Annotated in this window: 77 protein-coding genes; 44 read left to right on the top strand and 33 right to left on the bottom strand. The window is 65.8% G+C overall.

All coding sequences use genetic code 11. The annotated features are described in order from the left end of the window. Window positions 1–78: 78 nt before the first annotated feature. Window positions 79–636, bottom strand: a complete 558-nt coding sequence (locus PV773_RS21415) for an HdeD family acid-resistance protein (RefSeq protein ID WP_347968301.1) — start codon at window positions 634–636, stop codon at window positions 79–81. A gap of 213 nt (window positions 637–849) precedes the next feature. On the opposite strand from PV773_RS21415, the gene PV773_RS21410 reads away from it, so the two are divergent. From PV773_RS21410 to PV773_RS21400, 3 genes are all read left to right on the top strand, one after another. Then, window positions 850–1,659: a MipA/OmpV family protein gene (locus PV773_RS21410; RefSeq protein ID WP_347968300.1), complete on the top strand. Its 810-nt coding sequence runs from the start codon at window positions 850–852 to the stop codon at window positions 1,657–1,659. Between the two features lie 231 nt (window positions 1,660–1,890). After that, on the top strand, window positions 1,891–4,914 hold the full coding sequence (ileS, locus tag PV773_RS21405) for an isoleucine--tRNA ligase (protein ID WP_347968299.1): 3,024 nt from the start codon (window positions 1,891–1,893) through the stop codon (window positions 4,912–4,914). A 261-nt stretch (window positions 4,915–5,175) separates the two neighbouring features. Beyond that, the gene (locus tag PV773_RS21400; protein ID WP_347968298.1) at window positions 5,176–5,793 is read left to right on the top strand and encodes a hypothetical protein; all 618 of its coding nucleotides are present in this window, start codon (window positions 5,176–5,178) and stop codon (window positions 5,791–5,793) included. A gap of 77 nt (window positions 5,794–5,870) precedes the next feature. On the opposite strand, the gene PV773_RS21395 is transcribed toward PV773_RS21400, so the two are convergent. Then, on the bottom strand, window positions 5,871–6,323 hold the full coding sequence (locus tag PV773_RS21395) for a nucleoside deaminase (protein ID WP_347968297.1): 453 nt from the start codon (window positions 6,321–6,323) through the stop codon (window positions 5,871–5,873). Window positions 6,324–6,400: 77 nt separating this feature from the next. Here PV773_RS21395 and PV773_RS21390 point away from each other — a divergent pair, with 77 nt between their 5' ends. The 5 genes from PV773_RS21390 to PV773_RS21370 all read left to right on the top strand — a co-directional run bounded on the left by PV773_RS21390 (window position 6,401) and on the right by PV773_RS21370 (window position 12,706). Continuing rightward, the gene (locus tag PV773_RS21390; RefSeq protein WP_347968296.1) at window positions 6,401–8,494 is read left to right on the top strand and encodes a pseudouridine synthase; all 2,094 of its coding nucleotides are present in this window, start codon (window positions 6,401–6,403) and stop codon (window positions 8,492–8,494) included. Further along, window positions 8,494–9,048: a 16S rRNA (guanine(966)-N(2))-methyltransferase RsmD gene (gene rsmD / locus PV773_RS21385; RefSeq protein ID WP_347968295.1), complete on the top strand. Its 555-nt coding sequence runs from the start codon at window positions 8,494–8,496 to the stop codon at window positions 9,046–9,048. The genes PV773_RS21390 and rsmD overlap by 1 nt, the downstream gene beginning before the upstream one ends. Before the next feature lie 157 nt (window positions 9,049–9,205). Beyond that, window positions 9,206–10,528 (top strand): pitrilysin family protein, encoded by a 1,323-nt coding sequence (locus tag PV773_RS21380; protein ID WP_347968294.1) that lies wholly within the window; start codon window positions 9,206–9,208, stop codon window positions 10,526–10,528. A gap of 22 nt (window positions 10,529–10,550) precedes the next feature. Further along, the gene (locus tag PV773_RS21375) at window positions 10,551–11,888 is read left to right on the top strand and encodes a pitrilysin family protein (RefSeq protein WP_347968312.1); all 1,338 of its coding nucleotides are present in this window, start codon (window positions 10,551–10,553) and stop codon (window positions 11,886–11,888) included. Beyond that, window positions 11,885–12,706: a patatin-like phospholipase family protein gene (locus tag PV773_RS21370; RefSeq protein ID WP_347968293.1), complete on the top strand. Its 822-nt coding sequence runs from the start codon at window positions 11,885–11,887 to the stop codon at window positions 12,704–12,706. The genes PV773_RS21375 and PV773_RS21370 overlap by 4 nt, the downstream gene beginning before the upstream one ends. An 18-nt stretch (window positions 12,707–12,724) precedes the next feature. Here the strand turns inward: PV773_RS21370 and PV773_RS21365 are convergent, their stop codons facing one another. Next, entirely contained in the window at window positions 12,725–14,155 is a 1,431-nt protein-coding gene (locus PV773_RS21365; RefSeq protein ID WP_347968292.1) for an MATE family efflux transporter, read from the bottom strand. A gap of 176 nt (window positions 14,156–14,331) precedes the next feature. Here PV773_RS21365 and PV773_RS21360 point away from each other — a divergent pair, with 176 nt between their 5' ends. The 6 genes from PV773_RS21360 to lpxK all read left to right on the top strand — a co-directional run bounded on the left by PV773_RS21360 (window position 14,332) and on the right by lpxK (window position 19,931). After that, window positions 14,332–15,675, top strand: coding sequence for a TldD/PmbA family protein (locus PV773_RS21360; RefSeq protein WP_347968291.1), 1,344 nt, complete (start codon window positions 14,332–14,334; stop codon window positions 15,673–15,675). Further along, on the top strand, window positions 15,662–16,471 hold the full coding sequence (locus tag PV773_RS21355) for a 3'(2'),5'-bisphosphate nucleotidase CysQ (RefSeq protein WP_347968290.1): 810 nt from the start codon (window positions 15,662–15,664) through the stop codon (window positions 16,469–16,471). The genes PV773_RS21360 and PV773_RS21355 overlap by 14 nt, the downstream gene beginning before the upstream one ends. A gap of 76 nt (window positions 16,472–16,547) precedes the next feature. Further along, a complete protein-coding gene (locus PV773_RS21350) occupies window positions 16,548–16,799 on the top strand; it encodes a DUF4170 domain-containing protein (RefSeq protein ID WP_340035837.1) in 252 nt (83 codons plus the stop codon). 14 nt (window positions 16,800–16,813) lie between these two features. Beyond that, window positions 16,814–17,590: a lysophospholipid acyltransferase family protein gene (locus PV773_RS21345; RefSeq protein ID WP_347968289.1), complete on the top strand. Its 777-nt coding sequence runs from the start codon at window positions 16,814–16,816 to the stop codon at window positions 17,588–17,590. Then, a complete protein-coding gene (gene waaA / locus PV773_RS21340) occupies window positions 17,587–18,903 on the top strand; it encodes a lipid IV(A) 3-deoxy-D-manno-octulosonic acid transferase (protein WP_347968288.1) in 1,317 nt (438 codons plus the stop codon). The genes PV773_RS21345 and waaA overlap by 4 nt, the downstream gene beginning before the upstream one ends. A gap of 2 nt (window positions 18,904–18,905) precedes the next feature. Then, a complete protein-coding gene (lpxK, locus tag PV773_RS21335) occupies window positions 18,906–19,931 on the top strand; it encodes a tetraacyldisaccharide 4'-kinase (protein WP_347968311.1) in 1,026 nt (341 codons plus the stop codon). 65 nt (window positions 19,932–19,996) lie between these two features. Here the strand turns inward: lpxK and PV773_RS21330 are convergent, their stop codons facing one another. The 3 genes from PV773_RS21330 to PV773_RS21320 all read right to left on the bottom strand — a co-directional run bounded on the left by PV773_RS21330 (window position 19,997) and on the right by PV773_RS21320 (window position 23,164). Next, a complete protein-coding gene (locus PV773_RS21330; RefSeq protein WP_340035840.1) occupies window positions 19,997–20,230 on the bottom strand; it encodes a DUF2093 domain-containing protein in 234 nt (77 codons plus the stop codon). Between the two features lie 59 nt (window positions 20,231–20,289). After that, entirely contained in the window at window positions 20,290–22,134 is a 1,845-nt protein-coding gene (gene mutL / locus PV773_RS21325) for a DNA mismatch repair endonuclease MutL (protein WP_347968287.1), read from the bottom strand. A 127-nt stretch (window positions 22,135–22,261) separates the two neighbouring features. Further along, entirely contained in the window at window positions 22,262–23,164 is a 903-nt protein-coding gene (locus PV773_RS21320) for a LysR substrate-binding domain-containing protein (RefSeq protein ID WP_347968286.1), read from the bottom strand. 90 nt (window positions 23,165–23,254) lie between these two features. On the opposite strand from PV773_RS21320, the gene PV773_RS21315 reads away from it, so the two are divergent. Together PV773_RS21315 and PV773_RS21310 are read left to right on the top strand one after the other, a co-directional pair. Continuing rightward, window positions 23,255–24,820 (top strand): trimethylamine methyltransferase family protein, encoded by a 1,566-nt coding sequence (locus PV773_RS21315; RefSeq protein WP_347968285.1) that lies wholly within the window; start codon window positions 23,255–23,257, stop codon window positions 24,818–24,820. After that, window positions 24,820–25,215, top strand: a complete 396-nt coding sequence (locus tag PV773_RS21310) for a nuclear transport factor 2 family protein (RefSeq protein ID WP_347968310.1) — start codon at window positions 24,820–24,822, stop codon at window positions 25,213–25,215. The genes PV773_RS21315 and PV773_RS21310 overlap by 1 nt, the downstream gene beginning before the upstream one ends. 25 nt (window positions 25,216–25,240) lie before the next feature. Here the strand turns inward: PV773_RS21310 and queF are convergent, their stop codons facing one another. After that, window positions 25,241–25,702 carry a preQ(1) synthase gene (queF, locus tag PV773_RS21305; RefSeq protein WP_347968284.1) on the bottom strand — a complete coding sequence of 154 codons (462 nt, stop codon included), beginning with the start codon at window positions 25,700–25,702 and terminating at the stop codon, window positions 25,241–25,243. A gap of 112 nt (window positions 25,703–25,814) precedes the next feature. On the opposite strand from queF, the gene PV773_RS21300 reads away from it, so the two are divergent. Then, entirely contained in the window at window positions 25,815–27,860 is a 2,046-nt protein-coding gene (locus tag PV773_RS21300; RefSeq protein ID WP_347968283.1) for an NADH:flavin oxidoreductase, read from the top strand. Here PV773_RS21300 and PV773_RS21295 read toward each other — a convergent pair. Continuing rightward, on the bottom strand, window positions 27,838–28,755 hold the full coding sequence (locus tag PV773_RS21295; protein WP_347968282.1) for a LysR family transcriptional regulator: 918 nt from the start codon (window positions 28,753–28,755) through the stop codon (window positions 27,838–27,840). The two genes, PV773_RS21300 and PV773_RS21295, sit on opposite strands and share 23 nt — an antisense overlap. Before the next feature lie 118 nt (window positions 28,756–28,873). Here PV773_RS21295 and PV773_RS21290 point away from each other — a divergent pair, with 118 nt between their 5' ends. Both PV773_RS21290 and PV773_RS21285 read left to right on the top strand, forming a co-directional pair. After that, window positions 28,874–30,076: an acyl-CoA dehydrogenase gene (locus tag PV773_RS21290; RefSeq protein WP_347968281.1), complete on the top strand. Its 1,203-nt coding sequence runs from the start codon at window positions 28,874–28,876 to the stop codon at window positions 30,074–30,076. Window positions 30,077–30,332: 256 nt separating this feature from the next. Next, complete coding sequence (locus tag PV773_RS21285; protein WP_347968309.1) at window positions 30,333–30,809, top strand: cupin domain-containing protein; 477 nt, start codon at window positions 30,333–30,335, stop codon at window positions 30,807–30,809. Between the two features lie 53 nt (window positions 30,810–30,862). Here the strand turns inward: PV773_RS21285 and PV773_RS21280 are convergent, their stop codons facing one another. Then, entirely contained in the window at window positions 30,863–31,978 is a 1,116-nt protein-coding gene (locus tag PV773_RS21280) for a mandelate racemase/muconate lactonizing enzyme family protein (RefSeq protein WP_347968280.1), read from the bottom strand. Window positions 31,979–32,251: 273 nt separating this feature from the next. Between PV773_RS21280 and PV773_RS21275 the strand changes: the two genes are divergently transcribed. The 7 genes from PV773_RS21275 to PV773_RS21245 all read left to right on the top strand — a co-directional run bounded on the left by PV773_RS21275 (window position 32,252) and on the right by PV773_RS21245 (window position 38,023). Continuing rightward, window positions 32,252–32,731, top strand: a complete 480-nt coding sequence (locus tag PV773_RS21275) for a cupin domain-containing protein (RefSeq protein WP_347968279.1) — start codon at window positions 32,252–32,254, stop codon at window positions 32,729–32,731. A 121-nt stretch (window positions 32,732–32,852) separates the two neighbouring features. Beyond that, window positions 32,853–34,043, top strand: coding sequence for a glycine C-acetyltransferase (locus PV773_RS21270; protein WP_347968278.1), 1,191 nt, complete (start codon window positions 32,853–32,855; stop codon window positions 34,041–34,043). A 45-nt stretch (window positions 34,044–34,088) separates the two neighbouring features. Next, the gene (gene tdh / locus PV773_RS21265; RefSeq protein ID WP_347968277.1) at window positions 34,089–35,123 is read left to right on the top strand and encodes an L-threonine 3-dehydrogenase; all 1,035 of its coding nucleotides are present in this window, start codon (window positions 34,089–34,091) and stop codon (window positions 35,121–35,123) included. 172 nt (window positions 35,124–35,295) lie between these two features. Further along, entirely contained in the window at window positions 35,296–35,736 is a 441-nt protein-coding gene (locus PV773_RS21260; RefSeq protein WP_347968276.1) for an HPP family protein, read from the top strand. Window positions 35,737–35,827: 91 nt separating this feature from the next. Then, complete coding sequence (locus PV773_RS21255) at window positions 35,828–36,745, top strand: MBL fold metallo-hydrolase (protein WP_347968275.1); 918 nt, start codon at window positions 35,828–35,830, stop codon at window positions 36,743–36,745. Then, complete coding sequence (locus tag PV773_RS21250; protein WP_347968274.1) at window positions 36,711–37,463, top strand: fumarylacetoacetate hydrolase family protein; 753 nt, start codon at window positions 36,711–36,713, stop codon at window positions 37,461–37,463. Before PV773_RS21255 ends, PV773_RS21250 begins: the two co-directional genes overlap by 35 nt. 23 nt (window positions 37,464–37,486) lie before the next feature. Then, a complete protein-coding gene (locus PV773_RS21245; RefSeq protein ID WP_347968273.1) occupies window positions 37,487–38,023 on the top strand; it encodes a DinB family protein in 537 nt (178 codons plus the stop codon). Window positions 38,024–38,046: 23 nt separating this feature from the next. On the opposite strand, the gene PV773_RS21240 is transcribed toward PV773_RS21245, so the two are convergent. The 6 genes from PV773_RS21240 to aztA form a co-directional block, all read right to left on the bottom strand. Continuing rightward, on the bottom strand, window positions 38,047–38,397 hold the full coding sequence (locus tag PV773_RS21240) for a type II toxin-antitoxin system VapC family toxin (RefSeq protein ID WP_347968272.1): 351 nt from the start codon (window positions 38,395–38,397) through the stop codon (window positions 38,047–38,049). Next, a complete protein-coding gene (locus tag PV773_RS21235) occupies window positions 38,394–38,624 on the bottom strand; it encodes a type II toxin-antitoxin system prevent-host-death family antitoxin (protein WP_347968271.1) in 231 nt (76 codons plus the stop codon). Before PV773_RS21235 ends, PV773_RS21240 begins: the two co-directional genes overlap by 4 nt. Before the next feature lie 70 nt (window positions 38,625–38,694). After that, window positions 38,695–39,033, bottom strand: a complete 339-nt coding sequence (locus tag PV773_RS21230) for a TIGR01244 family sulfur transferase (protein WP_347968270.1) — start codon at window positions 39,031–39,033, stop codon at window positions 38,695–38,697. A 116-nt stretch (window positions 39,034–39,149) separates the two neighbouring features. After that, on the bottom strand, window positions 39,150–40,085 hold the full coding sequence (gene aztC / locus PV773_RS21225) for a zinc ABC transporter substrate-binding protein AztC (protein ID WP_347968269.1): 936 nt from the start codon (window positions 40,083–40,085) through the stop codon (window positions 39,150–39,152). Window positions 40,086–40,108: 23 nt separating this feature from the next. Beyond that, a complete protein-coding gene (gene aztB, locus PV773_RS21220) occupies window positions 40,109–40,975 on the bottom strand; it encodes a zinc ABC transporter permease AztB (protein WP_347968268.1) in 867 nt (288 codons plus the stop codon). 2 nt (window positions 40,976–40,977) lie between these two features. After that, entirely contained in the window at window positions 40,978–41,817 is an 840-nt protein-coding gene (gene aztA, locus PV773_RS21215; protein WP_347968267.1) for a zinc ABC transporter ATP-binding protein AztA, read from the bottom strand. Between the two features lie 199 nt (window positions 41,818–42,016). Between aztA and PV773_RS21210 the strand changes: the two genes are divergently transcribed. Then, window positions 42,017–42,361 carry a RidA family protein gene (locus tag PV773_RS21210; protein ID WP_340035864.1) on the top strand — a complete coding sequence of 115 codons (345 nt, stop codon included), beginning with the start codon at window positions 42,017–42,019 and terminating at the stop codon, window positions 42,359–42,361. Between the two features lie 192 nt (window positions 42,362–42,553). Here PV773_RS21210 and hutC read toward each other — a convergent pair whose 3' ends face one another. Then, window positions 42,554–43,303 carry a histidine utilization repressor gene (hutC, locus tag PV773_RS21205; protein ID WP_347968308.1) on the bottom strand — a complete coding sequence of 250 codons (750 nt, stop codon included), beginning with the start codon at window positions 43,301–43,303 and terminating at the stop codon, window positions 42,554–42,556. Between the two features lie 32 nt (window positions 43,304–43,335). After that, window positions 43,336–44,688 (bottom strand): formimidoylglutamate deiminase, encoded by a 1,353-nt coding sequence (locus PV773_RS21200; RefSeq protein ID WP_347968307.1) that lies wholly within the window; start codon window positions 44,686–44,688, stop codon window positions 43,336–43,338. Window positions 44,689–44,785: 97 nt separating this feature from the next. On the opposite strand from PV773_RS21200, the gene hutI reads away from it, so the two are divergent. From hutI to PV773_RS21150, 10 genes are all read left to right on the top strand, one after another. Further along, window positions 44,786–46,015, top strand: coding sequence for an imidazolonepropionase (hutI, locus tag PV773_RS21195; RefSeq protein ID WP_347968266.1), 1,230 nt, complete (start codon window positions 44,786–44,788; stop codon window positions 46,013–46,015). After that, window positions 46,012–47,556 (top strand): histidine ammonia-lyase, encoded by a 1,545-nt coding sequence (gene hutH, locus PV773_RS21190; protein ID WP_347968265.1) that lies wholly within the window; start codon window positions 46,012–46,014, stop codon window positions 47,554–47,556. The genes hutI and hutH overlap by 4 nt, the downstream gene beginning before the upstream one ends. Next, entirely contained in the window at window positions 47,553–48,380 is an 828-nt protein-coding gene (gene hutG / locus PV773_RS21185) for an N-formylglutamate deformylase (RefSeq protein WP_347968264.1), read from the top strand. Before hutH ends, hutG begins: the two co-directional genes overlap by 4 nt. Window positions 48,381–48,390: 10 nt before the next feature. Continuing rightward, complete coding sequence (gene hutU, locus PV773_RS21180; protein ID WP_347968263.1) at window positions 48,391–50,067, top strand: urocanate hydratase; 1,677 nt, start codon at window positions 48,391–48,393, stop codon at window positions 50,065–50,067. 2 nt (window positions 50,068–50,069) lie between these two features. Continuing rightward, window positions 50,070–50,642 (top strand): HutD family protein, encoded by a 573-nt coding sequence (locus PV773_RS21175; RefSeq protein WP_347968306.1) that lies wholly within the window; start codon window positions 50,070–50,072, stop codon window positions 50,640–50,642. 110 nt (window positions 50,643–50,752) lie between these two features. After that, window positions 50,753–51,325: an NADPH-dependent FMN reductase gene (locus tag PV773_RS21170; RefSeq protein ID WP_347968262.1), complete on the top strand. Its 573-nt coding sequence runs from the start codon at window positions 50,753–50,755 to the stop codon at window positions 51,323–51,325. A 338-nt stretch (window positions 51,326–51,663) separates the two neighbouring features. After that, window positions 51,664–60,213, top strand: a complete 8,550-nt coding sequence (locus tag PV773_RS21165) for a glucoamylase family protein (protein WP_347968261.1) — start codon at window positions 51,664–51,666, stop codon at window positions 60,211–60,213. Between the two features lie 246 nt (window positions 60,214–60,459). After that, on the top strand, window positions 60,460–62,226 hold the full coding sequence (locus PV773_RS21160; protein WP_347968260.1) for a glucan ABC transporter ATP-binding protein/ permease: 1,767 nt from the start codon (window positions 60,460–60,462) through the stop codon (window positions 62,224–62,226). A 124-nt stretch (window positions 62,227–62,350) separates the two neighbouring features. Further along, on the top strand, window positions 62,351–63,115 hold the full coding sequence (locus PV773_RS21155; protein ID WP_347968259.1) for a heme ABC transporter permease: 765 nt from the start codon (window positions 62,351–62,353) through the stop codon (window positions 63,113–63,115). A gap of 26 nt (window positions 63,116–63,141) precedes the next feature. Next, window positions 63,142–64,218, top strand: coding sequence for a nitronate monooxygenase family protein (locus PV773_RS21150; protein ID WP_347968258.1), 1,077 nt, complete (start codon window positions 63,142–63,144; stop codon window positions 64,216–64,218). A gap of 9 nt (window positions 64,219–64,227) precedes the next feature. Here the strand turns inward: PV773_RS21150 and glpK are convergent, their stop codons facing one another. The 15 genes from glpK to PV773_RS21075 form a co-directional block, all read right to left on the bottom strand. Next, window positions 64,228–65,721, bottom strand: a complete 1,494-nt coding sequence (gene glpK / locus PV773_RS21145; protein ID WP_347968257.1) for a glycerol kinase GlpK — start codon at window positions 65,719–65,721, stop codon at window positions 64,228–64,230. An 88-nt stretch (window positions 65,722–65,809) separates the two neighbouring features. Further along, window positions 65,810–67,534 (bottom strand): ABC transporter substrate-binding protein, encoded by a 1,725-nt coding sequence (locus PV773_RS21140; protein ID WP_347968256.1) that lies wholly within the window; start codon window positions 67,532–67,534, stop codon window positions 65,810–65,812. Window positions 67,535–67,604: 70 nt separating this feature from the next. Next, window positions 67,605–67,886: a DUF2160 domain-containing protein gene (locus tag PV773_RS21135; RefSeq protein WP_347968255.1), complete on the bottom strand. Its 282-nt coding sequence runs from the start codon at window positions 67,884–67,886 to the stop codon at window positions 67,605–67,607. Window positions 67,887–67,898: 12 nt separating this feature from the next. After that, window positions 67,899–68,717 carry a carbohydrate ABC transporter permease gene (locus tag PV773_RS21130; protein WP_347968305.1) on the bottom strand — a complete coding sequence of 273 codons (819 nt, stop codon included), beginning with the start codon at window positions 68,715–68,717 and terminating at the stop codon, window positions 67,899–67,901. 118 nt (window positions 68,718–68,835) lie between these two features. Continuing rightward, window positions 68,836–69,702 (bottom strand): sugar ABC transporter permease, encoded by an 867-nt coding sequence (locus PV773_RS21125; RefSeq protein WP_347968254.1) that lies wholly within the window; start codon window positions 69,700–69,702, stop codon window positions 68,836–68,838. A gap of 2 nt (window positions 69,703–69,704) precedes the next feature. Beyond that, entirely contained in the window at window positions 69,705–70,772 is a 1,068-nt protein-coding gene (locus PV773_RS21120) for an ABC transporter ATP-binding protein (RefSeq protein WP_347968304.1), read from the bottom strand. 9 nt (window positions 70,773–70,781) lie between these two features. Continuing rightward, complete coding sequence (locus tag PV773_RS21115) at window positions 70,782–71,864, bottom strand: ABC transporter ATP-binding protein (RefSeq protein WP_347968253.1); 1,083 nt, start codon at window positions 71,862–71,864, stop codon at window positions 70,782–70,784. 38 nt (window positions 71,865–71,902) lie between these two features. Next, window positions 71,903–73,414 carry a glycerol-3-phosphate dehydrogenase gene (glpD, locus tag PV773_RS21110; RefSeq protein ID WP_347968252.1) on the bottom strand — a complete coding sequence of 504 codons (1,512 nt, stop codon included), beginning with the start codon at window positions 73,412–73,414 and terminating at the stop codon, window positions 71,903–71,905. 417 nt (window positions 73,415–73,831) lie between these two features. Then, window positions 73,832–74,653, bottom strand: coding sequence for a carbohydrate ABC transporter permease (locus tag PV773_RS21105; protein ID WP_347968251.1), 822 nt, complete (start codon window positions 74,651–74,653; stop codon window positions 73,832–73,834). Then, the gene (locus PV773_RS21100) at window positions 74,653–75,537 is read right to left on the bottom strand and encodes a sugar ABC transporter permease (RefSeq protein ID WP_347968250.1); all 885 of its coding nucleotides are present in this window, start codon (window positions 75,535–75,537) and stop codon (window positions 74,653–74,655) included. Before PV773_RS21100 ends, PV773_RS21105 begins: the two co-directional genes overlap by 1 nt. Before the next feature lie 226 nt (window positions 75,538–75,763). Beyond that, entirely contained in the window at window positions 75,764–77,092 is a 1,329-nt protein-coding gene (locus PV773_RS21095; protein ID WP_347968249.1) for an extracellular solute-binding protein, read from the bottom strand. A 19-nt stretch (window positions 77,093–77,111) separates the two neighbouring features. After that, window positions 77,112–77,960 carry an ROK family protein gene (locus PV773_RS21090; RefSeq protein WP_347968248.1) on the bottom strand — a complete coding sequence of 283 codons (849 nt, stop codon included), beginning with the start codon at window positions 77,958–77,960 and terminating at the stop codon, window positions 77,112–77,114. 5 nt (window positions 77,961–77,965) lie between these two features. Next, window positions 77,966–78,652, bottom strand: a complete 687-nt coding sequence (locus tag PV773_RS21085) for a putative N-acetylmannosamine-6-phosphate 2-epimerase (RefSeq protein WP_347968247.1) — start codon at window positions 78,650–78,652, stop codon at window positions 77,966–77,968. A gap of 69 nt (window positions 78,653–78,721) precedes the next feature. Next, window positions 78,722–79,468 carry a GntR family transcriptional regulator gene (locus PV773_RS21080; RefSeq protein WP_347968246.1) on the bottom strand — a complete coding sequence of 249 codons (747 nt, stop codon included), beginning with the start codon at window positions 79,466–79,468 and terminating at the stop codon, window positions 78,722–78,724. Between the two features lie 141 nt (window positions 79,469–79,609). Then, window positions 79,610–80,902, bottom strand: a complete 1,293-nt coding sequence (locus PV773_RS21075; RefSeq protein ID WP_347968303.1) for an NCS2 family permease — start codon at window positions 80,900–80,902, stop codon at window positions 79,610–79,612. Between the two features lie 646 nt (window positions 80,903–81,548). On the opposite strand from PV773_RS21075, the gene PV773_RS21070 reads away from it, so the two are divergent. The 4 genes from PV773_RS21070 (at window position 81,549) to PV773_RS21055 (ending at window position 86,559) form a co-directional block, all read left to right on the top strand. Continuing rightward, window positions 81,549–82,556, top strand: a complete 1,008-nt coding sequence (locus tag PV773_RS21070; RefSeq protein WP_347968245.1) for an ABC transporter substrate-binding protein — start codon at window positions 81,549–81,551, stop codon at window positions 82,554–82,556. A gap of 5 nt (window positions 82,557–82,561) precedes the next feature. After that, a complete protein-coding gene (locus tag PV773_RS21065) occupies window positions 82,562–83,380 on the top strand; it encodes an ABC transporter ATP-binding protein (protein ID WP_347968302.1) in 819 nt (272 codons plus the stop codon). Between the two features lie 3 nt (window positions 83,381–83,383). Next, window positions 83,384–84,211 (top strand): ABC transporter permease, encoded by an 828-nt coding sequence (locus PV773_RS21060; protein WP_347968244.1) that lies wholly within the window; start codon window positions 83,384–83,386, stop codon window positions 84,209–84,211. A gap of 116 nt (window positions 84,212–84,327) precedes the next feature. After that, window positions 84,328–86,559: an arylsulfatase gene (locus PV773_RS21055; RefSeq protein WP_347968243.1), complete on the top strand. Its 2,232-nt coding sequence runs from the start codon at window positions 84,328–84,330 to the stop codon at window positions 86,557–86,559. 18 nt (window positions 86,560–86,577) lie between these two features. Here the strand turns inward: PV773_RS21055 and PV773_RS21050 are convergent, their stop codons facing one another. Further along, window positions 86,578–87,522, bottom strand: coding sequence for a LysR family transcriptional regulator (locus tag PV773_RS21050; RefSeq protein WP_347968242.1), 945 nt, complete (start codon window positions 87,520–87,522; stop codon window positions 86,578–86,580). A gap of 224 nt (window positions 87,523–87,746) precedes the next feature. Here PV773_RS21050 and PV773_RS21045 point away from each other — a divergent pair, with 224 nt between their 5' ends. Genes PV773_RS21045 through PV773_RS21035 form a run of 3 tightly spaced genes read left to right on the top strand, consistent with a single transcriptional unit; the run spans window position 87,747 to window position 91,788 of the window. After that, entirely contained in the window at window positions 87,747–88,568 is an 822-nt protein-coding gene (locus PV773_RS21045; protein WP_347968241.1) for a formylglycine-generating enzyme family protein, read from the top strand. 29 nt (window positions 88,569–88,597) lie between these two features. Then, window positions 88,598–90,817, top strand: a complete 2,220-nt coding sequence (locus tag PV773_RS21040; RefSeq protein WP_347968240.1) for an arylsulfatase — start codon at window positions 88,598–88,600, stop codon at window positions 90,815–90,817. After that, window positions 90,814–91,788: a nucleoside hydrolase gene (locus tag PV773_RS21035; protein WP_347968239.1), complete on the top strand. Its 975-nt coding sequence runs from the start codon at window positions 90,814–90,816 to the stop codon at window positions 91,786–91,788. Before PV773_RS21040 ends, PV773_RS21035 begins: the two co-directional genes overlap by 4 nt. The last annotated feature ends 109 nt before the right edge of the window (window positions 91,789–91,897 follow it).

Below are 91,897 nucleotides of genomic sequence, written 5' to 3'. Positions count from 1 at the left end.
TCCCCACGGCAGCCTAAAGTCCAAAACACCTATCAGTCGCCTCGCTTTGACCGAGGACAACCTGTTGAGGCTCCACATCTAGCTAACTCGCCGCAGGCCTAGACCGAAGGCGATGTAGGTAGCGCCCTGGAAGATCAGGTCGATCGCCAGGAACGTGCCGAGCACCACCAGGCTGCTGACCGGCCAGCCGGCGGCGATGATCAGGCCCGCGAGCACGGTCACGACGCCGGCCGCGACGATCCATCCCCAGCTATTCAGCACCGAACGCCCCTTGATGCCCATCCAGATGCGCATGACGCCCGAAGCGACCAGGCTTGCCGCCAGGAACAGGGTCAGGATGGCCGAGGCGAGCAGCGGATTGATGAAGGCGAGGTAGCCCGCCACGATATAGAGCGCGCCGCCGAGCAGCCAGAGGAAGAAGCTGCCCCAGCCCTTGACGCCGAAGGCGTGGACGATCTCGACAACGCCGGCCACGATCATCAGCGTGCCGACGAAGTAGACCGAAGCCACGGTGGCGACGAGCAGGTTGGCCGCGGCGACGACGCCCAGCACGAGCAAGGCGATCCCGAGGGCGACGAACCACCCCCACTTGGAGCGAAATTCGCTGACGTCCGCCGGTTGGTCCGAAAGAGCCATGATCCAGTCTCCTTAAGATAAGGTCGTGTACCGAGACGTCAGTCCCAGACCGTCCGAAGTTATGCCCGGACGCCCGAATCGGTCCAGCCTCCGATAGTGCGGGCCGCGAAATAAACCTTTGTGACGACTGGAAAGTTTAATTCAAATTTTACGCTGTTGGCTTCACACCGATCCTGCCCTAGCGATTAGGTTGTTGGTGTACGCGAGGTTGTAATGGCATCTTTCGGCCGGTTTCCTGGAGTGGCCCTGACCCTTGCCGCAGTCGCAGCTTCTGCGCCGGCAAGCGCCGGCGAAGGCGCCTTCGGCTGGATTTCCGGCGACTGGTACCTCACCCTCGGCGCCACCGGCATGGTCGCCCCCAGCTTCGAGGGGTCGAAGAAGTACATGCTGAGCGCGGTGCCGATCATCTCGCTCGGCAAGGCCGGCAACGACACCCGCTTCTCCTCGCGCAACGACAACATCTCGCTGGCGCTCATCGACGACGGCGAGGTGCGCGCCGGTGTCGCCGGCAAGATCCTGTTCGGCCGCGATGCCGAGGACGAGCTCGAGGGGCTGCACGACGTCCGCTGGGGCGGCGAGCTGGGCGCCTTCTTCGAGTTCTATCCGACGGACTGGATGCGCGCCCGCGTCGAGGTGCGGCAGGGAATTCGCGCCCATGGCGGCGTGGTCGGCGATGTTGCCGTAGACGCCTTCTACGACGTCACGCCCGAAGTCCGAGTTTCCGGCGGACCGCGCGTTTCGTTCGCGACGGAAGACTATTTCGACACCTACTACGGCGTGAACGCCCAGGAAGCCATCGATTCGGGCCTGAACGCCTACAATCCTGGCGGCGGCTTCAAGTCGGCCGGTGTCGGCGGCGCCGTCACCTGGAAGGCGACCGACAACATCACCGCCAGCCTGTTCGGCGAGTATTCGCGGCTGATGGGGCCGGCGGCCGATTCCTCGATCGTCAAGGAGCGCGGCTCGCGCGATCAGCTGACGATCGGCGTGTCGACCAGCTACCGGTTCGACTTCAACCTTTGATTTCGGCGAATTAGGCGCTTTATTCCGGGCTCGGCCTCCGCTAAAAGCGCGGCCATGAGAATTTTCGCGCCCGTCCTGGCGATTGCCATACGAATTACGGGCCCGGCCTTCCGGGCGGTCTGAGGCTGTCCGAAAGTCCGGGACTTTTGCGTGCGCGCCATGTGGCGTTTTTTCAGATCATGACAGTTTGAGCCTGTGGCAGATTTGCCAGGCTAGGCGATGGCAAGACAGATGACCGATACGTCCGAGAAGATCGACTATTCCAAGACCCTCTATCTGCCGCAGACGGAGTTTCCGATGCGCGCCGGCCTGCCCGAGAAAGAGCCGGTGACGGTTGCGCGCTGGCAGAAGATGGACCTCTACAAGCGCCTGCGCGAAAGTGCCGCCGGCCGCGAGAAATACGTCCTGCATGACGGCCCGCCCTACGCCAACGGCAACATCCACATCGGCCACGCGCTGAACAAGATCCTCAAGGACGTCATCACCCGCTCGTTCCAGATGCGCGGCTACGACTCCAACTATGTGCCGGGCTGGGACTGCCACGGCCTGCCGATCGAATGGAAGATCGAGGAGAAGTATCGCGCTGCCGGCAAGAACAAGGACGAGGTCGAGATCAACGAGTTCCGCAAGGAATGCCGTGAGTTCGCCGCCGGCTGGATCAAGATCCAGGCCGAGGAATTCCAGCGTCTGGGTGTCGTCGGCGACTTCGACAATCCCTACACGACGATGAATTTCCGCGCCGAAGCCCGTATCGCCGGCGAGCTGCTGAAGTTCGCCATGTCGGGCCAGCTCTACCGCGGTTCGAAGCCGGTCATGTGGTCGGTGGTCGAGCGCACCGCGCTCGCCGAGGCCGAGGTCGAATACCAGGACTACGAGAGCGACACGATCTGGGTGAAGTTCCCGGTGACGGGCGGCTTGGTTGCGCGAACACCTAGGAATGCCGAGGCTATCTGGATATCGGCGCCGATCAATGAGGATGGAAGTATCAATGAAGGGTTGGAGCGCGAAGCTCTGTCTCCAACTTCCTTGGCAGGTGCATCTGTCGTCATCTGGACGACCACGCCCTGGACCATCCCCGGCAACCGCGCGGTGGCCTATTCGACGCGCGTCTCCTATGGCCTCTACGAGGTGACGGCGGCCGAGAACGACTTCGGTCCTCAGCCCGGCGAAAAGCTGATCTTCGCCGACGCGCTCTCCGAGGAGGCCGCGACCAAGGCCAAGGTCACCTTGAATCGGATCCGCAGCATCGCAGCCGAAGAGCTTGGAAAGCTTGTGCTTTCGCATCCGCTCGAAGGTCTCGGCGGCGGCTACGAGTTTCCCGTGCCGATGCTTGCCGGCGAACACGTCACTGACGATGCCGGCACCGGCTTCGTCCACACCGCGCCCAGCCACGGCCGCGAGGACTTCGACGCCTGGATGGACGCCGCCGCCGAGCTCGAGAAGCGCGGCATCGAAACGCGCCTGCCCTTCACCGTCGACGACGCCGGCTTCTTCACCAAGGACGCGCCGGGCTTCGGCCCGGATCGCGAGGGTGGTGCTGCGCGCGTCATCGACGACCACGGCAAGAAGGGCGACGCCAACAAGGCCGTCATCGAGGAGCTGATCAAGCACGGCATGCTGTTCGCCCGCGGCCGGCTGAAGCACAGCTATCCGCACAGCTGGCGCTCGAAGAAGCCGGTCATCTTCCGCAACACGCCGCAGTGGTTCGTCTACATGGACAGGCAGCTCGGCGACGGCACGACGCTGCGCAGCCGCGCGCTCAAGGCGATCGACGACACCCGCTTCGTGCCTGCCGCCGGCCAGACCCGCCTGCGCTCGATGATCGAGGAGCGCCCCGACTGGGTGCTGTCGCGCCAGCGCGCCTGGGGCGTGCCGATCGCCATCTTCGCCGACGCCGACGGCAACGTGCTGAAGGACGAGGCGGTCAACGCCCGCATCGTCGAGGCCTTCGAGAGGGAGGGCGCCGACGCCTGGTTCGCCGCGGGCGCCCGCGAGCGCTTCCTCGGCACGCGCGCGAACGAGCCCTGGACGCAGGTGATGGACATCCTCGACGTCTGGTTCGATTCGGGCTCGACGCATGCATTCACGCTCGAGGATCGCCCCGACCTCAAATGGCCGGCCGACGTCTATCTCGAAGGTTCGGACCAGCATCGCGGCTGGTTCCATTCGTCGCTGCTGGAAAGCTGCGGCACGCGCGGCCGCGCGCCCTACGACACCGTCGTCACCCATGGCTTCACCATGGACGAGGAGGGCCGCAAGATGTCGAAGTCGCTCGGCAACACGGTCGTGCCGCAGGATGTCATGAAGCAGTCGGGCGCCGACATCCTGCGCCTCTGGGTCATGACCACCGACTACTGGGAAGACCAGCGGCTCGGCAAGAACGTCCTGCAGACCAACATCGACGCCTACCGCAAGCTCCGCAACACGATCCGCTGGATGCTCGGCACGCTCGCCCATGACGAGGGCGAGCAGGTGGCGCTGGCCGACATGCCCGAGCTCGAGCGGCTGATGCTGCACCGTCTCGCCGAGCTCGACGAGCTGGTGCGCAAGGGCTACGACGAATTCGAGTTCAAGCGCATAACGCGCGCGCTGATCGACTTCATGGTCGTCGAGCTTTCGGCCTTCTATTTCGACATCCGCAAGGACGCGCTCTACTGCGACGCGCCGTCGAGCATCCGCCGCAAGGCGTCGGTCAAGGTGGTGCGTCACCTGTTCGACTGCCTGGTGAAGTGGATGGCGCCGATGCTGCCCTTCACCATGGAAGAGGCCTGGCTAGACCGCTATCCCGAGGCCGAATCGGTGCATCTGGAGCAATTTCCCGAAGTGCCGGCTGCGTGGCGCGACGAGGCGCTCGCCGAGAAATGGCGCAAGCTTCGCCAGGTCCGGCGCGTCGTCACCGGCGCATTGGAGATCGAGCGGGCGAAGAAGACCATCGGCTCGTCGCTGGAGGCGGTGCCGGTCGTCTATCTCGACAACGAGACGCTGGAGGCATCGCTCGCCGGCATCGACCTGGCCGAGATCGCCATCACCAGCGACCTCGTCGTCAGCCACGACAAGGCTCCGGCCGACGCCTTCGTGCTCGACGACGTGGCCGGCGTTGCCGTCGCCATCGGCAAGGCGGAGGACCGCGGCCTGGTGAAATGCGCCCGCTCGTGGCGCTATACCGGCGACGTCGGTTCGGATGCGGCATTCGCCGATGTCTCGGCCCGCGACGCGGCGGCGCTGCACGAGCTGCGGAAGCTCGGCCGCCTCTAGACAGTGGGTGATCCGAAGATCGCAATCGATCCTTGGCTGCTACGGCATCCATAGCGCGTCCCGAAGGATGTGCGGCACCGTAGCAGGTGACCGAAATGCAACGCCCGGCGGACGGCAGTCTTCCGGTCGTTGCCCTGGACGGCCCGTTAAGGTAAAAGCGCGGCTTCGGCAGACAAATTGTCGCCGGATTTCCGTCGCAGACGGGTGGGGGCCCGGTTTTACCGGCATCTAGCGAGAGGCGTTCGAGTGAAGATCTTTGGCATGACGGACCGCATCAGCGCGCGCGCAACGACGTTTGCAACGCTCGCGGTTTCCGCCGTCGCATTGTCGGGCTGCATGAGCGCGCCGACCTATGGCACCGACAAGTCGTCGACCGAGCAGCTTGCCACCGACCTGACCAACATCATGTCGCTCAAGCCGAAGACCAACAGCATCGACTACAAGCCGCGGCCCGAGCTGGTGAAGCCGAAGGCCGGCCAGGCGGGCACCTTGCCCGCGCCGCAGGACAACATCGTCACGACCGCGAGCGCCGACTGGCCCGAGTCGCCGGAAGCGCGCCGGGCGCGCATCCGCGACAATGCGACCAAGAATCGGGACAACCCCAATTTCGAGCCGGAAGTCGTCAACGACATGTCTTCGCTGTCGGGCCCCGACCTGAGCAAGCTGACGCCGGCGCAGCGCAAGGCCGAGATCGAGCGCCGCCTGCGCGAGAACAAGCAGGGCAGCGCCACCACGCGCAAATATCTGAGCGAGCCGCCGCTGGCCTACCGCCAGGCAGCGACGACGGCTGCACAGGACGAGCTCGGCGAGGACGAGCTCAAGAAGGAACGCCGCAAGAAGAAGCTCGCCCAGAAGGGCAGCAGCTGGTGGCCGTTCTGATCCAGGCCAGATGGCATGGTTGACTGGACGCCCTGACTGGTTCAGGGCGTTTTCGTTTTCAGGGACAGGCAGGCGCTCTAGAGGTCGCGGCGATCCTTGAAGAAGCCTTTGAGAATTTCCGCGGCGCGCGTTTCGCCAATGCCGGCATAGACGTCGGGTGCGTGATGGCAGGTAGGCGAGGCAAAGAAGCGGACGCCGCTGACCACTGCGCCGCCCTTGTCGTCGGCCGCTCCGAAATAGAGCCGGCGCAGGCGGGCAAACGAGATGGCGGCCGCACACATGGTGCAGGGTTCCAGCGTGACGTAGAGGTCGTGTCCGGTGAGCCGCTCCGAGCCGAGCTTTCCGGCGGCCTCGCGGATCGCCAGGATCTCGGCATGGGCCGTGGCATCGTTGAGTTCGCGAGTGCGGTTTCCGGCGCGGGCGACGACCTTGCCGCCGTGGACCACGACGGCGCCGATCGGTACCTCGCCGCGCGCGGCGGCGGCTTCGGCCTCCTCGAAGGCCAGTGCCATGAAATCCGGCCGCTTCACGCCGCCACCATCCGGATATTCCCCTCGCTAACCCCAACTCTTCCTGTTATCTAGCCGCCGAAAAGGGCAAAGGCCACATGGACGACGATCGAAAAAAATTCCCGCGCAAGGGCGGCAAACCAGGTGGCGCGGGCAATCGCGACGCTGGACCCAGGAAATTCGGCAAGCCGCGCGGCGAGGGTGGCAGCAAGCCCTTCGCCAAGAAGCCGTTTGTGAAGCGTGACGAAGGTGCCGAGGGCGGTGAACGGCCCAAGCGCGATTTCCGTCCGCGCGACGGCGAGGCGCGCCCGGAGCGCTCTTCGGCGCCGTTCCGCAAGGGGCCGCGACCCGAGGGCAAGCCGTTCGAAAAGCGCGAACGTTCGTTCGGCGACAAGCCGAATCGGCCCCGTGCTGCCGAAGGCGGTGAAGGTGCTGGGCGTCCGCGCCGCGAATTCCGGGGCGACCGCCCGCACGAGGGCGGCGAGCGTCCGTTCCGAAAGGGCCCAAGTCCCAAGGGCAAGCCTTACGAGAAGCGCGAAGGCAGCCGCTCCTTTGGCGGCGACAAGCCTTATCGTCCGCGTCCAGCCGAAGGCGGCGAGCGTCCGCACCGTGAATTCCGTCCGCGCGACGGCGAGGCAAGTGCAGGCGGCGAGCGCCCGTTCCGCAAGGGGCCGCGACCCGAAGGCAAGCCTTACGAGAAGCGCGAAGGCGGCCGTTCATTTGGCGGCGACAAGCCTTATCGGGCGCGCACCGCGGAAGGCGGCGAGCGTCCGCATCGTGAATTCCGGCCGCGCGACGGCGAGACCGGTGCAGGCGGCGAGCGGCCGTTCCGCAAGGGCCCGCGTCCAGAGGGCAAGCCTTACGAAAAGCGCGACGGCGAGGCGAAGGCGTTCCGTCCGAGGCCGGATGACGACCGCCGCCCCAAGCCGGATGGTTTCAAGCCGCGTTCGCGCAGCACCGAGGAGACCTCGGAGCCGGGCGAGCGCATCGCCAAGCGCCTGGCGCGCGCCGGCATCGCCTCGCGCCGCGACGCCGAGGAGCTGATCGCCGCGGGCCGCGTCAGGGTGAACGGACAGGTGCTGACCTCGCCCGCCTTCAACGTCATGCCCAACGACGTCATCCATCTCGACGGCACCGAAATCCCGCCGATCGAGCGCACCCGGCTGTTCCTGTTCCACAAGCCGGCCGGGGTTGTGACCACCAATCGCGATCCGGAAGGCCGCAAGACCGTCTTCGACGTGCTGCCGGCCGAACTGCCGCGGCTGATGACCATCGGCCGCCTCGACATCAACACCGAAGGCCTGCTGCTGCTGACCAATGACGGCGGCCTGGCGCGTGTGCTCGAGCTGCCGGCCACCGGCTGGCTGCGCCGCTACCGCGTCCGCGTCCATGGCAAGGTCGAGCAGAAGCAGCTCGACGCGCTCAAGGACGGCATCGCCGTCGATGGCGTGTTCTACGGCTCGGTCGAGGCGACGCTCGATCGCGAGCAGGGCACCAACGCCTGGATCACCATCGGCCTGCGCGAAGGCAAGAACCGCGAGGTCAAGAACATCCTCGGCGCGCTCGGCCTCGAGGTGAACCGCCTGATCCGCATCTCCTACGGTCCGTTCCAGCTCGGCGAGCTGCCGGAAGGCCACGTCCAGGAGATTAAGGGCAAGATGCTGCGCGACCAACTGGGCGAGCGGCTGGTCGAGGAATCCGGCGCCAATTTCGACGCCGACATCGTCAAGCCCTTCTCCAACAAGCCGACGGCCCGCCGCGAGGAGCGACGCGACGACGACGCGCCGCGTGCGCCGAGACCCGCGCGCCTTGACATCGGCGAGGGCGGCCTGATCAAGAATCGCAAGCGTGATCGCGAGCGTCACCGTGAGGACGTGCTGGGGCGCTTGACGACCGAGCGCCCGCGCTTCGCCGACAAGCCCAAGTTCGGCGACAAGCCGAAGTTCGGCGAAAAGCCCGGATTTGGCGATCGTCCGAAGTTCGGCGGCAAGAAGGGTGACGAGCGCGAGAAGAAGCCGTTCGAGACGCCGGGCAGCCGCAAGTCCAATGTCTGGATGGCGCCAGGCGCTCGCCCGCAGGGCGCGGCAAGCAAGGGCGGCAAGACAGGCTTCGACAAGCCGCGTGGCGACAGGCCGACTGGCGGCGCACCGCGCGGCGGCAAGCCTGGCGGTCCGCGCAAGGGCCGCGGCTGATGCGGGTGGTCGGCGGCGAATTGCGCGGCCGGGCGCTGGCCACGCCGCGCGATCACGCCATCCGGCCGACGACCGACCGCACGCGCGAGGCCGTCTTCAACGTGCTCGCCCACCGCTTCGGCGACCGGCTCGAGGGCGCCCGTGTGCTCGACCTCTTTGCCGGGACCGGTGCGCTCGGCATCGAGGCGCTGTCGCGCGGGGCGTCCTACTGCGTCTTCATCGAGGAATCGGCCGAGGGCCGCGGCCTGATCCGCACCAATGTCGAGACCTTCGGCCTGACCGGCCGCACCAAGATCTTCCGCCGCGACGCGACCGGCCTCGGCGAGGCCGGCACCATGGGGCCGTTCGGCCTCGTCTTCGCCGACCCGCCCTATGGCAAGGGTCTCGGCGAGCGCGCCCTGCGCTCGGCCCGTGCCGGCGGCTGGCTCGCGGCGGGCACGCTTTGCGTCGTCGAGGAAAGTGCTGCCGCCCCGTTCGACCCCGGTCCGGGCTTCTCGGTCCTGGACGAGCGTTCCTATGGCGAGACGGTGATCCGCTTCATTGCGGCCGAGTAGCGCCCGACTTCAGCCGTTTTCGGTCGCAAAGATTACCAACAATTCACTTCCCGCCGCTTTGCGCCGCCGCATATAACGCAGGCGCGTCCACATTCAGAGGCTGTCGATGGGCTTGGAACTATTTCGGGCGAAAGGCTTGCCGCAGGCGTTGCTCGCCGTGGCATTCGGCTTGATCGGCGCCGGCACGCTGCGAGCGTCGCCGAGCGACGGCGCCGTGTCGAGCTTCAGCCTCGACAACGGCATGCAGGTGGTGGTGATCCCCGACCACCGCGCGCCGGTCGTCACCCACATGGTCTGGTACAAGGTGGGCAGCGCCGACGAGCCGGCGGGCAAGTCGGGCATCGCCCATTTCTTCGAACACCTGATGTTCAAGGGCACGGCCGAACACAAGGCCGGCGAGTTCAGCCAGAAGGTGGCGGAGATCGGCGGCAGCGAGAACGCCTTCACCACCTACGACTACACCGCCTATCACCAGACGGTGGCGCCCGGCGCACTCGAGACGATGATGGGCTTCGAGGCCGACCGGATGCGCAACCTGGTGCTGACCGATGCGGTGATCGGACCCGAACGCGACGTCATCCTCGAGGAGCGGCGTTCGCGCATCGAGAACAATCCGGGCGCACTCCTCAACGAGGAGGTCGACGCCACCCTGTTCCAGAACGAGCCGTACCGAATCCCTGTGATCGGCTGGATGAACGAGATCGAAAAGCTCAACCGGGTCGACGCCACCGCCTTTTACGACCGGTACTACGCGCCGAACAACGCAATCCTCGTCGTGGCCGGCGACGTCGAGCCCGACAGGGTCCGGGAACTGGCGGAGAAAACCTATGGCAAGGTCGCGCGCGGTCCCGATCTTCCGCCGCGGTCGCGCCCCGAGGAGCCCGAGCAGAACACCAAGCGCACGGTCGAGATGACGGATGCGCGCGTCAGCGTGCCGAGTTTCTCGAAGTCATGGGTGGTGCCGTCCTACCAGACCGCCGAGCCCGGCGAGGCTGAAGCTCTCGACCTGCTATCGGAGATTCTCGGCGGCGGCAGCCGCAGCCGGCTCTATCAGCAACTGGTGGTCAAGCAGGGCATCGCATCGTCGGCCGGTGCCTATTTCGAAGGCACGATGGTCGACGACACCAGCTTCGCGGTCTACGGCGCGCCGCGCGGCGAGGCCGGCCTGCAGCAGGTGGAGGACGCCGTCGATGTCGAAATCCGTCGCATCATCAAGGACGGCGTCACCGCAGACGAGCTGGAAAAGGCCAAGAACCGGTTCGTCCGCAGCATGATCTTCGCGCGCGACAACCAGGCGAGCATGGCAAACATCTACGGCAGCACGCTGGCGACAGGCGGAACGGTGGCCGATGTCGAGCAATGGCCGGACAAGATCCGTGCCGTGACCGCCGAAGAGATCAAGGCGGTGGCGGCAAAGTATCTCAATCCCGATCGTTCGGTTGCCGGCTATCTGCTGCCGGCCAAGTCTGACGGGGAATGACGCGATGAACGGTTCGAAGACAATGCGCTTGAGCTTGAGCACCTACCTGACCACGCTGCTGCTCGCGCTGGTGTTCCTGGTGCTGCCGGCCGTGGTCGCGGCCCGCGCCGAGGTGAAGATCCAGGAGGTCAGGTCGGAGAAGGGGGTCACCGCCTGGCTGGTCGAGGACTATTCGGTGCCGATCATCGCCGTCCGGTTTGCCTTCGAGGGCGGAAGTTCGCAGGATCCCGACGGCAAGGAGGGGCTCGCCAACCTGATGACCGGGCTCTTCGACGAGGGCGCCGGCGATCTCGACAGCGAGGCGTTCCAGAGCCGCCTTGACGATGCCGGCGCCGAAATGGGATTCAGCGAAAGCAACGACGACCTCGGCGGCTCGATGCGCATGCTCTCCGACCAGCAGGACGAGGCCTTCGAACTGCTCAGGCTTGCCGTCGAGAGCCCCCGCTTCGACCAGGCGCCGATCGACCGCATCCGCTCCCAGATCGTCGCCGGCATCGTCGCCAATGCGCGCGATCCCGAAACCGAGGCGTCGCGCAAATGGGCCGAGGCGATCTATGGCGCCCATCCCTATGCCCGGCCCGACCAGGGCACGGAAAAGTCGCTCGCGGCGATCACCGCCGACGACCTGCGCGCCTTCCACAAGGCGGTCTTCGCCCGCGACCAGCTGAAGATCGCGGTCGTCGGTGCGATCGATGCCGAAAGCCTGAAGAAGAGGCTGGACCAGGTCTTCGGCAACCTCCCCGAGAAGGCGCAGATCCGCAAGGTCGACCCCGTCGAACCCAAGCTTGGACAGACCCTGCAGGTCGAATATCCGCTGCCCCAGACCTCGCTGCAGCTCGTCTATCCCGGCGTGCGGCGCGATGCGCCGGACTTCCTGGCCGCCGCGCTGATGGAGCAGATCCTCGGAGGAGGCAGCTTCTCGTCGCGGCTCTTCGACGAGGTGCGCGAGAAGCGGGGCCTGGCCTACAGCGTGACGTCCATGCTGATCAACCAGGAGCATTCGTCGTCGCTGGTCATCAGCACGGCGACGCGTTCGGACCGCGCGGCCGAAACCCTCGCGGTGGTCCGCGACGTGGTGCGCAGGATGGCCGAGGAGGGGCCGACGGCGGCGGAGCTGGAGGCGGCGAAGAAGTACATGCTGGGCGCCTACGCCATCAACAATCTCGATTCGTCGGGAGCGATCGCGAGCACTCTGGTCAACATCCAGGCCGACGACCTGGGCATCGATTACATCCAGCGTCGGGTGGATCTCATCGGCGCGGTGACGTTGGACGAGGTGAAGGCCGTGGCGCGCAAGCTGCTGTCGGCCGAGCCGGCGGTGATGATCCTCGGTCCGAAGATGGATGGAGGCAAGGGATGAGCGCGAGCTTCGCACTCGCTCTTGGTGGCGGCGGCGCGCGCGGGCTCGCCCACATCCACGTCATCGAGGCGCTGGACGAGCTGGGCATCAAGCCGGTCGCCATTGCCGGCTCCTCGATCGGCGCCATCATGGGGGCCGGCATGGCCGCGGGCCTGAGCGGCAGCGAAATCCGCGAATATTCGTGCTCCGTGCTCGGACGGCCGGGCGAGGTGGCGAGCCGCATGTGGAAGGCGCGCCCCGGCACGCTTTCCGAAATGGTCGAGACCGGCATCAGGGTCAGCCAGTTCAACATCGAGCGCATCCTCAAGGTGTTCCTGCCCGAGGCGGTGCCCGCCACCTTCGAGGAGCTCAAGGTGCCGCTCAAGGTGACCGCGACCGACTATTACGGCCATTGCCAGTCGGTCTTCGAGGAGGGCGACCTGTTGACGGCGCTGGCCGCGTCCGCGGCGATTCCGGCGGTGTTCAGGCCGGTGACCCGCGGCAACACGCTCTACATCGACGGCGGCATCTACAATCCCGTGCCCTTCGACCTTCTCGACGGCCTCGCGGACTTCACGATCGCCATCGACGTCGTCGGGGCACCCGTGGAGAACGACGGCAGGCGGCCGAACTCCATCGACCTGATGTTCGGCGCGACCCAGCTGATGATGCAGTCGATCACCGCCGGCAAGCTCGGCCAGAGCCAGCCCGACATCTTCCTGCGGCCGCCGGTGTCGCGTTTCCGTGCGCTCGATTTCCTCAAGATCGACCAGGTGCTGGCGGAAACGGCCGCACTCAAGGAAGAACTGAAGCAGGCGATCGACGAAATCCTCCAGTAGCCCGGGGGACCGCCCGAATTACTGCAGGGTCGATGCCTTGCCGGTGGAGAAGGGCGACTGCGCCGCCGGCGGTGGGGCGGGCGGGGCCTCTTGCTGGTGCAGGGGTTCGCTGGCGATCGCCTTGACCACCCTGAAACACACCAGCATCGACACGACGCCGAACACCACGGCGCCCAGGCCCCAGCCGGCGATGACGCCGGTCGCGCCCCAGTAGTGCGCGCCCACCCAGACGAAGGGGATGACGCCGAGCGTCGAACGGCCCCAGTTGAAGACGGTCGAATAGGCCGGGTAGCCGAGATTGTTGAAGGCGGCGCTGGAAACGAAGATCGCGCCGTTGAACAGGAAGCTGCCCGCCGCATAGAGGCAGAAGAAGATGATGAGCTCGCGCGCGATCCCGTCGGCGCCGAAGATGCCGGCGATGGGGTTGGCGAAAATCGCGAGCAGCGCCCACACCGCCAGCACATATACGATGGTGAACAGCAGGCTGTCGCGCATGGTCGATGTCAGGCGGTCGAACTTTCGGGCGCCGTAGTTCTGCCCGAGGATCGGACCGACCGCGCCGGACAGCGCGAAGATAACGCCGAAGGCGACAGGCACCAGGCGGCCGATGATCGCCCAGCCGGCCACGGCCTGGTCCCCGAAGGCGGCAATCTCCACGGTGACATAGGCGTTGCCCACCGGCGTAGCGATCTGGGTGAGCATTGCGGGGACGCCGATGGCGAAGAACGGTGCCAAGGCCTCGCGCAATTCCCTCGGGTCGGGGATATTGATGAGCCTGTGCACGACATGGGCGCCGTGGATGCCGATGGCGAGCATGACGCAGCGCGACAGGACAGTGGCGATTGCCGCGCCGTCGAGCCCCAGCCCGAAGCCGAAGATGAACAGCGGATCGAATATGGCTGCGGCAACGCCGCTGCCGAGCGTCACGTACATGGCCCGCCGGGCGTCACCCACGCCGCGGAGGATGCCGGTGGTGCACATGCCCAGCGCGAGGATCGGGAAGGAGGGCAGGACGATCAGCATGAAACGGGCCGACAGCTCGAGCGTCTGGCCGCTTGCGCCGAGCAGGACCAGCAGCGGCCGCAGGAAGGGTAGCGTCGCGACCGTGACGAGCAGTGTCGCGAGCCCCATGAAAACCATCGAGGCCCCGCCCATGCGCGCGGCCTCCTCGCGTGCGCCGCGACCGAGGCAGCGGGCGACCAGCGCCCCGCAGGCGATGGTGAAGCCGATCGAAATGGAAACGGTGAAGAACAGCAGCGTCGAGGCAAAGCCGATCGCGGCCGCCAGCTCTTCCACGCCGAGAAGCGAGATGTAGAACAAGTTGAGGGCGTCGACGATGAAGATGGCGACGAGGCCGACCGAGCCGGTGGCGGTCATCACGATGACGTGACGCATCGTCGAGCCGGTTGTGAATTTCGCGGGCATCGCCGCCTGGCTTGGACTGGACATGTGGACCCGGGGAGGCTTTGGCGACGGACGGCCTGGGGCATCCGCTCCGATTCTGGTCTAGGCCATTGAGTAGGGTGGACTCGGTTTGACCATGTACCCACCCATTGCACAAGCCGGTAGGGGACAATAGATGGAGGAAAGGGCCGCGACCGGCCGCAAGCAATCGGAACACGCCAATGAACGATACCAACGACGCCGCGAAACTGGCTGACCGGGTCGCCAGCCTGGTCGAGGCCGCCAGGAAGGCCGGCGCGGATGCCGCCGATGCCGTGGCCGTGCGGGGGCGTTCGACCGGCGTTTCGGTGCGCTTGGGCAAGGTAGAGGCAACCGAGGCTTCGGAGAGCGAGGACGTCTCGCTCCGCGTCTTTGTCGGGCGCCGCGTCGCTAGTGTTTCGGCCACCGCCGCGTCCGACGCGAACGCCCTGGCCGAGCGCGCCGTGGCGATGGCCAGGGTTTCGCCCGAGGATCCCTTCCAGGGGCTGGCCGATGCTTCGCTGCTCTCCGCGGCCCCAAGCGATCTCGACCTCTTCGACGCAACCGTCGTTTCGGCCGAGCGCCTCAAGGAGGATGCACTGGCAGCGGAGAGTGCCGCACTCGCCGTCAAGGGCGTGACCAACTCGTCCGGCGCCGGTGCCAGCGCCGGGCTCGGCGGTCTGGTGCTTGCGACGTCCCACGGTTTCCTCGGACATTATGTCGGGTCGCGGTTCTCCCGCTCGGCCAGCGTCATTGCCGGTGAAGGCACGGCGATGGAGCGCGACTACGAATATTCCTCGCGCCTGCATTTCGCCGACCTCGACCCGGCCGACGAGATCGGCCGCAAGGCCGGCGAGCGCGTGGTCAAGCGGCTGAACGCCCGCAAGGCGCAGACAGGCCCCGTCGACGTCGTCTTCGACCCGCGCGTTGCGCGTGGCATCGCCGGCCATCTTGCCGGGGCGATCAACGGCGCCTCAGTCGCCCGCAAGACGAGTTTCCTGCGCGACATGATGGGCAAGCAGGTAGCTGCAGCCGCGATCACGGCAATCGACGAACCGCTCAAGCGCCGCGGCCAGGCTTCGCGCCCCTTCGACGGCGAGGGCGTCGAGGGCGCCACGCTGAAGATGGTCGAGAACGGCGTGCTCAACCACTGGTTCCTGTCGACCTCGGCCGCACGGGAACTGGGCCTTGCGACCAACGGCCGTGGCGTGCGCGGCGGTTCGTCGGTATCGCCGTCGTCGACGAATTTTTCGATCGAGCCGGGCGACAAGTCGCCGGAGGACCTGATCCGGTCCCTCAAGAGCGGCTTCTACGTCACCGAGGTCTTCGGCCAGGGCGTCGACATGATCACCGGCGAATACAGCCGCGGCGCGTCGGGTTTCTGGATCGAGAACGGCGAAATCGTCTGGCCGGTCTCGGAGGTGACGATCGCATCGAACCTCAAGGACATGTTCCTGCGCATGGTGCCGGCGAGCGACCTCGACCGCAACTACGGCACGGCCGCGCCGACCCTGCTGATCGAAGGCATGACCCTTGCCGGAAACTGACGTCGCAGCACAAGCCAGCATGCTGGCCGATCTCGAACTGTTGCGCATGGCGGCGGCCGAGGCCGGACGCATCGCCATGGGCTACTTCCGCCGCAACCCGGAGGTCTGGTTCAAGGGCGGCAACTCGCCGGTGAGCGAGGCCGACTATGCTGCCGATCGCTACCTTCGCGAGACGCTGATGGCTGCGAGGCCGGACTACGGCTGGCTGTCGGAGGAGACCGCCGACAATCCCGAACGCCTTGGCGCGCGCCGGACCTTCGTCGTCGATCCGATCGACGGGACGCGTGGTTTCGTCGAGGGCAGGGCCGAATGGTGCGTGAGCGCCGCGGTGGTGGAGAACGGCCGCTCGCTCGCGGGCGTGCTCGAATGCCCGGCGCGCGGCGAGACCTACTGGGCGGTGGCCGGCGGGGGTGCCTATCTCAATGGCGACCGGATCGGCGTGCGAGCCGGAGGCGATCGGCTCAGCATCGCGGGGCCGAAGCCGATGATCGACCGCCTTCCGCCGCAATGGCAGGCGCGGCTCGACCGGGTGGCCTATATTCCATCGCTGGCCTATCGGCTGGCGATGATCGCCAGGGGCGCGCTGGACGCGACCTTCGTCAAGCCGAACGCACATGACTGGGACATCGCCGCGGCCGAACTCATATTGCACGAAGCCGGCGGGCGGCTGCTTGACAGCGGGGGCGGCTTGCCTGCCTTTGCAGGCGAGCAGATCGTCCATGGCGAGCTGATGGCCGGAAGCGGCGAGCTGCTCGCCGCCATGGCAGGCGTGATTGCCGACCCGGACGGCCGGTAGAACTGGAAGCTGTTCCAAAACGGTCCGCTTTGGTCTAGATCAGGCGGACCCAGCATATGATGAATCAAGGACTGAGATGGCCGAGGAAGACGGTAAGAAGCAGCTTTTGCACCTGGTGTTCGGCGGCGAGCTGAAGAAGCTCGGCGGCACGGAGTTCCGCGATCTCGATGCGCTCGACATAGTGGGCATCTACCCCGACTACAAGTCGGCCGAGCTGGCCTGGAAGGCGAAGGCTCAGGCCAGCGTCGACAACGCGCATATGCGCTATTTCGTTGTCCACCTGCATCGCCTGCTCGAGCCGGAAGTGAAGGCGCCCGGTCAGAGCTGATGGAGGGATCCCGCATGGCGTCGCCGGCCGTGAGGCCCGCGGCGAACAAGAAGCGTGCAAAGCCGGCGCCGAAGGGTTTGTGGCGGCGCATACGCGAACCACTGGCCAAGTCGCGCTTTGCAAAAGGCGCGGTCGCCAGTCTGTTTGCCGGAGCGCTGCGCTTCATCAAGCTGACCAATCCCTATGCGGAGGGCTCGTTCCAGCTGGCCGGCGGCGGCTATGCCGACAGCGAGCCGCTGATCATCGGCCTCTGGCACGGACAGCATCTGCTGGCGCCGGCGCTCTATCCCAGCGGCCGCGGCCTGGTCGCGATGGTCTCGCGCAGCGCCGATGCGGAACTCAACGCGCTGGTCATCAACAAGTTTGGCATCGAGGCGGTGCGCGGCTCGGGCGGCCGTCAAAGAAAGAGCAAGCACGAAAAGGGTGGTGCGACCGCCCTCATTGCCCTGAAAAAGGCGCTCGATGCCGGCAAGAACGTCTGCATGATCGCAGACATTCCGCATGGCACCCCCCGCGACGCCGGCATGGGCATCGTCCTTCTGGCCCGTCTTTCCGGCAGGCCCATTGCCCCGGCGGCGATCGCCACCAGCCGTCGCACGGTGATCGAGAAGAGCTGGGACAAGACAACCGTCAACCTGCCCTTCGGCCGCTGCGCGGTTGCCGTTGGCCCGCTGATCGAAGTGGCCGTCGACGCGGACGATGCCGAGATGGAGCGCAAGCGCCTGGAACTCACCGCAGCCATGAATCTTGCAACCGAACAGGCCTATCGCATGGTGGACGGCGCGAGATGAGCGAACGCTGGGCCAGAGCCGTCCTCAAGGCGTACCGCTACGCGGGTGCCGCAGCCTATCCGATGGTCGGCGGCTATGTCGCCTGGCGGACCTCAAAAGGCAAGGAAGACAAGAACCGCCGCCGCGAGCGCTACGGCTTCGCCGGCCGCGAACGGCCGGACGGCCCGCTGATCTGGTTCCATGCGGCGAGCGTCGGCGAGACGATCGCGGTCGTTCCGTTGATCGAGAGCATTCTGGATTACGGCATTAGCGTCGTCCTCACCACGGGCACGGTCACCTCCGCCCAGGTCGCCGACGAACGCCTCGGTCCCCGCATCATCCATCAATATGTGCCGCTCGACCTCAAGCCGGCGGTGAGCCGCTTCCTCGACCATTGGCTTCCGGACCTGGCGATCATCGCCGAGTCCGAGATCTGGCCCATGACCATCCTCGAACTGGGCGCGCGAAACGTGCCGCAGATCCTCGTCAACGGCCGCCTGTCCGACCGCTCGTTCAAGTCGTGGAAGAAGCGGGCCTACATTGCCGAGGCGCTGTTCGAGAACATGGCGCATGTCGTGGCGCAGTCCGAGGTCGACGGCGAACGTTTCCGTGCGCTTGGTGCGCGGCCGGTGACTGTCTCGGGTAACCTCAAGGTCGATACCGCCCCGCCGCCGGTCGACGAACGCGCCCTGCACATGCTCCAGCGCCAGATCGGGCGCCGCCCGACATGGGCGGCCGTTTCGACCCATGACGGCGAGGAGGTCGTGGCGGCCGAGGTGCACGCTATGTTGCGCAACCGCCATCGCGGGCTCCTGACGGTCATCGTGCCGCGCCATCCCGAGCGTGCCGCTGCCGTGGCGGCGGATCTTGCCGGCTTGGGGCTGAAGGTCGCCCGTCGCAGTACCGGCGACCATATCATGCCCGACACCGATATCCTGCTCGGCGACACCATCGGCGAGATGGGGCTTTACCTGCGCCTCACCGAGATAGCCTTCGTCGGCCGCTCGATGACGTCGGAGGGCGGGCAGAATCCGCTCGAGCCGGCAATGCTGGACACCGCCGTCCTGTCGGGCCGCAACGTGCAGAACTTCCGCGACACCTACCAGCGGCTGATCGACAAGGGCGGCGCCAAGATCGTGCGCGACCGCGACATGCTGGCAGGGGCCGTCAATTTCCTCCTCGGCAACGAGATCGCCCGTCACGACATGATGGCGGCCGGCGCCTTGACGGTCGAGGAGATGCGCGGGGCGCTGGCGCGCACGCTGAAGGCGCTCGAACCCTTCATCCATCCCCTCATCGTGAAAGCGCGCCTCAAGGGCGCAGGCGGGAGGTAGCGCTGGCCAGCGAAGCGCCTCCTTTCTGGTGGGAAAAGCCGGACTGGCGTGCCTACGCGCTGTACCCGGTGTCGTCGCTCTATGCATTGGTGGCCGGACGGCGCATGAAGGCGGCGCGGCGCGAGAAGATCGATGCGCCGGTGCTGTGCGTCGGCAACTTCACCGTCGGTGGCACCGGCAAGACCCCGATCGCGATCGCGCTCGCCAAGCAGGCCAAGCGCATGCAACTCGTGCCTGGCTTCCTGTCGCGCGGTCATGGCGGCAGTTTCGCCGAGCCGCATGTGGTCGACCGGCAGCACGACAGCGCCAAGCATGTCGGCGACGAGCCTCTGCTATTGGCCGAGCATGCCCCCGTCGCCGTCACCCCGAACCGCGCCGCGGGCGCAAAGCTGCTCATCGAGCGCGGCTGCAATTTCCTCATCATGGACGACGGCTTCCAGAGCGCGCGCATCCATATCGACTTTGCGCTGGTGGTGGTCGACGCGCGTTTCGGGCTGGGCAATGGCCACGTCATCCCGGCGGGGCCGATGCGCGCGCGCCTGGTCGACCAACTCAGATTTACCGACGCGGTGATCCGGATGGGCGAGGGCGACATGGCCAACGCGGTCGTGCGCCAGGCGGCGCGCGCCGGCAAGCCGGTCTTCGTCGCGACGGCGCGGCCGCGCGGCAAGAAGATGTTCCAGGGCAGGCGCTTCCTCGCCTTCGCCGGCATCGGCCATCCGGAGAAGTTCTTCGACACGGTCGCAAAGGCCGGGGGGACGGTGGTCCTGGCCCATGCCTTCCCCGATCACCACTTCTACCTTCCGGACGAACTGGAGGATCTGGCCAAGGCCGCGCAGGCCGGCGAGCTGGAGCTGGTCACCACCTCCAAGGACGCAGCACGCCTGCGCCATGGTGCTGCGGCCGCCGAATTCCTGGCGCGGCTCAACGTGCTTGAAATCGATGCCGTGTTCGAGATCGAGCACACCGCAGAGCGCATCGTCGACGAGACGCTGGACGCCTGGCGGCGGCGAAAGATAGCGGGCTGACGCTCCGTCTGGCCGAAGCTGCGCGGGCTCCTTCCCGAGAATCGCTCAGAGTTTGGGCCGCTGCCCTAGCGGCGCTTGCGCAGGTCCGGGTTCATGTCGATCTCGCGCCCGAGCGAGACCGAGGCGTCGCGATAGGGCTCCTGGCGGGCGACGCTCCAGTATTTGAGCTCGTCGAGCGGAATAGACTCGGCCGTCACCGCGCAGCGTACGAAGGAGCCGGGGCTGGTCACCTGGAAATCGCCGTCGAGATAGCGGATGCGGGCTTCGCGCGCGCCGGGGCCTTCGAAACGGTTCATCATGGGCTTGTGCTCGTCTTCCTTGTCGGGCTGTTACGCCCACAAAACCCCGGTCAGGTCAACTACCTGCGGCCGAACAGCTTCTCGATGTCGGCCAGCTTGAGTTCGATATAGGTCGGCCGCCCGTGGTTGCAGGTGCCCGATCCCGGTGTCGCCTCCATCTGCCGCAGCAGCGCGTTCATCTCCTCCGGCCGCAGCCGGCGCCCCGACCGAACCGAGCCGTGGCAGGCCATGGTGGCGGCAATCGCGTGCAGCCGTTCTTTCAGCATGTCGGCCGTGTCGCTGTCGGCGATCTCGTCGGCAAGGTCGCGCACCAGCTGGGCGACGTCGGTCTCGCCGAGCATGGCAGGGGTCGCGCGCACCGCGACGGCGCCTGGGCCGAAGCGTTCGATGCCGAGGCCGAACCGGGCCAGGGTTTCCGAATGCACTGCCAGCCGCTCGGCGTCTTCCTCCGACAGGTCGACGATCTCGGGCATCAACAGCATCTGCGAAGCCACCGGGCGTGAATGCAGGGCGTTCTTGAGTTCTTCGTAGACCAGCCGCTCGTGGGCGGCGTGCTGGTCGACGATGACGAGCGAATCCCTGGTCTGGGCGACGATGTAGTTCTCGTGCACCTGCGCCCGCGCCGCGCCAAGCTCGGTCTGCAGCAGCGCTTCCACCACCTCGGCCTGGCCGGCGCGCGCATCGGCGCTGTGCAGCGGTCCCGTGTCGAAGCTCGCCTGCACGGCCTCGGCGAAGCCCGTGTCGAGCGGCCGGAACGGCGAACGCGCGGCGTCGAAGCCGGCCGAAGGGGCGGCTCGGAACTCTGCATTGTAGCTGCGGTGGCTGGCCGACGGGCCGGGGTGGGCATAGGAAGGCGCGCCCGGACGGAATGCGCTCACCATCGCCTCGGTGCCAGTGGTGGCCGGACGGATGCCCGCACCCGCCAGTGCCTGGCGGATCGCGCCGACGATCAGCCCGCGCACCAGGCCCGGATCGCGGAAGCGCACGTCGGCCTTGGCCGGATGCACGTTGACGTCGACATGCGCGGGGTCGACCGAAAGGAACAGCACTGTCACCGCATGGCGGTCGCGCGGCAGGACGTCGGCATAGGCGCCGCGGATCGCCGAGGCGATCAGCTTGTCGCGCACTGGCCGGCCGTTGACATAGGCATATTGCTGCAGCGCGTTGGCGCGCGTGTAGGACGGGATCGAGACGTGGCCCTCGAGCCGCACGCTCTCGCGCGCAGCGTCCATGGCGATCGAGTTGTCGGGGAAGTCGTTGCCCATCACCTGGGCAATGCGGGCAAGCCTTCCATCTGTGTCGTCGCCGGTGGCCGAAAGCTCCAGCGTCGAGCGGTCGGTGCCCGACAGCGTGAAGCGTACGGCCGGGAAGGCGATGGCGATGCGCTTGACCGTATCGGCGATGGCCATCGCCTCGGCCCGCTCGGTCTTCATGAACTTGAGCCGGGCAGGGGTGGCGAAGAACAGGTCGCGCACCTCGACCGTCGTGCCGCGGTTGCTCGGCGCCGGCCGCACGGCGGCGATCCGCCCGCCGTCCACCGAGATCTCGGCACCGCTGTCGGCGGCCTTGGTGCGCGAACGAATGGTCAGCCTCGACACCGAGCCGATCGAAGGCAGGGCCTCGCCGCGGAAGCCGAGCGAGCGGATGTCGTGGATGTCGTCGGAGAGCTTGGAGGTGCAGTGGCGCGAGATCGCCAGCGAAAGCTCGTTCTCGGGCATGCCCGACCCGTCGTCGACGACGCGGATCAGGTTCAGCCCGCCGCCAGCCGTCGCCACCTCGATGCGTGCAGCCCCTGCGTCGAGCGCGTTCTCGACCAGTTCCTTGACCACGCTGGCAGGCCGTTCCACGACCTCGCCGGCGGCGATCTGGTTGATCATCGTTTCGGAAAGCTGGCGAATGGGCATCGCGAGACTATAGCGGGATTCGGTCGCGCCGGGACAGCCACATTGCGTGGGCCGGGCCATCCACAGCGTACAGGGGGATGAGGGGCGGCGCAACATTGCGGACGCGTGGCGCAACATCCGCCCCAGTTCACGCCTGCGCCACCAGCCAGTCGCGCACCTTTTCGGCGCTTTCGCTGAGCGCCCGGTTCCTCGGCCAGGCGACGTGGAAGCCCTTGTTCGTCGTCATGACGTGGTCGGTCAGCCTGACCAGCAGCCCCGCCGCGATCAGCCGGTCGGTGAGGTGGCGCCAGCCGAGCGCGATGCCCTGGCCCTCCATGACCGCCTGGATGACAAGCACATAGTCATTGATGACCAGTCCGCGCTTGGCCACCGCACCGTTCACGCCTGCCGACTGGAACCACTCGTTCCAGGTCGCCGCCGGGCGATAGGGCTCCTCCAGGTGGATCAGGTGGTGCAGGGTCATCTCGGCTGGCGTTTGCGGCGTTCCGGCACGCGCCAGATAGGCAGGGCCGGCGACTGCGTAGATCTCCTCGCCGGCGATGGGCAGCAACTCGTAGTCGGGCCAATCGGCGGCGTCGCCGCCGCGGATGCCCAAGGGAATGCCTTCGGCCACCAGGTCGAGGTCGCGGTCGGCTGTCTGGATGCGCAGGTCGATGCCGGGCAGGTCGTCGCGGAACTTCTGCAGGCGTGGCATCATCCAGAACGATGTGAACGCCGTCGAGGCCGACAGCGTGACGTGCATGCCGCCGGCGCGCGCCCTGAGTTCCTCTGCCGACTTGCGGATATGTGAAAGGCCAAGCGTGACATCGGCATGGAAACGTTCGCCCGCCTCGGTCAAGACCACGTGGCGGTGGCGGCGCCGGAACAGCTTGGCGCCGAGCTGGTCCTCAAGTCCGCGGATCGCATACGAGACGGCTGCCTGCGTCATGCCGAGCTCGCGGCCGGCGGCGGTGAAGCTGGCCAGCCGTCCGGCGGCCTCGAAGACGATCAGGCTGCCGGCGGAGGGCAACAGGTGGCGCAGGCTTTGCATAAGGCATGCTTATGCAAATGATGAGGATTTTCAAGCGTCACAGCGCACGATCCAAAGTCTAGCTTCATGCCAAACGATTTGGAGCCCGACATGAGCGTTGCCGCAGCCGAAGCCCTGAGCGAGCCCGCCAAGCGCCGCGAGCGCGGCGGCCGCAATGCCCGCCGCGAGCAGCGCTCGCACGGGCCCGAGGCGCATGGCCGGCCCTACATCGTCAGGAACATCCCGACCTACGACATCCTGTCGCAGGAGAACCTCGTCCGCATCGAGGCGACGGCCGACCGCATCCTCGCCGAGATCGGCATCGAGTTCCGCGACGATCCCGCAGCGCTCGACCACTGGAAACGGGCAGGGGCCAAGGTCGAGGGCGTGCTGGTCAAGTTCGAGCCCGGCCTGCTGCGCGAACTGCTGAAGACGGCCCCCGCAACCTTCACCCAGCACGCGCGCAATCCCGAGCGCTCTGTGGAGATCGGCGGTAAGAGCGTGGTGTTTTCGCCGGCCTATGGTTCGCCCTTCGTCATGGATCTCGACAAGGGCCGCCGCTACGGCACGATCGAAGACTTCCGCAACTTCGTGAAGCTGGCGCAATCGTCGCCCTGGCTGCACCATTCCGGCGGTACCATCTGCGAGCCGGTCGACGTGCCGGTCAACAAACGCCACCTCGACATGGTCTACAGCCATATCCGCTATTCCGACCGCGCCTTCATGGGGTCGGTGACCTCGGAGAGCCGCGCGGAAGACTCGATCGACATGGCGCGCATCGTCTTCGGCGAAGAATTCACCGACCGCAACTGCGTTGTCCTCGGCAATGTCAACGTCAACTCGCCGCTGGTCTGGGACGCGACCATGACCACGGCACTTCGCGCCTATGCCCGCGCCAACCAGGCGGCTGTCATCGTGCCCTTCATCCTCGGCGGCGCCATGGGGCCGGTGACCAACGCCGGCGCCATTGCCCAGTCGTTGGCCGAGACCATGGCCGGCTGCGCCCTGACCCAGCTCGAAAGGCCTGGCGCGCCGGTGATCTTCGGCAATTTCCTGTCGTCCATGTCACTACGCTCGGGCTCGCCGACCTTCGGCACTCCGGAACCGGCCATCGGCTCGATGGTCATCGGGCAGCTTGCGCGGAGACTTAATCTACCCCTCAGATGCTCGGGCAACTTCACCACCTCGAAGCTGCCGGACGCCCACGCCATGAACGAAGGCACCATGTCGATGCTTGCGGCCGTGCATTGTGGTGCGAACTTCATCCTGCATTCGGCCGGCTTCCTCGATGGGCTGTTGTCGATGTCCTACGAGAAGTTCGTCATGGACGCCGATTTCTGCGGCGCGCTGCACACCTATCTCGATGGCGTGCAGATCGACGACAATCAGCTGGCGCTCGATGCCTTCCGCGAGGTCGGTCCCGGCAATCATTTCTTCGGTTGCGCCCACACGATGCAAAATTACGAGACGGCGTTCTGGGATTCGGCGATCGCCGACAACGAGCCATTCGAGAAGTGGGAGGCCGCAGGCTCCGTCGACGCCGCCGCCCGCGCCAACAAGCGCTGGAAGACGATGCTGGACGAATATGAGGCGCCGCCACTCGATCCAGGCATCGACGAGGCGCTCAAGGAGTTCATGACGTGCAAGAAGGCGTCGATGGAAGACGCGTGGTACTGATGCCGGACGACAGCTCCTTGGCCGACCGGTCGTTCGATCCGGTTGCGGCGTTGAAGCACTACCACGCGGCGATCGATGTGCTCGACTTCGCAGCCATCGAGGTCTGCTTCGCAGCCGATGCCGAGTACGTTTCGGACGGGATCGGCGCCATTGTTGGCCGAGACGCCATCATGGACGCTTTTCGCAGCTACTTCGCCGTCTATGGCGACCAGAAATCGAAAGACGAGGCGGTTGCTTCGGTGTCGCCGCGCGTCGCCTGGTCGCGTTGGCGGCTCGAAGCGACGCATGCCATCACCGGCACCCGCCTCGACCGGTCAGGCGAGGAGACGGTCCATTTCGATGCGAGCGGCAGGATCGCCCTGGTCGAGGTGAAAGATGACCTCGCGTCGCAGTGAGCCGGCACGAGCGGGCAGATGTGGTTCAGCCGCGCCCGCGATAGGGCGCGACGCCCGTGTCGGGCAGCCACGAGCCCTCGGGCGGCGTGCCGGTCTGCCAGAACACGTCGATCGGGATGCCGCCGCGCGGATACCAGTAGCCGGCGATGCGCAGCCACAGCGGCTTGGTCGCCTCCACGACCCGGCGGCCGATCATCACCGTGCAGTCCTCGTGGAAGGCGCCATGGTTGCGGAACGAAACCATGAACAGCTTGAGCGACTTGGACTCGACCAAAAGCTTGTCCGGGGCGTAGTCGATGACGATGTGGGCGAAATCCGGCTGGCCGGTCACCGGGCAGAGCGAGGTGAACTCCGGGCAGGTGAAGCGCACGATGGCCGGCGGGCCGTCGACGCGGCCGTAGGGCACGGTTTCGAGCACGGCGGCTTCCGGCGAGGTCGGAGTCTCCACCTTCGTGCCGAGCTGGGTCAGGGTGTCGGTGATGGTCATTGGGCGGCTCTTCGGACTGGTTCTGGCTCAATGCTCCGCTGCCGTAGCGCGCGAAACTCGACGACCAGATCTTTGGGTGGCGCTTATTAGCGCTTGATGATGCAGGAAGGCAATGACAAGTACCGACCCGCTGCTCCAGCCATTCCAACTCAAGCACCTGACGCTCAAGAACCGCGTCATGTCGACCAGCCACGAGCCGGCCTATTCCGAGGACGGCATGCCCAAGGAGCGCTACCGGCTCTACCATGCCGAAAAGGCCAGGGGCGGCATGGCGCTGACCATGACGGCGGGGTCGGCGATCGTCTCGCGCGACAGCCCCGCCGCCTTCGGCAACCTGCACGCCTATGACGACGCCATCGTGCCGTGGCTGGCAGAACTTGCGGAGGCCTGCCACGAGCACGACTGCAAGGTGATGATCCAGCTCACCCATCTCGGCCGGCGCACCAACTGGAACAAGGCCGACTGGCTGCCGGTGCTCAGCGCCTCGCCGGTGCGCGAGGCCGCCCACCGCACCTTCCCCAAGACCGCCGAGGACTGGGACCTCGACCGCATCGTCGCCGACTACGCCTCCGCCGCCCAGCGCATCCAGGCGGCAGGCCTGGACGGCATCGAGTTCGAGGCCTACGGCCACCTGATGGACGGGTTCTGGTCGCCGGCGACCAACCAGCGCGGCGACGAGTATGGCGGCACGCTCGACAACCGCCTGCGCTTCACCTGGCGGGTGCTCGATGCCGTGCGCGCGGCGGTGGGGCCGGACTTCATCGTCGGCATCCGCATGGTCGCCGACGAGGACATGGAGAAGGGGCTGTCGAAGGACGAGGGCGTCGACATCGCCCGCCGCCTTGCCTCGTCCGGCAAGATCGACTTCCTCAATGTCATCCGCGGCCACATCGACACCGATGCAGCCTTGACCAAGGTCATTCCGCTGCATGGCATGCCGTCCTCGCCGCATCTCGACTTCGCCGGCGAGGTGCGGGCGGCGACGAAGTTCCCGGTCTTCCACGCCGCACGCATCGCCGATGTCGCGACCGCACGCCACGCGATCGCCAGCGGCAAGCTCGACATGGTCGGCATGACGCGCGCCCACATCGCCGACCCGCACATCACCAGGAAGGTGATGGCGGGCGAGGAGCACCGGATCAGGCCTTGCGTCGGCGCCACCTACTGCCTCGACCGCATCTATGAGGGCGGCGGGGCGCTGTGCATCCACAACGCCGCGACCGGCCGCGAGGCGACGATCCCGCATGTGATTTCGCGGACCGACGGGCCGCTGCGCAGCGTCGTGGTGGTCGGCGCAGGCGCTGCGGGCCTCGAAGCGGCGCGAGTGCTCGCCGAGCGCGGCCACAAGGTGACCGTCCTCGAAGCATCGAGCCAGGCCGGTGGACAGGTGCGGCTCGCAGCCCAGAACCCGCGCCGGCGCGAACTCATCGGCATCGTCGACTGGCGGCTGGCCGAGTTGGAGCGCCTCGGCGTCGAGATCCGCTACGACATCTGGGCCGGCAGCGACGACGTTCTGGCGCTCGACCCGGACGCGGTGGTGATCGCCACCGGCGGCCTGCCGCAGAACCCGCCGCTCGATACGGGCGACGATCTGGTGACGTCGAGCTGGGACATTGTCGCCGGCAGCGTCAAGCCGGCCGAGAACGTGCTGCTCTATGATGACAATGGCGGCCACCAGGGCATGACGGCTGCCGAACTGATCGGCAAGGCCGGCGCGAAGCTGGAGCTGGTTTCGCCCGAGCGCTTCTTCGCGCCCGAGATCGGCGGCATGAACCACGTGCCCTACATGGAGGCGTTCCATCGCTATGGCGTGAAGATCACCATCAACACGCGGCTGAAATCGGTCAGGCGCGAGGGCAACCAGCTCGTCGCCACGCTGTCCTCCGACTTCGCCGCGGGCTGGAGCGAGGAGCGCCGCGTCGACCAGGTGGTAGTCGAGCACGGCACGCTGCCGCTCGACGACCTCTATCTCGAGCTCAAGCCGCTGTCGAAGAACGGCGGCGCGATAGACTACGAGCGCCTCGTCAACGGCGGGGAGATATTCCCTGACAAGAACCCCGACGGCCGTTTCCTGCTCCTGCGCATCGGCGATGCGGTCGAGGCCCGCAACATCCACGCCGCCATCTATGACGGCATCAGGTTCGGCCTGAGGATCTGAGCGGCTGGCCGGCCACTTCGCCGGAGAGCCAACGGACGAATTCGCGCAGGCCAGGCCGGTCCTCGCCGCCGGGTCTAAAGGCCAGCCGGTAGGGAAATTCGCCGGCGATGCGGTTGGGCGAGGCCATCACCAACTGGCCGGCGGCGAGTTCCCGTTCGGCGAGGATCTCCGGCACGAGCGCCACGCCGAGGCCGGCGACCGCGGCTTCGACGACCATCGAGAACTGCTCGAAGCGGTGGCCGCGCAAGGTGGTGCGCGGGTCGACGCCGGCGGCCTGGAACCACTGCAGCCAGAGCGTCGGGCGTGTCGACTGTTGCAGCAGCGGCAGCGCGGCGAGTTCGACGTCGTCGAGCGCGGCCCGGCCGTCGAGCAGCGCCGGCGACGCCACGACGACCAGGTCCTCGTCGAACAGGCGCAGCATGCCCGGCTGGCCCGCTTCCACCGGACCGCGCTGGATGGCGGCGTCGAAGGCTTCGGTTTCGAGGTCGACCGTCTCCAGCCGCACCGCGAGGTCGATGGCGACATGCGGATGGGCGGCGTGGAACCTCGCCAGCCGCGGTATCAGCCAGCGGTCGGCAAGAGTTGCAAGGACAGCAAGGCTGAGGACGTCGGACTGGCCGCCGAACGCCATGGTGCGCACCGCCGCCTCGTGCAGGCTGTCGAGGATCTCTTCGGCATCCCGTGCGAAACGCCGGCCGGCATCCGACAGCGTGAGGCGTTGCCGGACACGATGGAACAGCGCCACGCCCAGCCGGTCCTCCAGTTGCCCGATCGAGCGGCTGACTGAACTCTGGGTCAGGTTGAGCTGATCGGCGGCGCGAATTGTCGTGCCATAGCGGGCGCAGGCGCGAAAGGCCTCAAGCTCGGCAATTGTAGGTACATAGGCACGGCGCATCGGCGGTCCCGGATTCGAGTTTATCGAATTTACGCATAAACTGTGCGAGATTACTTGTTAGCGAAATGGCTCGATGCGGTCTAGGATGGGTCAAATCACCTTATTCTCCGGAGGAACCATGAGCGCATCCACACCGGTAGGCGGCGGCAGCTTCGTCTGGGCCGATCCCTTCCTCCTCGAAGACCAGCTGACCGAAGACGAGCGGATGGTGCGCGATGGTGCTGCGGCCTTCGCCGCCGACAAGCTCGCCCCGCGCATCGAGAACGCCTATCTCGAAGAGAAGACCGACCCGGCGATCTTCCGCGAAATGGGCGAGGCCGGCCTGCTCGGCATCACCGTTCCCGAGGAATATGGCGGCCTCGGCGCCGGCTACGTGACCTACGGGCTGGTGGCGCGCGAGGTCGAGCGCGTCGATTCGGGCTATCGCTCGATGATGAGCGTGCAGTCGTCGCTGGTGATGTTCCCGATCTACGCCTACGGCTCCGAAGAGCAGCGCAGGAAGTATCTGCCCAAGCTCGCCTCGGGCGAGTGGATCGGCTGCTTCGGCCTTACCGAGCCGGACGCGGGCTCCGATCCGGGCGGCATGAAGACTCGCGCCGAGAAGACCGCCGGCGGCTACCGTCTGACCGGCTCGAAGATGTGGATTTCCAACGCGCCGATCGCCGACGTCTTTGTCGTCTGGGCGAAGTCGGCCGCGCACGACAACCAGATCCGCGGCTTCGTGCTCGACAAGGGCATGAAGGGCCTGTCGGCGCCCAAGATCGAAGGCAAGCTGTCCCTGCGTGCCTCGATTACCGGCGAAATCGTCATGGAAGGCGTCGAGGTGGGCGAAGAGGCGCTGCTGCCCAACGTTTCGGGTCTCAAGGGACCATTCGGCTGCCTCAACCGCGCCCGCTACGGCATCTCCTGGGGCGTGCTGGGCGCCGCCGAGGATTGCTGGCATCGCGCCCGCCAGTACGGCCTTGACCGCAAGCAGTTCGGCAAGCCGCTTGCCGGTATGCAGCTCTACCAGAAGAAGCTGGCCGACATGCAGACCGAGATCGCGCTCGGCCTGCAGGCCTCGCTGCGCGTCGGCCGCCTGATGGACGAGCACAAGTTCGCCCCCGAAATGATCAGCCTGGTCAAGCGCAACAACTGCGGCAAGGCCCTCGACATCGCCCGTCAGGCCCGCGACATGCACGGCGGCAACGGTATCCAGATCGGCTACCACGTCATGCGCCACGCGCAGAACCTGGAAACGGTCAATACCTATGAAGGCACGCACGACGTGCACGCGCTGATCCTGGGCCGCGCCCAGACGGGGCTGCAGGCCTTCTTCTGAGGCTTGCCGGCAAGGCGGGAAATCCGGCGGCCGCGACGCAGCGCTTCGCGGCCGCCGCTGTTTCATGGGCTGGTCGAAGCGCCGAAGTGCGATCCGGTTTCGCTTGCGGGTTTAGGCGGTGCGATTGCGATGCGACTTTCGCGCGAATTGTTTCAGGGCATTGAAACATTCCAGTCTTCCTCGGCTTCAAGCTGTTACATGACCCCAATATCTCCCGACTGTCGGCGATTTGCCGGGCAGCAGAGGGGGCTTGTCGATGACGGTTCAAAAAGAGGCTGTAGATGCCGGCCAGAATCTATGGTTCGGCGAGAATCTGATGATCATCCGCGTGCCGGCGAGCGCGGGTAGCGACGGAATAAGCATTGTCGAATGCCGCATGCCGCGCGGCGGCTCGACGCCGCTCCATGTCGAACTGAGCGGCGACGACATCATCCACGTCCTCGAGGGGGCGATGCGCTTCCGGGTCGACGGCGAGCATTTCTCCGCCCATTCGGGCCAGACCGTGGTGTCGCCCAAGGGCCTGCCGCACGTATTCCGCGTCGAACCGGGAGAGGGCAGCATCTGCCTGATCGTCACCCAGGGCGGAGAGTTCGAGCGGATGGTCCGTGAGATGAGCCTGCCGACATCCGCCGGGGGACAGCATGGGCCAACGCGGGTCACCGAAACGGGCGAAAGCTTCTTCGACGGCTCGATGCCGGCAACAATCCAGGTCGTCGGCGCACCGTTACTGTAGCGCCGATGCTGGGGCTGGACGGGTGCGGGGGCGTGTCCGTCCAGCCACCATTTCTAAGCGGTGCAGGCGAAGATCGGTGCACCGAAGGCCGAAGTGTCCACGTCGAGGCCGAGACCCGGTCCATCCGGTAGGCGCATCGTGCCGTTGGAAATAGCAAAGTCGCCGCGCCCGTTCGCGACCGTCACCCAATTGTGGAAGTCGACCGTGTGCTGGCGCAGCGTTTCCGGCGTCGACAGCAGCAGGCCCGAATAGGCTGCCGTGTCGATCTGCGCGCCGCCGGTGTCTTCGATCGTGACCTTGAGGTTCTTGGCGACCGCGATGTCGCGGAGCAGCTTGGCCTTGGTCGGTCCCCCGACGCGCGCGAGCTTGATGGTGATGCCGTCGACCAGCCCGTCCGCGATCGCCCTGAGCAGCACGTCGACTCCGTCGATGGTCTCGTCCAGCACCAGCGGCCGCTCGGTGGCGCGGCGGACTGCGAGGTTTTCCTCGTAGCTCGCGCAGGGCTGCTCCAGCATGTAGTCGAGGTTGCGCGTCGCCATCAGGAAGCGCCGCGTCTCGGCCGTGCCCCAACTGGCATTGGCGTCGCAGAAGAGCACCGTGTCCGCCGGCACGGCAGCGCGGACGGCCTCCAGCCGGGCGATGTCCTCGTTGACGTCGAGGCCGACCTTGACCTGCAGGCGGCGATAGCCCTCGGCGATGTATTTCGTCGCCCTTGCGGCCATGGCGTCGGGTCCCTGCTGTGCGATGGAGCGATAGAGCGCAAGGCTTGTCCCCTCGGGGCCGCCGCTCATGGCCGCCAGCGACAGGCCCGAGCGCCTGCCCGCGAGGTCCCACAGCGCCATGTCGATGGCCGACTTGGCGTAGGGGTGGCCCTTGAGCAGCAGGTCCATGCGCCGGTTGAGGGCTTCGATGCCGGCGCCATCGCAGCCGAGCAGCTGCGGCGCAAGTTCACGCATCGCCTCGCGGGCCCCGGATGCAAAGGCCGGATCATAGAAGCTGCCGAGCGGCGCCATCTCGCCATAGCCGGCGATGCCGTCGCGGCTGACGATCTCGACGATGGTCGAATCGAAACCCTCGGCGCTGCGGCCGCCGGAACAGCGGTAGGTGCCGTCGCGAAACGGCTGCCACTGCCGGAAGATGCGGATGGTCGAAATGCTGGTGTCGGCCATGGTGTCCCCGTGCTGCTGGACCAGATCGACGTCGAGCTTAGCCCGCCCGGTCGCGCTTCGCGGCAAGGGAAGCGGCGTGCGCGGGCGTCGCTTTCGTGACAGGGAGCGGCGAACCGCGTGCAGCCTGACCTTCGCTTTTTGTTCGAAAATCGCGCGAATTGTTTCAATACGAAGATACAGCTTTCGTATTCGGTGAATTCGAGTGGATACACAGCGCCTCTAGATCGATGCCGACGCCGGCAAGGCGCCTCCCATCTGTCGAAAGGAAACCCAGTGACCATCCACACGAAGACTGAGAACCGCGGCGAATTGCTGTGGTTCAACGGCACCCTTGCGACCATCCGGCTTTCGGGCGAAGCGGGTGCGGACACGATCAGCGTGATCGAGCATCTGATGCCCTACGGCTCCTCGCCGCCGCTCCACATCCACCGCAACGAGGACGAGGTGTTCCACATCCTCGAGGGCGTGGTGCGGTTCAATGTCGGCGGCAAGGACCTCTACGGCCATGCTGGCCAGACCATGCTTGCGCCGAAGGGCATTCCGCACAGCTACCGCGTCGAATCCGCGGAAGGCGCGCGCTGCCTGACCGTCACCACCCGCGGCGACTTCGAACGCATGGTGCGCGAGGTCAGCATTCCGGCCGCCAAGGCGGAAGTCCCGCCGCAGGTCGCGCCGACCCCGGAGGTCATCAAGGCATTGACCGAGGCCTGCGCCCGCAACGGCATCGACATCATCGGCGCGCCGCTCGCCTGATTTTGTTGGCGGACGGATGACGGCAACCTCATTCGTCCGTCCCATCGCATTTTAGGTGGCTTTTCGGTCGGCCTGAGACGACACTCTGCCCAAGTGGCACTCTCAATCGGGCAGCAAGAAGATGAGCCAAGCGTTTGTTTCACATCTGGCTTCCGAACTGGAAGCGCTGAAGACGGCAGGCCTCTACAAGTCCGAGCGCGTCATCACCTCGACCCAGTCTGCCGAGATCGAAGTCGCCGGCGGCCACAAGGTGCTGAACTTCTGCGCCAACAACTATCTTGGCCTCGCCGACAGCCATGAATTGCGCGAGGCGGCCAAGGCCGCGCTCGACCGCTATGGCTACGGCATGGCCTCGGTGCGCTTCATCTGCGGCACGCAGGAGGAGCACAAGGAACTCGAGGCCAGGATTTCCGGCTTCCTCGGCATGGAGGACACGATCCTCTATTCGTCATGCTTCGACGCCAATGCCGGCCTGTTCGAGACCCTGCTGGGCGAGGAAGACGCCATCATCTCCGACGCGCTCAATCACGCCTCGATCATCGACGGCGTCCGACTGTCGAAGGCCAGGCGCTTCCGCTACGCCAACAACGCCATGGCTGCGCTGGAGGAGGAACTGAACAAGGCCGAGGGTTGCCGCTTCAAGCTGATTGCCACCGACGGCGTGTTCTCGATGGACGGGATCATCGCCAACCTTGGGGGCGTCTGCGATCTGGCCGAAAAGCATGGGGCGATGGTGATGGTCGACGACAGCCATGCCGTCGGTTTCGTCGGCACCAACGGTCGCGGCACGCCCGAGCATTGCGGCGTCGAGGGCAGGGTCGACATCATCACCGGTACGCTCGGCAAGGCGCTTGGCGGCGCCTCGGGCGGCTACACGGCGGCCAGGCGCGAAGTCGTCGACTGGCTGCGCCAGCGCTCGCGGCCCTATCTGTTCTCCAACACCCTTGCTCCCTCCATAGCCGGCGCCTCGATCAAGGTGCTGGACATGATCGCCGGGGGCGGGGCCTTGCGCGAAAAGCTCTACGCCAATGCCGCGCGCTTCCGCGCCGGCATGGGCAGGCTCGGCTTCACGCTCGCCGGCGCCGACCATCCCATAATTCCGGTGATGCTGGGCGATGCCGCTCTGGCGCAGGAGATGGCCGCACGCATGCTGAAGCGCGGGATCTACGTGATCGGCTTCTCTTTCCCGGTGGTGCCGAAGGGCCAGGCGCGCATCCGCACGCAGATGTCGGCGGCGCACTCGGCCGAGGATATCGATCGCGCGGTCGCGGCGTTCGGCGAGGTCGGCCGCGAACTGGGCGTGATTTCCTGAAGCCGCGAAAGCGATTCTGGATCAAGGGATTCGGAGGAAAAGACGATGTCCAACATGATGCGCGCGCTGGTGAAGGCCAAGGCCGAACCCGGTATCTGGATGGAAGAGGTGCCCATCCCCGAGATCGGCCCCAACGACGTGCTGATCAAGGTGCGCAAGTCGGCGATCTGCGGCACCGACGTCCACATCTACAACTGGGACCAGTGGGCGCAGAAGACGGTCCCGGTTCCGATGGTGACCGGCCATGAATTCGTCGGCACGGTCGCCGATTTCGGCGCAGGCGTGAACGACTACAAGGTCGGCCAGCGGGTGTCCGGCGAAGGGCACATCGTCTGCGGCCACTGCCGCAACTGCCGCGCCGGGCGCGGCCATCTGTGCCGCAACACGCTCGGCGTCGGCGTCAACCGGCCGGGCTCCTTTGCCGAATACGTCGTCATCCCGCAGCACAACGTGGTGCCGATCCCCGACGACGTGCCAGACGAGGTGGCGGCGATCTTCGACCCGCTGGGCAATGCCGTGCACACCGCGCTTTCCTTCGATCTGGTGGGCGAGGACGTGCTGGTGACCGGCGCCGGGCCCATCGGCATCATGGGAGCGATGGTCGCCCAGTGCGTGGGGGCAAGAAAGGTCGTCATCACCGACATCAATCCGACGCGGCTGGCCCTCGCGCGCAAGATGGGCATCCACCATGTGGTCAACGCCGCGAAGGAAAAGCTCGTCGACGTCATGCGCGAGGAGGGCATGACCGAGGGCTTCGACGTCGGCCTCGAAATGTCGGGCTCGGCCGTGGCCTTCCGCGACATGATCGAGACCATGAACAATGGCGGCAAGATCGCCATCCTCGGCATCGCGCCGACCGGCTTCGAGATCGACTGGAACAAGGTCATCTTCAAGATGCTGCACCTCAAGGGCATCTACGGCCGCGAGATGTTCGAGACCTGGTACAAGATGATCGCGCTGGTGCAGGGACCGCTCGACGTGACCGGGCTGATAACCCACCGGATCGGCATCGACGACTTCCAGGCGGGCTTCGATGCCATGCGCAGCGGCAATTCCGGCAAGGTCGTCATGGACTGGTAGGCGTTGGGAAAGTTTTTTCACTGTAAGGCGAAATTTTCGAACAAAGCTGCGTTGCCAAATTCCCCCGTGATTTGCTATTCAGGCGGGCCTTTTCGCCGGGGGGTACGACTTGCGCCGCCACATACGAACCCTTACCGCACGCCACGAGCCCAAGGGGCACTTCGTCGCCCATTTGAAATCAGGGTCGGGGGCGGTCATCGGCCTGTCGGCGGTCGGTGGCCTGACGTCGCTCACCGGCATCCCCATGCTGATCGCCCCGCTGGGCGCCACCGCGGTGCTCATGTTCGGGCAGCCCGCCAGCCCCCTGGCGCAGCCGATCAACGTGTTCGCCGGCTACTTCATCGCCACGCTCCTCGGCGTCGGCGCGGCGATGGCCTTTCCTGGGCTGTGGGAAGTGTCCGCCGTGGCCGTCGGCCTCTCCATCGCGCTCATGCTGATGTTCCGCGTCACGCATCCGCCCGCAGGGGCCATCCCGCTGGTGGCCACCGCATCGCCCTATCAGAGCGGGACGCTGTTCGTCGTCGTGCTCGCGGGCTGCATAAGCCTGCTGCTTCTGGCGCTCGTCCTTCACTGGATTCCGCCCCGCGCGCAGTATCCACGGCGCGTCGACTGACGCTTTCGCCTTGCCTCGGCCGTGCCCGACGCTCTACCGTCGGACCGAACAGGAGGCACCGCATGATTTCCTACTCCCCGGGACGGGACGCATGAGCGGCCGCCTGGTCCTGCTCGGCACCAAGGGCGGCCCCGCGATCAGGCCCGGCGGCCCGTGGCCAACTTCGACGCTGCTGGAACTCGGCGGGCGCAGGATCGTGATCGATTGCGGGCTCGGCGTCACCCGCGGCCTGACCGACGCGGGCCTCAGCCTCAAGGCGCTCGACCTCGTCTTCGTCACCCACCTTCATTCCGACCACGCGCTCGAGCTGGGGCCGCTCATCCACACGGCCTGGACGGCAGGCCTTGCAACGCCGGTCAAGGTGTTCGGACCCGTTGGGTTGAATCGATACTGGCAGGGTTTCCTCCAATCGCTTGAATTCGATATCGAAACCCGCATCGACGACGAGGGGCGGCCCGACCTGCGCCAAATGGTCGAGATCGCCGAGTTCGGCGAGGGCATCGTCATGGGAGACGGCGAACTCGAGGTCCGCGCGTTGCGCGTCGACCATCCGCCGGTGACCGAGTGCTTCGCCCTGCGTTTCGACTGCGGCGGCATAAGCGTCGTCGTTTCGGCCGACACCGCGTTCTTTCCGCCACTTGCGGAATTTTCGCGCGGCGCCGACGTTCTTGTTCATGAGGCGATGCTTCAGGCAGGCGTCGAGCGGCTCGTCGCCCGAACCGGCAACGGCGCACGGCTGCGCGAGCATCTGATGGCGAGCCACAGCCTAGCCGAGGAAGCCGGCACGATCGCCGCGCGTGCCGGCGTCGGGCGGCTGGTGCTCAATCATCTGATCCCGGCCGACGACGTCGAGATCGGCGAGGCCGACTGGATCGAAGCTGTCAGGAAAACGTGGTCCGGTCCCTTGACGATCGGCCGTGACGGGCATGTTCTTTCAGTCGGGGGCATCCAAGGCGGGAATCGGGAGGATCGACATGAAACTGGCAACACTCAAGAGCGGAACGCGTGACGGACAACTGGTGGTCGTTTCACGCGACCTGACGCGCTACACCGACGCCTCATTCCTGGCGCCCGATCTGCAGGCAGCGCTGGATGATTGGCGTCGCATCTCCCCGCATCTCACGACGCTCGCCGAGTCGCTCGAAATCGGCGCGGTGCCGTCGGCCCGCTTCCATGAGCACGATGCGCTTGCCCCGCTGCCGCGGGTCTATCAGCGCGTCGGCGGTGGCGATGCCTTCATTGCCCCGCGCGACCCGATCGAACTCACGGGCAAGTCGCGCGACGCAAGGGTGGAGGCTTCGGTTGCGGCCATTGTCACCGACGTCGGATTGGCGACCGGAGAGGCCGGCGCCCGCGAGGCGGTGGCCTTGCTGGTGCTTGCCGCCGATACCGTGCTCGACGGCGGCCAGACCGGAACTTCCACCTTGTCGCCGGTGGCGGTGACGCCCGACGAACTCGGCGGTACCTGGGATGGCGCCGTACATCTGGCGCTGTCGGTTGGATCGCGGACCGTCGCGACCGGAGGCTGGACTCCGTTTCCGCAACTCATTGCCAATGCGACCGTCGGGCGCCCGCTCCACGCAGGTGCGGTGGTTCGCGGCGGCGCCGAAGTCATATCCGCATCGCTCGGCGACACCGTCCGTATCGAGATGAAGGACGCGGCCGGCCATTCTATCTTCGGCGCCATCGAGCAGCAGATCGGCCGCTACGGCCCGCCTTTGCCCTGATCGAGGCGTTGCAGGACGAGGCAATGGACCTGACGAGCCACTTCCGCCGCATGGCGCGGAACAACCTGTGGTCCAACGACCGCATCCACCGCGCCGTGACGGCCCTGCGGCCAGGCGAGTTCGAGGCCGGGCGCACGAGCTTCTTCCCGTCGCTCGGGGAAACCCTGAACCACATCCTCGAGGTCGACCTCTACTACCTCGACATGATCGAGGAGGGCGGGGAGGGACGCGGCGTTTTCGCGAAGTTCAGAGCTTTCGACGAGGCCGCCAAGCTTGCCGAGGCACAGGCGGCATGCGACCGCCGCCTCGTAGCCTGCTGCGATCGGCTGTCGGAAGCCGATCTCGGCCGGCAGGTGCTATCGGATCGCGGCGAGGCTGGGCAGGTCCCGGAGCGCATCGGCGACCTGCTCGCCCATCTCTTCATCCACCAGATCCATCATCGCGGCCAGGTGCACGCGATGCTGTCCGGCACGTCGGTCGCGCCGCCGCAACTCGACGAGTTCTTCCTCGACTACGATCTCCGGTTCCGTGGCGAGGAAGTCGAGCGGCTTGGGCTTTAGGCGACAGCCACGTCGTAGCGCGCTTACATAGGGTCAGTGGTGAGGACGGCGAGGTTCTCGACCTGAGCCTGGGCGATCAGCAGCCGGTCGAACGGGTCACGATGGTGACTCGCGAGATGCTCGACCCGCGCCGCATGGTGCTCATTGATCGATAGGATTGGAATTCCGCGTGCATTGAGCAGTTGCACCATGTCGCCCTCAACGACCAACTTGCCGCTGGCGCGCTTGATGGCGATTTCCCAAATGGAAACAGCACTTACGACGATACCTTCGCCGTTGGCGATGATCTGGCGATGATTGGACGAAATCCGATCATCGTCGCAAATAGCCCAAAGGAGGACGTGCGTGTCCAGAAGGAACCTGAGGCCGCTCACTTGATGTATTCGTCCCATTCGGGACCAAGCTCGTCGAAGTCGTCGGCAATCCAGACTTTGCCCTTCATCGCGCCAATTATGCTTTGACGCGATGATGCCATTTCCACGGGGGCCGCAATCTTGGCTACAGCCTTGCCGTCGCGAGTAACTATGATCTCCTCGCCGGCTTCCACCCGTTCGATGAGTTCAGAAAACTTTGCCTTGGCTTCTGCGACCGAAATGTTCATGGCGCGATCCTTGCGACAAATAATTTAGGTCACAATCGCTTGTCATGCAAACCCGCCCGTCGCTTGCCGGTCAGCCCTTGCTCTGCTGGATCGCCATGTAGAGGTTGGTGCAGCGGGTGCCGGAGCGGCAATAGGCGAACACCGGACCTTCCATCTCGTCGAGCGCTCCGGCCATGTCGGTGACGTTGTCGACGGTCATCTGGCCGCTGATGACGGGAATGTGGCGGAAGGCGAGGCCGGCAGCTTCGACCGCTGCCTTGACGCTCACGGCGGACGGCTGGCCCGGCTGCTCGTCGTCGGGACGGTTGCAGATGACGCTCTTGAAGCCGGCGGCCTTGATGGCGGCGACGTCGGCCGGGTCGATCTGGCCGGAAACCGAGTAGCCGTCGGTGATCTGGCGGTATTCCATGGTAGTCCTCGCAGGTGCTTGGCCGCTGTGGCGGCGGTTCGGCGCCAGTCTTGCCACTGTCGGCGCGGCAGGGCAACCGTCGAATGGCTGCCCCGCCAAGACGTGAAGTCCGAGCCTCAGCTGCCCAGGATCGCACCCTTTATCGTGCCGATATTGTTCTTCATCAGGTCGATGTAGGTCGGCGCGGGGCCGTTGGCCTTGGAAAGCGCGTCGGAATAGAGCGTGCCGCCCACCGTCACGCCCGTCTCGGCGGCGATCTGTTCGACGAGGCGAGGGTTGGTGATGTTCTCGACGAAGATCGCCGACGCCTTGTCCTCGCGCACCTGCCTGATCAGGGCTGCGACGTCGGCCGCCGAGGCCTCGGCTTCGGTGGAAATGCCTTCAGGCGCCAGGAAGGTCACGCCGTAGGCATTCTCGAAGTATCCGAAGGCGTCGTGCGAGGTGATGATCGTCCGCTTGTCGGCCGGAATGGCTTCCACCGATGCCTTGATGTAGGCCTCGGCCTCTGAAAGTTCGGCCGTGTAGCGTGCGGCGTTTGCCTTGTAGGCGTCACAGCCGGCCGCGTCGGCGGCGCAGAAGCCGCCGGCGATGTTGCTGACATAGATCTTGGCATTGGCGACGGATTGGAACGCATGCGGGTCGAAGCCGCCATGGTGGCCATCCTCGGCGGTGCCTTCCTGCTCGTGCGAATGCGCTTCCTTCATCTTGAGCGGCTCTATGCCCTTGGTCAGTTCGACGATCGAGGCCTTCGTGGCGCTCGCCTCGACCAACCGCTGCAGGAAGCCCTCGAATTGCAGGCCGTTGACCAGCACCACGTCGGCCTTGGACATCGTCACCGCATCGGCGGGTGACGGTTCATAGACGTGAGCGTCGCCGTCGGGACCGACCAGCGTGGTGAGTTCGATGCGGTCGCCGCCGACATTCCTGGCGAAATCGCCGATGATCGAGAAGCTGGCCACGACCTTGAGCGGCTCGGCGGAGAAGGCCGTCGTCGGAGTCGATGTTAATTTTATAACAGTCAAAGCGGAAGCGAGGCCAATCAGTCTGTGCATGGGCATGTCCTTCTGCGAGTGGATCAGGCGGTGCGGTGGCGGTGGTGGCGCAGCTTGGTGTTGAAGATGCCGCGCGTGCCGAAGAATATCGATGCGGCATAGATCGTGCCGGCCGAGAGGATGATCGCGGGACCCGAGGGCAGGGAGCCGTGGTAGGAGATCAAGAGGCCCGCGATGCAGGACACTGCGCCGAAGGCAAAGGCGAGCACGCACATGGGTTCAACGCGCGCCGTCCAGAAGCGGGCCGCAGCCGCCGGCAGCATCATCAGGCCGACCGACAGCAGCGTGCCGAGCGCCTGGAAGCCGCCCACGAGGTTGAGCACCACCAGGCCGAGGAAGATGAAGTGCACCGGCGTTCCGAGGCGGCTGACCGAGCGCAGGAACAGCGGGTCGAGGCACTCGGCGACCAGCGCGCGCCAGAAGACCGCGAGCGTCAGCAGCGTGACGCCGGAAATCAAGGCGATCAGGGTCAGGGCGTCGTCGTTGAGCGCGAGCACCGTTCCGAACAGCACATGCATGAGGTCGACGCTCGATCCGCGCAGCGAGACGATCAGCACGCCAAGTGCCAGCGAGATCAGATAGAAGGCCGCCATCGAGGCGTCCTCGCGTTGCACGGTGAAGCGCGAAACCGCGCCGGCCCCGAGCGCCACGATGACGCCGGCAACCAGCCCGCCGATCGTCATCGGCACGATCTGCAACCCGTAGAGCAGGAAGCCGGCCGCAGCACCGGGCAGGATGGCGTGGGCCATGGCATCGCCCGTCAGGCTCATCCGCCTCAGCATCAGGAACACGCCGACCGGGCAGGCGCCAAGCGCAAGCAGCAGCGAGCCGGCCAGCGCACGCTGCATGAAGCCGAATTCGACGAAGGGCGCGATCAGCAGGTCATACATGGTCAGGCGGGCCTCGGGCCGGATTCATGGTCGGGGCGGTCGTGGATATCGCCGTGCTCATGATGGTGGTGGCCGTCATGGCCATGCGCATGGGCATGCTCATGGCCGTCGTCCGGCGCGCACCAGGGCGCATCGTCGTGCCATGCTTCGTCGAAACGCCGAGCCCTCAGCAGGTTCTCGGCGCGCAACGTGTCCGCCGTCCGGCCCCAGGCGACGGGTCGGCGTGCCAGAAGCAGCGTGTCGGGGAAATTGGCCCGCACGAGTTCCAGGTCGTGCGCCACGACCATCACCGTCCGGCTCTCGCCGTGCCAGCGCTTGATGAGCGCGATGAGGTCGCCGATGGTCTTGGCGTCGACCGCGTTGAACGGTTCGTCGAGCAGGATGAGGTCGGCATCCTGGACGAGCACCCGGGCGAAGAGGGCACGCTGCAACTGGCCGCCCGAAAGCGTGTCGATGGCGCGCTTTTCGAAGCCTTCCAGGCCAACGGCCATCAAGGCATGGGCGACCGCCTCGCGGTCGTCCCGGGTGTAGCGCCCGAGCAGTCCACGCCGCGGCCACAGCCCGAGCGAGACGAGGTCGACCACGCGCGCCGGAAAGCTGCGGTCGAGTTCCGACTGCTGCGGCAGGTAGGCGATACGCTTGCCGTCGGCGACCGCGCACTGGCCCGACATCGGCTTCAGCACGCCGACGATGCCCTTCATCAGCGTGGACTTGCCGGAGCCGTTGGCGCCGACCACGGCCGTCAGGGAGCCTGCGGCGATGGTGCCGTTGAGGTGATGCACGGCCGGGTGGCTGTTGTAGCCAAGCGTCAGGTCCTCGAATGTCAGGCAGGCTTCGGGCATGTTTTTCCTGGCCGCGTTACCGATGCCCTTTCGATATGTGATGTTATTACATTAGTCAACAATCCGAAGGGGCCGCTGGCCAGGAACTCCTCCGGCGGGCAGACTTCCGCACCTGGCCCACGGATTTCGTGGCCTGCGGCCTTGCGCCGAGGGGGCGGCAATCTCTAAAGAGGGCACCACCCAACGGAAGGAGAACTCCATGAGCGTTCGTCGTATCGACATCGGCCCCCGCATGAGCCAGGTCGTGATCCACAACAACACGGTCTACCTGGCAGGCCAGGTCGGCGCCCCCGGCGAAAGCGTGGCTGCGCAGACCAAGACCATCCTGGCCGAGATCGACTCGCTGCTGGCCAAGGCCGGCACCGACAAGACCAAGATCCTCCAGGCGATCATCTGGCTGGACGACATGTCGACCTTCGCCGAGATGAACTCGGTTTGGGATTCCTGGGTGCCGCAGGGCCACACCCCGGCTCGCGCCACCGGCGAGGCCAAGCTCGCCGCGCCGGAATACAAGGTCGAGATCATCGTCACGGCCGCTGCCTGACGTGTTGCGCGCCGCCGTCGCGGCGGCACGATGCAAAAAATGCGCCGCGCCCTCCTGGATGGAGGCGCGGCGTTTTCTTTGCCGGGCAGCTTAGAGCAATTCCAGGAAAAGTGCGCAGCGGTTTTCCGTCCGGAATTGCGCAAAAACAAAGAGATAGATCGTTTCCGCGCTTCGAAGAAAATCGGAACTGCTCTAGCTGTCGTGCGGCGTGAAGCGTGCCACCACGGCATGAGCGTTGGCGGGATAGGTGAACCGCACATGCGTGACCGGGCGGTCGGCACTCCAGGTCCGGCGCTCGATGACGAGGCAGGCCGCCCCGGGCGCCAGGTTCAGCTCCGCCGCGACCTCGGGGTCGGCGGCCGTGGCGCGGATCACATGCTCGGCGCTGCTCCACGGCACTTGCCCGATCAGCCAGGGGCCGGGAGCCGCATCCGCGAACCGCGCATCCGCCGCTTCCGGCACCGCGCCCAGGTTGATGAGGCGGTCCTCGACGCAGAACGGCCGCGCCCCGGCGTGATGCAGGCACTGCAGCGCCAGCACCTGTCCGGAGGACGACTGGTCGGCGCCCAGGCGTTCGCGGTCCATGGTCGTCGCGCGGCGCCTGGTCTGCGAGATGAGTTCGTAGCGATAGGGAAGCCCCAGCGCCTCGACCTCGATGCGGATGTCGTGGATCTCGAGCACCGCAGCCTGCGATTGCGGCCGGCGCACGAAACTGCCCGAGCGGCGGCGCCGCTCGATCAGGCCGGCCTTGGCGAGCTGCGACAGCGCCTTGTTCACCGTCATGCGCGAGCAGCCGTATTCTTCGGTGAGCTCATGCTCGAACGGGATGCGATGGCCGGGGCCCCATTCGCCCGAGACGATACGGTCGCGGATGTCGCCAAGGATGCGCTGGTGGAGCGACGTCGCGCCATCGCTCCCGGCAAATTCTTCGGCAATCGCCATTTCCACACCCGAATCAGGCACGTTCGTCTCCACTATCCGGCCGTCAGTTCCATCATCACCGCGCGGAATCTAGCCGCAATAGCATCGCGACGGAAATGTGCGCCACCGGACACCACCTTGCGGCCGCGCGTCCACACGCCGTCGACCTTGCCGGCGCGGGCGAACACCCAGGCATCGAGGATCTGGTCGCCGGCCTTGCCTGCGAGGGTGGGGTGGTTCCGGTCGAGGGAGACGAAATCGGCGGAGGCGCCGACGGCAAGCGCTGCCGCCCCGGCGCCAAGCGCCTGGCCGCCGCCTGTCAGCGCCCCCTCGAACAGCCAGCGCCCGGTCGAGTGTGCCGGCACGGCGAGCACGTTACGGGCGCGGTGGGCGAGGCGCTGGGAGTATTCCAGCATGCGCAGCTCTCCGCCGACGCCGATCTCGACATTCGAATCCGAGCCGACGCCGAAGCTGCCGCCATGTTCCGCAAACAGGGGAGCGGGGAACACCCCGTCGCCGAGATTGGCTTCGGTGATCGGGCAGAGACCCGCCACTGCCCCGGTGCGGGCGAAGGCGATCGTCTCGGCCTCGGTCATGTGGGTGGCGTGGATCAGGCACCAGCGTGCGTCGACGTCGGCGTGCCGCAGCAGCCATTCGACCGGCCGCGACCCGGACCAGGCGACGCAGTCCTCGACCTCCTTGACCTGTTCGGCGATATGGATGTGGATCGGACCGGTGGTCATCGCTGTCGCGGCCGCGAGCTCGTCCGGGGTGACTGCCCGCAGGCTGTGCGGCGCGAGGCCGATCACTGCGCCGTCGACGCCCTTCAGGGCTTCGACGCTCTTTTCAAGAAGCCGCGCGAAGCGATTCGTATCGTTGATGAATCGGCGCTGGCCCTCATTGGGGGCGGCACCGCCGAATCCGGAATGGGCATAGAGCACCGGAAGCAGCGTAAGCCCGATGCCGGTGGCCGTCGAAGCGGCGGCGATGCGCTCCGCCATCTCGGCGATGTTCGCATAGGGGCTGCCGTCGCGGTCGTGATGCAGGTAGTGGAATTCGCCGACGCGGCTGAAGCCGGCCTCCAGCATCTCGACGTAGAGTTGTGACGCGACCGCTTCGACCTGGTCGGGCGTCATATTCAGAGCGAACTTGTACATGACCTCGCGCCAGGACCAGAAGCTGTCGGCGGACGGGCCGCGGATTTCCGCAAGCCCGGCCATGCCGCGCTGGAAAGCATGGCTGTGCAGGTTGGGCATGCCGGGAACGACGATGGCCTGCAGCTCGTCATGCGGCTGCTTTGCGGCCCCGATTTCCACCGACGCGATTCTTCCGTCCGCGATGCCGAGCCTGACATTCTCATGCCAGCCATCGGCCAGCAGCGCCTGCTCCGCAAAGATCGTCTCCACCATTTTTTCCTCGCTTTCTCGCAACTCGCACATTACCGCTTGCATCGCGTTTCGTTATGTATATACATATTCGCAACCAGAGGAAACGAAAAAGATCATGGCTGGAGAGCAATCAAAGGCAGCGGCAACGGTGTGGCGCAACGCGCGCCTGGCAACGTTGGCCGAAGCCGCGCCGGGCCTAGGCGTCGTCGAAAAGGGTGCGATCGCTGCCCGCGACGGCCGCATCGTGTTCGCCGGCGCGGAAGCCGACATGCCGCGGAATCTCATCGAAGCTGCGGCGGTCGTCGACTGCGAGGGCCGCTGGATCACGCCCGGCCTGATCGACTGCCACACCCATCTGGTCCACGCCGGCAACCGCGCCAACGAGTTCGAGATGCGCCTTGCCGGGGCGACCTATGAAGAGGTGGCGCGGGCAGGGGGCGGCATCGTCTCCTCGGTCAAGGCGCTGCGCGCAGCGAGCGAGGACGAGTTGGTCGCGCAGAGCTTGCCGCGCCTCGATGCGCTGATCGCGGAAGGCGTGACGACGGTTGAGATCAAGTCTGGCTATGGGCTGGATGTCGAGAACGAGACGAAGTCGCTGCGCGCCGCGCGCCAGCTGGCCGAAAAGCGTCGGGTGAGCGTCCGCACCACCTTCCTCGGCGCCCATGCGCTGCCGGCGGAAGCCAATGGCGACAAGGACGCCTACATCAAGCTCGTTGCCGGTCCGATGCTGGAGGCGATCGCCGCCCAGGGCCTGGCCGATGCCGTCGACGGTTTCTGCGAGGGCATTGCCTTCTCGCCCGAGCAGATGGCGCGCGTCTTCGATGCCGCCAAGGCCAAGGGCCTGCCGGTCAAGCTCCATGCCGACCAGCTGTCCAATCTCGGCGGCGCGGCACTCGCCGCAAGCTACGGCGCGCTTTCGGCCGACCACCTCGAATACACCGACGAGGCCGGCGCCGCCGCCATGGCGAAGGCTGGTACCGTCGCCGTCATCCTGCCCGGCGCCTACTACTTCATCAGGGAGACCAAGAAGCCGCCGGTCGACCTGTTCCGGCGCGCCGGCGTGAAGATGGCGGTCGCCACCGACAACAACCCGGGGACCTCGCCGCTCACCTCGCTGCTTCTGACCATGAACATGGCGGCGACGCTGTTTGCCATGACGGTCGAGGAGTGCATCGCGGGCACCACCCGCGAGGCCGCACGTGCCTTGGGGCTGCTTGCCGAAACCGGCACGCTGGAAGCCGGAAAATGGGCCGATCTCGCCATCTGGGATGTCGGGAGCCCTGCAGAACTCGTCTATCGCATGGGGTTCAACCCGCTCCATGCCCGTATTTGGAGAGGAATATGACAAAGCTCGTTCTCAAGCCAGGCAACGCCACGCTCGCCGACTGGCGCGCGATCTATCGCGGCGCGGTGCCCGAACTCGATCCGGCCTGCCGCCCCAAGATCAAGGCGAGCGCCGAGGCGGTGGCGAAGATCGTCGCCAAGGGCGAGCCGGTCTATGGCATCAACACCGGGTTCGGAAAGCTGGCGAGCGTTCGCATCCCCGCTGCCGACCTCGAGACCCTGCAACGCAACATCGTCCTGTCGCATGCCGCCGGTGTCGGCGAGGCGATGCCGGTGGCCGTCACCCGCCTGATGATGGCGCTCAAGATGGCGAGCTTGGCGCAGGGCGCGTCCGGCGTGCGGGAAGAAACCATCGACCTGTTGCAGGCCATGCTTGCCCGTGACGTCATCCCGGTCGTCCCGGCTCAAGGGTCGGTCGGCGCCTCCGGCGACCTCGCGCCGCTGTCGCACATGACCGCGACGATGATCGGCGTCGGCGACTGCCACACGCCCCACGGCATCGTCCCGGCCAAGGTCGCTTTCGTCACCCATGGGCTGGAGCAGATCACGCTCGGCGCCAAGGAAGGCCTGGCGCTGCTTAACGGCACGCAGTTCTCGACGGCCTACGCGCTGGCCGGCCTGTTCGAGGCTGAAAACCTCTACCAGTCGGCGCTGGTCACCGGCGCGCTGTCGACCGATGCCGCCAAGGGATCGGACGCGCCGTTCGACCCGCGCATCCACCTCCTGCGCAAGCATCGCGGCCAGATCGAGACGGCCGACACGCTGCGCAACCTGATGGTCGGCAGCGCCATTCGTGAAAGCCACCGCGTCGGCGACGAGCGCGTGCAGGATCCCTACTGCCTGCGCTGCCAGCCGCAAGTGATGGGCGCTGCCCTCGACGTTCTGCGCAAGGCGGCCGACACGCTCGCCACCGAGGCCAACGGCGTCACCGACAATCCGCTGATCTTCGCCGAGGACGGCACCGCCCTGTCCGGCGGCAACTTCCATGCCGAACCGGTTGCCTTCGCGGCCGACATGATCGCGCTGGCCGTCTGCGAGATCGGTTCGCTGTCTGAGCGCCGCATCGCGATGCTGGTCGATCCGGCGCTGTCCGGCATGCCGGCCTTCCTGACGCCCAAGCCGGGTCTCAACTCGGGATTCATGATCCCGCAGGTCACCGCCGCGGCGCTGGTCTCGGAAAACAAGCAGAGAGCCTATCCGGCGAGCGTCGACTCGATCCCGACTTCGGCCAACCAGGAAGACCACGTCTCCATGGCCGCCCATGGCGCCCGCCGGCTGCTGGCGATGATCGAGAACGCCAACGGCGTGCTCGGCATCGAACTGCTCGCGGCAGCGCAAGGCTGCGACTTCCACGCCCCGCTGGCGTCGAGCGCCTCGCTCGAGGCCGTTCGCAAGCTGGTGCGGTCCGAGGTTCCGCATCTCGACGACGACCGCCACTTCCATCCCGACATGGAGAAGGCGATCGCCATGGTCCGCTCCGGCGCGATCGTGCATGCCGTCGCCGGGGTCGACCTGCCGCACATCTCGGGAGCCCAGGCATGACCGAGGCCTCCTGGCTGACGGTGAAGCGGGGCGACGCCCCGCTTCTGGTCAGCATCCCCCACACGGGAACCGATCTCGCTGGCCTCGAGGACGGGTTCGTCTCGCCCTGGCTGGCGCGGCGCGATACCGACTGGTGGATCGAGTATCTCTATGAGTTCGCAGCGAACCTCGGTGCAACGGTGGTGCGGACGGCGATTTCGCGTTCGGTCATCGACGTCAACCGCGACCCTTCCGGCGCCTCGCTCTATCCCGGACAGGCGACGACCGAGCTTTGCCCGACGACGACGTTCGACGGCGAAGCGATCTGCAAGCCCGGGCATGAGCCGGACGAGGCCGAGGTGGCGCGCCGCCGCGCCGCCTATTTCGAGCCCTACCATGCCGCCCTGGAAGGCGAGATCGCCCGCCTGAGGGGGCTGCATCCGCGGATCGTGGTCTACGACTGCCATTCGATCCGGTCGGTCATTCCTCGGCTGTTCGAGGGAAGGCTGCCACTGTTCAACCTCGGCACCAACTCCGGCGCGAGCGCCGATCCCGAGCTGCAGGACAAGGTTGCGGCATTGATGGCCGCGAGCGGCCGCCCCTGGGTGGTCAACGGCCGCTTCAAGGGCGGCTGGATCACCCGCCGCCACGGCCGGCCGGAAAGCGGCGTTCACGCGCTGCAAATGGAGCTGTCCTGCCGCGGCTACATGCTCGAGCCGGAAGGCAAGGTCGAGCCGGCCAACTGGCCGAGCCGCTACGACCCCGATTTCGCCGCGCCGATGCGCGCGACGCTCACCAACATCCTCGAAACCGCGCTCGCCTGGGCGAGCGGCCGAAACTCCTAGGAGGTACCGAATGACCCAACATACCCGCATCGACAATGCCCGCGTCATCCGCGCGGCCACCGGCACCGAACTGACCGCAAAGAGCTGGCTCACCGAAGCGCCGCTGCGCATGCTGATGAACAATCTCGACCCGATCGTCGCCGAAAAGCCGGGCGAGCTGGTGGTCTATGGCGGCATCGGCCGTGCCGCGCGCGACTGGGAAAGCTTCGACCGCATCGTCTCAGCGCTCCGCAAGCTGGAGGCCGACGAGACCCTTCTGGTGCAGTCGGGCAAGCCGGTCGGCGTGTTCCGCACCCACAAGGACGCCCCGCGCGTGCTGCTCGCCAATTCCAACCTCGTGCCGCACTGGGCCAACTGGGACCATTTCAACGCCCTCGATAAGAAGGGCCTGATGATGTACGGCCAGATGACCGCAGGCTCGTGGATCTACATCGGCAGCCAGGGCATCGTTCAGGGCACCTACGAGACCTTCGTCGAGATGGGCCGCCAGCACTACAACGGCGACCTGTCGGGCCGCTGGATCCTGACCGCCGGCCTCGGCGGCATGGGCGGCGCCCAGCCGCTGGCCGCGACCATGGCGGGTGCGGCCTGCCTTGCCGTCGAGTGCCAGGCGAGCCGCATCGAGATGCGCCTCAAGACCGGCTATGTCGACGTCCAGGCCAAGGATCTGGACGATGCGCTCGCCATCATCGACAAGGCCTGCAAGGAGAAGAAGGCGATTTCGGTCGCGCTGCTGGGCAATGCCGCCGACGTCTTCCCCGAGCTGGTCAGGCGCGGCATCAAGCCGGACGCGGTGACCGACCAGACCTCGGCCCACGATCCGGTCAACGGCTACCTGCCCAAGGGCTGGACCGTCGCCGAGTGGGAAGACAAGCGCGAGCGCGACCCCAAGGCGGTCGCCAAGGCGGCCCGCGCTTCGATGGCGATCCACGTCAAGGCGATGCTCGACTTCCACAAGATGGGCATCCCTACCGTCGACTACGGCAACAACATCCGCCAGATGGCGCTGGAAGAGGGCGTAGAGAACGCCTTCGATTTCCCCGGCTTCGTCCCGGCCTACATCCGCCCGCTGTTCTGCCGCGGCATCGGTCCGTTCCGCTGGGCGGCCCTGTCGGGCGATCCGGAGGACATCTACAAGACGGACGCCAAGGTGAAGGAGCTGACCCCCGGCAACACGCACCTGCACAACTGGCTCGACATGGCCGCCAAGCGCATCCATTTCCAGGGCGTGCCGGCGCGCATCTGCTGGGTCGGCCTCGGCGATCGTCACCGGCTCGGCCTCGCCTTCAACGAGATGGTCGCCAAGGGCGAGCTCAAGGCGCCCGTCGTCATCGGCCGCGACCACCTCGACTCGGGCTCCGTCGCCTCGCCGAACCGCGAGACCGAAGCGATGAAGGACGGTTCGGACGCCGTGTCCGATTGGCCGCTGCTCAACGCGCTGCTCAACACCGCGTCGGGCGCGACCTGGGTGTCGCTGCACCATGGCGGCGGCGTCGGCATGGGCTTCTCGCAGCATTCGGGCGTGGTCATCTGTGCCGACGGCACGGAAGATGCCGCCCGCCGTCTGGAACGCGTGCTGTGGAACGATCCGGCGACCGGCGTGATGCGCCATGCGGACGCCGGCTATGACATCGCCCTGGACTGCGCCAGGACGCACGGCCTCAACCTGCCGGGCATCCTGGGGTGACCATGCACGTCATCCGTCACGCCGACTGCCGCCCCACGCCGTGGAAGAACGGCGGCGGCGTGACCACCGAAATCATCGCCTGGCCGCCCGCGGCCGGGTTCGATGAATTCGACTGGCGCATCTCGATGGCCCAGGTCGCGGCTGGAGGTCCGTTCTCGGTCTTCTCCGGCATCGACCGTACCTTGACCGTGTTGGAAGGATCAATGCGGCTGGAGGCGGGCGATGCCGCCCCGGTCGCGCTCGATCCCCAGTCGGGGCCTTACGCCTTTCCCGGCGACGTCGCCACCGCGGCGACGCTGATCGAGGGTCCGGTACTCGATTTCAACGTGATGACGCGGCGTGGCCGCTTCGGCCACGCGGTGCGGCGCCTGCAACTGGAGGCACCGGGCGAACTGGCCATCGAGGCAGGCGCCTGTCTCGTCTTTGTCGAAGCCGGCACGGTTCAGGTCGCGAACGGGGCGCATTCCGTGCGGATCGGCCGGTTCGACGCGCTTCATGTCGAGGGTCCCGCGGAGTTCGCGATCGAGCCTGAGGGGCAAGCCCGGATATTGCAGGTGACGATCGCCGCTTCCTGAGGCACCGCCTCAATTTCATCCGTGACAAGCGGGCCGCAGTGGCCGACTATCCTCCGGCGGAGGGTAGTAGGGCCGGTGGCTGGCAGCCGACGGCGGATGGAGGCGATGCCATGGATACCTACAAGGTCGGCTATTTCGTCGGCAGCCTCGCGGCCGGCTCGATCAACCGCAAGCTGGCCAAGGCGCTGGTGCGGCTGGCGCCGAAGCAACTGGAAATGGAAGAGATTTCCTTCCGCGACCTGCCGCTCTACAGCTACGACTACGACGCCGACTTCCCGCCGCCGGCGCGCGCCTTCAAGCAGGCTCTCGCCAATGTCGACGCCGTGCTGTTCGTTACGCCGGAATATAACCGCTCGATTCCCGGCGGCTTGAAGAACGCCATCGACTGGGCCAGCCGGCCCTACGGCACGAATTCCTTCACCCGCAAGCCGTCCGCCGTCATCGGCACGTCGCCCGGTGCCATCGGCACCGCCGTCGCCCAGCAGAGCCTTCGCAGCGTGCTGAGCTTCTGCAACTCGCCGCAGATGAACGCGCCGGAGGCTTACATCCAGTTCAAGCCGGGCCTGATCACCGACGACGGCGAGGTGACGAACGAAGGCACCGCCGATTTCCTTAAGAACTACATGGCCGAGTTCAATGCCTTCATTGTGAGGGTCTATACCGTCCTGCCGCGCACCCGATGACGGCTGGGGCGCGTGGCGCTCCGGCCTGGTCCGGTCGTTGCCGTGAGGCAGGGCCGGCTAGGCACTAGACAGATCGAAGTTCCGCTGGGAGGTCGGAACCATGGCAAGAACCAGCCCTGAACACGAAAAAGCCGGAATCTGCCCGTTCCGGTCCGTTCCCGGCATTGCTATGAGGCGCATGGCGGCGTAGGCGACGACGACGCCATATTTTCACTCAATCGTGATGCAAGAGCGGTCGGCCTGTTGCGGTGCAACCAGTTCCTGCTTGAATCGGTTATGCGACAGGTCCGCGACGTCGGCAGACGCCGCGGACTTTCTGTCAAACGGAAATGTTGTAGATGAATATTCAGACGGACCCACGCCGGATCAAAGACGCAGTGCCGAACTTGCCGGCTGTCGCCGAGCAGCCGATCAGGGCGACTGTGCTGCATGAAGACCGGCTGCGCGCGACCGGTGAGAGCATGGCGCGCAAGGAACTGCGGTCCTATCACGGCCTGGAGGCCTTCGACTTCCACGCCCGCATCCGCGAGAGCGCCAAGAAGATCCTGCAGGTCTACCGCGACACCAACGCGGCGCAGGGCAGAGGCGAGCCGATCACGCCTGCCGCGCAGTGGTTGCTCGACAACAACTACCTCGTCGAGGAGACGATCTACCAGGTCAAGCGCGACCTGCCGAAGCGATTCTACCGCGAGCTGCCGACGATCGAGATCGCGCCCGGCCAATCCGTGCCGCGCGCGCTCGCCATCGCCTGGGTCTATGTCGCCCATTCCGACAGCACGGTGTCGGCACATATGTTCAAGGCGATCGTGGAGGGCTACCAGTCGGTCGAGCCGCTCCACATCGGCGAATTGTGGGCGCTGCCCTCGCTGCTGCGATTCGTGCTGGTGGAGAACCTGCGCCGCATCGCCGTCAGGGTGAACCGCGCCCGCGACATGCGGGCCGTCGCCAACGACGTCGCCGACCGCCTGCAGGCGCTGCAGGAGCAGGACGATGGCCTCGCCCTGCTCAAGGGCTATGCCGAATACGCCCGCGACACGACCTTTGCGACGCAGTTGCTCTATCGCTTGCGCGATGGTTCGCAGAACGCCGGCAAGGCTTTGATCTGGCTGGAGAACGAGCTCGAGAAGTCGGGTAGCGACGCCGAAGAGATCATCATCGGCGAACACCGCACGCTGTCGAGTGGCAACGTCACCACGGGCAACATCATCCGCGGCCTGCGCCTGATCAACGACCAGGACTGGACCGTCTGGTTCGAGGACGTCAGCCGCGTCGATGCGCTGCTGCGCGAGCGCACCAACTACGCCGACCTCGATTTTGCGTCGCGCGACCAGTACCGTACGGCGATCGAGCACCTGGCGCGCTATTCCAAGCTGTCCGAATACCAGGTGGCCGAGCAGGCGACGGATTTCGCCGACGCCCATCAGCCGGCGCCCGCCGACGTCGTGATGCAGAAAGACTGCGCCGACGTGGGCTTCTTCCTCGTCGGGCCACGCCGGCCGGAACTCGAGCAGGCGATCGGCTATCGCCCTCCTTTCGGCAGGATCGTCCATCGCGCCTTCCGCAAGACCAACTGGCTCGGCATCGTGCTGCCGGTCTTCGCGCTGACGGCGCTGCTTCTGCTCCTGGCCGGCAACGCGCTCGCCGCGCTCGGTCTGCCGACCTCGGCGATCGCACTGATGCTGGTGCTGTTCTCGGTGCCGGCAAGCGAGGGCGCCCTTGCGTTCTTCAACACGATCGTCTTGAAATTCCTCGAACCCACCCGCCTTGTCGGATACGAGTTCCGCGACGGGGTGCCGGCTGAGGCCCGCACGCTGGTCGTGGTTCCGTCGCTGATCGGTTCGCGCGACGACGTCGAGGAGAGCATCCGCAACATCGAGGTGCATCACCTTGCCAACATGGCCGGCGAGATCCACTTCGCGCTGCTGTCGGACTGGCCGGACAGCCAGGCCGAGATTTCCGGCGGCGATCGCGAGATCTATGAATATGCCCGCCGCGAGATCGCCCGTCTCAACCAGCGCTACCCGACCGAGGGAGCGCCGCGCTTCTACCTGCTGCACCGCAGGCGTCTCTACAATCCGGGGCAGGGCTGCTGGATGGGATGGGAGCGCAAGCGCGGCAAGCTGCACGAGCTGAACCTTTTGTTGCGCGGCGACGGCGACACGACCTTCATGCCGACCGACGTACCGCTACCGGAAAACGTCGTCCATGTCGTGACGCTGGACGCCGACACGCGCATGACGCGCGGCGTGGTGACGAAGCTCGTCGGCAAGATGTGCCATCCGCTGAACCGCCCCGAATTCGACGCCGAGCGGCGCATGGTGACGGCGGGCTATGCCATCCTGCAGCCGCGCGTGACACCGTCGCTCACGACTGGCGATGAGGCGTCGTTCTTCCAGCGCGTATTCTCGGCCAACCGTGGCCTCGACCCTTACGTCTTTGCCGTCTCCGACCTCTACCAGGATGTCTTCGGCGAGGGCACCTTCACCGGCAAGGGGCTCTACCACATCGACGCCATGGAAGCGGCGCTCAAGGGGCGCATCGCCGAGAACGCGGTGCTCAGCCACGACCTGCTCGAAGGCGCGCTCGCCCGCTCGGCGCTCGTGACCGACGTCGAGGTGGTCGAGGACTATCCGACCCGCTATTCGGTGGACGCCTCGCGCCAGCATCGTTGGGCCCGCGGCGACTGGCAGCTGCTCGGCTACATCCTCGACCCGAAGTCGGGCGTGTCGGCGCTGTCGCGCTGGAAGATGGTCGACAACCTTCGGCGCTCGCTGACCCCGATCTTCTGGGTGATGGCGGCGATCGCCGGCTGGACCCTGCTGCCGTTCACGCAAGCCGCGCAGTGGCAGGCGCTTCTGATCCTCAGCCTGTTCATGGCGCCGACCTTCGACATCATCGACGCCATCCTGCCGAAGAACCGCGACGCCACGGCCCGCGGTCACTTCAGCGCGCTCGGGCGCGATCTGGCCTTCGGCACCGCCATGGTCGCCCTCAAGGTCGTGCTCATGGCCCATCTCGCCTGGATGATGGGCGATGCCATCATCCGCACGCTCTATCGCCTGTTCGTCAGCCGCAAGAACCTGCTTGAGTGGCGCACGGCTTCGCAGGCGCACAAGTCCGGCGGCAACGACCTCGCGGCCTACTACCGCATGATGTACGGCGCGGTCGTCATCGCCGCCGTCGGGCTGGTGCCGCCGGTGCTGACCGATTCGACCGGTGCCTTCGTCGCCTTCGCCTTCGCCGTCTTCTGGGCCGGCTCGCCTGCCTTCGCTTGGCTCATCAGCCGCTCGGCTGAAACCGAGGATCGCCTGCATGTGCGGCCCTGGGACGTGCACATGCTGCGCACCGTGGCGCGACGCACCTGGCATTATTTCGAGACCTTCGTGACGGCGGAGCAGAACCACCTGCCGCCGGACAACTTCCAGGAGAACCCGACCGGCGTCGTCGCCAACCGTACCTCGCCGACCAATATCGGCGTGTACCTGCTGTCGGTGATATCGGCGCGTGACTTCGGCTGGATCAGCCTCACGGACGCGGTGGCGCGCATCGATGCCACCGTCTCGACCATCGAGAAGATGGATCGCTTCCGCGGCCATCTCTACAACTGGTACGAGACGACCACGCTCAAGCCGCTCTATCCGCTCTATGTGTCGAGCGTCGACAGTGGCAATCTCGCCGGCCACCTGGTGGCGGTCGCCGCTGCATGTTCCGAATGGGCCGAGGCGCCGTCGGTGCACCTGCAGGGCGATTTCGAGGGCATTCTCGACATCGTCTCGATCATCGAGGAGAGCCTTGCCGACCTGCCGGACGACCGCCGGCAGCTGCGCCCGCTGCGGCAGCGCCTGAACGACCGCATCGACGGCATGCGCAGGGCCGTGGAAGCGGTCAAGTCGCAGCCCGAGATGGCCTCGATCCGCACCATCAACCTGGCGGTCCTGTCGGGCGAGATCCGCAAGCTCGCCGGCGCCATCCACAACGAGGCCGGTTCGACCAAGAGCGAAGTGCTGGCCGAGTGGGCCAGGAGCCTGGAAGCGACCTGCGAGGCGCATGTCCAGGATTCGCACGCCGACGACCAGTCGGTGGCAGCATTGCGCGGCAAGCTGGTCGAGCTGCGCGAGCGGGCCCGCCGCTTCGCCTTCGAGATGAACTTCTCGTTCCTGATGCGCAAGGAGCGCAAGCTCCTGTCGATCGGCTACCGGGTCGAGGAGCACCAGCTCGACGAAAGCTGCTACGACCTGCTGGCGTCGGAAGCCCGCCTGACCAGCCTGTTTGCCATCGCCAAGGGCGACGTGCCCACGGAGCATTGGTTCCGTCTCGGCCGGCCGATCGTGGAAATCGGCTTCCGCGGCGCGCTGATGTCCTGGTCGGGCTCGATGTTCGAGTACCTGATGCCGCCGCTGGTGATGAAGGAGCCGCAGGGCGGCATCCTCAACCAGACCAACAAGCTGATTGTGCGGCGGCAGATGCAGTACGGCCGCTCGAAGGGCATACCGTGGGGCATTTCGGAAGCGGCATACAACGGCCGCGATCGCGAGCTCACCTATCAATACACCAACTTCGGCGTGCCGGGGCTGGGCCTCAAGCGCGGTCTCGGCCAGAACACCGTCATCGCGCCCTATGCCACCGTGCTGGCCGCGCAGTTCCTGCCGGCCGAGGCGACCGCCAATCTCAGGCGCCTGCGCAAGATCGGGGCGCTCGGACGCTACGGCTACTATGACGCGGTCGACTTCACGCCGCAGCGCGTGCCCGAAGGCGCCAACCATGCCGTCGTCTACAACTACATGGCCCACCACCAGGGCATGTCGATTGTCGCCGTTGCCAACGTGATCTTCGAAGGCCGCATGCGCGATCGCTTCCACAGCGACCAGGTGATCGAGGCGGCCGAACTGCTGCTGCAGGAAAAGGCGCCGCGCGACATTCCCGTGGCGACCGTCCGCACCGACGCTGGCGAGCGCACCAAGGACGAGACGGTCGAACACGCCGCCGACACGCGCCTCGTGCTCAACCCGATGCGGGCGCTGCGCTCCACCAACCTGATGTCGAACGGGCAGTATACGGTGATGGTGACCGCCACCGGATCTGGCTACAGCCGCTGGAACGACATGGCCATCACCCGCTGGCAGCCGGATCCGACGGAGGACCGGTTGGGGGCATATCTGTTCCTGCGCGATACCGAGACCGGGGACTGGTGGTCGGCGACCGCCGAACCCAAGCGCGCCACCGGCGAGCAGGTGCAGACCGTCTTCTGCGACGACAAGGCCAATTTCATCAAGACCGTGGGCACCCTGCGCTCGGAGGTCGAGTGCATCGTGGTGTCGGAAGGCAACGGCGAGGCACGTCGCCTGGTGATCTGGAACGACGCCGCCGTCGACCGCCACATCGAGGTGACGTCCTTCGCCGAACTGGTGCTCGCGCCCGAGGTCAACGACAACGCCCATCCGGCGTTCTCGAAGATGTTCGTCGAGACCGAAGTCACCCACAACGGCAGCGCCATCCTCGCCACCCGTCGCAAGCGCTCGGCGGACGAAGCGTCTATCGTCGCCGCGCATTTCGTCACCGACCAGTCGGGGCTGGCGCGCGACACCGAGGCCGAGACCGACCGCCGCGCTTTCATCGGCCGTGGCCGCACCATCGCCGATCCGGCGGCCTTCGATCCCGGTGCAAAGCTGTCCGGAAGCGCGGGCTTCACCCTCGATCCGGTGGCGGCGCTTCGCCGCCGCGTCCGCGTGCCGGCCAACAAGAAGGTGTCGCTCACGTTCTGGACCATCGTCGGCTCGACCCGGGACGAGCTCGAGGAGACGATGGCCAAGCTCGACCATCCCGAGAGCTTCCAGCGCCAGGCCATGCTGTCGTGGACCCGTTCGCAGGTGCAGACCCGGCACCTCGGCCTCAGCCTTGCGGATGCGGCCAACGTCCAGAAGCTCGCGCGCTACCTGATCTATCCCGATCCCTTCCTGCGCCTTTCTGCCGACGCCATCGCCTCGGGCCTGGGCAGCCAGTCCGAACTCTGGCCGATGGCGATTTCCGGCGACTTCCCGATCCTCGCCATCCGGATCGGGGACATCGCCGACATCGACATCGTCGCCCAGGCGCTGCGCTTCCAGGAATACATGCGCGCCCGGGGCCTCGTTGCCGACCTCGTCATCGTCAACGAGCAGGCCTCGTCCTACGTCCAGGACCTGCAGCAGGCGATCGAGGCGCTGTGCGAGAACAGCCGCCTGCGCGGCAAGGAGCTCGGCCCGCGCCAGCACATCTTCGCGGTGCGCCGTGACCTCATGGACGAGACGTCCTATCGTACGCTTCTCGCCTTCGCGCGCGTCTGCCTGCACACCCGCAACGGCACGATCTTCGACCAGATCGAGCGTGCCGAGGCTGCCGCACTCCAGGCGCGCGATGCGCTCGCGGCCGCGCAGACCGCCGGCCGGGCGGAGCCGGCGATGCTCCAGTCGTCGCCGTCCCGCAACGCCCGCAAGCAGGGCGGCGACGGGCTCGATCACTGGAACGGCTATGGCGGCTTCGACGCGGGGGGACGCGAATATGTCGTGCGCCTCAACGGCAATCGTGCGACGCCGCAACCCTGGATCAACGTCGTCGCCAACCCGGGCTTCGGCTTCCACAGCTCGGCCGAAGGGGCCACGTTCACCTGGAGCCGCAACAGCCGCGACTACCAGCTGACGCCATGGACCAACGACCCGGTCACCAACCGGCCGGGCGAGGCGATCTACGTCTTCGACCGCGCCACGGGCCGTGTGCATTCGCCCATCGCTGCCGTCTCCCGGGAGCCGGGGGCGAGCTACGAGGCGCGGCACGGCCAGGGATTTTCGACTTTCCGCTCCAAGCGCGGGTCGCTGACGACGGAACTGACGCACCTGGTCGATCCCGTCGATCCGGTCAGGATATCCCGGCTGAAGATCGAGAATTCGGGGGCTACGCCGGTCAAGCTCCGGGTCTATGCCTATGCCGAGTGGGTACTGGGTAACAGTCGCGCCAAGACGGCCCCGAACATCGTTCCGGCCTTCGACGACGCAACCGGCATGATGTCGGCCCGCAACAGCTATGGCCTCGACTTCGGCGAGCGCGTCGCCTTCATGGCGACCGACGGCAAGGTCGGTTCGGTGACCGCCGACCGCCAGGAGTTCATCGGCGCGGGTGGAACAGTCGAGGCTCCGCGTGCGGTGCTGCTCGGGGCCGAACTGTCGGGCAGGGTCGAAGCCGGCGTCGATCCCTGCGCTGCCATCGCCAGGGACATCGACGTTCCCGCCGGGGGCTCGGTGTCGCTGCTCTGGCTGCTCGGCGACGCAGCTTCGCAGGATGAGGCGCGCACGCTGCTTGCACGGCATCTCAAGCGAGGCTTCGACGAGCGGTTCGAGGAGAACCAGCGCAACTGGCGCGCTTTCCTCGGCACCATCGAGGTCGAGACGCCCGACAAGGCGCTCGATGCGATGGTCAACCACTGGCTGCCCTACCAGAGCCTCGCCTGCCGCATACGCGCCCGCTCGGCCTTCTACCAGGCGAGTGGCGCATTCGGCTTCCGCGACCAGTTGCAGGACACGCTGGCGCTCCTGATGCACGATGCGAGCCTTGCCCGCGAGCAGATCCTCAATGCCGCCGGCCGGCAGTTCCCGGAGGGCGACGTCCAGCACTGGTGGTTGCCGCGCACCGGGGCCGGCGTCCGCACGATGATCTCCGACGACGTGGTCTGGCTGGCCTATGCCGCGGCCCGCTATGTTTCGGTCACCGGCGACGTGTCGATCCTGTCCGAGCGGCTGCCCTTCATCGAGGGCCAGGCGCTCAATCCGGGCGAGCACGATGCCTTCTTCACGCCGGAGCCATCGACCAAGGTCGCGAACCTGTACGAGCATTGTGCCCGGGCGCTGGACATCGCGGTCAAGCGGACCGCCCGCAACGGCCTGCCGCTGATCCTCGGCGGCGACTGGAACGACGGCATGAACCGCGTCGGCGAGCAGGGCAAGGGCGACAGCGTGTGGCTCGGCTGGTTCCTGCTCAAGACGCTCAACGACTTCGTGCCGCTGGCCAAGGCAGAGGGTGATTCCAAGCGCGCGAGCGCCTGGGACAAGCACGCCAGTGCCTTGAAGCGGGCCCTGGAGAATGCAGCCTGGGACGGCGAATGGTATCGCCGCGGCAGCTTCGACGACGGCACGCCGCTCGGTTCGCGCAATTCCGAGGAGTGCCAGATCGATTCGATCGCGCAGTCGTGGAGCGTGCTCTCGGGCGAGGGCGACCCGGCCCGGTCGCGCACCGCCATGGAGCAGGCGACCAGGCGGCTCGTCGATGATGAGCTGCGGATCATCAAGCTGTTTGCCCCGCCCTTCGCCGACACCGACAAGGATCCCGGCTACATCAAGAGCTACCCGCCGGGTGTGCGCGAGAACGGCGGGCAATATACCCATGCCGCGACCTGGTTCGTGATAGCGCTGGCCGAAATGGGGCAAGCGGACGAGGCCTATCGCTGCCTGTCGATGCTCAATCCAGTCAACCATGCCCTCGATGAGAAGGCGGCCGAGACCTATCGGGTCGAGCCCTATGTCGTAGCCGCCGACATCTATTCCGAAGGTGCCAAGGCAGGGCGCGGCGGCTGGACCTGGTACACAGGATCGGCCGGCTGGCTTTATCGCGCAGCGGTTGAGAGCATATTGGGCATCAGCCGGCGCGGCGATCGCATGGTCGTGACCCCCGCCATTCCGAAGCATTGGGAAGGCTATGCGGCGACGCTGCGACTGGGCGGCACCATCTATAGGTTGCGTGTCGTGAGGGACAAAGCCGCTAAAGCTGCGAAAGCAGAGGTCGATGGCGTCAAGAGCAAGGACGCTTCCTTTGCCCTCCGCGACAGCGGGGAAGTCGACGTCTTGATCCGCATCCCGGCCTGAGGCCGGGGGCGGACTGCTGCCGAGCGTCGCGCATCTTCGTCATCATTTCGCCGCAACGATGCCTTTTTTCGTTAGTTCTCAATTCCTTATGGGATCACACCAGATTACTGGTCGTTGAAATGTTTTGTTCGAAATTTTTGAACCGAGCGGCTATGTGCGCATTGTCTTGCGGACAATCGGCCGCTATCTGTCGGCCCATGGTGCACTGCACAATGAAGGGACGGACGGGACTCAAGGGGTACCAAAGTGTCTTTGCTTGAGGTTTATTGGAGAGCCCTCCGCTACCTTGCCGCCGACGGCAAGAAGGTTGCGCTGATCTCCGCCGCCAACATCGTGTTGGCTATCGTGACCATTGCCGAGCCGATCCTGTTCGGCCGCATCATCGATGCGATCGCCGGAAAATCGGAAGTTGTGCCGACCATGGCGCTCTGGGCGAGCTTCGGTGCATTCAACATCATAGCCTTCGTTCTCGTGGCGCGCGGTGCAGATCGCCTCGCCCACGCGCGCCGTGCCGAGGTGCTGTGCCAGTCCTTCGAGCGCGTGATCACCATGCCGCTCGCCTGGCACCAGAAGCGCGGCACGTCGCATTCGCTGCACACGCTGCTGCGCGCGGTGGACTCGCTGTTCACTCTGTGGCTCGAATTCATGCGCACGCACCTGTCGACCGGTGTAGCCCTGCTGCTGCTCATCCCTACCGCCTTCGCGATGGACGTTCGCATGTCGATGGTACTGATCGGCCTCGGCGCCCTCTATGTCGCCATCGGCCGACTCGTCATGCGCAAGACCAAGGAAGGTCAGGCGACGGTAGAGCGCCATCATCACCAGGTGTTCTCGCATGTCTCCGACTCCGTCAGCAACGTCGCGGTGCTGCAGAGCTACAACCGCCTCGGCCAGGAAACCGAGTCGCTGCGCAGCTACGTGCGTGCGCTGATCACGGCGCAGAACCCGGTGCTCGACTGGTGGGCCCTGGCTTCGGCCTTGCATCGGCTGTCGTCGACGGTCTCCATGATCGTGGTGCTGCTCATCGGCGCCTACCTTGTGACGCGCGGCGAACTGCGCATCGGCGACATCGTCGCGTTCACCGGTTTCGCCACCTTGCTGATCAGCCGCCTCGACCAGGTTTCCAACTTCGCCAACCAGATTTTCGACGCTCGCGCCAAGCTCGAGGAATTCTACCGCATGGAGGATTCCGCGACCGACTACCGCGAGCCGGAAGGCCTGCGCGACCTGGAGAGCGTCACCGGCCACGTCCGTTTCGAGAACGTCAGCTTCGAGTTCCCGAATTCCGGCCAGGGCGTGACGGACGTGTCCTTCGAGGTGCGTGCCGGCCAGACGGTCGCCATCGTCGGCCCGACCGGTGCCGGCAAGACGACCCTCATCAACCTCTTGCAGCGCGTGCACACGCCTGAGCATGGCCGCATCCTGATCGACGGCGTCGACACCCGCACGGTGACGCGGAAGTCGCTGCGTCATTCGATCGCGACCGTGTTCCAGGATGCCGGCCTGCTCAACCGCTCCATCGAGGACAACATCCGCGTCGGCCGCGCTGGCGCGAGCAACGAGGAAGTCCACGCCGCGGCGGCGGCCGCCGCCGCGCAGGACTTCATCCTGTCCAAGAGCGAAGGCTACGATACCTTTGTCGGCGAGCGCGGCGGAGCCCTGTCGGGCGGCGAGCGTCAGCGCATCGCCATCGCCCGCGCCATCCTCAAGAGTGCGCCTATCCTCGTCCTCGACGAGGCGACGAGCGCCCTCGACGTCGAGACCGAGAACCGCGTCAAGGCGGCGATCGACATGCTGCGCGAGGGCCGCACGACCTTCATCATCGCCCATCGCCTGAGCACGGTCCGCGACGCCGATCTCGTGGTCTTCATGGACCGCGGCCGCATCGTCGAGATGGGCGGCTTCGGCGAGCTGTCGGCACGCAACGGCCGCTTTGCGGCGCTGCTCAGAGCCGGTGGCCTGCTCGACGACGAGGAAGTCCGTCGCGTCACCCACATCGAAGAGGCCGCCTGAGCGCTCGCCTCTCCGTCTGAATACCTTGCGGGGCGTCCTCGGTCAGGCCGGGGGCGCCCCGTTCGCTTTGTCCCGCGACGCTGCGGCCAATTGCGAAGGCGGGCCGGGGCGGCTATGTAGCGTCATGACCCAGACGACCTCTCAGGCTTGGCGTTTCAGCGATCTCGCCAACCCGACGCGATTCATCGCGCTGGTGGACAAGGTCGTGCCCTGGCTGGCAACTGTTGCGGCCGTCGTGCTCGCGGTCGGGCTTTATCTCGGCTTCACCGCCCCGGGCGACTACCAGCAGGGTGTCACCGTCCGCATCATGTACATCCACGTGCCTTTCGCCTGGTTGGCGATGATGTGCTACACGGTGATGTCGATCTCGGCGCTGGGCACGCTGGTCTGGCGGCATCCCTTGGCCGACGTGGCGCTCAAGTCGGCGGCACCGGTGGGTGCGGTCTTCACGGCGCTGGCTTTGATCACCGGTTCGATCTGGGGCAAGCCGATGTGGGGCACCTGGTGGGTGTGGGACGCCCGCCTGACCTCCGTCTTCGTGCTTTTCCTGATGTATCTCGGCATCATCGCGCTGACCCGCGCCCTCGACGACCCGGCCCGGTCGGCGCGTGCGGCGGCGGTCATCACGCTCGTCGGCTTCGTCAACATTCCGATCATCAAGTTCTCGGTCGAGTGGTGGAACACGCTCCACCAGCCGGCCTCGGTCTTCCGGCTCGACGGCCCGACCATCCATCCGAGCCTGCTCTGGCCCCTCATGGTCATGGCGCTTGGCTTTACCCTTCTGTTCTTCACTCTGCATCTAATGGCGATGCGGACGGAAATCTGGCGCCGGCGCGTGATGGCGATGCGCCAGATCGCGGCACGAAGGGCTGATCGCCGCCAGTCTTGAACCGTCTGAAACGGGAGGAAGTCATCATGTGGCCCGATCGACGCATTCTTGATCTCCTGGGCCTCGAGCTTCCGATCCTGCAGGCGCCGATGGCGGGGCCGGTCGATTCCGAGATGGTCATCGCGGTGTCCGAGGCCGGCGGCCTCGGCGGCCTGCCCTGCGCGCTGATGACGCTGGAAAAGGCACGCGCCGAACTCGGCATCATCCGCCAGCGCACCTCGCGGCCGATCAACGTCAATTTCTTCTGCCACAAGCCGCCGCGCGAGGACGCCGCGCGCGGAGCCGCATGGAAGAAGCGGCTCGAGCCGTTCTACCTCGAACTGGGGCTAGATCCCGCAGCGCCTGCGCCGCGCACGGGACGTGCACCGTTCGACGACGATTTCTGCGCCATGGTCGAGGATTTCCGGCCGGAAGTGGTGAGCTTCCATTTCGGCCTGCCCGAGCGCCGGCTGCTCGACCGGGTCAAGGCGACGGGCGCGAAAGTGCTGTCGTCCGCCACCACGGCCGATGAGGCGGTCTGGCTCGAGCAGCGCGGCTGCGACGCCATCATCGCCCAGGGCGCCGAAGCCGGCGGCCATCGCGGCATATTCCTGACCAGCGACGTCGCCAACCAGGCGGGCACGTTTGCGCTCGTGCCGCAGGTGGTCGATGCGGTGAAGGTGCCGGTGATCGCGGCCGGCGGCATCGGCGACGCGCGCGGCATCGTCGCCGCGTTCGCGCTCGGCGCATCCGCCGTGCAGATCGGCACGGCCTATCTGTTCTGTCCGGAGGCCAAGGTGGCGGCGCCCCACAAGGCTGCGCTCGGTTCCGCCAAGGACGATTCGACGGCGCTTACCAACATCTTCACCGGCCGGCCGGCGCGCGGCATCGTCAACCGCGTCATGCGCGAGGTCGGACCGCTGTCCGGCATGGCCCCCGACTTTCCCCTGGCGGGCGGTGCGCTGGCGCCGCTCAGGGCGGCGTCCGAGCCGAAGGGCTCGGGTGACTTCATGTCGCTCTGGTCGGGGCAGGCGGCGCGCCTGGGGCGCGAGATGCCCGCCGGCGAACTGACGCGCACCCTTGCCGCCGAGGCGCTGGCACTGTTCCCCAAACTCTCCGGATAGGAAGGCGCGCTACCTCGTGGCAAGCGTCCGCCGTACTGCCTCCTGCCAGCCCTTGAGCTTGGTCGCCCGAACCTTGGCGTCCATGGCCGGCTTGAACTGGCGGTCGAGCGCCCATGCCTTGGCGAACTGCCTGGCCTTCGGCCACACCCCGGCGCGGGAGCCGGCGAGCCAAGCAGCGCCCAATGCGGTGGTTTCCAGCACCGTCGGCCGGTCCACCGGCGCGTCCAGGATGTCCGCCAGCCGCTGCATGGTCCAGTCCGAGGCGACCATGCCGCCGTCGACGCGCAGCACCGTCTTGCCGTTGGAACCCTTCCAGTCCTTCTTCATGGCGTCGAGCAGGTCGCGGGTCTGGTAGGCGACGGATTCGAGTGCTGCGCGCGCGAATTCCTCCGGCCCGGTGTTGCGGGTGAGGCCGAAGATCGCGCCGCGCGCATCGGCATCCCAATGCGGCGCCCCGAGCCCGACGAAGGCCGGGACGAGGTAGACGCTCTGGGTATCGTCGGCCTTGGCGGCGAGCTCGCCGCTGTGCTCGGCCTTGCCGATCACCTTGATGCCGTCGCGCAGCCATTGCACGGCGGCACCGGCGACGAAGATCGAGCCCTCGAGCGCATAGGTCGTCCTGCCGTCGAGGCGATAGGCGATGGTGGTCAGGAGGCGGTTTTTCGAGCGCACGACGTCGGCGCCAGTGTTGAGCAGCGCGAAGCAGCCGGTACCGTAGGTCGACTTCATCATGCCCGGCTCGAAGCAGGCCTGGCCTATGGTCGCCGCCTGCTGGTCGCCGGCGACGCCGAGGATCGGGATTTCAGCGCCGAACAGCGTCTTCTCCGTCGCGCCATAGTCGGCCGCGCAGTCCTTGACTTCAGGCAAAAGGGCCGCGGGGATGCGCAGGATGTCGAGCAGCTCGGCGTCCCAGTCGTTCTTCTCGATGTTGTAGACCAGCGTCCGCGACGCGTTGGTGGCGTCTGTCGCATGCACCTTGCCGCCGGTGAGCCGCCAGATCAGGAAGCTGTCGATGGTGCCGGCGAGCAGCTCGCCGCGTTCCGCGCGCTTGCGGGCGCCCTTCACCTTGTCCAGGAGCCAGGAGATCTTGGTGCCTGAGAAATAGGGATCGAGCAGCAGGCCGGTCTTGCGCGTGAATTTCGGTTCCAGGCCTTGCTTCTTGAGCTTCGCGCAGAGCGGCGCCGTGCGCCTGTCCTGCCAGACGATGGCGTTGTGGATCGGCTTGCCGCTCGCCTTGTCCCAGATGACGACCGTCTCACGTTGATTGGTGATGCCGATGGCTGAAATATCGGCGGCTGTCTTGCCTGCCTTCTTCAAGGCGGTCCTGCAGGTCGAGACGACGCTTTCCCAGATTTCCTCGGGGTCGTGCTCGACCCAGCCCGAGGCGGGAAAATGCTGGGTGAACTCCTTCTGCCCGACACCGGCCACCTTCATCGACCCGTCGAACACGATCGCCCGGCTGGACGTCGTGCCCTGGTCGATGGCCAAGACAAAACCGCTCATGTCCCTCTCCTGCAGTCACCTATGAATAGGGGAGGCGGCTGGCGCCGTCTCCCCCGATGTTCCGCCGGGCGTTTGTTCGCCAGATGGCTTATTTGCTCCAGCTCTTGACAAGCTCGTCGTAGTTGACGGTGACCGGCTTTTCCTTCTCGTTCTCGATCTTCAGCTGCGGCGCGAGATTCCCGTTCTTGACGGCATCTGCATTCCAGTAGGCGAGATCCTTCTCTTCCGCCAGCTTCGGGCCAATGTCGCCCTGGATGCCGGCGCGTTCGAGACGCCCGAGCACCTTTTCCTGCTCCGCGCAGAGCGAGTCCATCGCTTCCTGCGCGGTCTTGGCGCCGGAGGAGGCGTCGCCGATCGCCTGCCACCACAGCTGGGCCAGCTTCGGGTAGTCCGGAACGTTCGTGCCGGTCGGGGTCCACTGCACGCGGGCCGGCGAGCGGTAGAACTCGATCAGGCCGCCGAGCTTTGGCGCCCGTTCGGTGAAGCTCTTGTGCTGCAGGGTCGATTCGCGGATGAAGGTCAGGCCGACATGGCTCTTCTTCACGTCCACGGTCTTCGAGGTGACGAACTGCGCGTAGAGCCAGGCGGCCTTGGCGCGATCGTCCGGCGTCGACTTGAGTAGCGTCCATGAGCCGGCATCCTGGTAGCCCAGCTTCATGCCGTCCTTCCAGTAGACGCCATGCGGCGAGGGGGCCATGCGCCACTTCGGCGTCCCGTCGGCATTCACCACGGGCAGGCCGTCCTTGACCATGTCGGCGGTGAAGGCGGTGTACCAGAAGATCTGCTGCGCGACCTCGCCCTGTGCCGGCACGGGGCCGGATTCGGAGAAGGTCATGCCCTGCGCGGCCGCCGGGGCGTGCTTCTTCATCCAGTCGAGGTACTTCTCGATCGAGTAGACGGCGGCGGGGCCGTTGGTGTCGCCGCCGCGCGCGACGCAGGAGCCGACCGGGCGCGAGTTGGCGTCGACCTTGATGCCCCATTCGTCGACCGGCTTGCCGTTCGGGATGCCCTTGTCGCCGTTGCCGGCCATCGACAGCCATGCGTCGGTGAAGCGCCAGCCGAGCGAGGGATCCTTCTTGCCATAGTCCATATGGCCATAGACTTTCTTGCCGTCGATCTCCTTGCCGGTGAAGAACTCGGCGATGTCCTCATAGGCCGACCAGTTGACCGGCACGCCGAGGTCGTAGCCGTACTTGGCCTTGAAGTCGGCCTTGTTTTTCTCGTCGTTGAACCAGTCGTAGCGGAACCAGTAGAGGTTGGCGAACTGCTGGTCGGGCAGCTGGTAGAGCTTGCCGTCGGGGGCGGTGGTGAACGACTTGCCGATGAAGTCGTCGATGTCGAGGTTCGGGTTGGTGACGTCCTTGCCCTCGTTGGCCATCCAGTCGGTCAGGTTGCGGGCCTGCTGGTAGCGCCAGTGCGTGCCGATGAGGTCGCTGTCGTTGATGTAGGCGTCGTAGACGTTCTCGCCCGACTGCATCTGCGTCTGCAGCTTTTCGACGACGTCGCCTTCGCCGATCAGGTCGTGGGTGACCTTGATGCCGGTGATTTCCGAGAACGCCTTGGCGAGAGTCTTGGACTCGTATTCATGGGTGGTGATCGTTTCGGAAACGACCTTGATGTCCATGCCGGCGAACGGCTTGGCGGCGTCGATGAACCACTGCATCTCCGCTTCCTGCGCCGCGCGGTCGAGCGTCGACATGTCGCCGATCTCGGCATCGAGGAAGGCCTTTGCCTCCTCCATGCCGGCATAGGCATTGCCGGCGCCCAGGATAAGTGCGAGCACGCTAGTTGACGTCAGTATTCTCAGTCGCATTGCAGTCCTCCCAGAACAAAGTTGCAATTGCTGGTGCCGCGGCAGGTGCCGTGGCGCCAATCCTTCCCCCTCAGACGTAGCGGAACACGCCGATGGCGTAGACCACTGCGAGAGCGAGAGCCCACCACAGGTTGGGTCCGACCAGACCCAACCATGCGAGTTGAATGAAAGCGCTGCCCAGCAGCGACACGAACAGCCTGTCGCCGCGGGTCGTCTCGAAGCGCAGGATGCCGACCCGCGGGTTGCCGCCCGGCGAGAAATATTCCCAGACGGCCATGCCCGCGAGCAGCAGGAAGATGGTGATGAAGAACGTCGCCGTCGGAAGCGTCCATGCCATCCACGAGAAGTTCATGGTCGTTGCTCCTCAGACGCGGCCCAGGGCGAAGCCCTTGGCGATGTAGTTGCGGACGAACCAGATCACGAGCGCACCCGGGATGATGGTCAGCACGCCGGCGGCCGAAAGCACGCCCCAGTCGAGCCCCGAAGCCGAGACGGTGCGGGTCATGATGGCGGCGATGGGCTTGGCGTCGGTGGTCGTCAGCGTGCGGGCGATCAGAAGCTCCACCCACGAGAACATGAAGGTGAAGAAGGCGGCGACGCCGATGCCGCTGGCGATCAGCGGTATGAAGATCTTCACGAAGAAGCGCGGGAAGGAATAGCCGTCGATATAGGCGGTTTCGTCGATTTCCTTCGGCACGCCCGACATGAAGCCCTCGAGGATCCACACCGCCAGAGGCACGTTGAACAGGCAGTGGGCGAGCGCGACCGCGATGTGCGTGTCGATGAGCCCGAAGGCCGAATAGAGCTGGAAGAAGGGCAGGGCGAACACCGCCGGCGGCGCCATGCGGTTGGTGAGCAGCCAGAAGAACAGGTGCTTGTCGCCCAGGAAGCGATAGCGCGAAAAGGCGTAGGCGGCGGGCAGCGCGACCGTGATCGAGATCACGGTGTTCATGACCACGTAGATGATCGAGTTGATGTAGCCCGAATACCAGGAGGAATCGGAGAAGATGACCGCGTAGTTGCGCAGCGTCGGGTTCTGCGGCCAGAGCGAGAAGGTGCCCAGGATCTCCTGGTTGGTCTTGAAGCTCATGTTGATGAGCCAGTAGATCGGCAGCATCAGGAAGACGATGTAGAGGGTGGGCACGACCCACCAGAAGCGCGATTCCTCGCCGCGCCGCTTCATGCGGCGGGCCAGCGCCTCGTCCGAAGCGCCGCCGCGCTGCAGTGCCGTCGCCGTCCCTGCGGTTCGCATGACGCCGTCCTTGTCCGCATTCACGACAGTTTCCCTTGCGCCGCTCATTTCAGCGCTCCGCGTCGTAGTTGGTCATCACGGTGTAGAAGACCCATGACAGCAGGAGGATGATGAGGAAGTAGATGATGGACATCGCCGCGGCCGGGCCGAGGTCGAACTGGCCGACCGCCATCTTGACGAGGTCGATCGACAGGAAGGTGGTCGAATTGCCGGGGCCTCCGCCGGTCACGACGAAGGGCTCGGTGTAGATCATGAACGAGTCCATGAAGCGGAGCAGCACGGCGATGAGCAGAACGCGCTGCATCTTCGGCAGCTGGATGTAGCGGAACACCGCCCAGCGCGAGGCGCCGTCGATCTTGGCGGCCTGGTAGAAGGCGTCCGGGATGGACACGAGTCCGGCATAGCAGAGCAGGACGACCAGGCTGGTCCAGTGCCAGACATCCATGACGATGACGGTGACCCAGGCGTCGAACGGGTCGTTGACGTAGTTGTAATCGAAGCCGAGCGCCGACAGCGTGTAGCCGAGCAGGCCGATGTCGATGCGGCCGAAGACCTGCCAGATCGTGCCGACGACGTTCCACGGGATCAGCAGCGGCAGCGCCATGAGCACCAGGCACACCGGCACCCCCCAGCCCTTGCGCGGCATGTTGAGCGCGATGAAGATGCCGAGCGGGACCTCGATTGCGAGGATGATTGCCGAGAAGATGAGGTTGCGGCCCATCGCTTCCCAGAAGCGGTCGGAACTCAGGATTTCCTCGAACCATTCGCTGCCGGCCCAGAAGAACTGGTTGCCGCCGAACGTGTCCTGGACCGAGTAGTTGACCACCGTCATCAGCGGAATGACCGCCGAGAAGGCGACGAGCACGAGCACCGGAAGCACCATGAACCAGGCTTTGTTGTTCCAGGTCTTTTCCATGGTCAGGCTCCCATCTCGACGCGCCAGGACTTGTCGTAGAGGTTGATGCCGGCCGGATCGAAGCTGACATGCGGGTCGGCCGGCACCTCGTCGTCTTCGCCGATGACGGCCGCGATCTCGCGCCCTTCGAGCCTGGCGCGCACCACCTTGTGGCTGCCGATGTCCTCGACCTTGTGGACCGCTACCGGCATGCCGCTGCGGCCGACCCGCACATATTCGGGCCGGATGCCGAGTTCGATGGCGCCATCGGCGGCCTGCGGCGTGCCCGGCAGATCGATGACGTGTCCGCCGATCCGCGCCTGCCGGCCCTCGACCGATACGGGCATGACGTTCATGCCCGGAGAGCCGATGAAATAGCCGACGAACGTGTGCTTGGGGCGCTCGAACAGTTCGGCCGGCGTTCCGATCTGGACGATCTCGCCGTCGTACATGACGACGACCTTGTCGGCGAAGGTCAGCGCCTCGGTCTGGTCATGCGTGACATAGATCATGGTGTAGCCGAAGCGGCGGTGGAGCTGCTTCAGTTGGGACCGCAGCACCCATTTCATGTGCGGGTCGATGACCGTCAGCGGCTCGTCGAACAGGATGGCGTTGACGTCGGAGCGCACGAGCCCGCGCCCGAGCGAGATCTTCTGCTTCTGGTCGGCGGTCAGTCCGCGCGCCTTGCGCTTCGCCCAGCTCGCGAGGTCGATCATGTCGAGCGTCTCGCGAACCTTGCGGTCGACCTCGGCTTCGGCGACGCCGCGGTTGCGCAAGGGGAAGGCGAGGTTGTCGTAGACCGTCATGGTGTCGTAGATCACCGGGAACTGGAACACCTGGGCGATGTTGCGCTCCTGCGTCGACAGCCGCGTGACGTCCTTGCCGTTGAACAGCAGCTGCCCGTGCGAGGGGTGCAGCAGGCCCGAGATGATGTTGAGCAGCGTGGTCTTGCCGCAGCCGGACGGGCCGAGCAGGGCATAGGCGCCGCCGTCCTCGAAGGTGTGGTGCACTTCCTTGAGCGCATAGTCCTTGCCCGACTTGGGGTTGGGGCCGTAGGCGTGGCGGATGTGGCTGAGGTCGATGCGTGCCATCATGTCCTCCTATGCGGCCAGTTGCTGCGCGGGCATGGCGGCGCGCCCTTCGGCGTCGAACACCATGACGTGGCGCGGATCGATGAACACCTCGATCGTCTCGTCGGGCTCGATGTCCCTGATGCCATGGGTGAGCATTACCCACCGGGCATCGGCGAAGTTGAGATGCACGAAGCTCTCCGAGCCGGTGATTTCCGTGACCGAGACCTTTGCCCTGACGCCCACCGCGTCTGAAGTACGCTTCTCGAAGGAAAGATGGTGGGGCTGGAAGCCGATGGTGTAGCTCGCATCGGCGATGCCGGCCAGTTCGGCGGGAACCGGAAGGCTGACGCCGCCGTCGATGAGGAAGGTTCTGCCGCTCTTCTTCAAAACGATGGTGTTGAGCGGCGGATCGGCGAAGGTCCGGGCGGTGATCAGGTCGTTCGGCTTGCGGAACACCTCGATCGTCGGGCCGAACTGGGTGATCCTGCCCTCCGAAAGGGTCGCGACATTGCCGCCGAGCAGCAGCGCCTCGTGCGGCTCGGTCGTGGCGTAGACGAAGATCGCGCCCGTCTCGGCGAAGATCTTCGGCAGTTCGGCGCGCAGCTCCTCGCGCAGCTTGTAGTCGAGGTTTGCCAGCGGCTCGTCGAGCAGCACCAGCTTGGCGTTCTTGACTATGGCCCGGGCAAGCGCGGTGCGCTGTTGCTGGCCGCCTGAGAGATTGAGTGGCGTGCGGTCGAGATAAGGGGTGAGCTTGAGCAGTTCGGCGGCGCGCCGGACCTCGCGGTCGATGCGCCCCCTGTCGGCGCCGGCGACGCGCAGCGGCGAGGCGATGTTGTCGTAGACGGTCATCGCCGGGTAGTTGATGAATTGCTGGTAGACCATGGCGATGTTGCGCTTCTGGACCGGCACGCCGGTCACGTCGGTGCCGTCGAACCAGACGGAGCCCGAGGTCGGCTTGTCCAGCCCGGCCATAAGCCGCATCAGGCTGGTCTTGCCCGAGAGCGTCGGCCCCAGGAGGACGTTGAGGCTGCCGTGCCGAAGCGTGAGCGACGCGTCGCGGATATGGTCCGCGCCCGCCACCGTCTTCGTTACATTCCTGAGTTCCAGCATTTTTTGCCTCCTCCCGTGGGCAGAACCAGGCCCAAGGCCTATTCCGCCGCGGCGTTGCGTACGCCCGGGCCTATTCCGTGCAGAAATTCTTCGAGGACCGCCTTCTGCTCCTTGCCGAGCTTCAGGCCCCGTTTGGTGCGCCGCCACAATATGTCGTCGGCGGTGACGGCCCATTCCTTGTCGACCAGGTAGCGGACCTCGGCTTCGTAGAGGTCGGCGCCGAAATTGCGCCCGAGGTCGGCTTCGGATTTCGCCAGTCCCAGCAGCACTCTTGCCCGCGTTCCGTAGAGCCGGGTCAGGCGCCGCGCCAGAGGCATTTCCAGGAACGGATAGGCGGCCTTCAGCTTGACAACTTCGGCATCGAAGGCGGTCGCCTCGAACTCGCCGCCGGGCAGCGCCGCGGCCGCGGTCCAGGGCTGGCCCTTCCGACCGAGGTGCTTCTCGACGATATCGAGCATCGACTCGGCGAGACGCCGGTAGGTGGTGATCTTGCCGCCGAAGATGTTGACGATCGGCGCCTGACCGTTGCCGCCGTCCGCCTTCAGCACATAGTCGCGCGTCGCTTCCTGCGCCTTGCTGGCGCCGTCGTCGTAGAGCGGACGCACGCCGGAATAGGTCCAGACGATGTGCTCGGGCCTGACCGGCTCGGCAAAATACTCGCTCGCCGCATCGCAGAGATAGGCGATCTCGGTCTCGCTGATTCTGGCGCTGCGCGGGTCGCCGTCGTAATCCTGGTCGGTCGTGCCGATCAGGGTGAAGTCGTCCTCGTAGGGGATGGCGAAGATGATCCGGCCGTCCTTGTTCTGGAAGAAGTAGGCACGCGGGTCGTCGAACTTCTTGCGCACAACGATGTGGCTGCCCTGCACCAGCCGCACGTTGTGGGCATCCTGTCCCACCGTTTCGGCCAGCACCCGGTCGACCCAGGGGCCGGCGGCGTTGACGATCAGCCGTGCCTTGATCTCGTGGACGGCGCCGCTGCGCAGGTCTTCCGTCCTGACGATCCAGTGGCCGTTTTCGCGCCGTGCGGCCGTGACCTTGGTGCGGGTGCGGATGACGGCGCCGCGGTCGGCCGCGTCGCGGGCGTTGAGCACCACGAGGCGGGCGTCGTTGACCCAGCCGTCCGAATACTCGAAGGCGCGCCTGAAGATCGGCTTCAGCGGCTTGCCGGCCGGGTCGCTGCGCATGTCGAGCGTCCGGGTGGCGGGCAGGAGCTTGCGGCCGCCGATATGGTCGTAGAGGAAGAGGCCGAGCCGCAGCAGCCAGGCGGGCCGCAGGCCCTCCGCGTGAGGTAGCACGAAACGCATCGGCCAGATGATGTGCGGCGCGTTCTTCCACAACACCTCGCGCTCCATCAGCGCCTCGCGCACCAGCCGGAACTCGTAGTGCTCGAGGTAGCGCAGGCCACCATGGATGAGCTTGGTCGAAAACGACGACGTGCCGCTGGCGAGGTCGTCCATTTCGGCGAGGTAGACCGAGTAGCCGCGCCCTGCCGCGTCGCGTGCGATCCCGCACCCGTTGATGCCGCCGCCGATGACGAAAATGTCGTGCAAGTCCTGTCCGCCCACGCCTTCGTCGCCTTTTCGCAGTGCAGCAAAGTTATGCTTTTTCGAAGAGTGAATTGAGGTAAAGCGAAACTCGAACGAATGTCAAACGAAATGTATCGCGCTACGTTACGTCAGCGGTGACGTGCCTGTGAACGTCGAAAGCAGGATGTTCAGCAGCATTGCGTCAAGCTTCGGCGGACGGACGATCGGCCGGTGAACCAGCAAGCGTGCGGTGATATAGGCAAGCGTCTGCCGTCAGGCGCGCGTGCAGGAGGCGCGAAACAGGCCAGGTCGGCCCGTGCAAGGCAGTTGGGCGTGCACGGTTTCGTATCGAGGTGGCGAAATCAAAAGCGAAACTGGATTTCGTGCCGTGGCCGGGCCCTTCGACGTGGACAAACTGCGTGTCAGGGGGCCGATGTGCGTTCAGCCCTTGACCGCGCCTGCCGTCATCGACCCGCTGATCTGGCGATACATGAGAAGGCCGAGCAGCATCGGCGGCAAGGCGCCGACGATCATGACGGCCGAGGCCACGCCCCACTGCACGCCGCCGCCGCTTGCGGCGAAGAAGAACGAGGCGCCGACGGTGATCGGCACGGCCTTGGACGTGGTCAGCATCAGGCCGAACAGGAACTCGTTCCAGGCCGTGATGAAGCCGAAGATCAGGCTGGTGACGATGGCCGGGCGGCAGAGCGGCGCGATCACCCTGGTCAGGATCTGGAAGCGCGTCGCGCCGTCCATCAGCGCCGCTTCGTCGAGCTCGCCCGGCAGGTCGCGGATGGCGTTGACCAGGATGACGAGGGCCAGCGGCAGGTTGACGATGGTCAGGATCAGGCCGAGGCCGAGGCGCGTGTCGAGCAGCGAAAGCCACTGGAACATCATGTAGAGCGGGATGGCGAAGATGATCAGCGGCACGGCGCGCAAATTGACGATGAAGGGCAGGAGCGTGCGCTCGCCAAGCTTGCCGCGGGCGATCGCATAGGCGGCGGGCAAGGCGAGCGCTACCGCCAGCAACGTGCCGAGGGCGGCGACCGCGACGCTGTTCATCAGGTAGAGGAAGATGTTCAGCCGGTCGGAGACGGTGAAGACGGTCGCGTAGTTGTCGAGCGTAGGCGCATAGACCCAGAGGCCGGGATTGGTGGACAGCTCGCGCGCGCTCTTGAACGAGGTCGACAGCGTGACGAGGATCGGGAAGTTCATCGCCAACGCCGCGACGGCGAAGACGATCCAGCGAAGGGCGTTGATCATCAGCGGGCTCCCTTGCGGCTCGCGGCGATGGCGTTGAGGCCGTAGAGGACCGCGAACGACACCACGAACAGGATGACGGAGGCCGCGACTGCCTTGCCGATTGCGCCCTGCTTGAAGAAGGCCTCGTAGATGTAGATAGACAGAGAGGCTGTGGAGCCGCCGGGGCCGCTGCCGGTCAGCACATAGACGTTGTCGAAGACGCGGAAGCCGTCGATGAAGCGGATGAGCAGCGCGACCACGATGGTCGGCGCCATCAACGGCAGCTCGATGTACCAGAGACGATGGCGGTAGCGCGCGCCGTCCATGGCCGACGCCTCGACGATCTCCCTGGGGATGGCCTGGTAGGCCATGTAGAAGAGCAGGAAGGCAAACGGCGTCCACTGCAGCGTCTCGACGACGATCAGCGTCCAGAAGGCCGAAGCTGGTCCGAGGAACGAAAAACTCGCGCCGAACCAGGTCCAGAGATAATAGGGCACCGGGCCGACGAACTCGTGCAGCACGAGGCGGTACATCAGGCCGACGAGTGCCGGCGCCACCATCAGCGGCAGCATCAGGATCGCCATCAGCCAGCTGCGCTTTTCAATGAGAGGCGAAAGGAAGATGGCGAGGAACAGGCCGAGCGCGCATTCGAGCACGGCCGTCAGCAGGCCGAAGCGGAACGAGAACCAGCTGGCCTGCCAGAACGACGAGTCGTTCCAGACGGCGGCGAAGTTGGAGAAGCCGGTGATCTCGGGGCTGCGCAGGCTCTCGAAACTGACCTCGGAGACCGAATAGACGAGATTGACGATCGCCGGGAAGCCCAGGAAGACGAGCAGGAACAGCACCAGCGGGGTTGCCAGCAGGCGGAATTCGGACGAGGGGGCGCGTTGCGATAGCGTTGACATCAATCGATCTAAGGCTGGCTTCCAATGGAAGCAATGGTCGCTGGCCGGACCCGGCGGCGGTGGCGTCTGTATGTATTCAGGACTCGGCACCTCGGACCCGCGCGGGGCGGAATAGGTGCCAGGATCGCCCTTTCGTCATGCCATGGGCATGGAGGCGCAGGGAGGTGCCGAATCCTGAACCTGTGGGAATGGCCGGTGGCAGCTGGTGCCGCCACCGGCCATGCCGTTACTTGAGCAACTCGGTCATGCCCTTCTCGGTGTTGGCAAGGGCGTCGTCGAGCGACTGCTGGCCCGACCAGTAGCCGGTGAACTCCTTGGCCTGGAGCTCGTAGACCGAGAGCGCCTTGGCCGAGGTGCCGCCGTTCATGACGTAGCCATACTTGCTGGCGAACTCGCCGAGCGTGACGAGGTCGGGACGTTTGGCCGCGACTTCCTTGACGATGTCGGGCGTGAGCGCCGGGGCACCGCTGTTCGTGGCGTAGATGAGGGCGGCTTCCTTCGACGACAGCCACTTGATGAAGGCCTTGGCGCCATCCTTGTTCTCGGCGTTCTTGTTGAGGCCGAAGCCGAGGCCGTGGATGTGGGTGAAGCGGCCTTCGGGGCCGGCAGGCGGCGCGATGGTCTCGGTGACCTCGGCGACGGTCGGCGACTTCTCCTTCGAAGTCAGGTCGGAGGCCGCGGCGTTCCACTGCACCATGGCAGCGACCTGTCCGGACGCGTAGGCGGCATTGGCCTCGGCGAATTCGTAGGACAGCGAGTCACGCGGGGTGGCGCCGGCGTCATAGAGCAGCTTGTAGGTCTCGAGGCCCTTGCGATAGGCGTCTGAGTTGACCGTGACCTTGCCGCCCGCGTCCATCCAGTTGCCGCCATAGGAACGCGGCAGCGACTGGAACACCATCATGTTGAACAGCAGGTTCTTGAGCTGCAGCACGGTGCCGTAGCGGGTCGGGCTGTCGGGGTTCACGGCCTGGGTGAAATAGAGCGCGGTCGCGGCATAGTCGTCCCAGGTCCACTCGTCCGGGTTCTTCGGCTCGAGCTTCTTGCCGAGATGCTTTTCCGAGATTTCGGCGAACTTGGCCTTGGCCGCGTCGTCCTTCATCAGGGCGTCGATCAGGTCCTTGCGGTAGTACATGAAATGCAGCGACAGGTCGGTCGGAACGCCGAACTGCTTGCCTTCGTACTGCATGGTGGTGAGCACGGAGTCGCCATAGACCGCTTTGGCTTCATCCGACAGCTCGACCGGCTCCATGAACGGCGCGTAGCGGCCGATCGAATAGGTGGCGAGCAGGTTGACGTCGAAGGCCTTCGAGCCGGCGGCGAGGTCGGCCTGCAGCTTGTCCCAGAAACCGTCGCGGTTGAAGAACAGCAGCTCGACCTTGTTGGCGTCCGAGGTGTCCGACTTGGCGTTGTAGGCGTCGGCGGCGGCGCGCAGCGCGGTTTCTTCCGGGCCGCCCGGCCAGCCGAGCACGGTCACCTTGGCGAAGGCGGGGCTCGCCAGCAGGCTGGCGATCGCAGCCGCGATCAGGCCGCCTTTTCGCACGTTGGAAAATGTCATCTGGTGTTCTCCCTCTTGGTCAATTCTGACGTTTTGCTAGATCCGCGATGCCCACGACGCCGGCGCTCTCTGCGAGTGCTGCGGCGTGAAGTTGCGGGGTGAGCCGTGGCGGCAGGCTTCCCAGCGCCTGCCGTACGGATTCGAGATAGCCCGGAGCAAGGCCGATGCCGCCGCCGATGACGATGCGGGCAGGGTCGAGCACCAGCTGGATGTTGCGGCACAGGAGCGCGGTCTGGCGCACCGAGGCCTGGATGATGTCCTTCGCCCAAGCCTGGCCGGTCGCAGCCGCCTCGAAGACTTCGCGCGCGCTGGCGCCTGCGTGGTGGGGGGCAGCCTGCGCGGCGATCCAGTTGCCGGAGACGTGGTCCTCGAGCACGCCGGCATCCTCTTTCAGGCTGCGCAGCAGGCCGAAATGGCCGGCGAGCCCGCCGAGCAGGCGGCCGTTGACGACGATGCCGCCGCCGATGCCGGTGGAGATGGTCAGGAAGACGAGGTCCTGGCCCTGTCCTGCGCCGAAGGAATGTTCGCCCCAGGCGGCAGCCTGCGCGTCGTTGGCGGCGAGAACGGCGTCCGTGCCGGCGAGACGCCTGACGGTTTCGACCAGCGGGAAGCGGTCGGGGATGTCGAGTGTCTTGCGGTTGAGCGGCGACCACAAGCCGTCGTCGATGATGCCGGTGACGGCGACGCCTACCGTTGCGTAGCGACCCTTCCAGCCGGAAATCGCGTCGAACAGGGCCGTCAGCCACTGCTCGGGATCGCCGCTGCGCGGGGTCGGCATCCTGTGCGTCTCGACCACAGCGTCGCCGCGCACGAGGGCCGCGAGCATCTTGGTGCCGCCGATGTCGAGGGCGAGGACGGTGTCGGCCACGGCGATCAGGCTCCGGCCTTGGCGATGGTTTCGTCGAGTGCGGCGCGGAACCAGGAGGTCACGTATTCCGGCCGGGTGATGGCCGAACCGACAACGACCATCGAGGCGCCCGACGCCGCCGCTTGCTGAGCTTGGGCGGGGGTGCGGACATTGCCCTCGGCAACCACATGCGGCGTGAGCCGGCGCATGGCCGCGATCAGCGCGAAATCGGGCTCGGTCGGCTCGACCGAGCCGGTGTAGCCGGCAAGCGTGGAGCCGACGACGTCGGCGCCTTCGGCCAGCGCCTGTTCGGCGTCGGAGACGATGGAACAATCGGCCATGGCGGCGCGGCCATGCGAATGGATGCGTTCGATGATCGCCCTGGTCGTGACCGGGCGGACGCGCTGGGTGGCGTCGAAGGCGATCACGTCGGCGCCAGCCCTGGCGAGCGCGTCGACGTCCTCCAGCCAGGGGGTGATGCGGACGGGCGTGTCTTCGAGGTCGCGCTTGACCAGGCCGATGATCGGCTTGTCGGTGGCGGCGCGGACGGCGGCGACATACTCCGCCGACTCGATGCGCAGGGCTGCGGCGCCGCCGTCGATGGCCGCCAGCGCGAAGCCCACGACCATCTCCGCCTTGTCCATGGCGCCATCCTTCACGGGCTGGCAGGACACGATGAGACCATTGTCGAGGGCTTTGAAGTCAAGCGGCACGCGGGCATCTCCTGTGATGCCCAGACGGTAGCAATATAAGACCAGATTGCAACAGGCTTTAAACTGGTATTATCGCATCAGTTCGATCACGAAGTCGTAGACGTCGCCGCGGTACTTGGTCTGGGTGAATTCGACGATCTGGCCGTCGGCGAGGAAGCAGCGGCGCTCCATGACGAGCAGCGAGGTGTCCTCCGGCGTGTCGAGAAGCTGGCGCTCCTCGTCGGTGGCGGGTTTGGCCTGCATGCGCTGCAGCGCCCGCACGGGCAGGGCGCCGGTTGCTTCGAGATATTCGTAGAGCGATTCCTTCACCGCCTGGGGATCGGGCACGAAGCGGGCCGGCAGCGTGGCGATCTCGATGGCGATGGGCGTGTCGTCGGCCGTACGCAGGCGGCGCAGGCGAACCACCTTTTCGCTGCCGGAGATGCCCAGCGCCATCATTTCCGCCGGCGAAGGTCGTGAAATCTCTCGCGAAATCCACACGCAGCCGGGCTCCAGCCCGCGCGAGCGCATGTCCTCGGAAAAGCTGGTCATGGTCGCCAGCGACTTCTCCAGGCGCGACGAGACCACGGTCTTGGCGCCCTGGCGGCGGTCGAGCAGTCCGTCGGAGACGAGCCCGTCGATGGCCTTGCGCACGGTGACGCGGGAGATGCCGAGCGCGTCGCACAAGGTGCGCTCGCTCGGGATGACGGCGTTACGCTTGAGTTGGGCGGTGGAGATCGCCTGCTTGATGGCATCTTCCAGTCGGCGGTACAGCGGTTCGCCGCTCTCGCCCGAAAGCTCGCTTGCGAGGAAGTCGAGGATTGCCTGATCGCTCATCGGAGCCACCCGTTTGAAGATGGCTCCTTTATGCAGAATTTTTTTCAGGTGTTAAACTGGTATTGTTCTTGTAGGCGCAATTGCCCGGTTCCGCCCGCCAAGGCGGGCATGCCGGGCGCGACGGCGCCCGGCATGGAAGCCTCATTCGGTGAAGAAGGCGAAGCGGATGATGAACAAGGCTGCGACGAGCCAGGTTGCGGCATGCACCTGGCCGGGGCGTCCCGTCAGGGTCTTCAGGACCGCGTAGCTGACGAAGCCGAAGGCCAGGCCGTTGGCGATCGAGTAGGTGAAGGGCATCATCAGCGCGGTGAGTGCTGCCGGGATGGCTTCGGTGACGTCTTCCCACTCGACCTCGACCAGTTCGCGCATCATCAGGCCGGCGACGTAGAGCAGGGCGGGGGCGGTGGCGTAGGCCGGCACCGAACCCGCCAGCGGCGAGAAGAACAGGGCTGCAAGGAACAGCAGCGAGATGACCAGCGCTGTCAGCCCGGTGCGGCCGCCGGCCTGGACGCCGGAGGCGCTTTCGACATAGGCGGTGGTGCTGCTGGTCCCGAGCAGCGAGCCGGCGACGATCGCCGTGCTGTCGGCGAGCAGGGCGCGGCCGAGGCGGTTGGGCTTGCCGGGCTCGATCAGGCCGGCGCGCTTGGCGACGCCGATCAGCGTGCCGGTGGCGTCGAACACCTCGACCAGCACGAACACCAGGATCACGTGCACCAACCCTGCGTTCAGGGCGCCGACGACGTCGAGCTGCAGGAAGGTCGGCAGGATCGACGGCGGCATGGAAACGATGCCGTTGAACTGGCTGACGCCCAGCGCCATCGACAGTACCGTGATGACGAGGATGCCGATCAGGATGGCGCCGCGCACCTTGAGCGCGTCGAGCGCGGCAATGATGAAGAAGCCGAGGATAGCGAGCAGCGTGCCGGTCTGGCTGAGGTCGCCGAGCGTCACCAGCGTCGCCGGGCTGTCGACGACGATGCCCGAGCTTTTCAGCGCGATGATGCCGAGGAACAGGCCGATGCCGGCCGCGATGGCGCTGCGCATCGAGTGCGGGATGCCGGCGATCAGCCAGCTGCGCACGCCGGTGACCGTCAGGATCAGGAAGATGACACCGGAGATGAACACCGCGCCCAGCGCCTGCTGCCAGGTGAAACCCATCGCGCCCACGACGGTGAAGGCGAAGAAGGCGTTGAGGCCCATGCCCGGCGCCATGCCGATCGGCCATCTGGCGACCACGCCCATGATCATCGAGCCGAGCGCTGCCGCAAGGCAGGTGGCCACGAAGACGGCGCTGCGATCCATGCCCGTAGACGAAAGGATCTCGGGATTGACGAAGATGATGTAGGACATCGTCAGGAAAGTGGTGATGCCCGCGATCACCTCCGTCCGCACGGACGAGCCCTGCTCCTCCAGGTTGAAGAACTTTTCGACCACTTTTCTACCTCCCATGCGGTGCGCCGGGCGCGCAGGCGGCGAAGCGAGCCATGACAATGACACGGATCGCGTACCGCCCCTGCTAGCTCTGGAGCACCGGGTCTGCCGGCATTCGGCGCTGCTTCAGCGCACTCTTCCCACGCCGGCGGCGACAACACATTTGGCGCAAGGCAAGCCGCCCGCCCAAATCGTCCCTAAAATCCGCCGGTTGGAATTTTCGCACAAGTGCCGGAACGGTTAATTCTGCGCGAAGCAGTTTCGCCATTTTCCGAACGGATCGCGCCCCTGGCGGCGTGCGTCGAGGCTCTTTTTGGAAGGTCATCGGGATCGAGGTCGGTCCGCCCCGAATTCCGGCCGGTCAAGGCTTCGATCATCAATGGCTGATGCTCGCATGGATGGCAACGCAAGGGCAGGGGGAGAGTTTGTAGGCTGATGGTTGTGCCCGCTGCCGACGCCATCGTGTGACTTGCGTGGGGCTTCGGCCGGGGGACGTTCGGCATTGGCACGGGCGAGACCAGCGTCCAGGGCATGCCATCCATAACCACATGGAATGCGTTCGCAGAGGCATGTTATGATGTGGGCCCGCCGGTTGCGGGCTATCCTCGACGAGATTAGGTCGTTGGGCTTGTCTGATTGGAGGATAAAGATGATCAGCCGACGTTCACTCTTGGCCGCCCTGGGAATACTGGCTGTCGCCAGCTTCGCCGAGGGTGGTTTGGTTGCCCCCGCACGTGCCCAGGAGAAGCAGGTCAAGCTGCAACTCGCCTGGCTCTACAATGCGGCGTCGGCCGGCGAAATCGTCGCCTTGAAGAAAGGCTATTTCGCCGAAAAGGGTCTTGCCGTGGAGATCCTTCCCGGCGGTCCGAACTCCAACACGGTGCAGGAAACGCTCTCGGGCGTGGCGCAGATTGCGACTGCCTATGCGCCGGAGATCATGTATGCCGCAAACCAGGGGCTGCCGATCAAGACCTTCGGCGCCGCCTTCCAGAAGGCGCCGCTGACTTTCTATTCGCTCGGCGAAGCCAACATCAAATCAGTGGTCGACTGGAAGGGCAAACGCATCGGCGCAAGCCAGGGCGCGACCGCCCAGGTGAAGGCCGTGCTCGACCACAGCGGCCTGAAGTTCGAGGACATCACCTTCATCCAGGCCCAGATTCCGGGACTTCTCCAGGATCAGGTCGACGTCGTCGCCTCCTGGCCGACCAACGTCGCCCAGAATGCCCCGATCCTGCAGCATCCAGGCGGCTACAACACCCAGAGCATCTGGGACAACGGGCTGCAGTTCCAGTCCAACTACTACATCGCGCGCTCCGACCTGATCGAGTCCGACGGCGACATGCTGGCGAAGTTCCTCGAGGCCTGCGACAAGGGCTGGGCCTATGCGGCAGACCATCCGGAGGAAGCCATCGACATGGTCGCCTCGATGTCGAGCGCCATCGAGAAGGACAAGGAACTCGCCTCCCTCAAGGTGATCGTGGCCGACTACATCTACACCGATGAAACGCGCGAGTATGGCTTTGCCAATATCAGCAAGGACCGTTGGAACGCCACGCTCCAGACCTACGCGAAGATCGGCGAGATCAAGCCCGAGCTAACCGCGGAAGATGTGTTCGACGGCCGTGCTCTCGCAGCTGCGAAGAGGACGAAGCGGTGAACGCGATGGCCCAGGCTGCCGTGGCCGCCGGCCTTGGCGAAGTTGGCGCTGCCCCGGCGAGGAACGCCATCGAGATCGATAACGTGGCCGTGACATTCGGCGGCAGCTCGAAAGCCGTGCGCGCCATCGACAATGTCTCGCTGGCGGTCCGCGAAGGTGAATTCGTCTCCCTGATCGGGCATTCGGGCTGCGGCAAGTCCACATTGCTGCGCACCATCGCCGACATCATCGAACCTTCGGAGGGCAAGGTCAGGATCTTCGGCGGAACGCCGTCTGCCGCACGTGCCTCCCGCACCTTCTCCATGGTCTTCCAGCAATCGGTGCTGATGCCTTGGGCCAAGGTGATCGACAATGTCCGGCTGCCGTTCGAGGTGGGTGGGGCAAATCCGAAGGCCGGCAATTTCATGGATCCGCGCGAAGCGCTGAAGCTCGTCGAGCTGGAGGGCTTCGAGGATGCGCTGCCCTCGGAGCTGTCGGGCGGCATGCGCCAGCGCGTGTCGATCGCGCGCGCCCTTGTCACTCGGCCGAAGGTTCTGCTGATGGACGAGCCCTTCGGGGCGCTCGATGAGCTGGTGCGCGACACGCTGAACGTCGAGCTGCTGCGCATCTGGAAGCAGAGCGGCATGACCATCGTCTTTGTCACGCATTCGCTGCAGGAGGCCGTTTTCCTGTCGCAGCGCGTCGTGGTGATGAGCCGCCGCCCCTCCAGGATCGGCGGGATATTGGAGGTCGACCTTCCGGAAGAGCGTGGCCTCGCCCTGAAGGACGCCCCGGAACTTGGCCACCACGTCGCCAAGCTGCGCGACATGCTGGGAGCTGGATAAGCCATGAGCCTTGATCGTTCAGTCGACACTGCCTCCGCCCCGTTGCCCCGCTTCTGGAGCATCCTCCCAAGCCCGGAAGCGACGCGGGCACTCGGCATGGCAGTGCTGGGATTATCCCTCACGCTGGTCATCTGGCAGCTGGTCATAACCCTGTTCAAGGTGCCGCCCTATCTCGTGCCGGCGCCGACGGACGTGGCCGGTGCGCTGTCACGGGACCTGCCGCTGCTTCTCGAAGCCGCCGTTCCGACGATCACCGAGGCTTTCCTGGGCTTCCTGCTGGGCAATACGGTGGCGCTGCTGGTTGCCGTTTCCTTCGTCTATAACAAGGCCGTCGAGGAGATGTTCTATCCCGTGGCGATCCTGATCAAGACGATCCCGATCGTGGCGATTGCACCCGTGCTCAAGATCATCCTCGGCAACGGCATCGAGCCGAAGATCGTCATTGCGGCGCTGATCTGCTTCTTCCCGACGCTGGTCAACTCGGTCCGCGGCTTCCGGGCGGTCAATCCGCAGCTGCTGGAACTGATGCGGGTGCTGTCCGCTTCCAAGACCGAGGTCTTCCTGCGCATCCGCATCTACAGCGCGATGCCTTACATCTTCTCGGCGCTGAAGATCTCGGTGACGATGTGCGTGCTCGGCGCGATCGTCGGCGAATGGATCGGGGCCAACCAGGGCATCGGCTATCTGCTGCTCCAGAGCATGTTCGACTTCAACACGCCCCGGCTCTTCGCGACGATCCTGACTGCCTCCGTCATCGCGATCACCGGTTTCGCGATCGTCTCGATACTCGAGAAGTGGATCATCCGCTGGGATCCCGGCGTGGCCATGTAAGCCGCCGCAAACCCAACCCGCCGACAGGCGGGTCGGGCCGTGCCTGAATGGGTGCCGCGTGCGCGCCGGGCGACATGCGGCATCGCCGGTTCACCTTGAATTCGAGGCGTTTCCAGATGTCCAACGACCGCAGCACAGGCCGTGTCGGCCGCACCTATCATGAGTCCGACAACTGGTTCGAAACGAGACCCAGGCCGGCTGCGGACAGCCCGAACGTCATCTATGTCATCCTCGACGACGTTGGCTATGCCGACCTCGGCTGCTTCGGGTCGGAGATCCGCACCCCCAATTTCGATCGGCTTGCCAGGAACGGGCTTCGCTACAGCAATTTCCACACCACCACGATGTGTTCGCCGACGCGGGCGTGCCTGCTCACCGGACGCAACCACCATTCCGTCGGCATGCGCTGCCTTGCCAATTTTGACTTCGGCTACCGCAACGGTCGTGGTTCGATCTCGCATCGGGCGGCGACGATCGCCGAGATGCTGGGTGGCGCCGGCTATGCCAATTTCGCGGTCGGCAAGTGGCATGTCGCGCAAACGGATGAGATCACCGCCGTCGGGCCGTTCGACCAGTGGCCGCTCGGTCGCGGATTTCATCGCTTCTACGGCTTCATGAATGGCAGCACCGACCAGTACTACCCCGAACTGGTCGAGGACAACCACGCGGTCGCCCAGCCGAATACACCGGAAGGAGGCTATCACCTGACGGCCGACCTGGTGGACAAGGCGATCGAGATGCTCGGCACACACGTCTCGCTGGCACCCGAGACGCCGTTCTTCCTGAACCTTGCTTTCTCGGCCGGGCATTTCCCGCATCAGGTGCCCAAGGCCTACATGGATCGCTACGAGGGCGTCTGGGACTGCGGCTGGGACGTCGTCCGGCAAAAGCGGCTCGACCGGCAGAAGGCGATGGGCCTGGTGCCGGCCTCGACCGAACTGCCGCCCGATGCCCCGGGGGTCGAAGACTGGGACCAGCTCTCGGCCGACCAGAAGAGGGTCGCCGTCAGGCTGCAGCAGGCCTACGCTGGCTTCCTCGAATACACCGACGAGCAACTGGGCCGGCTTCTCGATTTCATCGAGACCACCGGCAAGCTCGACAACACATTGATCGTGGTCATCTCCGACAACGGCGCTTCCATCGACTGCGGCCCGGAGGGCACGACCAATGTGCTCAGGCGCTTCAATCAGATACCCGAGTCGTTCGAACGCAACCTTGCCGAAATCGATGAAATCGGCGGCCCGCGGAGCAACAGCAACTATCCGTGGGGATGGGCCCAGGCCAGCAACACGCCGCTGCGCTTGTTCAAGTCCTTCACCCATGGCGGCGGCGTACGCGACCCGATGATCGTGTCATGGCCCAGGCGCATCGCCGACAAGGGCAGCATCCGCCACCAGTTTCACCATGTCGTCGACATCACTCCGACCGTGCTCGAAGTCTGCGGGGTGGAGGCGCCGGAAGTCTACAAGGGCGTCAGCCAGATGCCGGTGCACGGCACCAGCTTCGCCTATACCTTCGATGCGCCCGATGCAGATACGCGCAAGGACGCCCAGTATTTCGAAATGTTCGGCCACCGCGGCATCTGGCACAAGGGCTGGAAAGCCGTCACCAAGCACAAGCGCGGAGACGACTTCGAGCTCGACGATTGGGAGCTCTACAAGCTAGACGAGGATTTCAACGAGACCCGTAATCTGGCGGGCGAGCATCCCGCCAAGCTCCGCGAGATGACGGAGCGCTGGTGGGCGGAGGCCGGCAGGTACGACGTCATGCCTCTCGATGACAGGGAGGTCCGTTTCCGGGCCAAGGCAAAGCCCGACTCGATCCGGTCGCGCAACAGCTATGTCTTCTTTCCGCAGCTCGAGTCGATCCCGTCGTCGGCAGCACCCCTGACCCAGGACACTTCGCACCGGATCACCGCCGAGGTAACGATCGATCCGGAATCGGAAGGGACGATCGTCAGCTACGGCAATTGCGGCGGCGGCTATGTCCTCTATTTGAGGGACGGCCGGCTCACCTATGCCTACAACCATGTCGGCGAGGTCACTCGCCTGGTTTCGGCGCCGCTGACGGATTTCGGCACCGTCTCGCTCGGCTTCGAGTACAGGAAGACCGGCATGCTCAGGGGCAATGGCGCCCTCCTGGTGAACGGGGTGCGGCAGGCCGGCGACCGCGAACACCAGACCCTACAGCGCATCTCGCTCGCGCCGATGTTCATCGGCCGCAGCGGAATGCCGCCCGTGTGCGACGCCATCGAGGGCGAGTTCCGGTTCAGGGGTAAACTCCATCGGCTGGTGATCGAGCTCGGCGACGATCGCGAGATCGTGCCGCCCGACGGCGACATCGACTGACGCGCCGGGGAACGCCGCCTATTCGGCGGCGCTCGGCAGGCTGCGCAACCCCCTGTCCTCGAACACCTCGACCATTGCCTTCATTAGGCCGCTATGGGCAGGAAGCCTGTCCATGCCCTGGCGGAACACGAAGCCCAGATCGTACTGGAAGATCTCCTTGTCGGTCTTGAGCACCTTCAGCCCATGTCCGATCGGGCTGCTCGCCACCATCGTCGATTCATAGAACAGGTAGTCGCCCGAGCGGGCCAGCTCCGCGCAGGTGTAGATCGAGCTTGTTTCGAGCAGGTATCGGGGAGGGGGAGCGCCCCGTTCCTTCAGCCAGTCGGAGAGCATCTTCAGCACGTCCCTGTTCAGGTTGAAGGACACGAACGGGTAGCTGACAAGCTCCTTTGGATCGACCGGCCCCTCGATCTTGGCGAGAGGATGATGCTCGGCGCACATGATGCCCAGCTGCGCCTTGGCGACGCGGCGCGAGGTGAAACCCGGCAGCCTGCTCTTGGCGATGACGGCGCCCGCGAAGATGTCGACGCGCCCGAGCCTCAGATCCTCGATAAGCTGGTCGACCGATCCGGTCTGCACCGAAAGGCGATGGCGTGGAAAACGCCTATGGAAGCGGGAGGCTGCCGCCGGCAGGATGGTCGAAGACCAGATCGGCCCCGCCGCGACCCTGATTGTGGCATCCTGCTCGGACAGCAGGTTGCGTATCTCCTGCACCGCATGCTCGTATTCGAGCCCGATGATCTGGGCCCGATTGAAGAAGGCCTGTCCGGTGGGTGTGAGGTCGGCGCCGCCGGAGTGCCTTTCGAAGAGGCGCGTGCCGAGCATTTCTTCGAGCCGCTTGATGTTCTTGGACAGCGCTGGCTGGGAGATGCGCAACCGCTTTGCCGCCTTCGAAATTCCCTTGTCTTCTGCGACCATGACGAAGTGCTTGAGGAGGGTGAGATTGGGGACTTCGAACGACATGGCGTGCGCCTGGCTCATAACCAATTGGAATTGCCTTCAAGCCTAAATGTATTGGCTCGTGCCCGGGCTTTGTCAAATAATCCAACCATGGCTTGGAGCCGAAAATCCAGGCGTCACCAGGAAATGCCTCGATGCCGTGTTGTTCACCAGTCCGGGAAAGCGAGCTGCAACAGGTCCCGGTGCACGAGTCCAGGCCGGGGCCCCGCAGGACGGACAGCTCGGACATGGCCGCCGTTCCCGCCGGCAGCTGGCACATCGGCTATGACGGCCCGGAAGCCTATCCGGAGGACGGCGAGGGGCCACGGCGGACGGTCACAAGCCCCGGCTTCCTGATCGATCGAACGGCCGTAACGAACCATGCCTTTGCCGGCTTCGTGGAAGCGACGGGCTATTTGACCGAGGCGGAGCGCATCGGCTGGTCCTTCGTCTTCTATGCCCAGCTCCACCCGAGCGCCGAAAGGGACGTGCTGTCGCTGCAGACGGGTTCGCCGGAATGGTGGCTGCCCGTGAAGGGGGCAAGCTGGGCGATGCCCGACGGGGCCGGTTCGGATTGGCGCGACCGAGAGGATCATCCGGTCGTGCACGTTTCCTGGAACGACGCCGTGGCCTATGCGGCCTGGAGCGGCAAGCGGCTGCCGACGGAGATCGAATGGGAAATCGCCGCCCGAGCCGGGCTTGAGGACAAGATCTATCCCTGGGGCAATGAGCTTGTCGAGGAGGACAGGCATCGCTGCAACATCTGGCAGGGAAGCTTCCCCTTCGACAATTCGGCCGAGGACGGCTTCCTGTCGACGGCACCGGCGAATGCCTTCGAACCCAACGGCTACGGCCTCTTCAACATGGTCGGCAACGTCTGGGAATGGACGGCCGACAGCTGGTCGGCGAGCCGGCCCCAGCTCAAGGCCATGCGCGGCGGCTCCTATCTCTGCCACCGCAGCTACTGCAACCGCTACCGCGTCTCGGCGCGCACTTCCAACGCCGTCGAGGCAGCCTCGAGCCACCTAGGTTTCCGCTGCGCCGCCGATCTCAGCGCGAGTGCGACCTGAGGGCCGATTTCTGATTTCGAGGAACTGCAATGAAACATGACAAGTTTCCCGGCCATGTCGGCCGGACCGTCGCGGAATCGACGCCGTGGTGGCCGACGAGCTGCAATCACAAGGAGCAGAAGCCCAATATCGTCGTCGTCGTCCTGGACGATACCGGCTGGGCCGACTTTGGCTGCTTCGGCTCGGAAATCCGCACGCCGACCATCGACAGGCTGGCCGCGCGCGGACTGCGCTATACCAACTTCCATGTCACGCCTCTCTGTTCGCCGACCCGCACCTGCCTGCTGACCGGGCGCAACCACCATGCCGTCGGCATGCGTTTCCTGTCCGACACCGACACCGGCTTTCCCAATTCGCGCGGCTGCATCGACCGCGACGTGGCATTGTTGCCGGCGATGCTGCGCGAGCAGGGCTACGGCAGCTATCTCGTCGGTAAGTGGCATCTGACGCCGTCGCATGAAATCTCGCCGGCCGGCCCCTATCACAACTGGCCGCTCGGTCGCGGCTTCGATCGCTTCTACGGCTTCCTGCCCGGCTGCACGGATCAGATGACGCCGGAACTGTGCGAGGACAACCACCAGGTCGACCGCGAGTTCGGCGAAGGCTATCACCTCACCGAGGACCTGGTGGACCGCGCCATCGCCTATGTCCGCGACCACACGGTCTTCCGCGACGAGGAGCCCTTCTTCCTGCAACTGGCCTTCGGCGCCACGCACGCGCCATTCCAGGCGCCACGCTCGTTCATCGAGCCCTATGTCGACGTCTTCGCCAAGGGTTGGGACGCCACACGCGAAGACCGGCTGCAGCGGCAGAAGGAGCTTGGGATCGCGCCGGACGAGGCGGAACTCGCGCCGCGCAACGAGGAGGTCGCCGCCTGGGACACGCTCTCCGACGACCAGAAGCTGCTCTATACCCATCTTCAGGCGGCCTATGCAGGCTTCCTCGAGCATACCGACGTGCATCTCGGCCGCCTGGTCGACGAGTTGGAAAGGCTGGGCGAACTCGACGACACGCTGATCATCGTCCTGTCCGACAACGGCGCCAGCCGCGAAGGCGGCAAGGACGGCGCGGTCGACACCAACGCCCCGTACAGCGGCATGCCGCAGAGCGTCGAGGAACAGCTCGGGCATCTCGATCAGATCGGCACCCGCCATGGCGGAGCGCACTATCCGCAAGGCTGGGCCATGGCCGGCAACACGCCCTTCCGCCGCTACAAGCAGCATGTCGATCTCGGCGGCGTGCGTTCTCCCATGGTCGTGTCCTGGCCCGGTGGCATCGCCTCCTGCGGCGAAGTCCGGACGCAGTTCTCCCATGTCATCGACCTTGCTCCGACAATCATGTCGTTGGCGGGCCTCGGCCAACCGCTGCCTTGTGACGGCCGCAGCATCGCGTCGACCTTCGCCGACGCCGACGCGCCTGCGCCGCGCGCCACGCAGTATTGGGAGAACCTCGGTCACCGGGCCCTCTGGCACGAGGGCTGGAGGGCGGTCACCGAACATCGACAGGGAGATGCCTACGAAGACGATTGCTGGCGGCTCTACGACACGGAAGGCGATTTTTCTGAATCGCAGGATCTTGCAGGACAGGAACCTGACCTGCTCAAGGAAATGATCGGCCGCTGGTGGCAGGAGGCCGAGGCCAACAACGTCCTGCCGCTCGATGACCGTACCCTTGTGCAGCTGCTGCGCGCCCGGCCGCCGATCGGCCTGATGTCGCGCGACAGGCTCGTCTTCCGTCCCGGCCAGAGCCATGTTCCGATCAGCAGCATGATCACCGGCTCGGAGCGTTCGATGGTCGTCACCGCCTCGTTCCGCGGTCGCGCCGCGGGTGAAGAGGGGGTCCTGGTCTCGAGCGGCGACAATCGCGGCGGCTACGTGCTCTATGTGAAGGACGGGCGGCTGGTCTTCGAGCACGTCCAGCTCGGCAACCGCACCGTCTGCATCGCCGATGCCGCCCTTCCAGGCGGAACCTTCGAAGCCGGATTCGCCCTTCACGACAGACAGGGCCATTCTGCCGAGGTCGCCCTGCTGCACGGTCGGCGAAAGGTGGGGTCGACGCGCATTCCCAGGACCGCCGCGCATCTGTCGTTCTGGGGAATTGATGTCGGCTCGGACACCGCCGACCGGGTTTCCCACGCCTATCCCGCCGATTTCCCCTATCGGGCGAAATCGTTCCAGTTGCTGACAGTGGATTTCCTCGACCAGCCGCTGGTAGAAGAGGTGGCCGAGGCGATGGAGAGCGCCGAATGATGCCGCTGCAAGTCCTCATCGACGTCGATACCGGCGTCGATGATGCGCTGGCGCTCGCTTTCGCGGCGCTTCACCCCGCGATCAATCTCCGGGCGGTGACCTGCGTGGCCGGCAACGCGTCGCTCGACGATGTCTTTCGCAACACGCGTGCAGTCCTTTCCATCGCCGGGGCCGGAAGCGTTCCGGTCGCCCGCGGCGCTTCCCGCCCCTTGATCGCGGCCCCGCGCGATGCCGCCCACGTCCATGGCCGAAACGGGCTCGCCGGCCTGGAACTCGACGTGCCGGAGGAGCGCAGTTCGGATGTGCATGCCGTGGAACTCATGCGCCAGCAGATCCTCGCGAGCCCGACGCCGCCCGTCCTGATCGCTCTTGCGCCGCTGACCAATGTGGCGCTGCTCGTCCGCATGTATCCCGAGGTTGCAGCGAGGCTCGAGAGGATCGTCTTCATGGGCGGAAGCGCAAGCGTGGGCAACGCCACGCCAGTCGCCGAATTCAACACCTGGGCCGATCCGGAAGCCGCGGCAATCGTCGTCGAAAGCGGCATCCCGACGATGATGTACGGGCTCGACGTCTTCTACAGTGCCGCCGTATCCGAAGCCGACGTGGCTGCACTGGAGGCATCGAGCCTTCCGGTAGCGCAATTATGTGCGAAGCTCTTCCGCCATCTTGCGGTCAAGGACGCCGGCCAGAAGCGCATCCCTGCAGGCACGATCGCAGCGCTTGGCGACGCCGGCACCGTCTGTTCGGTCGTCGATCCGGAAGGCCTGACGACGCGCCGGTTTCCGGTCAGCGTCTGCACCGACGGATCACGCTCGCGCGGCCAGACGATCGTCGATCGCCGGTCTCATCGCGGCGAATCCGAGCTGAATGGCGCAAGCCTTGGCCAGCCCATGGATGTAGCCTTTGCGGTCGACGGTGGTCGCTTTGCAAAGCTCTACCGCCGGACAATCCTTGGCACCCTCGAAGGTTGAGACGATGCAGATAGTCGGGGAGGTTGTGAAGCCAGCCATCGTGACGCCGCTGGCGTCGCGGCAGGCTGCGAATGTCTCGGAGGGCCATGGTGTGGTGCGCAATCCGGGG

This window comes from Mesorhizobium sp. CC13 (assembly GCF_039907765.1).
Lineage (GTDB): Bacteria > Pseudomonadota > Alphaproteobacteria > Rhizobiales > Rhizobiaceae > Aminobacter.
The sequence above is the reverse complement of the archived record's forward strand: the minus strand, read 5'-3'. Positions and strand labels throughout refer to the sequence as shown.

Bases quoted from the DNA above. Each gene is read 5' to 3' on its own strand.
- PV773_RS21415 (WP_347968301.1), bottom strand. From the start codon at position 636: ATGGCTCTTTCGGACCAACCGGCGGACGTCAGCGAATTTCGCTCCAAG.
- PV773_RS21410 (WP_347968300.1), top strand. From the start codon at position 850: ATGGCATCTTTCGGCCGGTTTCCTGGAGTGGCCCTGACCCTTGCCGCA.
- ileS (WP_347968299.1), top strand. From the start codon at position 1,891: ATGACCGATACGTCCGAGAAGATCGACTATTCCAAGACCCTCTATCTG.
- PV773_RS21400 (WP_347968298.1), top strand. From the start codon at position 5,176: ATGACGGACCGCATCAGCGCGCGCGCAACGACGTTTGCAACGCTCGCG.
- PV773_RS21390 (WP_347968296.1), top strand. From the start codon at position 6,401: ATGGACGACGATCGAAAAAAATTCCCGCGCAAGGGCGGCAAACCAGGT.
- rsmD (WP_347968295.1), top strand. From the start codon at position 8,494: ATGCGGGTGGTCGGCGGCGAATTGCGCGGCCGGGCGCTGGCCACGCCG.
- PV773_RS21375 (WP_347968312.1), top strand. From the start codon at position 10,551: ATGCGCTTGAGCTTGAGCACCTACCTGACCACGCTGCTGCTCGCGCTG.
- PV773_RS21370 (WP_347968293.1), top strand. From the start codon at position 11,885: ATGAGCGCGAGCTTCGCACTCGCTCTTGGTGGCGGCGGCGCGCGCGGG.
- PV773_RS21365 (WP_347968292.1), bottom strand. From the start codon at position 14,155: ATGTCCAGTCCAAGCCAGGCGGCGATGCCCGCGAAATTCACAACCGGC.
- PV773_RS21360 (WP_347968291.1), top strand. From the start codon at position 14,332: ATGAACGATACCAACGACGCCGCGAAACTGGCTGACCGGGTCGCCAGC.
- PV773_RS21350 (WP_340035837.1), top strand. From the start codon at position 16,548: ATGGCCGAGGAAGACGGTAAGAAGCAGCTTTTGCACCTGGTGTTCGGC.
- PV773_RS21345 (WP_347968289.1), top strand. From the start codon at position 16,814: ATGGCGTCGCCGGCCGTGAGGCCCGCGGCGAACAAGAAGCGTGCAAAG.
- waaA (WP_347968288.1), top strand. From the start codon at position 17,587: ATGAGCGAACGCTGGGCCAGAGCCGTCCTCAAGGCGTACCGCTACGCG.
- PV773_RS21330 (WP_340035840.1), bottom strand. From the start codon at position 20,230: ATGATGAACCGTTTCGAAGGCCCCGGCGCGCGCGAAGCCCGCATCCGC.
- mutL (WP_347968287.1), bottom strand. From the start codon at position 22,134: ATGCCCATTCGCCAGCTTTCCGAAACGATGATCAACCAGATCGCCGCC.
- PV773_RS21320 (WP_347968286.1), bottom strand. From the start codon at position 23,164: ATGCAAAGCCTGCGCCACCTGTTGCCCTCCGCCGGCAGCCTGATCGTC.
- PV773_RS21315 (WP_347968285.1), top strand. From the start codon at position 23,255: ATGAGCGTTGCCGCAGCCGAAGCCCTGAGCGAGCCCGCCAAGCGCCGC.
- PV773_RS21310 (WP_347968310.1), top strand. From the start codon at position 24,820: ATGCCGGACGACAGCTCCTTGGCCGACCGGTCGTTCGATCCGGTTGCG.
- queF (WP_347968284.1), bottom strand. From the start codon at position 25,702: ATGACCATCACCGACACCCTGACCCAGCTCGGCACGAAGGTGGAGACT.
- PV773_RS21300 (WP_347968283.1), top strand. From the start codon at position 25,815: ATGACAAGTACCGACCCGCTGCTCCAGCCATTCCAACTCAAGCACCTG.
- PV773_RS21295 (WP_347968282.1), bottom strand. From the start codon at position 28,755: ATGCGCCGTGCCTATGTACCTACAATTGCCGAGCTTGAGGCCTTTCGC.
- PV773_RS21290 (WP_347968281.1), top strand. From the start codon at position 28,874: ATGAGCGCATCCACACCGGTAGGCGGCGGCAGCTTCGTCTGGGCCGAT.
- PV773_RS21285 (WP_347968309.1), top strand. From the start codon at position 30,333: ATGACGGTTCAAAAAGAGGCTGTAGATGCCGGCCAGAATCTATGGTTC.
- PV773_RS21280 (WP_347968280.1), bottom strand. From the start codon at position 31,978: ATGGCCGACACCAGCATTTCGACCATCCGCATCTTCCGGCAGTGGCAG.
- PV773_RS21270 (WP_347968278.1), top strand. From the start codon at position 32,853: ATGAGCCAAGCGTTTGTTTCACATCTGGCTTCCGAACTGGAAGCGCTG.
- tdh (WP_347968277.1), top strand. From the start codon at position 34,089: ATGTCCAACATGATGCGCGCGCTGGTGAAGGCCAAGGCCGAACCCGGT.
- PV773_RS21255 (WP_347968275.1), top strand. From the start codon at position 35,828: ATGAGCGGCCGCCTGGTCCTGCTCGGCACCAAGGGCGGCCCCGCGATC.
- PV773_RS21250 (WP_347968274.1), top strand. From the start codon at position 36,711: ATGAAACTGGCAACACTCAAGAGCGGAACGCGTGACGGACAACTGGTG.
- PV773_RS21245 (WP_347968273.1), top strand. From the start codon at position 37,487: ATGGACCTGACGAGCCACTTCCGCCGCATGGCGCGGAACAACCTGTGG.
- PV773_RS21235 (WP_347968271.1), bottom strand. From the start codon at position 38,624: ATGAACATTTCGGTCGCAGAAGCCAAGGCAAAGTTTTCTGAACTCATC.
- PV773_RS21230 (WP_347968270.1), bottom strand. From the start codon at position 39,033: ATGGAATACCGCCAGATCACCGACGGCTACTCGGTTTCCGGCCAGATC.
- aztC (WP_347968269.1), bottom strand. From the start codon at position 40,085: ATGCACAGACTGATTGGCCTCGCTTCCGCTTTGACTGTTATAAAATTA.
- aztB (WP_347968268.1), bottom strand. From the start codon at position 40,975: ATGTATGACCTGCTGATCGCGCCCTTCGTCGAATTCGGCTTCATGCAG.
- aztA (WP_347968267.1), bottom strand. From the start codon at position 41,817: ATGCCCGAAGCCTGCCTGACATTCGAGGACCTGACGCTTGGCTACAAC.
- PV773_RS21210 (WP_340035864.1), top strand. From the start codon at position 42,017: ATGAGCGTTCGTCGTATCGACATCGGCCCCCGCATGAGCCAGGTCGTG.
- hutC (WP_347968308.1), bottom strand. From the start codon at position 43,303: ATGGCGATTGCCGAAGAATTTGCCGGGAGCGATGGCGCGACGTCGCTC.
- hutI (WP_347968266.1), top strand. From the start codon at position 44,786: ATGGCTGGAGAGCAATCAAAGGCAGCGGCAACGGTGTGGCGCAACGCG.
- hutH (WP_347968265.1), top strand. From the start codon at position 46,012: ATGACAAAGCTCGTTCTCAAGCCAGGCAACGCCACGCTCGCCGACTGG.
- hutG (WP_347968264.1), top strand. From the start codon at position 47,553: ATGACCGAGGCCTCCTGGCTGACGGTGAAGCGGGGCGACGCCCCGCTT.
- hutU (WP_347968263.1), top strand. From the start codon at position 48,391: ATGACCCAACATACCCGCATCGACAATGCCCGCGTCATCCGCGCGGCC.
- PV773_RS21175 (WP_347968306.1), top strand. From the start codon at position 50,070: ATGCACGTCATCCGTCACGCCGACTGCCGCCCCACGCCGTGGAAGAAC.
- PV773_RS21170 (WP_347968262.1), top strand. From the start codon at position 50,753: ATGGATACCTACAAGGTCGGCTATTTCGTCGGCAGCCTCGCGGCCGGC.
- PV773_RS21165 (WP_347968261.1), top strand. From the start codon at position 51,664: ATGAATATTCAGACGGACCCACGCCGGATCAAAGACGCAGTGCCGAAC.
- PV773_RS21155 (WP_347968259.1), top strand. From the start codon at position 62,351: ATGACCCAGACGACCTCTCAGGCTTGGCGTTTCAGCGATCTCGCCAAC.
- PV773_RS21150 (WP_347968258.1), top strand. From the start codon at position 63,142: ATGTGGCCCGATCGACGCATTCTTGATCTCCTGGGCCTCGAGCTTCCG.
- glpK (WP_347968257.1), bottom strand. From the start codon at position 65,721: ATGAGCGGTTTTGTCTTGGCCATCGACCAGGGCACGACGTCCAGCCGG.
- PV773_RS21140 (WP_347968256.1), bottom strand. From the start codon at position 67,534: ATGCGACTGAGAATACTGACGTCAACTAGCGTGCTCGCACTTATCCTG.
- PV773_RS21135 (WP_347968255.1), bottom strand. From the start codon at position 67,886: ATGAACTTCTCGTGGATGGCATGGACGCTTCCGACGGCGACGTTCTTC.
- PV773_RS21130 (WP_347968305.1), bottom strand. From the start codon at position 68,717: ATGAAGCGGCGCGGCGAGGAATCGCGCTTCTGGTGGGTCGTGCCCACC.
- PV773_RS21125 (WP_347968254.1), bottom strand. From the start codon at position 69,702: ATGGAAAAGACCTGGAACAACAAAGCCTGGTTCATGGTGCTTCCGGTG.
- PV773_RS21120 (WP_347968304.1), bottom strand. From the start codon at position 70,772: ATGGCACGCATCGACCTCAGCCACATCCGCCACGCCTACGGCCCCAAC.
- PV773_RS21115 (WP_347968253.1), bottom strand. From the start codon at position 71,864: ATGCTGGAACTCAGGAATGTAACGAAGACGGTGGCGGGCGCGGACCAT.
- PV773_RS21105 (WP_347968251.1), bottom strand. From the start codon at position 74,653: ATGATCAACGCCCTTCGCTGGATCGTCTTCGCCGTCGCGGCGTTGGCG.
- PV773_RS21100 (WP_347968250.1), bottom strand. From the start codon at position 75,537: ATGTCAACGCTATCGCAACGCGCCCCCTCGTCCGAATTCCGCCTGCTG.
- PV773_RS21095 (WP_347968249.1), bottom strand. From the start codon at position 77,092: ATGACATTTTCCAACGTGCGAAAAGGCGGCCTGATCGCGGCTGCGATC.
- PV773_RS21080 (WP_347968246.1), bottom strand. From the start codon at position 79,468: ATGAGCGATCAGGCAATCCTCGACTTCCTCGCAAGCGAGCTTTCGGGC.
- PV773_RS21070 (WP_347968245.1), top strand. From the start codon at position 81,549: ATGATCAGCCGACGTTCACTCTTGGCCGCCCTGGGAATACTGGCTGTC.
- PV773_RS21065 (WP_347968302.1), top strand. From the start codon at position 82,562: ATGGCCCAGGCTGCCGTGGCCGCCGGCCTTGGCGAAGTTGGCGCTGCC.
- PV773_RS21060 (WP_347968244.1), top strand. From the start codon at position 83,384: ATGAGCCTTGATCGTTCAGTCGACACTGCCTCCGCCCCGTTGCCCCGC.
- PV773_RS21055 (WP_347968243.1), top strand. From the start codon at position 84,328: ATGTCCAACGACCGCAGCACAGGCCGTGTCGGCCGCACCTATCATGAG.
- PV773_RS21050 (WP_347968242.1), bottom strand. From the start codon at position 87,522: ATGTCGTTCGAAGTCCCCAATCTCACCCTCCTCAAGCACTTCGTCATG.
- PV773_RS21045 (WP_347968241.1), top strand. From the start codon at position 87,747: ATGGCCGCCGTTCCCGCCGGCAGCTGGCACATCGGCTATGACGGCCCG.
- PV773_RS21040 (WP_347968240.1), top strand. From the start codon at position 88,598: ATGAAACATGACAAGTTTCCCGGCCATGTCGGCCGGACCGTCGCGGAA.
- PV773_RS21035 (WP_347968239.1), top strand. From the start codon at position 90,814: ATGATGCCGCTGCAAGTCCTCATCGACGTCGATACCGGCGTCGATGAT.